The 115343-nt window shown below is 34.8% G+C and carries 101 protein-coding genes, 2 tRNA genes and 10 pseudogenes (1 of these 113 only partly in view); 54 read left to right on the top strand and 59 right to left on the bottom strand.

What is annotated here, in order from left to right; translation table 11 throughout:
- Positions 1–116: 116 nt before the first annotated feature.
- The 3 pseudogenes from OPR57_RS08195 (at position 117) to tnpC (ending at position 3003) form a co-directional block, all read left to right on the top strand.
- Positions 117–1250, top strand: a pseudogene (locus OPR57_RS08195) (IS3 family transposase).
- A gap of 6 nt (positions 1251–1256) precedes the next feature.
- A pseudogene (locus OPR57_RS08200) lies at positions 1257–1448 on the top strand (IS110 family transposase); the annotation flags it as partial.
- A 186-nt stretch (positions 1449–1634) separates the two neighbouring features.
- Positions 1635–3003 (top strand): annotated as a pseudogene (gene tnpC, locus OPR57_RS07885) (IS66 family transposase).
- 107 nt (positions 3004–3110) lie between these two features.
- Here the strand turns inward: tnpC and OPR57_RS06540 are convergent.
- A complete protein-coding gene (locus OPR57_RS06540) occupies positions 3111–4040 on the bottom strand; it encodes an Rpn family recombination-promoting nuclease/putative transposase (RefSeq protein ID WP_265036354.1) in 930 nt (309 codons plus the stop codon).
- A 352-nt stretch (positions 4041–4392) separates the two neighbouring features.
- Entirely contained in the window at positions 4393–5565 is a 1173-nt protein-coding gene (locus OPR57_RS06545) for an NADH-quinone oxidoreductase subunit D (protein WP_265036355.1), read from the bottom strand.
- Positions 5566–5840: 275 nt separating this feature from the next.
- Between OPR57_RS06545 and OPR57_RS06550 the strand changes: the two genes are divergently transcribed.
- The 6 genes from OPR57_RS06550 to OPR57_RS06575 all read left to right on the top strand — a co-directional run bounded on the left by OPR57_RS06550 (position 5841) and on the right by OPR57_RS06575 (position 10640).
- Positions 5841–7019, top strand: coding sequence for an aspartate aminotransferase family protein (locus OPR57_RS06550; protein ID WP_265036356.1), 1179 nt, complete (start codon positions 5841–5843; stop codon positions 7017–7019).
- A gap of 88 nt (positions 7020–7107) precedes the next feature.
- Positions 7108–8391 (top strand): HlyC/CorC family transporter, encoded by a 1284-nt coding sequence (locus OPR57_RS06555; protein ID WP_265036357.1) that lies wholly within the window; start codon positions 7108–7110, stop codon positions 8389–8391.
- A gap of 13 nt (positions 8392–8404) precedes the next feature.
- Complete coding sequence (locus tag OPR57_RS06560; protein WP_182319348.1) at positions 8405–8671, top strand: DUF2312 domain-containing protein; 267 nt, start codon at positions 8405–8407, stop codon at positions 8669–8671.
- The gene (locus tag OPR57_RS06565; RefSeq protein WP_265036358.1) at positions 8664–9365 is read left to right on the top strand and encodes a UbiX family flavin prenyltransferase; all 702 of its coding nucleotides are present in this window, start codon (positions 8664–8666) and stop codon (positions 9363–9365) included. The genes OPR57_RS06560 and OPR57_RS06565 overlap by 8 nt, the downstream gene beginning before the upstream one ends.
- The gene (folD, locus tag OPR57_RS06570; RefSeq protein WP_265036359.1) at positions 9349–10236 is read left to right on the top strand and encodes a bifunctional methylenetetrahydrofolate dehydrogenase/methenyltetrahydrofolate cyclohydrolase FolD; all 888 of its coding nucleotides are present in this window, start codon (positions 9349–9351) and stop codon (positions 10234–10236) included. The genes OPR57_RS06565 and folD overlap by 17 nt, the downstream gene beginning before the upstream one ends.
- 275 nt (positions 10237–10511) lie before the next feature.
- On the top strand, positions 10512–10640 hold the full coding sequence (locus OPR57_RS06575; RefSeq protein WP_265036360.1) for a hypothetical protein: 129 nt from the start codon (positions 10512–10514) through the stop codon (positions 10638–10640).
- A gap of 483 nt (positions 10641–11123) precedes the next feature.
- Here the strand turns inward: OPR57_RS06575 and OPR57_RS07890 are convergent.
- The 7 genes and pseudogenes from OPR57_RS07890 to OPR57_RS06610 all read right to left on the bottom strand — a co-directional run.
- A pseudogene (locus OPR57_RS07890) lies at positions 11124–11259 on the bottom strand (IS66 family transposase); the annotation flags it as partial.
- 81 nt (positions 11260–11340) lie between these two features.
- Complete coding sequence (rnc, locus tag OPR57_RS06585; protein WP_265036361.1) at positions 11341–12039, bottom strand: ribonuclease III; 699 nt, start codon at positions 12037–12039, stop codon at positions 11341–11343.
- Between the two features lie 205 nt (positions 12040–12244).
- Positions 12245–13321, bottom strand: a complete 1077-nt coding sequence (locus OPR57_RS06590) for a quinone-dependent dihydroorotate dehydrogenase (RefSeq protein WP_265036362.1) — start codon at positions 13319–13321, stop codon at positions 12245–12247.
- A 130-nt stretch (positions 13322–13451) separates the two neighbouring features.
- Positions 13452–13523: transfer RNA gene (locus tag OPR57_RS06595), tRNA-Cys, on the bottom strand.
- A 5-nt stretch (positions 13524–13528) separates the two neighbouring features.
- Positions 13529–14425, bottom strand: a complete 897-nt coding sequence (locus tag OPR57_RS06600; RefSeq protein ID WP_265036363.1) for a class I fructose-bisphosphate aldolase — start codon at positions 14423–14425, stop codon at positions 13529–13531.
- 58 nt (positions 14426–14483) lie between these two features.
- Positions 14484–15485, bottom strand: a complete 1002-nt coding sequence (locus OPR57_RS06605) for a J domain-containing protein (protein WP_265036364.1) — start codon at positions 15483–15485, stop codon at positions 14484–14486.
- 63 nt (positions 15486–15548) lie between these two features.
- A complete protein-coding gene (locus tag OPR57_RS06610; RefSeq protein ID WP_265036365.1) occupies positions 15549–17855 on the bottom strand; it encodes an AAA family ATPase in 2307 nt (768 codons plus the stop codon).
- A 498-nt stretch (positions 17856–18353) separates the two neighbouring features.
- Here OPR57_RS06610 and recR point away from each other — a divergent pair, with 498 nt between their 5' ends.
- Together recR and OPR57_RS06620 are read left to right on the top strand one after the other, a co-directional pair.
- Positions 18354–18953: a recombination mediator RecR gene (gene recR / locus OPR57_RS06615; RefSeq protein ID WP_400772272.1), complete on the top strand. Its 600-nt coding sequence runs from the start codon at positions 18354–18356 to the stop codon at positions 18951–18953.
- A gap of 3 nt (positions 18954–18956) precedes the next feature.
- A complete protein-coding gene (locus OPR57_RS06620) occupies positions 18957–20177 on the top strand; it encodes a KAP family P-loop NTPase fold protein (RefSeq protein ID WP_265036366.1) in 1221 nt (406 codons plus the stop codon).
- 45 nt (positions 20178–20222) lie between these two features.
- On the opposite strand, the gene OPR57_RS06625 is transcribed toward OPR57_RS06620, so the two are convergent.
- Complete coding sequence (locus OPR57_RS06625) at positions 20223–20948, bottom strand: hypothetical protein (protein ID WP_265036367.1); 726 nt, start codon at positions 20946–20948, stop codon at positions 20223–20225.
- Between the two features lie 68 nt (positions 20949–21016).
- Positions 21017–22345: a pyruvate dehydrogenase complex dihydrolipoamide acetyltransferase gene (locus tag OPR57_RS06630; protein ID WP_265037590.1), complete on the bottom strand. Its 1329-nt coding sequence runs from the start codon at positions 22343–22345 to the stop codon at positions 21017–21019.
- A gap of 70 nt (positions 22346–22415) precedes the next feature.
- On the opposite strand from OPR57_RS06630, the gene OPR57_RS06635 reads away from it, so the two are divergent.
- The gene (locus OPR57_RS06635; protein ID WP_265036368.1) at positions 22416–22907 is read left to right on the top strand and encodes an SH3 domain-containing protein; all 492 of its coding nucleotides are present in this window, start codon (positions 22416–22418) and stop codon (positions 22905–22907) included.
- On the opposite strand, the gene OPR57_RS06640 is transcribed toward OPR57_RS06635, so the two are convergent.
- From OPR57_RS06640 to OPR57_RS06670, 7 genes are all read right to left on the bottom strand, one after another.
- Positions 22904–23398: a WBM0748 family T4SS-associated protein gene (locus OPR57_RS06640; RefSeq protein WP_265036369.1), complete on the bottom strand. Its 495-nt coding sequence runs from the start codon at positions 23396–23398 to the stop codon at positions 22904–22906. The genes OPR57_RS06635 and OPR57_RS06640 overlap by 4 nt on opposite strands.
- Positions 23399–23509: 111 nt before the next feature.
- Positions 23510–26482 (bottom strand): hypothetical protein, encoded by a 2973-nt coding sequence (locus tag OPR57_RS06645; RefSeq protein ID WP_265036370.1) that lies wholly within the window; start codon positions 26480–26482, stop codon positions 23510–23512.
- A complete protein-coding gene (locus OPR57_RS06650) occupies positions 26463–28817 on the bottom strand; it encodes a VirB4 family type IV secretion/conjugal transfer ATPase (protein ID WP_265036371.1) in 2355 nt (784 codons plus the stop codon). Before OPR57_RS06650 ends, OPR57_RS06645 begins: the two co-directional genes overlap by 20 nt.
- A 44-nt stretch (positions 28818–28861) precedes the next feature.
- Positions 28862–29236, bottom strand: a complete 375-nt coding sequence (locus tag OPR57_RS06655) for a hypothetical protein (protein WP_265036372.1) — start codon at positions 29234–29236, stop codon at positions 28862–28864.
- 101 nt (positions 29237–29337) lie between these two features.
- A complete protein-coding gene (locus tag OPR57_RS06660) occupies positions 29338–30468 on the bottom strand; it encodes a hypothetical protein (RefSeq protein ID WP_265036373.1) in 1131 nt (376 codons plus the stop codon).
- A gap of 122 nt (positions 30469–30590) precedes the next feature.
- On the bottom strand, positions 30591–31619 hold the full coding sequence (locus tag OPR57_RS06665; protein ID WP_265036374.1) for an NAD(P)H-dependent flavin oxidoreductase: 1029 nt from the start codon (positions 31617–31619) through the stop codon (positions 30591–30593).
- Positions 31620–31624: 5 nt separating this feature from the next.
- Positions 31625–32146, bottom strand: coding sequence for a cytochrome b (locus OPR57_RS06670; protein ID WP_265036375.1), 522 nt, complete (start codon positions 32144–32146; stop codon positions 31625–31627).
- A gap of 644 nt (positions 32147–32790) precedes the next feature.
- Between OPR57_RS06670 and OPR57_RS08085 the strand changes: the two genes are divergently transcribed.
- A complete protein-coding gene (locus OPR57_RS08085; RefSeq protein ID WP_410541033.1) occupies positions 32791–32913 on the top strand; it encodes a hypothetical protein in 123 nt (40 codons plus the stop codon).
- Between the two features lie 26 nt (positions 32914–32939).
- Here the strand turns inward: OPR57_RS08085 and OPR57_RS06680 are convergent, their stop codons facing one another.
- From OPR57_RS06680 to OPR57_RS06710, 7 genes are all read right to left on the bottom strand, one after another.
- Positions 32940–33071, bottom strand: a complete 132-nt coding sequence (locus OPR57_RS06680) for a hypothetical protein (RefSeq protein WP_265036376.1) — start codon at positions 33069–33071, stop codon at positions 32940–32942.
- Positions 33035–33157, bottom strand: a complete 123-nt coding sequence (locus OPR57_RS06685) for a hypothetical protein (protein WP_265036377.1) — start codon at positions 33155–33157, stop codon at positions 33035–33037. The genes OPR57_RS06680 and OPR57_RS06685 overlap by 37 nt, the downstream gene beginning before the upstream one ends.
- Positions 33158–33231: 74 nt before the next feature.
- Complete coding sequence (locus OPR57_RS06690; protein WP_265036378.1) at positions 33232–33411, bottom strand: hypothetical protein; 180 nt, start codon at positions 33409–33411, stop codon at positions 33232–33234.
- Entirely contained in the window at positions 33395–35782 is a 2388-nt protein-coding gene (gene gyrB, locus OPR57_RS06695) for a DNA topoisomerase (ATP-hydrolyzing) subunit B (protein WP_265036379.1), read from the bottom strand. The genes OPR57_RS06690 and gyrB overlap by 17 nt, the downstream gene beginning before the upstream one ends.
- A 480-nt stretch (positions 35783–36262) precedes the next feature.
- A complete protein-coding gene (locus OPR57_RS06700; RefSeq protein ID WP_320157489.1) occupies positions 36263–36871 on the bottom strand; it encodes an SCO family protein in 609 nt (202 codons plus the stop codon).
- A gap of 44 nt (positions 36872–36915) precedes the next feature.
- Positions 36916–37611, bottom strand: coding sequence for a DNA polymerase III subunit epsilon (gene dnaQ / locus OPR57_RS06705; protein ID WP_265036381.1), 696 nt, complete (start codon positions 37609–37611; stop codon positions 36916–36918).
- Positions 37612–37628: 17 nt separating this feature from the next.
- Positions 37629–38273, bottom strand: a complete 645-nt coding sequence (locus OPR57_RS06710) for a Tim44/TimA family putative adaptor protein (protein WP_265036382.1) — start codon at positions 38271–38273, stop codon at positions 37629–37631.
- 164 nt (positions 38274–38437) lie between these two features.
- On the opposite strand from OPR57_RS06710, the gene secB reads away from it, so the two are divergent.
- Positions 38438–38941 (top strand): protein-export chaperone SecB, encoded by a 504-nt coding sequence (gene secB / locus OPR57_RS06715; RefSeq protein ID WP_265036383.1) that lies wholly within the window; start codon positions 38438–38440, stop codon positions 38939–38941.
- Between the two features lie 198 nt (positions 38942–39139).
- Here secB and OPR57_RS08205 read toward each other — a convergent pair.
- Positions 39140–39268 (bottom strand): annotated as a pseudogene (locus tag OPR57_RS08205) (WPE palindromic element domain-containing protein); the annotation flags it as partial.
- Between the two features lie 280 nt (positions 39269–39548).
- On the opposite strand from OPR57_RS08205, the gene acnA reads away from it, so the two are divergent.
- Positions 39549–42143, top strand: coding sequence for an aconitate hydratase AcnA (acnA, locus tag OPR57_RS06725; protein ID WP_265036385.1), 2595 nt, complete (start codon positions 39549–39551; stop codon positions 42141–42143).
- Positions 42144–42159: 16 nt separating this feature from the next.
- Here acnA and OPR57_RS06730 read toward each other — a convergent pair whose 3' ends face one another.
- Together OPR57_RS06730 and OPR57_RS06735 are read right to left on the bottom strand one after the other, a co-directional pair.
- Complete coding sequence (locus tag OPR57_RS06730; protein WP_265036386.1) at positions 42160–42297, bottom strand: hypothetical protein; 138 nt, start codon at positions 42295–42297, stop codon at positions 42160–42162.
- Positions 42298–42477: 180 nt separating this feature from the next.
- Positions 42478–43764 carry an MFS transporter gene (locus OPR57_RS06735; protein ID WP_265036387.1) on the bottom strand — a complete coding sequence of 429 codons (1287 nt, stop codon included), beginning with the start codon at positions 43762–43764 and terminating at the stop codon, positions 42478–42480.
- Positions 43765–44181: 417 nt separating this feature from the next.
- On the opposite strand from OPR57_RS06735, the gene putA reads away from it, so the two are divergent.
- The 5 genes from putA (at position 44182) to OPR57_RS06760 (ending at position 50490) form a co-directional block, all read left to right on the top strand.
- Entirely contained in the window at positions 44182–47322 is a 3141-nt protein-coding gene (gene putA / locus OPR57_RS06740; RefSeq protein WP_265036388.1) for a bifunctional proline dehydrogenase/L-glutamate gamma-semialdehyde dehydrogenase PutA, read from the top strand.
- Between the two features lie 150 nt (positions 47323–47472).
- Entirely contained in the window at positions 47473–47601 is a 129-nt protein-coding gene (locus OPR57_RS06745) for a hypothetical protein (RefSeq protein WP_265036389.1), read from the top strand.
- Positions 47601–47723 carry a hypothetical protein gene (locus tag OPR57_RS06750; protein ID WP_265036390.1) on the top strand — a complete coding sequence of 41 codons (123 nt, stop codon included), beginning with the start codon at positions 47601–47603 and terminating at the stop codon, positions 47721–47723. Before OPR57_RS06745 ends, OPR57_RS06750 begins: the two co-directional genes overlap by 1 nt.
- Before the next feature lie 525 nt (positions 47724–48248).
- Positions 48249–48890 (top strand): protocatechuate 3,4-dioxygenase, encoded by a 642-nt coding sequence (locus tag OPR57_RS06755; protein WP_265036391.1) that lies wholly within the window; start codon positions 48249–48251, stop codon positions 48888–48890.
- A 97-nt stretch (positions 48891–48987) separates the two neighbouring features.
- Positions 48988–50490: a leucyl aminopeptidase gene (locus OPR57_RS06760; protein ID WP_265036392.1), complete on the top strand. Its 1503-nt coding sequence runs from the start codon at positions 48988–48990 to the stop codon at positions 50488–50490.
- A 142-nt stretch (positions 50491–50632) separates the two neighbouring features.
- Here OPR57_RS06760 and OPR57_RS06765 read toward each other — a convergent pair whose 3' ends face one another.
- Positions 50633–50833 carry a hypothetical protein gene (locus OPR57_RS06765; RefSeq protein WP_265036393.1) on the bottom strand — a complete coding sequence of 67 codons (201 nt, stop codon included), beginning with the start codon at positions 50831–50833 and terminating at the stop codon, positions 50633–50635.
- Between the two features lie 416 nt (positions 50834–51249).
- On the opposite strand from OPR57_RS06765, the gene OPR57_RS06770 reads away from it, so the two are divergent.
- Genes OPR57_RS06770 through leuS form a run of 5 tightly spaced genes read left to right on the top strand, consistent with a single transcriptional unit; the run spans position 51250 to position 56204 of the window.
- Positions 51250–52371 carry an MFS transporter gene (locus OPR57_RS06770; RefSeq protein ID WP_265036394.1) on the top strand — a complete coding sequence of 374 codons (1122 nt, stop codon included), beginning with the start codon at positions 51250–51252 and terminating at the stop codon, positions 52369–52371.
- Between the two features lie 60 nt (positions 52372–52431).
- Positions 52432–52737, top strand: a complete 306-nt coding sequence (locus tag OPR57_RS06775; protein ID WP_265036395.1) for an integration host factor subunit alpha — start codon at positions 52432–52434, stop codon at positions 52735–52737.
- Positions 52737–53063, top strand: coding sequence for a MerR family transcriptional regulator (locus OPR57_RS06780; RefSeq protein ID WP_265036396.1), 327 nt, complete (start codon positions 52737–52739; stop codon positions 53061–53063). Before OPR57_RS06775 ends, OPR57_RS06780 begins: the two co-directional genes overlap by 1 nt.
- Before the next feature lie 45 nt (positions 53064–53108).
- Positions 53109–53705 carry a murein hydrolase activator EnvC family protein gene (locus OPR57_RS06785; RefSeq protein WP_265036397.1) on the top strand — a complete coding sequence of 199 codons (597 nt, stop codon included), beginning with the start codon at positions 53109–53111 and terminating at the stop codon, positions 53703–53705.
- A gap of 12 nt (positions 53706–53717) precedes the next feature.
- Positions 53718–56204 (top strand): leucine--tRNA ligase, encoded by a 2487-nt coding sequence (leuS, locus tag OPR57_RS06790; RefSeq protein ID WP_265036398.1) that lies wholly within the window; start codon positions 53718–53720, stop codon positions 56202–56204.
- A 93-nt stretch (positions 56205–56297) separates the two neighbouring features.
- Here leuS and OPR57_RS06795 read toward each other — a convergent pair whose 3' ends face one another.
- From OPR57_RS06795 to OPR57_RS06820, 6 genes are all read right to left on the bottom strand, one after another.
- Complete coding sequence (locus tag OPR57_RS06795) at positions 56298–57629, bottom strand: IS4 family transposase (RefSeq protein ID WP_406831642.1); 1332 nt, start codon at positions 57627–57629, stop codon at positions 56298–56300.
- A 447-nt stretch (positions 57630–58076) separates the two neighbouring features.
- On the bottom strand, positions 58077–58676 hold the full coding sequence (locus tag OPR57_RS06800; protein ID WP_265036399.1) for a hypothetical protein: 600 nt from the start codon (positions 58674–58676) through the stop codon (positions 58077–58079).
- Between the two features lie 351 nt (positions 58677–59027).
- Positions 59028–60590, bottom strand: a complete 1563-nt coding sequence (guaA, locus tag OPR57_RS06805; RefSeq protein WP_265036400.1) for a glutamine-hydrolyzing GMP synthase — start codon at positions 60588–60590, stop codon at positions 59028–59030.
- Between the two features lie 102 nt (positions 60591–60692).
- Entirely contained in the window at positions 60693–61232 is a 540-nt protein-coding gene (locus OPR57_RS06810; RefSeq protein ID WP_265036401.1) for a hypothetical protein, read from the bottom strand.
- A gap of 530 nt (positions 61233–61762) precedes the next feature.
- On the bottom strand, positions 61763–62956 hold the full coding sequence (locus OPR57_RS06815; protein WP_265037484.1) for an IS4 family transposase: 1194 nt from the start codon (positions 62954–62956) through the stop codon (positions 61763–61765).
- 431 nt (positions 62957–63387) lie between these two features.
- On the bottom strand, positions 63388–63675 hold the full coding sequence (locus OPR57_RS06820; RefSeq protein ID WP_265036402.1) for a hypothetical protein: 288 nt from the start codon (positions 63673–63675) through the stop codon (positions 63388–63390).
- Between the two features lie 229 nt (positions 63676–63904).
- On the opposite strand from OPR57_RS06820, the gene OPR57_RS06825 reads away from it, so the two are divergent.
- From OPR57_RS06825 to OPR57_RS06850, 6 genes are read left to right on the top strand one after another with little or no spacing between them, the layout of a single operon-like run.
- Positions 63905–64630 carry a F0F1 ATP synthase subunit A gene (locus OPR57_RS06825; RefSeq protein ID WP_265036403.1) on the top strand — a complete coding sequence of 242 codons (726 nt, stop codon included), beginning with the start codon at positions 63905–63907 and terminating at the stop codon, positions 64628–64630.
- A gap of 59 nt (positions 64631–64689) precedes the next feature.
- Positions 64690–64917 carry a F0F1 ATP synthase subunit C gene (locus OPR57_RS06830; protein ID WP_006014985.1) on the top strand — a complete coding sequence of 76 codons (228 nt, stop codon included), beginning with the start codon at positions 64690–64692 and terminating at the stop codon, positions 64915–64917.
- Positions 64918–64920: 3 nt separating this feature from the next.
- Positions 64921–65400, top strand: a complete 480-nt coding sequence (locus OPR57_RS06835) for a F0F1 ATP synthase subunit B family protein (RefSeq protein ID WP_265036404.1) — start codon at positions 64921–64923, stop codon at positions 65398–65400.
- Between the two features lie 8 nt (positions 65401–65408).
- Positions 65409–65885: a F0F1 ATP synthase subunit B family protein gene (locus tag OPR57_RS06840; RefSeq protein WP_265036405.1), complete on the top strand. Its 477-nt coding sequence runs from the start codon at positions 65409–65411 to the stop codon at positions 65883–65885.
- Between the two features lie 5 nt (positions 65886–65890).
- Entirely contained in the window at positions 65891–67480 is a 1590-nt protein-coding gene (locus tag OPR57_RS06845) for a glycosyltransferase family 2 protein (protein ID WP_265036406.1), read from the top strand.
- Entirely contained in the window at positions 67471–68574 is a 1104-nt protein-coding gene (locus tag OPR57_RS06850) for a COX15/CtaA family protein (RefSeq protein WP_265037594.1), read from the top strand. Before OPR57_RS06845 ends, OPR57_RS06850 begins: the two co-directional genes overlap by 10 nt.
- Here OPR57_RS06850 and OPR57_RS06855 read toward each other — a convergent pair.
- Both OPR57_RS06855 and OPR57_RS06860 read right to left on the bottom strand, forming a co-directional pair.
- Positions 68523–70736, bottom strand: a complete 2214-nt coding sequence (locus tag OPR57_RS06855; protein ID WP_265036407.1) for an acetyl-CoA carboxylase biotin carboxylase subunit — start codon at positions 70734–70736, stop codon at positions 68523–68525. The two genes, OPR57_RS06850 and OPR57_RS06855, sit on opposite strands and share 52 nt — an antisense overlap.
- A gap of 69 nt (positions 70737–70805) precedes the next feature.
- Positions 70806–71573 (bottom strand): hypothetical protein, encoded by a 768-nt coding sequence (locus OPR57_RS06860; RefSeq protein ID WP_265036408.1) that lies wholly within the window; start codon positions 71571–71573, stop codon positions 70806–70808.
- A 149-nt stretch (positions 71574–71722) separates the two neighbouring features.
- On the opposite strand from OPR57_RS06860, the gene gltX reads away from it, so the two are divergent.
- The 3 genes and pseudogenes from gltX (at position 71723) to OPR57_RS06875 (ending at position 75773) form a co-directional block, all read left to right on the top strand.
- Positions 71723–73288: a glutamate--tRNA ligase gene (gene gltX / locus OPR57_RS06865; protein ID WP_265036409.1), complete on the top strand. Its 1566-nt coding sequence runs from the start codon at positions 71723–71725 to the stop codon at positions 73286–73288.
- A gap of 447 nt (positions 73289–73735) precedes the next feature.
- A pseudogene (locus OPR57_RS06870) lies at positions 73736–74511 on the top strand (IS5 family transposase).
- Between the two features lie 68 nt (positions 74512–74579).
- Positions 74580–75773: an IS4 family transposase gene (locus tag OPR57_RS06875; protein WP_406831635.1), complete on the top strand. Its 1194-nt coding sequence runs from the start codon at positions 74580–74582 to the stop codon at positions 75771–75773.
- 94 nt (positions 75774–75867) lie between these two features.
- On the opposite strand, the pseudogene OPR57_RS06880 reads toward OPR57_RS06875, so the two are convergent.
- From OPR57_RS06880 to OPR57_RS06890, 3 genes and pseudogenes are all read right to left on the bottom strand, one after another.
- Positions 75868–76483, bottom strand: a pseudogene (locus OPR57_RS06880) (transposase family protein); the annotation flags it as partial.
- 179 nt (positions 76484–76662) lie between these two features.
- Positions 76663–77118: an outer membrane lipid asymmetry maintenance protein MlaD gene (mlaD, locus tag OPR57_RS06885; RefSeq protein ID WP_265036410.1), complete on the bottom strand. Its 456-nt coding sequence runs from the start codon at positions 77116–77118 to the stop codon at positions 76663–76665.
- 2 nt (positions 77119–77120) lie between these two features.
- Entirely contained in the window at positions 77121–77435 is a 315-nt protein-coding gene (locus OPR57_RS06890) for an NADH-ubiquinone oxidoreductase subunit NDUFA12 family protein (RefSeq protein ID WP_007548590.1), read from the bottom strand.
- 64 nt (positions 77436–77499) lie between these two features.
- Here OPR57_RS06890 and OPR57_RS06895 point away from each other — a divergent pair, with 64 nt between their 5' ends.
- From OPR57_RS06895 to purF, 3 genes are read left to right on the top strand one after another with little or no spacing between them, the layout of a single operon-like run.
- Entirely contained in the window at positions 77500–78966 is a 1467-nt protein-coding gene (locus OPR57_RS06895; protein WP_265036411.1) for a proton-conducting transporter transmembrane domain-containing protein, read from the top strand.
- A 53-nt stretch (positions 78967–79019) separates the two neighbouring features.
- Positions 79020–80123 carry a rod shape-determining protein RodA gene (gene rodA / locus OPR57_RS06900; protein ID WP_320157515.1) on the top strand — a complete coding sequence of 368 codons (1104 nt, stop codon included), beginning with the start codon at positions 79020–79022 and terminating at the stop codon, positions 80121–80123.
- Between the two features lie 25 nt (positions 80124–80148).
- Complete coding sequence (gene purF / locus OPR57_RS06905) at positions 80149–81534, top strand: amidophosphoribosyltransferase (protein ID WP_265036413.1); 1386 nt, start codon at positions 80149–80151, stop codon at positions 81532–81534.
- Positions 81535–81555: 21 nt separating this feature from the next.
- On the opposite strand, the gene OPR57_RS06910 is transcribed toward purF, so the two are convergent.
- The 6 genes from OPR57_RS06910 to ispF all read right to left on the bottom strand — a co-directional run bounded on the left by OPR57_RS06910 (position 81556) and on the right by ispF (position 86029).
- Positions 81556–82062: a DNA-3-methyladenine glycosylase gene (locus tag OPR57_RS06910; protein ID WP_265036414.1), complete on the bottom strand. Its 507-nt coding sequence runs from the start codon at positions 82060–82062 to the stop codon at positions 81556–81558.
- 63 nt (positions 82063–82125) lie between these two features.
- Positions 82126–82320 carry a hypothetical protein gene (locus OPR57_RS06915; protein WP_265036415.1) on the bottom strand — a complete coding sequence of 65 codons (195 nt, stop codon included), beginning with the start codon at positions 82318–82320 and terminating at the stop codon, positions 82126–82128.
- Positions 82321–82404: 84 nt separating this feature from the next.
- Positions 82405–82980, bottom strand: a complete 576-nt coding sequence (locus OPR57_RS06920) for a hypothetical protein (RefSeq protein WP_265036416.1) — start codon at positions 82978–82980, stop codon at positions 82405–82407.
- 77 nt (positions 82981–83057) lie between these two features.
- Entirely contained in the window at positions 83058–84038 is a 981-nt protein-coding gene (gene ruvB / locus OPR57_RS06925; protein WP_265036417.1) for a Holliday junction branch migration DNA helicase RuvB, read from the bottom strand.
- The gene (gene ruvA / locus OPR57_RS06930) at positions 84035–84607 is read right to left on the bottom strand and encodes a Holliday junction branch migration protein RuvA (RefSeq protein ID WP_265036418.1); all 573 of its coding nucleotides are present in this window, start codon (positions 84605–84607) and stop codon (positions 84035–84037) included. The genes ruvB and ruvA overlap by 4 nt, the downstream gene beginning before the upstream one ends.
- 111 nt (positions 84608–84718) lie before the next feature.
- Complete coding sequence (gene ispF, locus OPR57_RS06935; RefSeq protein WP_265036419.1) at positions 84719–86029, bottom strand: 2-C-methyl-D-erythritol 2,4-cyclodiphosphate synthase; 1311 nt, start codon at positions 86027–86029, stop codon at positions 84719–84721.
- Positions 86030–86124: 95 nt separating this feature from the next.
- Between ispF and OPR57_RS06945 the strand changes: the two genes are divergently transcribed.
- The 7 genes from OPR57_RS06945 (at position 86125) to OPR57_RS06975 (ending at position 92703) form a co-directional block, all read left to right on the top strand.
- Positions 86125–87030, top strand: coding sequence for a PGAP1-like alpha/beta domain-containing protein (locus OPR57_RS06945; protein ID WP_458694355.1), 906 nt, complete (start codon positions 86125–86127; stop codon positions 87028–87030).
- Between the two features lie 49 nt (positions 87031–87079).
- The gene (locus tag OPR57_RS06950; RefSeq protein ID WP_320157490.1) at positions 87080–88153 is read left to right on the top strand and encodes an AI-2E family transporter; all 1074 of its coding nucleotides are present in this window, start codon (positions 87080–87082) and stop codon (positions 88151–88153) included.
- Between the two features lie 129 nt (positions 88154–88282).
- Positions 88283–88918, top strand: coding sequence for a DnaA ATPase domain-containing protein (locus OPR57_RS06955; protein ID WP_265036422.1), 636 nt, complete (start codon positions 88283–88285; stop codon positions 88916–88918).
- Between the two features lie 365 nt (positions 88919–89283).
- On the top strand, positions 89284–90270 hold the full coding sequence (locus OPR57_RS06960; RefSeq protein ID WP_265036423.1) for a tyrosine recombinase: 987 nt from the start codon (positions 89284–89286) through the stop codon (positions 90268–90270).
- Between the two features lie 55 nt (positions 90271–90325).
- A complete protein-coding gene (locus OPR57_RS06965) occupies positions 90326–91051 on the top strand; it encodes a lysophospholipid acyltransferase family protein (RefSeq protein ID WP_320157491.1) in 726 nt (241 codons plus the stop codon).
- 51 nt (positions 91052–91102) lie between these two features.
- A complete protein-coding gene (gene rpsT / locus OPR57_RS06970) occupies positions 91103–91372 on the top strand; it encodes a 30S ribosomal protein S20 (protein ID WP_006279236.1) in 270 nt (89 codons plus the stop codon).
- Positions 91373–91452: 80 nt separating this feature from the next.
- The gene (locus OPR57_RS06975) at positions 91453–92703 is read left to right on the top strand and encodes a citrate synthase (RefSeq protein WP_265037598.1); all 1251 of its coding nucleotides are present in this window, start codon (positions 91453–91455) and stop codon (positions 92701–92703) included.
- Positions 92704–92711: 8 nt separating this feature from the next.
- Here OPR57_RS06975 and OPR57_RS06980 read toward each other — a convergent pair whose 3' ends face one another.
- Complete coding sequence (locus OPR57_RS06980; RefSeq protein ID WP_265036425.1) at positions 92712–92948, bottom strand: hypothetical protein; 237 nt, start codon at positions 92946–92948, stop codon at positions 92712–92714.
- 32 nt (positions 92949–92980) lie between these two features.
- Positions 92981–93679: pseudogene (locus tag OPR57_RS08210) on the bottom strand (transposase).
- 209 nt (positions 93680–93888) lie between these two features.
- On the opposite strand from OPR57_RS08210, the gene mnmA reads away from it, so the two are divergent.
- The 7 genes from mnmA (at position 93889) to OPR57_RS07025 (ending at position 100742) form a co-directional block, all read left to right on the top strand.
- Positions 93889–95001 carry a tRNA 2-thiouridine(34) synthase MnmA gene (gene mnmA / locus OPR57_RS06995; protein WP_265036428.1) on the top strand — a complete coding sequence of 371 codons (1113 nt, stop codon included), beginning with the start codon at positions 93889–93891 and terminating at the stop codon, positions 94999–95001.
- A gap of 858 nt (positions 95002–95859) precedes the next feature.
- The gene (locus tag OPR57_RS07000; RefSeq protein WP_265036429.1) at positions 95860–97092 is read left to right on the top strand and encodes a WD1261 family protein; all 1233 of its coding nucleotides are present in this window, start codon (positions 95860–95862) and stop codon (positions 97090–97092) included.
- Positions 97093–97167: 75 nt separating this feature from the next.
- A complete protein-coding gene (gene ppa / locus OPR57_RS07005) occupies positions 97168–97674 on the top strand; it encodes an inorganic diphosphatase (protein WP_265036430.1) in 507 nt (168 codons plus the stop codon).
- Positions 97675–98087: 413 nt separating this feature from the next.
- A tRNA-Ser gene (locus tag OPR57_RS07010) sits at positions 98088–98178 on the top strand.
- Between the two features lie 167 nt (positions 98179–98345).
- Positions 98346–99491: a SurA N-terminal domain-containing protein gene (locus OPR57_RS07015; RefSeq protein ID WP_265036431.1), complete on the top strand. Its 1146-nt coding sequence runs from the start codon at positions 98346–98348 to the stop codon at positions 99489–99491.
- Between the two features lie 95 nt (positions 99492–99586).
- Positions 99587–100207: a ferredoxin reductase domain-containing protein gene (locus OPR57_RS07020; protein WP_265036432.1), complete on the top strand. Its 621-nt coding sequence runs from the start codon at positions 99587–99589 to the stop codon at positions 100205–100207.
- Positions 100191–100742 (top strand): 5-formyltetrahydrofolate cyclo-ligase, encoded by a 552-nt coding sequence (locus tag OPR57_RS07025; protein ID WP_265036433.1) that lies wholly within the window; start codon positions 100191–100193, stop codon positions 100740–100742. The genes OPR57_RS07020 and OPR57_RS07025 overlap by 17 nt, the downstream gene beginning before the upstream one ends.
- Positions 100743–100795: 53 nt before the next feature.
- Here OPR57_RS07025 and OPR57_RS07030 read toward each other — a convergent pair whose 3' ends face one another.
- The 3 genes and pseudogenes from OPR57_RS07030 to OPR57_RS07040 all read right to left on the bottom strand — a co-directional run bounded on the left by OPR57_RS07030 (position 100796) and on the right by OPR57_RS07040 (position 103225).
- Entirely contained in the window at positions 100796–101644 is an 849-nt protein-coding gene (locus tag OPR57_RS07030) for a hypothetical protein (protein ID WP_265036434.1), read from the bottom strand.
- A 166-nt stretch (positions 101645–101810) separates the two neighbouring features.
- Positions 101811–102995 (bottom strand): annotated as a pseudogene (locus OPR57_RS07035) (IS4 family transposase); the annotation flags it as partial.
- 68 nt (positions 102996–103063) lie between these two features.
- On the bottom strand, positions 103064–103225 hold the full coding sequence (locus OPR57_RS07040; RefSeq protein WP_265036435.1) for a hypothetical protein: 162 nt from the start codon (positions 103223–103225) through the stop codon (positions 103064–103066).
- 304 nt (positions 103226–103529) lie between these two features.
- On the opposite strand from OPR57_RS07040, the gene OPR57_RS07045 reads away from it, so the two are divergent.
- Both OPR57_RS07045 and OPR57_RS07050 read left to right on the top strand, forming a co-directional pair.
- Positions 103530–104267 (top strand): helix-turn-helix domain-containing protein, encoded by a 738-nt coding sequence (locus OPR57_RS07045; RefSeq protein ID WP_265036436.1) that lies wholly within the window; start codon positions 103530–103532, stop codon positions 104265–104267.
- A gap of 87 nt (positions 104268–104354) precedes the next feature.
- Entirely contained in the window at positions 104355–104759 is a 405-nt protein-coding gene (locus OPR57_RS07050; RefSeq protein WP_265036437.1) for an ankyrin repeat domain-containing protein, read from the top strand.
- 4 nt (positions 104760–104763) lie between these two features.
- On the opposite strand, the gene OPR57_RS07055 is transcribed toward OPR57_RS07050, so the two are convergent.
- The 8 genes and pseudogenes from OPR57_RS07055 to OPR57_RS07080 form a co-directional block, all read right to left on the bottom strand.
- Positions 104764–105120 carry a hypothetical protein gene (locus tag OPR57_RS07055; protein ID WP_265037600.1) on the bottom strand — a complete coding sequence of 119 codons (357 nt, stop codon included), beginning with the start codon at positions 105118–105120 and terminating at the stop codon, positions 104764–104766.
- A 5-nt stretch (positions 105121–105125) separates the two neighbouring features.
- Complete coding sequence (locus OPR57_RS07060; protein WP_265036438.1) at positions 105126–105935, bottom strand: ankyrin repeat domain-containing protein; 810 nt, start codon at positions 105933–105935, stop codon at positions 105126–105128.
- A 170-nt stretch (positions 105936–106105) separates the two neighbouring features.
- A complete protein-coding gene (locus OPR57_RS07065) occupies positions 106106–106315 on the bottom strand; it encodes a hypothetical protein (RefSeq protein ID WP_265036439.1) in 210 nt (69 codons plus the stop codon).
- Positions 106287–106553 (bottom strand): DNA adenine methylase, encoded by a 267-nt coding sequence (locus OPR57_RS07910; RefSeq protein WP_406831686.1) that lies wholly within the window; start codon positions 106551–106553, stop codon positions 106287–106289. Before OPR57_RS07910 ends, OPR57_RS07065 begins: the two co-directional genes overlap by 29 nt.
- 151 nt (positions 106554–106704) lie before the next feature.
- Positions 106705–106911 (bottom strand): DNA adenine methylase, encoded by a 207-nt coding sequence (locus tag OPR57_RS07915; protein WP_406831424.1) that lies wholly within the window; start codon positions 106909–106911, stop codon positions 106705–106707.
- Between the two features lie 13 nt (positions 106912–106924).
- Positions 106925–107503 carry a hypothetical protein gene (locus OPR57_RS07070; RefSeq protein WP_265036440.1) on the bottom strand — a complete coding sequence of 193 codons (579 nt, stop codon included), beginning with the start codon at positions 107501–107503 and terminating at the stop codon, positions 106925–106927.
- A gap of 11 nt (positions 107504–107514) precedes the next feature.
- Positions 107515–108120 (bottom strand): annotated as a pseudogene (locus OPR57_RS07075) (patatin-like phospholipase family protein); the annotation flags it as partial.
- 93 nt (positions 108121–108213) lie between these two features.
- Entirely contained in the window at positions 108214–112671 is a 4458-nt protein-coding gene (locus OPR57_RS07080; RefSeq protein ID WP_265036441.1) for a host RNA manipulator TomO, read from the bottom strand.
- A 1334-nt stretch (positions 112672–114005) separates the two neighbouring features.
- Between OPR57_RS07080 and OPR57_RS07090 the strand changes: the two genes are divergently transcribed.
- Positions 114006–115343 carry the 5' portion of an ankyrin repeat domain-containing protein gene (locus tag OPR57_RS07090; RefSeq protein WP_265036442.1) on the top strand. Its footprint extends 27 nt past the window's final position, so only the first 1338 of its 1365 coding nucleotides appear in the window; it begins with the start codon at positions 114006–114008; the stop codon falls past the right edge of the window.

Below are 115343 nucleotides of genomic sequence, written 5' to 3' on the forward strand. Positions count from 1 at the left end.
ACAGACAGAGTAGATAAATCTCGCACCTCATTATCCACTGGGTTGACCTTACCCAGAAAAAGTGGAGAGAAAGAAAGGAGTTTTTTCGGGTAAAATAAAATTTTGGAGGATGAAAAATGGTAAGAGAATATACAGCAGAATTCAAATTGGAAGCTGTTAAACTGGCAAATGAGCAAAGAAAGGCAGGTCAACCAGTTGCAAAAGTAGCAAGAGATCTAGGAATAAGGGATAGTGTATTAGGAAAATGGATGAAGAAATATAACGAAAAAAAGTCAGCGGCAAATGCATTTCCAGGTAGGGGTAGCGTGGCTCCTTACGACAAAGAGAGATTCGATTTACAGAAAGAGTTAGCAAGAGTAACAAGAGAAAGAGACATTTTAAAAAAAGCCCTGGCCAGTCAAAAAGAGTAAAATATTTTTTTATATAGCAAATACTATAAAGTGCAGGAATTATGTAGGGTTTTGAATGTATCTGCTAGTGGCTACTATAAGTGGACTACAAGGAAAGTAAGCAGTAGAGAATTAGCAAATAAAAGCAGATATTCAAAAAAAGCTTCTAAATGTAGATATGGAGCTCCTAAAATTCATGCTGAATTAAAGGCTTTGGGTAAAAGTTGCAACTTGAAAACAGTGCAAAGTATTATGCAGAAAAATAGTATTCAGGCTATATTGAGAAGAAAATTTAAAATTAAGAAACAACAAACGGACAGTAGAGTCGTAGCTTCCAATATATTAGACCAAAACTTTATTGTTGATCAACCAAATAAAGTATGGGTAACTGATATTACTTATATAAAAACCAAAGAAGGATGGCTATATTTGGCAATAATAATCGATCTATACTCACGCATGGTAGTTGGCTGGTCAATGAGCAGTTCAATAAATAAACAATTGGTTATGGACTCTTTATTAATGGCCATTAATAGGTGTAAACCTGCCAAAAACCTACTATTACATAGTGATCAAGGTTCACAATATACTTCGCAAGGTTATCAATATCTCCTAGCCATAAAAAACATAGATGAGTCATAAAGGTTGTTGTTACGACAATTCTGTTGTAGAAAAGTTCTCTAAAAAGGGAGCTACCAATCGACACTTCTAAGCACTCTAAACAGTATATTAGAACTGCTATATTTGAATATATAGAAATTTTTTATAACAAACAACGTCACTATTAACTATTGCATTCCTGAGCATTTTATTCTCTTTGTAAAAAACATTCCAAACTTTCTCTCCACTTTTTCTGGGTAAGGTCAGTGTATTCTTAGTGCACAAAGGTACAATTCTTATATAAAAATCTTCTTTGATAGGCTATATGATCAATACAAAAAACCATATAAAATTGCTTCTACTGCTGCCATGAGAAAATTACTTATTCTTGCTAACTCTTTAGTAAGAGATGGTAGAGTGTTCACTGAGGAATATAGTCCTAATTCTACTTTTATCTAGTACTAGCGTAGCTGTGAATAAATACGTCCACACACACTTTAAGTATTTATTCACAGCTACATCAATTTTTCTATTGACTTTTAACACAACTGCTCCATCTAATGCTTAGTATCCGTTCAGCAGAGTGGTAGAATAAGGTAGACAAGGTGATCTAAAAAGATAATCATAGAGCAAAAGTGAGGTAATGTGGTAAACCTTTTAGAACTTTGCAAAAATTTACAGCAAAAAATAGAAAAGTTAGAAGCAAAAATAGAAAGGCTGGAAAGAGAGAATGAAAGTCTAAAGGCAGAGAACAAGGCTTTAAAGATAGAGAACGCTGAATTAAAGGAAAGGCTTGGTTTAAATTCAAAAAACTCATCCCTGCCCAGCTCAAAAGAGCTATACAAAATAAAAAAGGACAAGCCAAAAAGCGAAAGAAATATTGGTGGTCAGATCGGACACAAAGGTAATTATCGCGCTAAAGTGGATGCAGATGAGGTGATAAAGATAGAGTTCTTGCGAATGCGGAGGGAAGATTGCAGTATGTGAAAAACCATATATTCATCAGAAAGTTGATCTGCAGGAAATTAAGCCGTATGTAGTAGAGTATCAGCTAGAGCATGGCCGTTGTCGGAAGTGCGGAAAAAGAAGAAGCAGCAAATTACCAGAAGGTGTTACATCAGATACATTTGGTCCAAAAGTTAAATCGATAATTGCAGCACTCAGCGGATTTTACAAGAATTCAAAGCGCGAAGTGGCTAGCATTATAAATGATATTTTTAATTTGAATATAAGTGTTGGCAGCATATCAAACAGTGAACACAGAGTTGCATCGAAATGCGAAAAAACATATGAGCAAATCGAACAAGAGATAAGTAGAAGTAAAGTTTTACATATTGATGAAACGAGCCATTATAACAAAGGTAAACTCGCTTGGTGTTTGCAAGCAATACGGCAAGTTTTGTAAAATTGACAGAATCAAGAGGAATGAAGGTTTTACAAAATAGCAAGTTCTGCAATCGCAATAGCTTACGACAGGTATGCAGCATACAACTACTTTGCCGATAAAAACAGGCAAATCTGTTGGGCACATTTATCAAGAGATTTTGAAAGATTAGCACATAGTTGGAATATTGAAGTTAAAGTTCTGGGTTGTTACTTGAGAAACGTGGCCACTGAATTATTTGCACTAAAAAAGGCCTTGCTAAAAAATGAGATAGATGTTTTTAGATTTACCAGACGTGCCAGAAAGTTGCGAAAATGTACAAGGTATTATTTGAAGGAAATATCTCGCTTACCTGAAGCAATTGGAGCTTCTCGAGTTGCAAAGAATATTTTGAAATCTGAAAGAATGATGTGGAAATTTTTAGATGAACCAGAAAATATTCCGCTGACAAATAACCATGCTGAACGGCAAATACGGCATTATGTCGTTTATCGCAAAAATTCATATTTTACCCAATCGAAGCGGGGAAATGCATTCCTTGAACGGATAATTTCGTTATACTTAACATGGAAACAAATGGGTCTCAATCCTTTCCAAAACCTCTTATCTATCGTCTCTCACACCACTTAGCTGAACGGATACAAATAGGTAGACAAGATAAACCAAAAAATCAAGAAGAAGTGAGTTTACAACAAATGGTGTCGTTCCAGTCTGGAATCCAGCTTTTGAGTAACCGTTCACAGATTTCCACTTAATTCTTCAATCTCACTAATAGAAAGGCCAGTAAATTTGACAATAGTGTTAACATCAACATTATTAGCCAGCATTGCTTTTGCTACTTCAATTTTCCCTTCAATTTTCCCTTCAATTTTCCCTTCCTCTTTACCAATTTTGATGCCTCTTTCTTCACCAATTTGGATGCCTTTTTCAGTAGCAAGGTCAAGTCTGTATTCAAGAATGGCTTCTTCCTTACGTAGATCCATTATTCTTTCTTCGTAAGCTACTAAATCTTTTTCATTCCAGCTAAACCTGTCTAATTCATCGTAGGCTAACTTTATTATTGGTGCTTTTTCTGCTATTTTCCTTAAGTCTTCTTCCGTAGTTTCATCTGCATATTTGAAGAAAAATAACCAACGATCCACTATGCTTTCTAGCTGTTCTTCCTTATTCTTAGGAAATTTAGGTAGTTCAATAAATACAAATTGAAAATCTTTTAAGTCATGCTCATTGGTTTTCTCATCTCTTATAGTGTGGCTGGATATATAATCAAGCTTATCAGGAAATAAATTACAATTAGAGATAGCAATAAAGAAAATCTTCTTTAAATCAATGTACTTACCAGATTTATCAGCTTGCCTTGAGTAAGCCTTAGCAGCATATAGTTGAGCTCGTTTTTCGAAGCCTTTATCGCGAGTAAGCTGCATTTCAATCACATACCTAGCCCCACTAGAATCCCTGCAAAGAACATCAACTATACTTTGCTTATCAGATGCAATTTCAGGATCCATTATAGTACTGAGGAATTCCACTTCTTGTATAGTATTTATCTCGGTAAATCCTAAAATATCATTCAAAAAATGTATGAGAATATTCTTATTTTTTTCAGTGCCAAATATTTTTTTGAAGGTCAAATCCAGCTTAGGGTCGAGAAACTTAGATAAAGCCATAGCCAAAGTGCTTAAAAATATTAATAATTATACACTATTATTAACAATTATTCAACCATATTTTTGAAGATAGCTAGTTTCTGTATTTACTTTAAATTGAAGGAAGCTCAAATGAAAGATCGTGTTTTGCTAAAAATCACAGAATGCAGTCTAACAGTGAACGGTTACGCTTTTGATCGAAAATGTTGTATAGTGCACAATCAATTTTTCTGGATCCAAGTAGTCAAGGCACTGCCTTTGTGTTTGAGGCAAAATCGGCTATAACACTTAACATACTGCCTTTGCAAACAAATTTCGTACAGTTATGTGTCAGCTACTTGCATGACACCATTGCCTAAACGGATACCAATAATTACCTATCAATCTCACCAAAAACTATATCGAGTGAGCCAATAATTGCTGCAACGTCAGCAAGCATGTGTCCTTTTGCCATAAAGTCTAAGGCTTGTAAATGCGCAAAGCCAGGTGCTCTTATTCGGCACCTATAAGGTCTATTGGTACCATCTGAAACTATATACACTCCAAACTCACCTTTTGGTGCCTCAACAACTGCGTAAGCCTCACCTTCTGGTACGTGATATCCTTCTGAATAGAGCTTAAAATGGTGAATCAGAGCTTCCATAGATTTTTTCATCTCTGCTCTTGGCGGTGGGGAAATTTTTCTATCTTCAGTTTTTATTGGCCCTTCAGGCATTTTCTCTATGCACTGCTTCACCAAGCTGATAGATTGCCTAATCTCTGCCATTCTAACTAGATAACGGTCATAACAGTCGCCATTTTGTCCGATCGGTATATCAAAATCTAGTTGATCATATATCTCATATGGCTGGCTTTTTCGCAAATCCCAAGCAAGCCCAGCAGCGCGCAACATTGGGCCACTAAAGCCCCAATCAAGTGCCTGTTTAATTGATGTTTCACTAATTCCTACAGTGCGTTGCTTCCATATCCTATTTTCTGTTAAAAGTTCATCAACATCGTCTATATATTTTGGAAATTGCTCTATAAACTTTGCAATATCCTCAATCAAACCTTCTGGAACATCTGCTGCAATTCCACCTGGCCTGATGTAAGCTGCGTGAAACCTTGCACCTGAAGCTCTTTCGTAAAATTCCAGTATTTTTTCTCTTTCTTCAAAGAGCCATAAAAGAGGGGTCATTGCTCCAACATCAAGCGCTTGAGAAGAAACGTTCAGTAAATGATTTAGTATTCTCGTCAGTTCACAAAACAAGACACGTAAATATTTTGCCCTAATTGGCACTTCACATTGCAACAATTTCTCCACACAAAGTGAATATGCATGCTCTTGTGACATTGGCGATACATAATCAAGGCGATCAAAATAAGGCAAAGCTTGAAGATACGTTTTATGTTCTATTAATTTTTCAGTGCCACGGTGCAAAAGCCCAATATGAGGGTCAGCTCTTTCAATCACTTCGCCATCCATCTCCAAAACAAGACGCAACACTCCATGTGCAGCTGGGTGCTGGGGTCCAAAATTTAACATCATTGTCTTTAGATCGGGCATGTCCAGTAGTTTAAGATATTAAAATTGTATAGGCTAAAGTGCGCTCAAAGTCAATAGACTTCTTGCATAGGCTACAATTGTCATTCAATAGAAACAAAAACTTTTACAATGGCTAATAAGTGTTGGTAAAACTAAGTCACTTTAGCTATAGAATGACAAAAAAGGTTTGCATTAGCCAAATTTTTAGTTGAAGTAGCATAAGAGGTTAAAGGAAAAGCTTTGTGTTAATGGGTTTATTTCAGGTATAGTATAGATAATACCACAATACTTATAAAATGGATCATGTTGTTAATGCGTATAATAGACTTGACACTCCTATAGTCAGGGGAGAAGGGGCATATCTTTTTGATAAAGATGGTAAAAAATATTTAGATTTTGCTGCAGGTATTTCTACAACTTCTTTAGGGCATTGTCATCCATACATTACAGATAAGCTGAAAGAGCAATTGAGCTCATTATGGCACTGCTCTAACATTTTCACTATTCCCGAGCAAGAAAGACTTGCTGACCGTTTAACAACCCTTACTTTTGCAGATAAAGTTTTTTTCTGCTCAAGTGGGCTTGAAGCAACAGAAGCTGCAATTAAGTTTATTCGTCGTTACTTTTATTCAAAAGGGCAAGCAAAACGTAATCGTATTGTTACAATTGAAGGAGGGTTTCATGGCCGCAGTATTGCTGCAATTTCTGCTGGAGGCAATGAAAAATCACGCGAAGGTTTTGCTCCGCTCCTTTCTGGTTTTGATAAAGTGCCAAGAAATGACATTAAAGCTTTGGAGAAAAAAATCAGCGATGAAATAGCTGCTGTATTTTTAGAGCCCATACAAACCGAAGGTGGAGTATATCCACTAGACGTAGAATATCTTCAAAAAGTAAGGGAAATAACAAAAGCTCAAGGAATAATTTTGTGCTTTGATGAAGTGCAGTGCGGATATGGACGCATCGGTTCTTTATTTTATTATCAAAATGTTGGCATTGAACCTGATATGCTAACCTGTGCAAAAGCTATGGGTAACGGTTTTCCTTTAGCTGCATGTTTAGTAAAAGATTACATAGCAGAAGCAATCACTCCAGGAACTCATGGATCAACCTATGGTGGCAATCCACTTGCCATGACTGTTGGTAATGCAGTGCTCGATATAATGCTAAAAGAAGGCTTTTTTGATCATGTTAAAAGAATTAGTAAATATTTAAAAGAAAAGCTGTTGCCTTTAGCTAAAGAATTTCCTGAGATGATTTTAGAAGTTCGTGGAGAAGGGTTACTAATGGGAATAGAACTAGCAACTCCTGTAGCTGATAAAATTATTAGTCGATCTCTTGATAAAGGTTTAATAATAACTAGGGTTTTAAACAACAAAGTAGTAAGGGTAACCCCACCACTTATCATTGAGGATGAGCATGTGAACGCAGCGTGTGATATGCTTTATGATTTGTTTTTTAAGATTAAAGATATATAAAATTCGGCAATATAAATTCAGGCTTGCAAATGCCTCTCATAACATGTAAAATTAATTTTATTTTTTATCACAATAACATCGTACTTTAATGGATTGGTTATTGGTCTTAGTATCATCAGCAATTTTTGTTTTGTTAGTTTTATCGTTTTTGTTCTCGGGAGCAGAAATAGGCTTAACCTCAATTAGCCGTTCTCGAGTTAATAAGCTAAAGCTAGACGGTAACAAAAGAGCCAGGGTAATAGATCGCTTATTAAATAGGAAAGAATTGACAATAGGAACGGTATTGCTCGGCAATACAATTATTAATATTACTTGCTCTGCTTTATTTACAGCAATATTTATCAATTTTTTTGGAAATGAGGGCATTCTCCTATCAACAATTATAATGACATTTTGTATTTTATTGTTCTGCGAAGTTCTACCAAAAACTTATGCTATTCAAAATCCTGAAAAATTTGCATCATTTTCTGCTTATTTTGTATTGTTTTTTGTAAAGATTTTTTCTCCATTGACGCTAGGTATTCAATTTATTGTTAACCTCATCCTAAAATTATGTGGGCTGCATAAAGATAAGGAAGTGATATCTGCAGCGGATGCAATGCGTAATATGATTACTCTTCACCGCAGTGAAGGAACTATGTTACAACAGGATTTAGATATGCTAAGCAGCATACTTGATTTGGCTGAGACAGAGATATCACAAATTATGACCCATAGAAGAAACCTATTTTCTCTTGATATAGATTGGAATAAAGAAGAGTTAATAAGAGAGATTTTAACCAGCAGTCACAGTAGAGTACCTTTATGGCAGAAGGAACCAGATAACATTGTAGGTGTAATTCACGTGAAAGCTCTAATAAATGCTTTGCGTGAAAAGAATAATAAAGCGGAAGAAGTGGACATTACCCAAGTTATGTCAAGGCCTTGGTTTATACCAGAAAGTACACCACTCAGCGTGCAACTTCACAACTTCCGTAAGAACAGGAAACACCTTGCATTTGTTATTGATGAGTATGGAGCACTGCAGGGAATTGTAACTCTTGAGGATATACTCGAAGAAATAGTTGGAGAAATTTCGGATGAACATGATTTGATTACGGAGAATTTTATAAAGAAAATATCTGATAATATGTATCACATAGAAGGAAAATCTACTATTAGGGACATTAACAGGCAGTTATACTGGAATCTCCCTGATGAAGAAGCTACAACTCTAGCAGGTATGATTGTGAATGAAATAGAGCGCATTCCTGACGAAGGCGAGGAGTTTTCCATGTATGGTTTTCGCTTTAAGATTTTAAAAAAAGATAAAAATATTATTACTGTTGTTGAAGTGCAAGTAAAAACTGGTAATATTAGTAGCAGCAATTAATTAGTGGAGTTTCATGGAAGATACAGTAAAAATAACGGCTGAAGAGTTGAAGGGTTACATAGAGAGAATCGAAAAACTTGAACAAGAAAAGAGGGATGTGCAAGATCACATTCGTGATGTATATGCAAAAGCCGCAGATGAAGGTTGGGATACAAAAGTGATGAAACAAATTGTTAGGCTGAGGAAGATGGATGATGATGACAGAGAGGAACAGGAAATATTGCTTGATACCTATAAACGTGCATTGGGAATGAGCTACGAAGAAGAGTTAAGTGAATAGCAGAATTGTAATTGGAATAAGTGGAGCATCTGGTTCTATTTACGGTGTACGTATCTTAGAAGCACTAAGAAATGTTAATAAATTTCTTGTACAATCCTCTGTTGCCCCTATACCTTCTTCTGTCATCCGAGTAGCTGACACTGGGATCCAGGGAAAAAGAAATATAGATTCCAGCGTCACGCGCTGGAATGACACCAAATTTGGTTATGAAACTCATTTAGTGATAAGTCGTGCTGGGAAAATAACTTTAGCTCACGAGATTAAAGAAAAACTTGAAGATATTACATCATTTGCAGATTTTTACTATTCTGAAGAAAAGATTGGAGAAAAAATAGCAAGCGGCTCATTTAAAACCTCAGGAATGATTGTAGCACCATGCTCTATGAAGACAATGTCTGAAATCGCATCAGGTGTTACTTCCAATCTATTGACAAGAGCTGCAGATGTAACGCTAAAAGAAAGAAGAAAGTTAGTTCTTATGGTACGAGAGTCACCACTACATCTTGGGCATTTACAAAATATGTTAAAATTAACGGAGATGGGAGCAATTATTACTCCACCAGTGCCTGCTTTTTATATTAAACCGAAATCGTTGGATGATATTATTAATCATTCTGTTGGCAAAGTATTGGATTTATTTGATATCAAATTACCTGACTTTAAGGAGTGGCAAGGAAGTGACAATTATTATTGATGGTAAAAAAATAGCAAACGACCTATGTGAGAGGCTATCACAAAAGATTAATGTTCTAAAGAGGGAGCATAATATTTTTCCTTGCCTGAAAGTAATTCTCGTGGGCAGCAATCCAGCAAGTCAGGTTTATGTTCGCAATAAACAAAAAAAAGCAGAATCAATAGGCATAAGTTCTGAGACCATTGTTTTGCCTAATAATATTTCAGAAGATGAATTGATTGAAAAAATCAATGAGTTAAATGAAGATCCATCTGTGCACGGGATTTTAGTGCAATTGCCTTTGCCAAACCATATTAGTGCAAGCAGAGTAATTAATGCAGTAAGTGTTGAAAAAGATGTAGATGGCTTCCATGATGAAAACGTTGGCAAATTAGTTAAAGGTGAAAAGAACTGCCTTATACCTTGCACTCCTAAAGGTTCTTTGCATTTAATTAAATCAATTGAAGAGAACCTTTCCGGTAAAAACGCAGTGGTAATTGGTAGGTCAAATATCGTGGGTAAACCAATGTTTCACCTATTGCTGCAGGAAAATTGCACTGTTACCATCTTGCACTCACAGAGTAAAGATTTAGCTGAATATTGCTCTAAAGCGGATATAGTAGTTGCAGCAGTCGGAAAGCCAAATTTTGTTCAAGCAGACTGGATAAAGAAAGGTGCAATAGTGATCGATGTTGGCATAAATAGCGTTAACGTAGGAGAACAAAGTAAACTCGTAGGTGATGTTGACTTTGAGGGAATAAAAGGGAAAGCCAAAGCTATGACTCCAGTACCCGGGGGCGTTGGCCCAATGACCATTGCATTTCTAATGATGAACACTGTTATTGCTGCTTGCTTGCAAAAGGGAGTTGATGCTTCCAATTTCATTAGTTGAGGTATGAAGAGGAAGCTGTATGAAGATAGAATGTACCACATCTCACAATTAATAAAAAATTGAGATTTTTGAAATTCCTCAGTAGTCAAATTTATTAAATATTTAGGATCATCATCTATTCTTTTTTCTCTACAAGTATAGCTAAAGTGGCTTAGGTTTACCTACAATTTGAAAAACAACAGATTCGTCATTCCGCTACTCGTTAGCGGAATCTATCCCGCGAATGAATCCATAGCTGTACGAACATTCATTTTTGAAGGTAAATTGCACAGCAAATGGTGTCATCCCAGTGCCCAGACACTGGGATCCAGGTTGCTCACAAGCAAACTAGCACAGAAAGTGGTTACAACGTTTTCGATGAGATTATATGGAAAACTGGATTCCAGTGCCAAGCACTGGAATGACATCGTTTATTATGTGATATCGTGCCATATTGCAATGTTCGTACAGTTGTGGATTCATTCGCGGTATCTCAGCAGATCCCGCTAACAAGTAGCTGGATGACGAATTACTTAACCGTCATGCTGCCGCGAACCGTCATACCGTGATTCATTCACGGTATCTCTTAGCCGCTAACAAGTAGTGGTATGACGGTTGTCGTTTAGCCATAAATATTAAGAAATTTACAAAACGAAAAAAAAGGCAAAAGAAGCCCCGGCTAATATCTATTTAAAAACATTGGCGTTTTTTAAGTCTTAAACACTGCAATTTAGCTGCTTTTAAATGCAATTCACCTTAGTTTGAATATTTAAGAAATTTACTAAGCAGAAAAAAAGGCAAAAGATGTCCCATGTTAGCTATATCAGTTAATATCAAATTTTTATAATTAAAAAATATGCTATTTTTTAAAACTTTCATTCTCCTTGACTCTATCAACTTCACAAAACAACTCTTGGACTAAATGTATCTGGCATAACACCTTTTGGTAACTTGCTACTTCTTTTTTTTCCGCATCTCCGACAACGGCCATTGATATTCCACTACATAAGGCTTGATTTTTGGTAGATTAACTTTTTTATGAATAATACTATGCTTCTCCTTAAATTGACCATTTCCCCTAAACGCTATTAGCTTCCTTAAAACTTACATTAATGCCTATTTTGCCTAAACTGAAGCGTCTTTTCCAATTTTTTCTAGCATCAACTCAGCAGCTTTTTGTTCAGCAATCTTTTTACTAGAAGCGCATGCAGAAACTTTACCATAATCTTCTATGCAAACTGATATAGTAAATTCAGGATTGTGCGCTGGTCCAGTTTGTTTTACAAGCTCATACTCTGGTAAAGGCAATTTGTTTTTCTGAGTCCACTCTTGCAGTGAGGTTTTAGGATCTTGAGGGGGGTCAAGCATGCCTTTAGCTAGCTTTTCCCAATATTGGGTAATAAATTTTTCAACATTTTCAAGTCCACCATCAATATAAATTGCACCTATTAGTGCTTCAAGCGAGTTTTCTAAATTTTTTAAGTTACATCTCCCTCCATTGCAGCGTTCACTATTATTCATGATGATAAAGCTGCCTAATTTTATTTCTTTAGCAACATTAGCAATAGTGTTGCCACACACTAAATCCGTCTTTCTTTTTGCCAATGCTCCTTCTTTTTCTTCAGGAAATAGTTTAAACAGTGTGGCAGATACGACCATATTCAAAACACTATCGCCCAAAAACTCTAGTCTTTCGTAGCTTACAATCTGGTTTTTGCTATTCCTTTTATTTACGCTTGGGTGAGTTAGTGCCTCTTCTAATATTGCATAATTTGTAAATTTATAATCAATGATCTTAGATATTGCATCATTCAAACTCTTCATACCCATTATTTAAAAGAAAAACACTTCCTACCACACCTTTATACCAAAGAATTAGTTTTGTTTTATTAAAATAGTACCAACAACTTCCAAAATGTACAGTTTAATAGACTTCTTGCATAACCATTATTTGAGTAATGATTCATCGATGTCATTCCGGCGTGTGACGCTGGACCAGTGTCGGCTACTTAGGTGACAGAGAAGATGTCTAATGTATACAACCCACCACCTCACTAATGTTACTAAATCCATCTCTCCTTATTAGTTCTGCAAGTTCTAGATTAATTTTGTTTACAACTTGAGGTCCGTGGTATATGAGAGCAGTGTACAACTGCACCAAAGAGGCTCCTGCCTTTATTTTTTTATATGCATCAGCACCACTTGAGATTCCTCCGCACCCTATCAATAATATTTTGCCCTTAGTAAATTTGTACATATCGCCCAATAACTCGGTTGAAAGTTTGAACAGTGGTTTGCCACTCAATCCGCCACTCTCGTTGTGGTGGGAATGTAAGTTATTCCGACTGACCGTAGTGTTGCTTACTGTTAAACCATCAATTTTATATTCCAATGCAAGCTCAGCGATATTTTCTTTCGTTTGCTGATCTACATCTGGTGAGATTTTTAATATTATTGGTATGGATTTAGAATTATCAATTGATTTCCGGGTTAGAGTTACGGATTTCAACAATTCCGATAATTCTTGCTTATTGTGCAGATTGCGTAAATTAGGGGTGTTTGGGGATGAGATGTTCAGCACTATATAATTGCTTTTTCCATATACCATCTTTATTAAATCAACATAATCGCTGATTTGGTCCTTTGATGTACTGTTTTTTCCTATGTTGATGCCAAAAATGCAATCATCAAGCTTAGTCTCACTGATCTGTTTAAGAAAATAGTCTATTCCTTTATTGTTAAATCCCAATCTGTTAATTACCCCTTGATCTTTAATTAACCGAAAAATTCTTGGTTTTTTGTTTCCATATTGTGGATTACGAGTTACAGTACCAGTTTCAATAAACCCAAAACCAAATGAAAGCATAGGCCTTATAACTTCTGCATTCTTGTCAAAACCTGCAGCCAGACCCACGGGGCTTCTGAGCTTATTACCAAAAAAATTCACACTCAAAGATTCTGGTAGCTCTATAGGTTTTCTATAAGGTGTTTTCTTTAATGCCATAATTGCCAAAGAGTGAGCAATTTCAGGCGGCAGTAAAAACAATAAATTACGTAATATCATTTTGTAAAACACTTTGCTTATTTTTAGTTTATTTTTTACCATGAAACGCTATAAGAGTATAACCATAACTTGAAAAGAAATTGATTTTACTTATGAATAATTTTCTCTATAGGTTACACACTTAAAGCTACTGTTGAATTGAGCAACTTTTACAAGATATAGAAAATGAAAGAGGCCGGGACCGGAATTGAACCGGTATAAAAGGATTTGCAGTCCTCCGCATAAGCCATTCTGCCACCCAGCCGTTTTTTATGTGTAGATATCCATTATATCTTTTAGCATAGATAAAGCTTCCTCCCTTTTGCGTTGGAAAGTGTTACGTCCAATGATTGAACCATTACCACCACCCTGCTTAATTTCTTTTGCTTCATTGCATATGTCATTCACTGATTTCGACTCACCACCAGAAAAAACTACTATTCTTTTTCCTGCAAAACAAGATCTTTTAACATATTCAATTCTTTTAGATAATGATTCAATATTTTTTGTTTCTATTTTCTCCCTTTCCAAATATTTAGTTGGAAGTTTTACTTTTATTATATTAGCGCCAAGCAAAGCTGCCATGTGCGCAGCATAGGCAATAACATCAACTGCCGTTTCACCTTCTTTGGAAATTCCTTCACCGCGTGAATAAGACCATAGCACTACTGCAAGCCCATAAGATTTGGCTTCAGCTACGATTTCACGGGCTTCTTCCATCATATCGAAACACTTAGCAGAACCAGGATATATAGTAAATCCAACAGCCAAGCAGCCCAAACGCAGCGCATCTTTCACAGAAGAGGTTATTGCTTGATCAGAAGTCAGATTCTTCGAATGTAAGGAGTTGGAACTATTAAGTTTCAAAATAAGTGGGAGCATTCCAGCATAAGTTGAAGCACCAGCTTCAATCATACCAAGTGGAGCAGCATATGCACTTACTCCCGAATCAACTGCAAGCTGAAAATGATAATGTGGGTCATAAGCATCAGGGTTAACTTCAAAACTTTTTATTGGCCCGTGTTCAAACCCTTGGTCTACAGGAAGAATTACTAATTTGCCAGTGCCACCAAGCTTTCCATGCATGAGAATACGAGTAAGATTTGCTTTTACCCCGGGGTTTTCACTTTCGTAGTGGTTTAAGATTTGTCTTATTTCTTTACTCATTAACGCTATGAAGTTCATTTAAAGTATAGTAAAAACCACAGTTGAAGCAAAGATCTTTTTATGGTTCTTGTCCTGCAGGTGTACCTAAAGATGTAATGTTAGGATTGGTGGTGTGCTGTTGTGGCTCTTTTTGGATTAAATCTCTAAAATACATTTTGACAATAGGAAGAACAAGTGGCATAAGCACTAGCTTGTAGTCATACCATGCAAATTTTTCTTTATAGCTAAATTCTGTATCTTCTTCATATAAACGCTGAATGCAATGTTCACTATATAGTTTAGACGCCTTTGTAAAAGTTCTAAGTAAAGCAATAAGTAATAAATCCAATGCTAAATTAATCATCAGCATTGTTCCATATTGAGCAGGCCAGCCATTTTGTGCTACCTCTGACACTAGACCACATATAGCAAATGTTGCTGCGATACATATCACATAATTATCAGCAGTAAGAAGCATATTTGCTCTTCGATTTAATTTATCCAAATTTTCTTCTTGTGGACCCCTTTGTTTACTTGCTGCATAAATAACACCACAAAAGGATATAATAAATAACAACGGCCAAATCCCTATGCTAAATGCATAAAATTGATGAGCGATGCTTTGCACCGTGCCACTATTAGCAAGTTGTGATAAGCAAGATTCAACTTTCAACGAAGGAGTAAACACCACATTTGCTAATATAAAAAATAAAAGTGCTCCATTTATAGCTTCACTTCTACGTGATAAAATCTCATCGACTTTTCTCTGCTTTTCTGCTATTTCTTCTTGTAATGTTGTAGGTCTACCAGGAGTTCTTCCTGATCTTAAGGCGTTAAGATGTTGCTCTAATTTCCTCTTGTTATCAGTAAGTTCCTGAAACTTTTTCTTTGCCTGCTCTTCATTACCTTTGTTTTTATCAGGATGGAATTTCAATGCCAGCTTTCTATAACGCCGTTCAACTAACTTGAGTATATCGTCAAACTCCTGGCTTATTACTTCTTCCGCTTTTATTCCTAGTCTTGAAAATAAATTCTGTAAATCGCGATTACTGTAATACTGATTTCTAGTTAAACTTGCCACTATAGCCTCATTATTCTTAAAATAAAACAAATATACTATAAGTGTAATAAAAAAACAAGAATTTCAAACTATATCAAAAGCAATTTTATTTTCTACTCTATTCATATAGATTCTTAATTTCTTTCCTTTTATTAATTTACGATTCAGTATTTCTTCCGCTAAGTAACTTTTTATCTCTTTTTCAATAAGTCTCTCTATCGGACGTGCTCCCATTTCCTTACTATAACCCATTTGTACAAGATAAGATTTCACTTCATCCTCTACTAAGCAGTTTATGCCTTTTTGCGTCAGTTGCTTTTTCAGTTCTAGGACAAATTTATCCACAATATGCAAAATCACATCCGTACTTAAGTCAGAAAAAGAAATAATCGCATCAAGACGATTACGAAATTCAGGGCTAAAAACCTGTTCTATTGCTTTTTCGCTATCACCAATGTTAAAATTTTTATGCCCAAAGCCAACAAAACTTTTGCTGCATTCAACTTCTCCTGCATTAGTTGTCATAATTAAAATTATATTGGAAAAGTTAACTTTACGTCCGTAAGTGTCTGTAACGCAACCATAATCCATAATTTGTAGCAATATATTATAGATATCGCTATGAGCCTTTTCAATTTCATCAAGCAGCACAACACTATATTGATTGTTAGATACAGACTCTGTGAGTAATCCACCCTGATCATAACCTACATATCCAGGAGGAGAACCAATCATCCTTGATATCGTATGAGACTCAATATATTCGGACATATCAAAGCGTATAAGATTCATGCCCATGCTTTCTGCTAATTGTTTTGCTAGCTCGGTTTTACCAACACCGGTTGGCCCTGCAAAAAGATAATTTGCTAAAGGCTTATTGTAATTTCTCAACCCAGATTTAGCAATTTTAATAGAATTAACAAGAGATTCTATTGCCTGCCCTTGGCCAAAAATCACCTTCTCTAGATTAGCTTTTAAAGACTTTACTTTCTGCAAATCATCAGATTCAGATCCGCAAGGCACATTTGTAATTCTAGTAATGGTATTCTTAATATCTCTACTATTTACAATTTTACCCCTGTTTCTTAGCAATTTACAATATGCCCCTGCCTCATCAATAACATCAACCGCTTTATCAGGTAATATTCGCCCAGTAATATACTTATGCGAAAGTTCAGCCGCAGACCTAATGGCATTCTTTGTATAATATACTCCATGATACCCTTCATAGTAGTGCTTTATACCATCTAGTATCTTTATCGTTTCATTAACAGAAGATTCTTTAACATTAATTTTTTGAAACCTTCTCGCTAGTGCTTTATCTTTTTCAAAACTAGCGCTGTATTCTCTATATGTGGTTGCACCTATACAACGCAGTGTACCTCTTGCAAGCGCAGGTTTGAGCAGATTACCGGCATCAAGAAAGCTACCACTTGTAGAACCTGCTCCAATGATAGTGTGTATTTCGTCAATAAAAAGGATAGCACCTGGTTTTGCCTCAATTGCTTTTATTATAGATTTTATTCTCTCTTCAAAATCACCTCTGTAGCGTGTCCCTGCAAGGAGTGATCCTAAATCCAAAGCATAAATTATACTGGACCTGAGTGCACTCGGAACACTGCCTTCAATGATCTTTAATACCAAACCCTCAACTATTGTTGTTTTGCCAACACCTGGGTCTCCAACATATAAAGGGTTGTTTTTTCTACGCCTCAATAATATTTCTATAGTGCGATTTAATTCATAATCACGACCAATAACATAATCTATTTTTTTGCTTCTTGCATAGTCATTTAAATTTTTACAATAACTTTGTAGAATTTCTTCATCTTTTAGTAGCTCACCTTTATTTACTGTAGTAGGAGCGTCATTATTTTTATCAAGTTTTACTTTATGATTAGTGGTGTATTCATCTATATCGTTAGAGTATTTCATGTTAGATATGTGGTAAATCAAATTGGAATCTTTCGCACTTTGTTTCTGCAATAGATCTTCAACGTATAAATCTTGCCCAGACAAAATTTCTACTAGAACACTTGCTCCATTTATTTCTTTTTTCCCCAAGCTATGAGCCCGTATTATTGCTCTGTGTATTATGCATTGAAACATTGAGCTAGGTTTAACTCCACTGATAATCAATTCAGAACTGCTTTGTAAAAACCCTTTTATATTATTATTATAATCATTAGCCTTAATATTGCATCTTGATAGAATGTTATCCATATTGATGATTTCATCGGCTCTGATATTACATCTTGATAAAACGTAATTTACATCCACGTCTTTAGTTAACGCCAGCAATAAATGTTCTACTTTCGCATATTTAAGATTAAAATTAGAAGCAATGAATAGTGCTCTATTCAAACTTGCCTCTAAGTTTTTGGAAATCATCTCCTATTCTCTTTAAAAGTGGGAACTCATATATAATGAATAGCACACAATTATTAAAAAAATTGAAATCCAGGAGTTCGCTGTAGCCAATTTGAATCCCCACTCTGGATTATAGCTTACACAGATAAGGCTGTCATCCTATATAGAAAAAAATCTGGATTTTAGGCATAGAACCCCCTATATGAATAAAGATTCAATAGAAATGCAACGTACATTGGGCAGATACGTCCATGTACGCTGAAGAGGATACGCTACATTTTTACTGAAATTTGATTGTTTTTAATAGAAAAGCCTGCAGGCGAAGATAAATTTTGAGCTCTCTAAATATCTCTACTGTCATTATAATCGGGCTTTAAGTATGCGGAAGTAATTTTTTGCGTTAGAGTAAAAAATTTTTTCTATAGCTAATCAAAGTGGGATCAAGAGAAACTTACCACTTTCTTTACAAAGGGTTTGATGTTACCATTTGACTGCCTATTCTGAATTTATTGAATGAACATTAACATAAAGAATCTAGTTCATGCTTTCTCTAAATTGCCAAGTTTAGGGCCATCATCATCACGCAGGTTAGTTATACATTTACTTCAAAACAAAGAAAAAGTTATGCTACCACTTGCATCTTTGATTAAAGAGCTAGCAGATCTTATAATAGAGTGTGAAGTTTGCGGAAATCTAGATACTAAGTCACCTTGTTCTATTTGTACTAACCCAAAACGTGACACTAAGTTACTGTGTGTAGTAGAAGAATTGGGTGATCTATGGGCGTTTGAAAAAGGAAATATATATTCAGGTTTATACCATGTTTTGGGTGGCAGATTGTCTGCGATAAATGGCATAGGTCCAAAAGAACTCAACCTTGATACTATTCTGAAAAGAGTGACAGAGTCTAAAATTGAAGAGATAATTATCGCAATTAATCCGACATTAGAGGGCCAAGTTACTGCACAATATATAATTGAATTGCTAAAAAATTTGGATGTGAAAATATCACGTCTTGCTTGCGGCATACCAATGGGCGGAGAAATTGACTATCTTGATGAAGGAACGCTGAGGATAGCACTTACTTCAAGACAAGAATATGAGTTAAATATAAAATAAGGCATGTGCTTAAAAAAACTTGTATCGCTAGTAACATTCAAAAAGAAAGGAATAGCGCCACCACTTAAAGTGGTGGCTTGGAAAAATGACCGCCTAAACTATAAGCAATTTTCAGGTAAATTCAACACTATAATTAAAACAATTGATCAGTCTTTTACAATAATATCTTTGGAAGGATATAGTGGATGGGGCAAGACGTTTTTTTTGAAAGAATGGGTAAAAGAGTTAAAACAGCAAAATGAAATTGCAGCCTATTATAGTGCATGGGATATCAATGCACTGGATCAACCACTTCCTTCTTTTTTAAATTTTCTATTTGAAGATTTATTTGCATCGTATGAAGTAAAAAGAAGCGTTATACAACAGTTCAAGAACATAAACCAAGAGCTATTTTCTCTAAACACACTAGGAAAGCTGATCAGTAAATCTCCACTTGCTATGCTTTCAGTATTTCTTGATGCTGCAAAAGAGGCTGATAAAAAAGACATAGGTTTTGTCTTGAGTGAATTAAGTCTTCTCCAAAGAAGAAAAGAGAGTACTAGAGATTTTAAAACACAGTTAGCGGATGTGGTTAATAAAATCAGAAAAGACAAAAACATTTATATAATGGTGGATAATCTTGATGTGTGCCGTCCTAAATTCGTTGTCGATTTTTTGGAATCTATAAAGTATATGCTTGATGTGGAGGGGCTGGTTTTCATTATTTCTGTAAGTAAAGATAAGAGTAATGTACAAAGAGCAATCAGCACAATACTTGGACCAAATTTTGACCTAAAATCTTTTACTGATCTCTTTTTACATTTGCCAAAACAACCGATAGAAAAATTTACAAAAGAACTATTTGAAAATATTAAATTACCGAAAAAATCAAAAAGTTTAATTATAGATAGTTTTATATTTTATGCAGAAAGTCTATCACTATCGCTGAAAACAATAGAATACTGCGTGAAAAAAATAAAACTATGTCTTCTGAATTATATAAAGGAAGAATTACCTGATCCGAATTTGTTTTCATTTTTGGTAATACTGCAATCGATAAATATTGATATATATGAGGAATTAGGTTTTTCATATCAAACAGCATTGGAAAAAATTGAAAGTGAATACAAATCTTTAGTTATAAATGGTCAAGAAGAATGGGAAAAACTTAAAACCTCTCTAGAAACTGCTTTTGCAGAGAGGGAGTCAAAAATTAACAAAGCTATAAAGGACATAATATTTTAAAAAGATACCCTACCTTTGCATATACAAGGATAGGGTAACATTTGATTAACGCCCTTTTACTATGTCATTACCTTGTTCAAACTTTCTGATTAATTCGCTTACATTGACATTAGATAATTTTTTACCTGCAGATTTGTCATTATGTGAAGCATCAGGTTTATGAAGGTCCTCCTTACTGTTACTCCTAGTAATATTACATCTAACAATGTTTGAATTATTAGACTTATCGCTTACATCTGAAATATTGCTTTTTTCACTACATGAAGACGAATTACTCGACATATCGCCTAAGCTAAAGAGCTTTTTACCTTGATAGATTGGATTCCAATCAAGTGGATTATAAGTTTTAGCTTTTTTATCAAGAGTACTGCTACTAACATCACTGCATGAAGATATGCCACTATCCCCTGAATCACGGCGTTGTTTGTTAGGAGTGCTATGAATGTTGTCTTCCATGAGTTTTTGCATTGTTGGGCCAAATGTTCTTCCAAGATTGCTACTCACTGTTTTATTACTATCATTTGCTTGAGAATGAGGTGCATTTCGCTCAAAAATCGCTTTTATTCCAGCAAATTTAGCTTGGGAAGATTTCGGAGGAACAGGTGGAGCAACTTTCTTAAGCTTTACTATTTTTTCTAACTCATTCTGCGACGATAACTTGGTCTCTGGTGCTCTTGGTGGTACCGGTGGGGCAACCATGCCTTTTGAGTTAATCTTTCCTTCATTTTTAGGAAAAATTTTTGGATTATTTTTTTCTACTGTAGTATTCATTTTTTTACCTCTAAGCCTATTAACTAGTAGAATTATAAACTTAGAGTATTAATTTTGTAATAACGATGCTAATAGGTTACCGCAGTTTCAATAAACATCACCAGAGGATTCTCTATATAATGCTTAAAGGCATTTAAAAATTTTGCTCCTAATGCTCCATCAACTGCTCTATGGTCAACAGAAAGTGTTACTGTCATTATTTCTGCTATCTCTATTTTCTCATTCATAACAATTGGTTGTTTTTTGGATGCACCAACTGCCATAATGCAAGATTGCGGCGGATTGATTATAGCACTGAAGGCTTTTATACCAAACATCCCTAAGTTGGAGATAGTAAACCCACCTCCTTGAAACTCTTCAGGTTTTAATTTTCCAGATCTTGCTCTGCTTACTAAATCTTTCACTTCTTTTGATATAGATAAAATACCCTTTTTATCAGCATTTTTTACTATAGGAGTAATTAGCCCATCTTTAAGTGCCACAGCAATTGAAATATCTACATTCGAGTATTTAAGTATTTTATTATCTATCCACGAAGAATTTATATCAGGAAATTTTTTCATACTGAAGGCCACAGCTTTTATTACTAAGTCATTGATTGTTACTTTGCTGTTTTCATCTGCTGAGTTAATCTCGTTTTTTAACGATATTAACTTATCAACCTGGCAGTCTACAGTTAAATAAAAATGTGGAACATTCTGTTTTGATTCAGTTAGGCGCTGTGCTATCACTTGGCGCATGTTGCTTACTTCAACTATCTCAGGACTTTCAGTACGTATACCACTGCCTAAAAACTCCAACACATCAGCCTTAATTATGCGACCGTATGGTCCTGTACCTTTTAATTGCTGCACATTAACCCCTTCATTTTGAGCTATTTTCTTAGCTAAAGGGCTTATTTTTATTCTACCTTCTGTTGTCTTAGTATCTTCTTCTTTTCTAGATCCCAGTGTCAAGCACTGGGATGACATTGAGGGGTTGGATTCCAGCGTCACGCGCTGGAATGACACCGAAGAATGACTTATTGGCTTTCCGTTTAAATCTTGGTGTTCTGATTTTTGATTATCAACAGCACTTTTTGTCACTTCCTTTTTAACTGCACTATTGATGGAAGTTGAAGTATAGTTGTTAAGTGCACTTTCATCTTCTCCTTCTTCCAGCATTAAAGCTATTGGTTGATTTACAGGCACGCCACTTGTTCCTTCTGTTACTAAAATTTTTGCTAAAACTCCTTCATCTACAGATTCAAACTCCATTATGGCTTTATCAGTCTCTATCTCAGCAATTACGTCGCCTACTTCAACTTTGTCTTGTTCTTTTTTATGCCACTTTACAATTTTTCCTCCAGTTTTGCTCATTGTCGGTGAAAGAGCAGGCATTAATATTTCTATAGGCATTGATTTTGCATTTAAAGATCTATTCAATTTTTAATTTACTCTTTATCTTATGTCAATCTAATCGTGAATTATGATGAATAAATCTGTTACACTATCCCTCACGTCATCCCAGTGCGTGACACTGGGATCTTGGTTCAGTACTATTATCCTATTGTTTTTATTATTTAGCCATAGCTTGTTTGCTAATAACTTTGTTTCAACAAAATCAAATAAGATCAACATGAGAACAGGACCAGGGTTTCACTATCCTGTAAAATGGATATACACTTGCAAAAATCTGCCCCTGAAAGTGATAGAAGAGTTTGAGAGTTGGAAAAAGGTCTGCGATATAGATGAAGACTGCGGATGGATAAAAGGCAATCTTCTTAGTGATAAGTGCTACGCGATTGTAAAAGAAGATACTTATGGATATCAAAAACAGAGTGTAGACAGCAAGATTACTATGAAAATAGACAAGTTTGTTGTAATGAAAATAGAAAAATGTAACGAAGAATGGTGCTTTTTTTCCACCCCAAAACGCAAAGCATGGGTACAAAAAAAACATATATATGGGGTTGATTAGGTTGACAAAGGATCTGGACTAACACTAGTTTCCGGACCTTCTGTAGCATGCTCTTCATGTGAAGCAGAGGATGCACTGACTTCTTCATGCTCTGGAGACTGTACAGGGCTATCACAGAAACTCCTTAACATCTCCTCAGCGGATGAATCTAAAATTTGTACAATAGACTTTTCACTTTGTTCTTTTAACGATTGATCAAACCTAGAGATCAACTTAGAAAACTCGCTACCTGATTTTTCAGCTTCGCTTTTTATTTTACTTTCTATACTTGCAATATTACCTTGTTCAATTTCTTCTTTTGTTATGTTGAATGAATTTGCAGCATCTTGATATCCAATCTTGCAATTTCCACAACCAATTATGCAAAAAGCAATAGAATCAGATATTTCGCTTGCAGCCCACTTATGTATAGCGTAAGCCAAATAATTGGCATGGTATTTAATGCTAAATTGTTGTTCTATTAACTCAGAAATTTTATTCTTTAGAGACATAAAGCACCCTCCTTACATTCGTTATACCTTTTTGTTAAAATGCGACAATTACACCATTTACTACACACTTTACTTTAATTAATTATTAAAACAAGAGCATAATTTTCAGAGCTACGATTTAGAATCTTTTGGCTCCAATCCTAACAATTCTTTTTTGATTTCTTCTTCAATCATCTTAATTATACTCGTGTCAGCATCACCTGTCAAAAAATCCCTAACATTCCCGAGATCATATCGATTTCCTATCATTTTTTCAATAGCATCATTTATTATGTTTATGTCAAATCCCTTTATAATAGGCGTTACCTTCACATACCCTGCAGAACCTTTACCATAAATTTTTTTGCTTTTATCAATGCAACCACCTGCACCAGGTTTACTGCTGCTTCTAAAACCACTGTTACACTCTACTGTTTCATACTTGATTTCACCATTTTCTATATATGCTATCCTATTATCTTCAGTAAACTGCAATCCTTTTACTATAGTTTCTTTTTTTAATTTTACACTATCATCAATTATTGTTTCCATATAATCCCTATACCGACCTTTATACTCATACTCTTTATAGATGCCTCCACCTCCCATAGTGATTAAATCCTTGCACTCTTGTTTGCCTAAACGACACTTTCTTATAAAAATAGGACCCCCATCCTTATCTGTGTATCTCTTTTCTCTGTTACCTCCTCCCTCTGAAACTTCAATGTCAATGATAGGATAATCAGGATCAATTTCCAATTCAGCTTTAATATAATCTCCTGGCATTCCTGCTCTAGTTTCAGTGGAACAGGCATTCTTCTTGGTGGCCGCCCAATCTATCTGAGATTTGCAGTAAGTGGGTGTATCTTTTATGTGACCTGCTTCACCACATCCCCACACTTCTATTTCAACACGGCTAGATGTTATTTGTGAGCCATCCACATCATGATTTCCACTTCCAAAATCATGGGACTTTTCGCTCTTTTTTTCCGGTTCTTTCTCGATTATCTCTTTTGATTTCTCTTTTAATTTTTCTTTTAATTTCTTTTTGAGACCTTCTAAATCGAACCTACACAATTTATCAGCGTAAAAGACCTCTGTTCTATCTGCTTTAATCGGTTGATCTTTTAATTGTGTACACTTTTGTACTTCATTTTTTTCATCTCTTAATACTTTACCATCCTCATCTTTACAATCCTCTTCTTCATATCTTAAGTAAAATGGCTTATCATCTTCATTTTTATTCAAATATTGTTTTGAGCGACTACACACCCCATTAAAACAGATGCAACCATCATCACCTTGCTTACATCCTTCTTTATGTTCTGTATCTATCAACTTATATACTACTTTGACTTTATTGTTTATAAATTTTTCATCTATGTCTTTATCGTGATCCACGCAGTAACTGCATTTTCCCTTTTCCTGTTTATTTTCGTCAGGGAAGAAAACATACCCTTGCTTATTAAATATTATTTGATCCAACCAATTTTGAGGTTTTGTCAAAGGGTCAATTATTTCCTTGCTTGGAAGATAATAGAACTGATTTGATTCCTTGGAGTAAACAGCATTGTATTTAGTATATCTTGTTCCCATTAATTTTAGTGGTATTATTTTATTTTCTCTTTCAAGAACAAACTCCTCTGGTTCTGGCTGCCATCCAGAAAGACAAAGCATTTTACTGTTAGAATTTCCTTTATACTTTACTTCTATTTCTGGTTGTCCTAAGTTGTTCAATTTGCACTTATTCCCCTGAAACTCTTTACATTCCGTTTCAATATCAGGAACATAGCCATATTCTTTCAGAACTTTAAATTGTTGCGGATTACTTTCTAATATACCTTCTATAATATTATCAATATAACTTTTTTCGTTATCACTATCAGTTGTTTTTGCTACTATTGCTGGTTTTACTACTTTTAAAGATAGAGGACCAATATTTACAGGATGTTTGTGGTCGGTATTAACATTAAAAGTACATAAACCATCACTGTAGGTTCCACGTGCTTCATAAGTACAAGCGCTCTCACTCATCTTCATTCTTATCTTTAACGTGTCACTCTGCTTTCCAGACGCGTTACTTTGTACTATTTCTACTACTTCAGGCTCTGGAGTAGGTGGTGCCGGGAAGCAGCGGACGAATTGCGGATTTTTTTCATCTATACTTTGAGTTCCAAGGTATTCAGCGCAGAGCTGGCCCTTTTTTCTATAGGTTTTGAAGTAATAGTGAGTATCCTTATCTGTAACAGTATATGAGTGATTTGGAATATTCTCATTATTTGAAACAACGTGTGGAAAACCTAACCCTTTTCTTTCCTCCAGTCCGCTAATCATCACTCCAACTCTTGGATTAAAGTAATCATTGTCTTTATCTGTTACAGGAACAATTCTAACTTGTGGAGGTGACATCGCAAGTTGTTCACAAAATGGAGGTGGGCCAGGTGCAAGTGGTATAGGAGCACATTTTACTTTTTCCTGATAGCAAGTATCACAGGTATTTGCCATATCTCCAGGACGAAAAATATTTGCTCCTTCACCTATTTTAATAAAATATGAGAGAAAACTATCCATGCAGGCTGCTTTTTGGCTGCAAGCACATATTTTAGGAGAATTAGCAAATTTCCTTTTTTCTTCATCAGTAACATTATCTACCCACTCCCACTCGAGACCTTTCGCAATCCCTTCCTTAAATTTTCCATCATTTAACACTGTATCTCCTTCCCAGTCGATAAAAACTGCTGCAAAAATTCCAGCTCCACTTGCCTGTTTTCCATATATTTGGCGGCAGGATGTTCCTTTACCTAATTGATAGCAGTTATCTTTTCCTTCGTAATCACAGACTTGAATCCTTGGATTGAAATAACCATCAATTCCTTGGTCTTTTATTGCTGTGACTCTAATGTATTGTAATAACTTTTCATCAAAATCTAGATTGCTCCAATTAAAGGTAAAAAAATTTGCTAAGCCTTTTCCAGTTTTGTTAGCTGCAGCTTCAGCATTAGTATGAAAACGTATACTTCCACAGATATCAGAATATCCATTACTTGCAATTAGCAAAATTAATACTAGGAAAAAAAATTTAGCTTTAAGCTTTACACTTCTCATAAAACACCGGTAACCACTCATTAACTTCTTCTCCTTTTTCTTTTATTGCCTCATACATATACTTTATAGTCTCTTTGTTAGCTGAAAGTACATGTATTTCTTGCATATCCTTCAAATCCAGATTTAAGGTTACTAATCCTTTGTACTGTTTTATCAAAAATAAACCTTCCTGTGTTGGCGTCTGCAGAATTATATTCAGCTCCTCTTTCGATAGAGAAAATGCTTTCATGTATAATCTATTTGCATTGACGTTCGGCATCAAGATTCTTGTATCAACATGTTTATCTAAATATTGAGTAAATTTGCTAGCAAATGCGAGATTTAAATTTTCAGTACTTAGGATTACTACAACATTTAGTTCCGTCATTCTTTGCATCCAGTTATCAAACTCTTTCTCTGTAGGAAAAATATTACTTATCTCCCATGCTTCATCCAAAACAAGTATTGCAGGCGAGCCATCACATTTTGCCTCAAAAGAATATAAAAAATAGTAAAGTATCACGGACATACATTCCTTTTGTTTTGTAAGGTTTGCGGTGTTGAGAGATATAATTTTTGTTTCCCAGTCAATATCTGATTCATCACCATCTTGAAATAAGTAAGCAAACTCACCACCATCACACCATCTATTTATCTTACCCCCAAGGAGCAAGAGCACCTCAGAAATTTGTGAAATAGAACGTGATTCCTTGGGTATAGCAAATATAGAATCTACAATTTTTCTTATCTTTTCTTCTACGTCCACCAAGCTCGTATCGGCTACCATTCTTTTGATCAGTTCAACCAACATATTGCGATTGGAAGCACTATCTTCAATGTTTAGTGGATTAAATTTTAGGCTTTTGTCCTTATACTTCGGATCGATTATATAATATTTACCACTCACTGCTTTAGTAAAAATTATCGACTTTCCAGTGTTATCCAATATGACAATTCTTGGGTTAAACTTTCTTGATTCTGATAATAGGAAATTAATGAGTGAAGTTCTGCCTGAATTTGGAGCTCCAAGTATCGTAGTATGGCCATTATTTCTTTTTCCATGGAAATTAAAGAAGTAAGGATTTCCTTCTTTTGAGAAAAAAACTGTTACCGCTTCTTTCCACCTTCCTCCTTTTAATGTACCTGACGTAAAATCATGCAGCATAGCAAAACTGCAAGCATATTTTGCTAATATATTTTTTGGTTGTGTAATGAAAGTAAAATTGCCCGGAAGTTGTGCCCAAAAATGACTTTCCATATGTAAATCAGTTCTAAATATCATGAAGCCAACTAATGACATTATAGAAGATAAATCACTAATATTTTTGGCTAACTTATTCCTATCGTCTGCAAATATTGTAAAAATAATTTTCTGTTGGCAGAAGTCTATACTAGAGGTCTTTTCAAGCTCTATTATTTCTTCAATTCCTGAGCTTTTAAGTAAGGTATTATCCTCACTAATTTGCAGCATGTTAATTTGTTTGTTAAATTCTTTTATTGCCTTACTATTACTAGTAAATATCATTATTTCTGTAATGATAAATTCAGATTCAAGCTGCAAGCACCTATCTATATTGCCTAAGGGGATTTCTCGGTATTCCTTTATGCTGAAAATAGAGCCAAATTTCTGTTGATTCTCAAAGATTGTTTGAAACGTATTGAAACCAAAAGCTACTTTAAAATTTCTAATATATTGCGACAGGTCCCCTTCATGTATTGGATAATCTTTGTGCGTTAATGTAACAATATAGTGGAGAAATTCTATCATTTCAGAATATATTTTACCTTCACTAAACCTTAGACCCAGTTTTTTAGCTCCAAAAGGTCCTAAATCATTTTGAATTAAGTCAGTTATCTTTTGCAACTCTTGGTGGCTTTCCTGTAAAGACAGCTTATGCTTATTCTTTATTCTATTAAAAAAAAATGAATTATTAGTATGCTTGCCAAAATCGCTAAACAATATTACAATATATAATTCATTTATATACCGTAATTTACTATCAGTGAGTTTATCAAACCGCGCTGAATGTAGCTTATCAGAGAAGTCTTCAGTTTTATTCCATTTTAAGCTCAACTTATTGCGCTTTCTAACGGTATGAATCCAAACGGTAAAATATAGGCTATTAATATTTTTTGATATACTTTTTCTAATTTCAGTTCTAAGGTCGCTGTAATTATCAACAGAAGAATAATCTTCTAACTTGATTATTTTTAACAATTCCCCCTGTTTTGTTAGTATAGTTTCTTCATCGTAGTGACAAGCATAAGGAATAAAATCTAAATCAATGCTTTCTAGTAATGCTAAGTTGTTCTTTTTCTCAAGCTTATGGTTAATTGCTGGTACTTTTAGCTGCATATGCGTATTCAATAAAGATAATTAAAAAAGATAAAAATACTATCTTAATTTTTATCTTTTTTTTCGCTATCGGATTGTAATTTTATATCTTTTGTAAAGTTAAATTTTTCTTTTAAGTAGTCTGTTGCCTTTTCTGTACTACCGAACATCAGGACCAGTACACCAAACATTATCATAAAAAAGATTAGACCTCTGAATACTACTGCAAGTATCACCGCAGCTATACACAACCCTATGATTGTTGAAGGACTCATATTTTCTACAGTATCTTTAATTGAAAATGAAGAAATAAAATTTTTTACCGTTTCTTGTACATCCTTTAATTCATCACTCGCCGAACTTGCTTCGCTAGAATATGATGCAAAAATGAAACTTAATAAGGCTATAAAAACCAAAACTTTATTCAATTGAGTGCGCATCAACTAAACACCTTTTAAACATTCCTCAAATATAACAACTTTTATATCAATAGGCAAGAACTGAATTCACTTATCCACTACAAGTAACACATATTTAATTTTTACAGATGCGAACATGCTGTAAGCTCTTTATCATCAACAGGACAACTCACATTAATGGACGTTAATTTACTTGATAGGAAGTTTGAATGCAATTCAGCTACTGCTGCTATAGCAAACACTACAGCCATAGCAAGTAGTCCTGCTCCTATCAATCCTGATGTCATTGCTCCTGCAACAATGCACCCTATTGTGGAGAGAGCACAACCTGCTACAAGTGCAACGTGAAGATTTCTGTTATTGGGTTGTTTTGTAGGTGGAGTATCTTCACCCTTTTTCTTATTCAAAGGAAATTTCTGCACGATTGTAATGGCGTTTTTTCTGTCCCTTTTTTCTTCGGGTTGCATTGAATCTTTTGCCTGGCTGCCTGTCATCTGAGTAGTTTGACTATTTGGATCCATACTTTCTTTTTCTCTGGATCCCAGTGTCACGCACTGGGATGACACCTGTGGCTCTTCTTCTGCAGTCTGCTCTGGTTGCATTTGATTCCCAGTATCTTCTTTTTGTGGATCGTTATTTTCTCCAGCAGAGCTTAATATTGAGCTCACACTGCTCCTTCTACTACTTATTGGTGATTCTAAACTTTCTTCACTCGGTTTGCGTGAACTTACTCCACTATCTGAGTTACTAGCACATACTTCTTCTTTAGTTGGACTTTCTACATTATTTTCTGTCATCCCAGTGCTTGACACTGGGATCTCTTCTTTTATGGAATTAATAGGTTGTTCTTCTATTTTTGAATCTTTATTGCTGCTCCTTTTAATAATCCCTGAAATTATTTCTAATATTTTCCCTCTTCTTGTTGGTGATCTTTGTAATTGTTCTCTTTCATTGTTAGATACTGAAAGCTCGACCTCTAATTTCATTACCTCTGTTTCCAACACTAGAAGAAATTTTTTGGTGTAATAATTATAATATTTTTCTTGCTCTTTCAGTGATTCTTCTAATCGAATTAATACCTTAGGATCAGCATCTTTCTCGAACAATTCTATGCATTTTTTGATAGTTCCATCTCCCTTTTGTGGGCTTGCATATTTGTGATTTTCTTTTGTTACCTTTTTGTATATAATTTCATGCAATGATTGGTTAATACCTTTTTCATTATTCTTAGGGTTTTTTAAAGGACTTAGCATAGACTCCTCCATACATAATAAAATGTATAGATACCTCTTTAGCATTAATTTTACATTAAAACTGGACAATTATGCCGTATTATGGATAATTGCGGCAACTTGCTTATTGTGAGGTCGCTTAACTATTTGCTTTCTGGGCTTTCTACTTCTACAGATTTGCGTTCAATATGATTGCTTGCCTGTTGAACTAACATATCCACTACTTCTTTTACAGGCTTTTCCCTATCAACCATGCCAACACTTTGGCCAGCCATCAGAGATCCAGTTTCAACATCTCCTTCAATCACCGCTCTTCTTAAAGCTCCAGCCCAGAACTTTTCTATTTCAAGCTGCCCATCTTCTTTTGAGATCTGTCCCTTTTGATATTCATCAATAACTTCTTTTTGACGCCTCATGAAGTCATCGCTTGCTTTGTTGGCTATAGCTCTTACTGGAATTACAGGAAAATCAGCACTTATCTGTACAGAAGGTATTGCATTACGTGCGGCTGATTTAATAAACACTTCCTTAAAATTTTTGTGGGCAATTGACTCATTAGTGCAGACAAATAATGTACCTATTTGACAGCCACTTACTCCCATTTCTAAGTAATTAACTATCATTTCACCTCTGCCTATTCCACCTGCGACAAACACTGGTATTTGTTCATTTTTAAAATGAGGCAATATTTCTTGTGCAAGAACAGAAGTGCTAACTGGCCCTATGTGCCCGCCTGCTTCCATCCCTTCTATTATTAATGCATCTACTCCCATTTTTACTAACCTTTTCGCAAGGCTTAATGCTGGTGCAAAGCACATAACTTTAATGCCCGCACCCTTGATTTTTTCTATATTAGGCTTTGTTGGCAGTCCACCGGCAAGAACTATGTGGCTCACTTTCGTTTCAATGCACACATCTATCAACTCACTCAACTTTGGGTGCATAGTAATTAGGTTTACACCAAATGGCTTGTTAGTTAATTGCTGCGTCTCTATGATTTCTTTTTTTAGCAAGTCTGGAAACATTGCACCACATGCAATTACACCAAAGCCGCCAGCGTTTGAGATTGCTGAAACCAAATTCCTCTCTGAAACCCAGCTCATAGCACCACCCATTATCGCAAACTCACTACCAAGAAAATCTGTTCCTTTTTTCCAGAGGCTACTTAACATATAACCTATATCATACGTTTAAAAATGTTTTGTTTATCTATAAATGTGTGTTTCAAAGCGCCAAGTATATGTAAGATTATAAAGAGTACCATAAAACATGCAAGCATCGAATGTAGCTGATTAGCCGTGTTAGCTAGGTCTTTGTTTTGATTAATCAACAAAGGGATATGAAAAAAATACTTGATCTTTTTGCCAGAAGCAGAAGACATAACATAGCCAGATAGTGGCATTAGCACCATCAAAGAATATAAACCAAAGTGTACTGTTTTACTTGCATTGATTACAAACCGAGAAAAATTTGCTGGAAGTGGTGGAACATAAGTAAAGACGCGAAAAAATATGCGTACTATGATTAATCCAAGAATAGTGATACCGCAAGCCTTATGAATAGCGTATATGTTGAACTTAATTTCATTGCTAAGTGGTAAGCTTTTCATATAAAGTCCAGAGCAAAGCATACCGATAATAAAAACAGCCATCAACCAATGGATAACTCTTAAACCTAGGCTATATTTATTATCTTCCATTTTGATTACCCTAAAGTAGCATTTATATAATAGAAAAACTATTTTTCAATCAAAATTATTAAAGCAATTTAGATTTACCGACAATGTAGCTATACAAATTCGACCCAGCCGAGAGTCAAGTAGCAGGCACTGGCATCTAAGTCATAGAAACGGATTAAATGCAAAACTTACTTGACACCCTTTGCCAGCCCCCTTATCATGAAACTGAAGCTATTTATTTATCTTCTCTGTACAGATTAAATGACAAAAAAACTCAACGTATCTGGCGTCTCATGTTTAATTTTTTGCACTATGTGTACCTTATGTCTTTATCAAATTTCTAGGTTTTTACCTATATAAGCTGAAATACGCTTATAAAGCATTTAAAACATTAAAAAACGCCAACTTAAAAAATGGATAGTGAATAATTAGCTACCCTAGGGTTTCTTTTGCCTTTTTTTCTGTTTAGTAAATTTCTTAATGTTTGTAATTTAGATTAGTTGCGGCTTAAAAGCACTAAATCGCGGTTATTAAGTGTTTAGAATAAAAAAACGCCATACTTGAAAGTATAATGTAAGTAATTAGCCAACCACGGGGCTTCTTTTGCCTTTTTTTTCGTTTGGTAAATTTCTTAATGTTTATAACTAACATGAACTGGGCAGTGCGTGACGTTAATTTCTATCCAAGAGGGTGTCATGCCAGTGCTTGACACTGGCATCCAGTCTTTATTATGCAGCCACTTGGTTAGAATTAAGTCTTCTGGATCCCAGTGTCAAGCACTGGGATGACATCATCATAAAGGAACCAGTGTCAGCTACTTGAATGACATCATAGGGACACTGGGATGACAGGGGGGAGAGGCTACTTGGATGACACCATATAGGCTACTTAGAGGACCCAAAAAGGGTGTCATTCCAGTGCCAAGCACTGGAATCCAGTTTTCCATATAATCTCATTGAAAATGTTGTAACCACTTTCTGTGCTAGTTTGCTTGCTTACAAGCAAACTTTCCTGGATCCCAGTGTCAAGCACTGGGATGACGAGAAAGGAGCACTGGGATCTAGGAATTTTATTAAGTTGGTAAGCATAAAAGTAGCCGTTTTATGCTAAAATACAACGTTTTGATGATTATGGAAATGCTGAATCCCAGTGTCACGCACTGGGATGACAAGAAGAGGGCACTGCCCTCTTGGATGGAAACCAGTGTCAGCTACTTGAATGACACAGTTTTTGCTTAAACCCGTAACGTTCGTACATTTTGCTAAAAGTTTAAATATCAACATCATGCACGTTGAGTGCATTGCTATTAATAAAATCACGGCGTGGTTCAACTATATCACCCATTAGTATTGAAAATATGGAATCAGCTTCTTCACAATCTTTTATTTCAACCTTCAGTAAAGTTCTAGCCTCAGGATTTAACGTAGTATCCCATAGCTGATCAGCATTCATTTCACCAAGACCTTTAAATCTCTGCAGAGTTAAACCCTTTTTACCATAGTCCATTATTATTTTTGCAAGCGTACTTGGAGAAGTGATTCTTATTTCAGTTTCTTGTGACTTTAAAAATGAATCACCATTAAATAAATTACTTATACCATCAAGCAAACTTAATATGTTTTGCATATCTTTGCCTTCAAGCATACTAAGTGCAAATATATATTTGTCTGCCAATCCTTGAAACAATTTAGAGATGTGCATTTCTTTTTCTTCATCTTTTATTTCCACTTCCCAAGTATATTCGCTGTACATTAACTTCAAATACTTTAATATCTCATCAGCCGATGATAGAGCATTCTTTTTGCTTAAAATTAGCAATGACTCTAAGAGATTTTGTGGTATTTCTCTATCATAATTTTTGCTAATATTAGAAATGCTAACGCATTTATTCAAAATAAGGCGCAAATCGTTAAATTCTGTAGCTGTACCACTTAGTGTTAATCTTTTAACTGCTGAGTTTATTATATACTCTTCAAAAGTTTCGTCATCTTTAATATAAGTGTCTTTAGCATTCTTTGTAACTTTATAGAGGGGTGGCTGTGCTATGTATAAGTAGCCTTTTTCAATAACTTCACGCATGTGTCTAAAAAAGAAAGTCAGAATCAAAGTTCTGATATGTGAACCATCAACATCTGCATCTGTCATGATGATAATTTTATGATATCTAGCTTTTTCAATATCGAAGTGTTCACTCCCTATTCCAGCACCAATTGCAGTAATTAAAGAGCCTATTTCTGCAGATGAAAAAATACGATCTAAACTTACACGTTCTACGTTTAGAATTTTTCCTCTTAAGGCAAGCACTGCTTGTGTTTTACGATTACGCCCCTGCTTTGCAGTACCACCTGCTGAATTACCCTCTACTATAAATAATTCCGATAACTCAGGAGCTTTTTCCTGACAATCAGCAAGCTTTCCTGGCAGAGTTGCAATATCAATATTGTTTTTGCTTTTAACTAACTCTCGTGCTTTTCTTGCGGCTTCTCTTCCTTTTGCTGACCTAATTGCTCTTTCTACTATGCTTGCCGCCAATTTGGGATCAGTTTCAAGGATTGTGCTCAATTTATCAGAAACTATACTTTCTACAACTGCACGTGCTTCAGAACTAACTAGTTTATCTTTTGTTTGTGAAGAAAACTTAGGATCAGGCATCTTGAGAGATAAAACACAAGTTAAACCTTCTCTAACGTCCTCTCCAGTTAAATTTACTTTTGCTTTCTTTAAAAACCCTTCATTAGTTGCATAGTTATTGATACATCTAGTTAGTGCAGATCTAAATCCTGCCAAATGCGTACCACCATCTCGTTGCCGTATATTATTAGTGAAACACAACATATTCTCATAGTAGGAATCATTCCATTCCATCGATATTTCCAAGCTGATGCCAAGATCTTCTGCATCTCCTTTCATACTGGCAATTTTAGTTACATATGTCTTATTCTTATCTAAGTACCGCACAAAATTCGCTGTACCAAAATTGTCTTTAGATTGATTACTCTGATTGAAATGAGATTCTGTATATGGTTCATTGCGCAGATCACGTAAAGTAATGTCGATATTTGAATTTAAAAATGCTAATTCTCTTATACGACTTTCAAGCGTTGAGTAACTGAAATTAATGCCATTAAAAGTCTCTGTTGATGGCATGAACGTGACTTTAGTTCCTCTTTTGTTTGTATTTTCGTTGACTACCTTTAAAGGTTCAATAGACTCACCATCTTCAAAACGTATAAAGTGTTCTTTCTTATTGCGCCAAATAATTAATTCCAACCAGCTTGATAATGCATTCACAACTGAGATTCCAACACCATGTAATCCCCCAGAAACTTTATAGGTATTACTGTCAAATTTACCACCAGCATGGAGTTGAGTCATTATTACCTCTGCTGCTGATATTCCTTCTTCTTCATGAATGTCAGTTGGAATGCCACGACCATTGTCGGTTACTGATACTGAACCATCTTTATTTATGCTAACTTCAATTTTATCACAATATCCAGCTAAAGATTCATCTATTGCGTTGTCAATAACCTCATATACCATGTGGTGCAAGCCAGATCCATCGTCAGTGTCACCAATGTACATACCTGGACGTTTCCTTACAGCATCAAGACCCCTTAAGATTTTTATTGCATCGGCATTATAATTATTTTCCATTAGATTGCTTTATTTATACAAGTTAATTGATGTTACATTCAGATATACTAGTTAGCAACATTTTTAAACTGATAACCCATGTTAAAAGCACAACTTTACGAGTATCTGTTCAGATGCATGGCTAATGTACAAATACTGAAACAAAAATTCCAGTGCTCCCTTTCTTGTCATCCCAGTGCTTGACACTGGGATCCAGATTGGGCACTAAGTTGGTAAACACGAAAGCGCTTTACAACGTTTTTGATGGAACTGTGTGAAAGGACTGGATGCCAGTGTCACGCACTGGCATGACACCCATTTGTTCCTATAGTTGTCTTTTCTCGTCTACCTTATTTTGCCACTCTGCTGAACAGATACCTTTACGAATGTTTATTTTTGAAGACAGCAAATAGTGTCATTCCAATGCGTCTTCCTGGTGAAGATTAAATTATAATGCTCATGCAGTTGCATGCTCGACTAATTAACAGAAAAATCTATAATTCAGTTTACGTATTTTCTTATCTCAACCAAAATCTTATCAGATTGACTTTCGTCTGAATTTAAATCGGCTGCAAAGTGTGTAACATATTTTCCTCCAGGGCCAATAAGATATATTATCGAAGAATGGTTGATTTCTTCTTCTCCACCAACTTTGCTAGCGTATACTTTATACTTTGCAATTACTTCGTCTATTTTTTCTCTTTCACCAGTTAGCATTTGTATTCTGCGGTCAAATTGCTGTTGAAATTCTTTAAGTCTTTCCGTGCTATCGCGCTCAGGATCAACTGTGATGAAGAATGTTTGTAGCTTGTTGTTAGTTTTCTCATCTAACTTTGCAAGTGTTTCTGAAATTATTCCAAGGTTCATAGGGCAAATTCTTTTGCATGAGGAAAACCCAAAGAAAATCATCATGTATTTATCTTTAAAATCACTACTGCGCAGGATCTGTCCGTCCTGATTAATTAAAGAAAAATCTCCTCCTATCTTAACTTCTGCGTTGTGAATCGCTGCTGGGGCAAATATGCCTTTTTTAGTGAAATAACAATAACCTAAAAAAACAACTGCTAATGCTGCTAGCACATTAGATAACAATCTTATAAACCTTACCATTAGAATGCTCTCAGTAAAATTAAATTGTATCTTTATTGGTTAACCTACTCAATATATTTATTCCAAAGTGTATTGTTAATTTTGTCTAACAGTTTCTTATGTTCATCAATTTCTTCACTATTTGGTGAATGTTCTCTGGGAGTTAGATTACGCACTTTATGCTGAACGAATGTGGAGTTACTGTCCTGATTGCATTCATTATCAAACAGAAAGGTTTGTAACCCTCCTGTAAGTTCAACATATACCTTTGCAAGCAATTGAGCATCAACTAGTGCTCCGTGCAATTCTCTATTCTCTAGCGATATATCAAAACGCTTACATAATGCATTCAAAGAAGCAGGTGATCCTGCGAATTTTTTCCTCGCAAGAGGTAATGTATCTAGCACTCTATCTGAGGAAATTAACCCGGCATTCAGCTTGCTTAACTCCATGTTAAGGAACTTAACATCGAATTCAGCATTGTGAATTACCAAAATATCATTAGATATAAAGTCAAGAAATTCAAGTGCAACATCTGAAAATAATGGTTTATCTTCTAAAAATTCTTCACTAACACCGTGAATCTTAAACGAGTGATAAGGTATATCTCTTTCTGGGTTAAGGTACCGATGGAATACTTTACCTGTTGGAATGCGGTTAATTAATTCCACACACCCTATTTCAATAATTCGATGACCAGATCCAGTGTCAAGACCTGTTGTTTCAGTGTCAAGTACTATTTCGCGTAGCTTGCTTTCCATTTCAAATAAAACTAATCTTACTTGCCATTTGTCTTATCATTATTTGTCTTTTTATAGTGAATAGAAACAAGCAAACAGCTTGGGTCTGATGAATTAACATTTTTTTTGAATTGCCATACATCCTCAACTTTATTAATGGTGGATGTACTACCTGATATGATATCTCCTTTATTATTTTTAACGAAGTTAATTTGCTCTGAAAGGAAATATACTACAATAAACACCACATTTTTTACTAGCTTTATTTCTAAAATCTTTTGTGAAACGATAGAAACAATTATAGACTCGTGCACCTCTTTACGATGTTTAATCTTCTCTACGAAGTTGTTGTATAAATCTTTATCCAAGAGAGATTTTAACTGGGGCAGATTTCCTTGATTGAAATATTTTATTATTAATTCAAAAGCTATGCTTGAACCTTCTATAAAGTGGGAAATGGAGAAGTTCTTGTTTTTTTGTAATATTTGTTCATAAGTAACTTTTATTGAACTTTTGTTGTTGCTATCAATGTAACCCTCAATGTTTTCTACTACATCTTCTCTACTTTGACTTACATCCAATACACTAGTTAGGTTTTTTAGGTTGGCTGACCTTCCTAAAGAATTATACAAACGTGAAAGAATGAACGCCGCTAATAAAGCATATATTACAAGCTCTATCATAGTAACTCAACTCCTTGGCATATAAAGTATCCGAATATTATTAATTATTAATGAAAATATGTTTTTCATATCAACTTATAATCAGGTTTGCTATTCGTTTGTAAATGAATATATTATATAAGAAAGTATTAAATATCTCAACTTAATTAAAGGAGACGTAAGAAATGCCACAACAAAAAATGAGAATTCACGGTCAATATGTTAAAGATCTATCGTTTGAGAATCCGAATTCGCCATTCCTTTCTTCTAGTAGAGCTCCCGATATTAATGTAATGGTTAATATCAATTCAGCGAAATTAGAAGGAATGGAAAACAAAGAAGGAGCGAATGAAGAAAAATCTTTCCATGAAATTACTTTACATATAGAAGTCAGAGCAACAGTAAAAGATGAAGGCATAAAAGATGGTGTAGCTTTCATTTGTGAGACGAAATATTGTGGTATTTTTTCAATAGAAAATTTTAAAGAGTTGAGTGAGGAAGAGGTAAGACAAGCTTTGTTTATTGGCGGACCTACTTTTCTTTTCCCTTTTGCAAGAGAAATAATTGCAAGAGTTACAAGTAGTGGTGGATTTCCCCCACTGATGCTAGATCCTATAGATTTTGAAACTATGTATGAGCAGCAAGGTCAACAACAAAAAAGTAACGGTAGTAATTCCAATTTTAACTAATACAGTATAATATATAGCTGAAAATAGCTGTGCTACTGAGGTACCAAAGGAGGAAATATCTGAAATGAGGCAGAATATGCGTAATAATTTTGAATGTGATCTATATATTCAGTTGTCATCCAAATGTACTTCATCCTTGTCATCCAGGTGCAAATTATTCTTGTCATCCCAGTGCGTGACACTGGGATCTAGTTCACAACTGTACGAACGTTGCAATGTGACACGATGTTGCATAATAAATGATGTCATTCCAGTGCGTGACACTGGAATCCAGTTCTTATTATACAGCTATCTGGTGTACTTATTTAAAATTAAGTTTTCTGGATCTCAGTGCCAAAGCACTGGGATGACACCCTTCCTGGCGGAGATTATTCTCAAATCACAATGTTCGTACAGTTGTGGATCCAGTTTCGTTGTTCAATTTCATCAAAAGTGTTGTATAGCGTGCTTATTTGCAATCAAATTTTCTGGATCCCAGTGTCTGGGCACTGGGATGACATTGGTAGTTATGCTTACTCTACTGCAACACGTGACGTTCGTACAGTTGTGTGTCACGCACTGGAATGATATCATTAGTTGATTTTTCACTTAAAAATGGTTATGCAGGATGAATAATTCTTTAAACGCAAAAACGACTTTAAACATTGACGGGAAGTCATACAACTATTTTAGCCTAAGTAGTGCTAGTGAATTTTTAGGAATAGATGTGACTAAATTGCCCTGCTCACTTAAGGTTCTGCTTGAAAATTTATTACGCAATGAAGATGGAGTAAACGTAAAGCTGGATGACATAAGAGTACTAGCAGACTGCGTTAATAAACACACTAATCACGAAATTAGCTATAAACCAGCAAGGGTGTTGATGCAAGATTTTACAGGGGTTCCTGCTGTTGTTGATCTAGCTTCAATGCGGAGCTATGTTAAGAAAAATGGAGGAAACCCGAGCAACATAAATCCGTCTGTACCGGTTGATCTTGTGATTGACCATTCTGTTCAAGTAGATAGTTATGGAAGTGTTTCCGCATTCAGTAAGAATGTTGAGCTAGAAGTAAAAAGAAATTTGGAGAGATATCAATTTTTAAAGTGGGGGGAATCGTCCTTCACAAATTTTAGAGTAGTGCCGCCTGGCACAGGGATTTGCCACCAAGTGAATCTTGAATATTTAGCGCAAGTTGTGTGTAATAATGATGGAGTCATATATCCTGATACTTTAGTTGGTACTGACAGCCATACTACAATGGTTAACGGATTATCAGTTCTTGGTTGGGGTGTTGGAGGTATAGAAGCTGAGTCTGTGATGCTTGGTCAACCAATTAGTATGGTGATTCCAGAAGTAGTTGGATTTAAATTAATTGGCAGATTATCGGAAGGAGTAACTGCGACTGATTTAGTGCTGACGGTTACCAATATCCTAAGAACAAAAGGCGTTGTTGGTAAGTTTGTAGAATTTTATGGTGATGGTTTAGATTATTTATCTTTGGCAGATAGAGCCACTATAGCAAACATGGCCCCGGAGTATGGCGCAACTTGTGGATTTTTTCCAATTGATCAGAAAACACTCGATTATTTACATTTAACAGGGCGACCAGAAGAGCTGATCAAATTAGTTGAAGTCTATTCAAAAGAGCAGGGATTGTGGCGCAGCAATGACGAATTAGCATTTTTTGACACACTAGAGCTTGATTTATCAAGCGTGAAGCCAGTAATGGCTGGTCCCAAAAGACCACAAGATAAGGTTTTTCTTTCACAAGTGGCAGAGTCTTTTTCTAAATCATTTTCAGTTAATGAGTCAAAGGAAAGCGATAAACTCCAAGATGGAAGTGTAGTTATTGCAGCAATAACAAGCTGCACTAATACTTCTAATCCAAGTGTGATGATTGCTGCAGGTCTTGTAGCTCGTAATGCAATTAAACTTGGATTAAAATCAAAGCCTTGGGTTAAAACTTCTCTTGCTCCAGGGTCACAAGTTGTAACAGAATATTTAGAAAAGTCTGGATTGCAGGTAGATCTAAATGCTTTGGGTTTTAATCTAGTTGGATATGGTTGCACAACTTGCATTGGGAATTCTGGTCCACTTAATAAAGATATAGAAGATGGCATTAAAAACAAAAACTTAACCGTTGCTGCAGTTTTATCTGGCAATCGTAACTTTGAAGGAAGAATTCATCCGTTAGTCAAAGCTAATTACTTGGCATCTCCGCCACTTGTTGTTGCATATGCACTTGCTGGTACTGTGCAAACTGATTTGACAAAAGATTCAATATGCAAAGATAAGAATGGAAATGATATCTATCTCAAAGATATATGGCCAACAAACAATGAAATCGAAGATTGCGTTAAAAGTGTAGTAACACGTGAGATGTTCATACAAAAGTATAAGGATGTTTTTTCTGGTGATGAACATTGGCGAAAGATAAAGTATGAAAAAAGTGAAATCTATAATTGGGATGCAAACAGCACTTACATACAAGATCCGCCCTATTTTGATAATTTATCACCTAAAAATAATAAAATCGATATAAAAGGTGCACAAATATTGGCAATGTTTGGCGATAGCGTAACCACTGATCACATTTCCCCTGCTGGAAATATTGCTTCAAGTAGTCCTGCAGGTATATATTTAAAAAATCTTGGGATTGAGCCACAGGACTTTAATTCGTATGGATCTCGTCGTGGTAACCACAATGTAATGATGCGTGGGACTTTTGCTAACATTAGAATAAAAAATGAAATGGTAAGCATCGAAGGTGGATATACAAAATATATTCCTTCTCAAGAAACGATGTCAATTTTTGATGCAGCAATGCGTTACAAGGAAAATAATGTACCTCTAATCATTGTTGCAGGAAAAGAATATGGCACAGGTTCAAGTAGGGATTGGGCAGCAAAGGGTACTTTATTGTTGGGGATTAAAGTTGTAATTGCAGAAAGCTTTGAGCGTATACATAGGTCCAACTTAGTTGGCATGGGTGTTCTTCCACTTATATTCCAAAATGGAATAACCAGAAAGATATTTGATGGTAGCGAGGTAATAAGCATAAAAGGTGAAATAGTGCCAGGTGGAAATCTAGAATGCGTCATCAAAAGAAAGGATAATTCAAAGCAATCAATTCAACTCAAATGTTGTGTACAAACCGCAACTGAGATTAAATACTTGATGTGTGGTGGAGTGTTGAGCTACATACTTGCACAATCCTTTTAAAGTTATTGCAGTAAGATTATAGCAGTATTGGAAGTTTATTGTCTGTAAGTTTTAAGTAAACACGCAATTGTATCTGTTCAGCAGAGTGGCAAAATAGGTAGACAAGATAAATCAAAAAATCAAGAAAAAGTGAGTTTACAACAAATGATGTCATCCCAGTGCCCAGACACTGGAATCCAGCTTTTTCATAATCATCAAAACGTTGTATTTTAACATAAAACGGCTACTTTTATGCTTACTAACTTAATAAAATTCCTGGATCCCAGTGTCTGGGCACTGGGATGACACCATTTATTGTAAGGACTTACCTCACATTTACTCTATGATTATCTTTTTAGATCACCTTGTCTACCTTATTCTGCCACTCCGCTGAACGGATACGTTTTTTTGCCTTCAGGCTTATAACTAAAACTACTGTACCACCTAAACAAGCACAAATTGGAATGGTACTAAGAGCATATTGATAAGCATAAAGATCATACAACTTAACCCCATCTTCACTTAAAGTTCCAGACCAAGATAAGTCTAGGATTTTGCCTATCACGGTGTGGAAAAATGAACCACCTAACATGTTTATGCTGTTTAAAAATGCTGTAACAGTCCATAAATTTTTCGTCTCTACTAATTCGCTACCTACAGCAAACATTATAACTTGGTAGCAGCACATAATCCCTACAGAGAAAAGGAGACAAGATAGTGCAAGTGCATCGTATGTTTTGTTCATTAAGAGTAATATAAAAGCTGGTGCCGTACTGAATCCGCACATTGCAATAACGGTATAATTACTCAATTTTTTGCTGAGCCAAGCTAATAATGGTCCACCAAGAAGTATACCGAAAAATATAAATGACGCAATACCAGCTGCATCACCTCTGTTTAAGTTATAGGCTGTCGCTAGATATGCAACTCCCCAAACATCAGCAAGTCCTTCTAATGAGCCTGCCATCAGGAAATTAGAGAGGGCCAAACACCAAATCAATCGGGAAGTAAGAATAGATTTCAAATTACCTATTCTAAATTGCTCGTCTGAAGCCATAACTTTTGTATTTTGTGGTGGACACAAAGCAAAGTATGCTGCAAAACCAATTATTATTGATATTACTCCAAGTGTTAAAGCAACATTTTGCCATTCATAATTTTCTATTAGTAAACTTATGGGTTTGCCTCCGTAAATCGCACCCATAAACCCCAAGGTAAATGAAAAACCTATCATCCTTGCATATTGATCTTTAGGAAACCACTCTGAAACTACCTTAGAAACACCTAAAAACCCAGTTGCAGAGCATGCCCCTATTAAAAATCTACCTAATACTGCCAAGTAGAAATTGTTTGTATATGTAAACATTAAAGTAGCAATACCACAAAACGTAGCGGACACAAATACAACATATCGTGCACCAAATCTATCCAGTAAAATTGCAATTGGTATTTGCATTCCAGAATAACCACAGTAATAAAATGCTGCAAGTACTCCAAAGTGGCTAGCACCTATAGAGAACTGATCTATGATCTGATGCATCATTAGTCCAGGCCAAAGACGTAAGATAAACTGATATGCAAAAAAAGATAATGGAAAAAACCACATAAAAAATGGCAAACATCTATGTTTAATAGTAAGCATAAAAACCTCAATTTATTAATTATTTAAAAATTTTGACAATGAAAAAGAGCTGTAAGGATATGTACCGGCCTTAGCCGACAATAATGAAAGAAGTAATAATGAAATTAGAATGCTTGTAGTACATCAAACTTTAAGTTATAAATATAATTCTTATTTTATGCTACTAAGCTTTGCCATAAAGTCAACAACTTTATTTCTGTAATATCACATTTATGGAAATTTTTTTCAAAAAGGTAGAGATTTTAAGAAAAATTAAAGGAAGGGAGCGTTACTAATTCCTCACAAAACTGCACTTGCGGCTCCCATTTAGGCTTCTTCATCCTAGCCCTTTTGTAAATAACAATTTGCTCTGTGCAAAGTTATGATATAATTTCACCATACATATGGTGTCGGAGTATTTTTTGGAGATAATTATATATGATAAGTTCTATACAAGAACCTAATGAACTCAGAAAACGTTTACAAGGATTTTATCGTACTGATGAAAAGAGTTATATACGTTATCTTGTAGAAAAAGCAGAGCTTTCAGCTGATTCAAAAAATAGAATTTATAATATAGCAAAACAAGTTATTGAAAAAATCAAACACAATAAATTAAGTATTGTAGATTCCTTTATGCAGCAATACTCGCTTTCCAATGATGAAGGAATAGCATTGATGTGCCTTGCTGAATCGCTACTTAGAATACCAGATGATTATACAATAGACGAACTAATCAAAGATAAAATTGCCAATCAAGAATGGAGTAAATATTTAGGATATTCTTCTTCAGTGTTCGTCAATGCTTCCACGTGGAGTTTAATGATAGGTAGCAGTATATTGAGAGATAATGAAGGCGATTCGAAGTTCTATTACGCAATTTCTAAGTTACTTAAGAATTTAGGAGAACCGATCATTCGCAAAGCAGTAAAACAAGCAATGTCTATGCTTGGTAATCATTTTCTTGTTGGAGAAACCATAGAAGAAGCTTTAAGGTACGCAAAACTAGATGACAATAGTAAGTTTTTATACTCTTTTGATATGCTTGGCGAAGCTGCTCACACAACTGAGGATGCAGAAGAGTATTTTAATTCATATATGCATTCAATAAAAGCTATAGGTGAATCCACTGAAATAAATGATTGTTTTAAATCGCATGGAATTTCAATCAAATTGTCTGCATTACATCCACGTTATGAATTCAGCCAATTCGATAATATAGCTGAAGAGTTGAGAGCTAAACTGCTAGAGCTTTGTCATGAAGCAAAAAAATACAACATTTCATTATGCATAGATGCAGAAGAAACAGAAAGACTTGAAATTTCCTTAATCTTGTTTGAACAATTACGGCTTGATGAATCACTTTCTGAGTGGGAAGGGCTTGGCTTGGCTGTGCAAGCATATCAAAAACGTGCTTTGTCTGTTCTTGACTTTGTAGAGGATGTTGCTATTCGATCAAATCATAAAATTATGGTCAGACTTGTAAAAGGTGCATATTGGGATTCAGAAATCAAGCGTACGCAAGAATTGGGATTAAATGATTACTCAGTATTTACAAGAAAAAGCTATACTGACGTATCTTACCTCGTGTGCGCACAGAAACTTTTGAGTAAACCAAACAGCTTTTACCCATGCTTTGGAACTCATAACGTCTATACTTTTGCTTCTATCATGGAACTTGCTGATAAAAACCACCCTGGATTTGAATTTCAACGCTTACATGGAATGGCAAAAGACTTATATGATTATGCAATGTCAGAGCTTGCAACAAATGTTAGCTGTCGTGTCTACGCACCCGTTGGGGAACATAGTGACTTGTTGCCTTATCTTATAAGACGCCTTCTTGAAAATGGAGCTAATAGTTCGTTTGTTAATCAAATAAGTGATCCTAACGTTAAAATCGATGAGTTAATTTCAGATCCACTGGAAAAAGCTATAAATTTTAATTATGAACCTCATCCAGGCATTCCATTACCACAAGGTATTTTGGGACCAGAAAGAAAAAATTCCTTGGGAATGGATATTAGTGATTCTGTGATAGTTTCACAATTTGCAGATGATATAAAGGATTTTAGTGAAAAAAAGTGGCAAGTTGGACCAATAATTGATGGAAAGGCACTATTTGATAGTGCTGAATTTATCGAAGTAGTGAATCCTGCACATTTGGAAAATATAATTGGAGAAGTGTCAAGTGCAACAAGCGATCAAGCTTTAAACGCTCTTGAAATAGCACATAGTGCTTTTACTAAGTGGCAGAATGTTTCAGCAGTAGAGCGCGCTAAATACCTCGAAAAAGCTGCGGATTTGCTTGAAGAAAGAATGAGAGAGTTGATTTACATTCTGATTGTGGAAGCAGGAAAAATTTTATCCGATGCAATAGCAGAAGTAAGGGAAGCAGTTGACTTTCTGCGTTATTATGCAATGATAGCAAAGAATGAACTGAGCGACTGGAAAAAATTGCCAGGTCCAACAGGTGAAGATAACTTCATCTTTTTTGAAGGCAGGGGAGTTTTCTTATGCATATCACCATGGAATTTTCCACTTGCTATTTTTCTTGGGCAGGTTTCAGCTGCACTTGCAGCAGGTAACACGGTGCTTGCAAAACCGGCAGAGCAGACACCTATTATTGCTTATGAAGCTGTTAAGATACTACATGAAGCTGGGATACCAAAAAATGTGTTACACCTCATTCCTGGGGATGGTGGATATTTAGGCAAAATATTAGTTTCAGACAATAGAATTGCCGGAGTAGCTTTTACTGGCTCAACACAAACTGCTCAAATAATCAATAAAATGCTTGCAAATAGGGATGGTCCTATCGTACCACTTATTGCTGAAACAGGAGGGCTCAATGCTATGATAGTTGATAGCTCTGCTCTTTTAGAGCAAGTGACTACAGATGTTGTGCTTTCTGCGTTTCGCAGCACCGGCCAACGCTGTTCTGCACTTAGAGTGCTGTTTATTCAAGAGGACATAGCAGAGAAGCAGATAAAAATGATATGCGGTGCAGCGCAAGAACTCAAGATTGGTGACCCAATACAACTTAGTACTGATATTGGTCCAATAATTGACAAAGCATCTATCGATATGCTAACTCAACATACGCAAAAAATGTCAGAGGACGGAGATTCAAATCTGTTATTTAAAGTACCCATGGATACAAATTCTCATAATGGTTATTTCTTTCCTCCATATATTTATGAGATACAAAAAATTTCGCAATTAAAGCAAGAAGTATTTGGTCCTATTTTACATATCATACGTTTTAACAAGTCACAATTAGATGAAGTTATAAGTGATATAAATAGTACTGGATATGGACTTACGTTTTCTTTGCAGAGTCGTATACAAATTCAAATTGACACTATAAGTAAAAAAATATCAGTTGGAAATGTCTACATCAACCGTAACCAGATAGGTGCAGCAGTTGGGATACAACCATTTGGTGGTAGAGGACTATCTGGCACTGGGCCAAAAGCTGGTGGTCCTCATTATTTACAGCGTTTTTCTACAGAAAAAGTTGTAAGTGTTAACACTACAGCATTTGGTGGTAACACTACACTTATGTGTTTGGATTAATTTGCGGGCCCTAATTTTTCTCCTATCTTACCTACACCGTCATACCGCCGCGGTATCTCTTAGCCGCTAACAAGCAGCGGGATGACGAGGTCAGGGTGTCATGAAAGTAGCTGACACTGGTTTCCATCCAAGACAGCAGTAGCCCCTTCGGTGTCATTCCAGTGCCCAGACACTGGTTTCTATCCAAAAGGGTGTCATCCCAGTGCCCAGACACTGGGATCCAGGAATTTTATTAAGTTGGTAAGCATAAAAGTGTTATGTAAAATACAACGTTCTTGATGGGATTGCGTGAAATGCTGGATCCCAGTGTCAAGCACTGGGATGACAAAAAAAGGAGCACTGGGATGACATCACAGGGGCACTGGAATGACACCCTTTATGGTCTCTTAAATTGCAACTAATCTAAATATTTAAGGAATTTACCAAATGAAAAAAAAGGCAAAAGAAGCCCCGTGGTTGGCTAATTACTTACATTATACTTTCAAGTATGGCGTTTTTTTATTCTAAACGCTTAATAACCGCGATTTAGCTGCTTTTTAATGCAACTAACCTTTAGTCATAAATGTTTAAGAAATTTGCTAAACAGAAAAAAAGGCAAAAGAAACCCTAGGGTAGCTAGTTATTCACTATCCATTTTTTAAGTTGGCGTTTTTTAATGTTTTAAATGCTTTATAAGCGCATTTTAGCTTATATTAGGTAAAAACCTAGAAACTTTATAAAGACATAAGGTGCACATAGTGCAAAAAATTAAAAATAAGACGCCAATTACGTTGTTTTCTTGCTGTTTAATCTGCACAGATGAAGATAACTGAATACCTTCAATACCATGATAAGAGGGCTGGCGGAGGGTGTCAAGTAAGTTTTTTCGTTTCTATTTCCAATAAAAGTTTGTTATATGGTTATGCAAGAAGTCTATTATAAATGAAATGAATGTGAAAAATATCTTGTTAGCGTTTTTAGTACAAATGGTGTTCAGTTTGCCGCTATTTGCAGCTGATCCTGTTTTGCTCAACTGCATTGAAACTCCAGAAATTTATGACCTTGATGCAAGGCCAAAAAATTTTAGCTCTTCAAACAATTTAAGAAGGAAACCCGGTTCTCCAAATAGTGCAACAGGAGAATTAATACACATAGTGGGTAGAATTACTGATATAAACTGTTTACCAATACAAAATGCTGTAGTTTCTATATGGCACGCGAATTCACGTGGCGTGAACCATTACGATAAGGATATAGAGGATGATCCGAATTTTGCTGGATCAGGAAGGTTTGTAGTGAATAACCTTGGCTATTATAACTTTATTACGATAACACCTGGTAAAATTGGTGATAGAGCTCCACATATTAACTTTCTAGTGCAACATCCGGATTTTCCCGAATTCACAACGCAAATGTTTTTTGCTGACCATAATTGCGATAATTGTGCTGATCCTGTTCTTGGAGATTTTGTTAGTAATGGGCTTGCAAGCCTTCTCATAACACCATTTACTTACAGTGATCAGGTCATAAAAACCTATACGTTTAACATTACCTTGGGCGGATATAATAAGTTCTCTAATAAAAGATAAAAAACCCTTGCATGTAAGGGAGTCCATAGTAAACTTGAGTGTTATTGTACTTAGGATGTATATGAAAAATATCTTACTGATGTTTTTGCTATGTTTTATGTACAGTTTACAATTATTTGCAACGGAGATGCCAGCAATGAAAATAACAATTTCTAAAATTTCGCCCGATTTTAAAACAATAGTAATGGGTTTATTTGAGGACAACGAAACCGTAAATGATGGCGGAGTTTTGCAAGGAAAACAGGTCATAGATAATATAAAGCAATTTAGCGATTTCAATGGAAGTTTTGGTGAATTTTTCTCTACTGCTTTGCCAGAAGAAAAAAATGTCATAGTTGTTGGACTGGGTAAGAAGGATGAATGGAATGAAAATAAAGAATTAAATATTGGTGGTAAAATATATTGTGAGTTAAGCAGATTAAAAATTAAAAAAGCAGCGGTTTTAATCGAAGGTAGTGCAGCAAATGTTGCATATGGTGCGTTTCTGCGTAGTTTTAAGTTTGATAAGTATAAAACTAAAAAGGATGAGAAAATTACAGAGGTAGAGGAGATTACCGTATTAGTAAAAGCTGAGCAATTAAGTAATGCTGAAAGATCATTTGAGCACTTAAGGCAAGAAGGTGAGAGTATATTTCTTGCGCGCTCTTTTATAACAGAGCCTCCTAACATTCTATATCCAGAATCCTATGCTGATCATATAAAAAAAGAACTTACTAAGCTTGGCCTTGAAATTGAAGTGCTTGATAAAAAGCAGATGGAAGAGAAAAAAATGGGAGCCTTGCTTGGAGTTGCACAAGGAAGTAGTAAAGAACCAAAATTAGTAGTGATAAAATGGAATGGAGCTGCTAAAGAACAAAAGCCAATAGCTTTTGTTGGTAAAGGCATAACGTTTGACACTGGTGGAGTATCGCTCAAACCTTCACGTGGTATGGAGTCGATGAAATATGACATGGCAGGCTCTGCTGCTGTGGTTGGGGTGATGCATGCTTTAGCAGGACGAAAAGCAAAAGTAAATGCAATCGGCGTGGTCGCACTTGCAGAAAATGCAGTGGGTGGTAATGCTCAAAGACCAAGTGATGTAGTAACTTCAATGTCTGGACAGACAATAGAAGTGTTGAACACCGATGCAGAAGGAAGGCTCATACTTGCAGATGCTTTATGGTATACGCAAGACAGATTCTCACCAAAATTTATGATTGATCTTGCAACTTTAACTGGTGCTATAGTGGTTGCACTTGGAAATAACGAATATGCTGGTCTTTTTTCAAACAATGATGAATTAGCAAACCGTCTGATTGATGTAGGAAATGAAGTAAATGAGAAGTTATGGCGTTTTCCTATGAATGAAACTTATGACAAAATTATTGATTCACCGATTGCTGATGTTCAAAACATCGCTCCTGCAGGCTCTGGTGGAGATAGCATAATGGCTGCACAGTTTTTACAGCGTTTTGTGAATGAAACTTGCTGGGCACATTTAGATATCGCAGGCACTGCTTGGCACGAAAAAGGTACTGACATTTGTCCAAGAGGAGCAGTAGGTTTTGGTGTAAGGTTACTTAATAAGTTGGTTGAGAAGTACTACGAAGCCAATGATTAAAGATCTTTATACTGGATTTATGGCTTGGCTACATGAACGTTTATTTTCGAGGCGCAGCAAATGAAAGTAGCTGACGCATATTTCTTTTTTTCTGGATTCCAGCGTCAGCTACTTTCATGACACCCTGACAACCGTCATCCCGCTACTTGTTAGCGGCTGAGATACCGTGAATGAATCGCGGTATGACGGTTCGTGGCGGCGTGACGATAAGCTCGTCATCCCGCTGCTTGTTAGCGGGATCTAGAGATAACGCGGCGTTATGACGTAGGACTGCTGTCATCCCAGTGCTCCTTTTTTTGTCATCCAAGTAGCCTCCTATGGTGTCATCCCAGTGCCCAGACACTGGGATCCAGTTGAGCTATTTCAACAAAAATACTGCATTTTGAGATGAACGTTTATTTTCACCAGATTATTTACAAGTATAACAATTAAAGTCTGGATTCCAGTGTCAAGCACTGGAATGACACCGTCTTGGATGGAAACCAGTGTCAGCTACTTGGATGACATCATAGGGGCGCTGGGATGACACCCTGACAATCGTCATCCCGCCGCTTGTTAGCGGCTAAGAGATACCGCGGCGGCATGACGTAGGGAAACCTTTTTTGGGTTAGCTATAGCAGTAGTCAGGAAACAATAGCTTAAAAAGAGACTTAGTGTTAAATTTCTAATAGATTACTTATAAAAACAAATCTTATGGAAAGCAGAGCTAAGGCTTGGTTCATTTGGCTGATTAGTAACTTGGTTGTTATATTCAGCAACATGCAGATAATTTATACCTTTATAAGTGTAAATCTTGAAAAGGAACTTGGACTTACAATCGCGCAAGTTGCACTGGCTAATTCAGCATATACTTGGACTTTCGCCATCTTACAATTTTTTAGTGGAGCAACGTTTAATGTTTTTTCCAGTAAAAAAATTTATTTTTTCTCATTATCAACTATGATCTTGGGGTTTTTTGTCCTTATTAATAGTGACAATTTCTCCCATTTGATTTTGTCTCAAGTGTTGATTGCAACTGGAGCATCATTTGGTTTTATTGGTGCTGCTCACACAAGTAGCATATGTTTTTCCGCTGCCCAATTTGGATTGATGTTTTCACTAGTGCAGACAATTTCAAGCCTTTCTGCTTTGGTAATTCAAATACTGTTCTCTAACTTGCTTGCCGAAGATGCATATTGGAAAAATCTGATTGTATGCATAATACTATTTGGTGTGTTGATATTTGTACTTACGCTTTTTTGTCCAAACACACTTCCAGAAAGCAGCTCAGAAAAGCGCACAATAAAAGGCTCTATGAAGACAGTAATGTGCTCTGTACTCACAGTGCTAAAATCAAGAGATATCTGGATAACTTCAGTGATGGGTGCTATTACTTTTGGAACATTTTTAGCACTTAATACCTTGTGGGCTCCAAGGTTACTGGGCAACTCAGAACTCAATGCAATGGAGTCAGGTATAGCAACTGCAATACTATGGCTTGGTCTTGCAGTTGGTGCTCCAATTGCAGATCGAATCTCAAACTTATTTAAAAATAGGAAACATGTAATTTCTGCTTTTGCTTTATTGCAAGGCGTCTCAATTATTATTTTACTATACAGCCATTTAACAGTCCACGTTGTGTACTTTTGTATGTTAATGTTCGGGTTTTTTGCGGGAGGACATATGCTTAATTTTACTGTCGGCAGCGAGATTGTGAAACGAAAATACATCAGCACATCATCATCCATTATCAATGGATTTATGTTTATTGGCAGTGGAGTTATAGTGTCAATGTTAGCACTTTTTACAGATCATCAAATGGCACTTTTTGCAATATTTGCGATATTGATAGCTACCGGTATTTTAAATTATGCAACAAAAGAGACATACTCTAAAAAATAAAGTAGCTGAATCTCGAGTCGATTGCTATATTATATTTACGTATTGTAATATTTATCAATAATGGATCACGTTACAACAAAAGACATAACAGTAACTAAGGCAACGATAGCTGGAAATATAAACCAAGAAATAGGATTATCAAAGGAAGACTCTGTTTCGATAATAGATGATATATTGGACGAAATAAAGACAAGCTTGGTAAAGGATGGAATAGTGAAAATATCATCATTTGGAACATTCTTGGTCAAAAAAAAGAAGGAAAGACCAGGAAATATACCAAATACATCGGAGAAAGTGATGATTCAGGCAAGAAATTCAGTTTCTTTTAGGCCTTCAAAAATTATAAAAAAATCAATCAATAATTAATGAACAAGGAAAAATTATTTTATACGATTGGGGAAGTAGCTGAAGAGCTACATTTGGAACAGCATGTTTTGAGATTTTGGGAAGGTCAATTTCATCAAATTAAGCCTACAAAGAGTAAAGGAAGAAGGCTATATGATTGTAAATGTATAGAGGCCATAAAGAAAGTAAAATACATGCTATATGATAAAGGATATACAATAAAAGGAGTGCAAAAAGAATTTGGTAATGATATAAAAGTCACAAAGAATTTGTTGCAAGAACTCACCGATTTGAGGGACTATTTAACTAGTAAAATAAATAACGAGGAAAGTAACAAGCAGACGTGAAACACTACGTCTCGCTAAAATTTTGGAGTTTTGTGAGAGTTTAAAATGTGGCATATAGCCTCATTTCTTATGTTATTAGCAATATTAATAGGCTGTGGCCTGCAAAAACCTGCACCTGTGTTGCTTAAAGGCGAAGAATTTTACGGAAAAAGAGATCTGGAATATACAAGAGAGTACCATTTAATTAGGGAGCCTTCAGTGCAAAAAGAAAGTAGAAAAGCCATCATAAATAGGATATACAAAGATAACAATGATGCACAAAACGTGGAGGTAAATTGTAAATTTGTAATGCCAGTTAAAGGTTCAGCTACCTCTTCTGATGAAATGTGTAAGGATGGCATAAAAATTGCTGCTCAAAATGGAACGAACGTAATTGCCTCTGCACCCGGCAAAGTGATATATGTAGGCAAAGGGCTGAGATGGTATGGGAATTTAATTATAGTGGAACACAAAGATAATTACATGACTGTGTACTCCTATTTAAAAAACATACATGTTGAAATTGGCGATAAAGTAAAGCAAGGTCAAGTAATTGGATCTGCAGGTAAATCAAGCACACAAGATAAAGATCCACAGATGTGTTTCACAATACGACATAATGGCCAAGCGGTTGATCCTTTGATGCATATGAACTGTAATTGAATTTGGATTTATATGAAATATGATTTTAAAAGTGTTGAAAAATTTTATCAAGATAAATGGGATTTTTCTGTAAACAAGAGTGGTAAACAAGAAAAGTGTTACGTGTTGGAAATGTTTCCATATCCATCTGGTAAAATTCATATGGGACACTTACGTAACTATGCAATAGGGGATGTGATAGCACGTTACAAGAGAGCTAATGGATTTGAGGTTTTGCATCCAATTGGCTGGGATGCGTTTGGATTACCAGCCGAGAATGCAGCAAGGGACAACAATATTAGCCCCGAAACATGGACAAAAGAGAATATAGATAATATGCGTACACAGTTGAAATCTATAGGTCTTTCTTATAATTGGGAGCGTGAACTCTCCACATGTGAGCCTGATTATTACAAACACGAACAAAAATTTTTCCTGGATTTTTTAAAGCATGGGCTTGCCTATCGAAAAGAGTCATGGGTTAACTGGGATCCAGTGGACCAAACAGTGCTTGCAAATGAACAGGTGGTTGATGGAAAAGGATGGCGATCAGGTGCAGTTGTTGAAAAACGTAAGTTGTCCCAATGGTTTTTAAAGATTACTGATTTCGCTGAAGATTTACTCAAGTGCCTGCAAAGTTTGAAAAATTGGCCAGAAAAAGTCAAAACAATGCAGGAGCGTTGGATAGGAAAATCTGAAGGAGCAACTATAGAGTTTGAAATCGTTGGCCTGAATAAGAAATTAAAGGTTTTTACAACTTGTCCTCATACTTTGTTTGGGGCTTCTTTTTGTGCAGTGGCAGCAGAGCATCCTATTGTGCAGGATTTAAAGAATGGTTCTTCTGTTGTTATCCCAGTGCTTGACACTGGGATCCAGGAAAAAGATGAGATTCCAGCGTCACGCGCTGGAATGATAATTGATGAAAAAATTGGAATTTACACCGGATTAAACGTCAAACATCCATTTCTTGATAAGGAATTGCTGCTTTACATAGCGAATTTTGTGTTGATGGAGTATGGGGAAGGGGCAATTTTTGGATGCCCTGCACACGATCAGCGTGATTTTGAATTTGCACAGAAATATGATTTGCCGATAATTCCTGTTATTTGTGAAAAGGGTGCACAAGCCATAGTGACTCTAGAAGAAGCCTACACTGGTGGCGAAATAATGTGCAACTCTGAATTCTTAAATGGATTGACGGTTAGTGAAGCAAAAAAAGTAATCACTAAAAAACTTGAAGAAAAAGGGATAGGTAAGAAAACAACAAACTATCGTCTACACGATTGGGGAGTTTCAAGGCAGCGTTATTGGGGATGCCCTATACCTATCATATATTGCAAAGACTGCGGAACTGTTCCAGTGCCAAAAAAAGACCTTCCTGTAGTTCTACCAATAGATGTAGAATTTACAAGTGGTGGCAATCCGCTGGATAAGCACCCAACTTGGAAATTTGTTGATTGTCCAAAGTGCGGAAAGCAAGCAGAGCGTGAAACTGATACATTCGACACCTTTTTTGAATCTTCCTGGTATTTTGCTGCATTCTGTAGTGAAGATAAATCAATAGACAAAGATGCATGTAATCGTTTTATGCCTGTTGATTATTATATAGGTGGAATAGAACATGCAATTCTGCATTTGCTTTATTCAAGATTTTTCTGCCGTGCTTTAACCAAATGTGGCTATTTTGCTATTAAAGAGCCTTTCTCTACTTTAATCACTCAAGGAATGGTCTGCCATGCAACTTATAAAGACGAAAATGGTAAGTGGCTATTTCCCGCAGAAGCAAAAGAATTAATAGCGCGAGGTGCAAAAGTTCAAGTGGGCAAAGTTGAAAAAATGAGCAAATCGAAAAAGAATACAGTTGACCCAAACTTTATCATAGAAAAGTATGGTGCTGATACTGCTCGCTTGTTTGTGTTGTCCGACACTCCTCCAGAGAAAGATATGGAATGGTCCGATGATGGCGTAGAAGGTTGTTCTCGTTATGTAAATAAATTGTGGCGTATGGTCATGCAGTTGAGACCTGTAAATATACACTATGATAATGAAAGTGTTACGGGTGGACTTCTAGAGTACAGAAAAAAAATTCATAAACTCTTACACGGACTTACAGATGACTTAGAAAACTGCAGATTAAACTGTGTAGTGGCAAAATTTCGTGAGATGACGAATTTAATAGCTGAAATAGACGTAAAAACTGGAAAATCTCTTATTGATGAAGGTATATGTATATTAATCAGAGTAATCGAACCATTCATACCACATCTAGCTGAAAGCCTATGGCAAGAAATAGGAGGTCAACCTTGGCCAAAAGCTGATGAATCATTATTAGTTGACGATACGGTAACTATAGCAGTGCAAATCAATGGAAAATTACGTACAACAATCAAGGTGGCAATTAACTTGCCTCAAGAAGAATTGAAGAAAATAGCGATAGACTCTGTGTCCAGTAAGATCGATCAAAGCAAAGTTCGCACTGTATATGCTGTACCAAATAAGATAGTAAATATAGTTATATAAAAAATCCGAGTGTATCTGTTCAGGAGCATCGCAAATATTGAAGCAAAAGTGGTCAGTGCTTGACACACAGCTGTACGAACCATACGCGTCAAGTTAAGAAGCAAGGGTAAGAAAATTCAATGAACTTAAGGTGGATACTCTAGTTTTTCTATATCTATCTTTCACAGAAAATTGTGACCAGTCTGTGGTAAGTTTTTTCAGGAAAATTCTCAAATTATTAATTTTACTGCTTAACGCTAAAAACAACTCCCTAATCCTTCTTTTTAATTCAATGAATGCCTTTGTTAAACTCAGCTCTGTATTCTCTTTCAGTTTTATACAACCAACTATTCCATGAAATATAAGAATTGCGCACAATTTAGCGTATAGTTCACATAATACTCTGTATGGTTTTCCTTTAAGTTCGTCAAGCCTGATGTGACTCTTATACAATTTAAATAATAATTCAATCTGCCATCTTACCCTGTAAACTGTTAATACTTGTTCAGCGCTGATTTTACTCTCTGGAACGTTAGTTATGAATATCGACCAATCCAGCAATTTTTGATTCTTTTGAGAAGATGTATATCCATGTGATTTTGCTAACTTATTAGCCCTTCTTCTTCTAATTATAGACTGTTCTTCAGTTAATTTTTGACATATAATTCTCACTTTAATTTTTACTTCTTTTCCTAATAGCACTTCCATCTCTAGAAGGGATTGACCTTCTAAACATTCCAACAACTCTATTTTTTGATTTGTTTCTATATCATATATATTGGTATCAGACTTATAACGACTAACAAAATATGCACCTGCTTCATCAATCTGTTTAAAAGAACTAGGCACAAAGTAGCACAAATCAAATATTAGCAAATCATTGGCTGATAAACCGTTCAGATAATCCCTATAACCTTGATCCGACCTTATTCCTTCTATTAAATTTAACTTATCTAGCGCTTGGTTCAGGTAATCAAAGACTAACTGCAGCTTTATTCCTGATTTGGTATTACTCTCACAATCTCTATAGCTACTCCCATATCCTTTGTACATATCTTCCATGCTACTAGGCAGGCTAATATAGCTACTATCCAATAGCTTAATGCTTCTAAATTGCTTCAAAATTCTGCAATCAACCTGTAAGCTGTTTTTAAATAAAACTAAAGATTCATTATACATTCTTTTCATAAATTCCACTGCTTCTTCAGTAAATCTAAAATCCAAACCCTGTTTTGTAATTTCTATCGAGTCTTCATTTAGCAATTGGCACATTGTTTCTATGCTGCAATCACCAACTCCTATGTTACCAAAAACCATAGCTTTTATGAATGATGAGCCATTAAGTTTTCTCTTTCTTTTTATAAAACCTACTGCAATTGATATTTCGTCTGCTTTTTCATTAAAGAATTCATTGAGGTCTTTTGATAAGCAAGCTATTCTGTCCATTGTAAGTTCTCTCATTCACATATCCAAGAGAACTTATACCTTATTCTTTTCCTTCACTCTATCAATTTTACTTACACTTTTCCTTAACTTGACGCGTATGATTGAGTGTACAGTCCCAAAGTGTGATGGTATGATATATAAGAAGTTACCATCGGGAGGAATTATGGTTACACATTTATATGTAACCATTGGACACAAGTATCCTGAATTATTTATACTAAATCCATACCATCACACTTTGGGCCTAGTTCTTTATTCATTCTCACAATCCGTGAACGGTTACAAATACTGGAGTTTACCCTTTTTCTTACTATTTTTCCAATCTACAGTTAGCGTTCAAAACCATATTCGAAAAGCATCTCATATGTTTCCGGATTTTTTTAATGCTGTTTATTTCATCCTCAACATTGTCTCTACCTTTATGAACTAAGTTATAATTTAGCAGCATTAAAAATTATAACGTATTCCTACCTCCAGAGTTGCATCTGGTATTTGCAATGCTTTTATACCACTCAGTTGCCCGCCTGCGGTAACACCAACTGCACCAACTATCTGTGGAGTAATTTCATAATCAACACCAACCTTCAGTTTATAGGAAATAGAACCCAGTATGTTGTCTACTAAAGGTGCCTTCTCTCCAGCAGCTCCAACATCTGTGCTTGCAGGTTTACTTGTACCACCGTTACCAAAGCCAAAAGGTACTATTTGGAGATATCCTCCTAAACCTCCACTGACGTATAGCTTAACAGGATCAATATCAAGGTCAGGATAATAACGATAATTTGCCAATAAGCTAGCCCCTATTTTCCTTGTATCCTTAGCAATATCACTCATATTAGCAAGAACCTCAAGTTCAAATTTAGAGTTTTTGTCATGGTGATAACCAAAAACAACGCTAGGTTTCATTATAAAGCCACCACCCCATCCAGCACCAAAGTTTAAACCTGCATAGTACTTATCTTCTGACTTACTTGCACTATTACTAGCTGCACCGGCTAGAGATGAAGTAAGCAAAACAGCCAAAACGCACAATCTCTTTATTTTCATATAACTCCTCATACAAAAAAATATATAATGCATAAGTATATATCCTTTATATTAAAAAAGATATAACTATATGTTAAAAAAAGTATAGCCACAAAGTAAAGGATGTGCTACTCGGATGTATCCGTTCAGCAGAATAGCAAAATTGTAAGTTAAAAATGTGATATAAATAAGAGGGAAAGATAACCCTACTCACTATAGGAATAGCGGGCGTGTGCGACCGATGCGGCAACAACCGTTCATATCAAGGTACACCAGCCCATCTCTCGAAAGGAACCAGTGTCAGCTACTTGCATGACACCCTCCTGCAAATTGCAATGTGTGTACAGTTATGCGCGTGACGCTGGCTCATGATTACTCCCACTCAATAGTTGCGGGTGGCTTGGAAGTTATATCGTATACAACTCTATTTACTCCGGGAACATTATTAACAATTATACTGCCAACATTCTGTAAAAAATCCCAAAATACTAGCAAGTGTTGATCCTTATTTTCAAATGGAAATGCATCAGCTGTCATACCATCAGATGATGTTACAGCCCTTAAAGCACAAACATATCCGTATGTACGACCATCTCCCATGACGCCTACAGTTTTTATTGGTAATAATACAGCAAAAGCTTGCCATATCTTATCGTATAGATCGTAATTTTTCATCGTATTAATATATATTTCATCTACTTCTTGCAATATTTGCACCTTTTCTTCATCGACTTCACTTATAATCCTCACCGCAAGTCCGGGTCCTGGAAATGGATGTTGAAATATTATCTCATCTGAAAGCCCAATTTCCTTTCCAAGTAGCCTTACCTCATCTTTAAAGAGGTAACGTAAAGGCTCCACTAGCTTCAGGTTCATCTTTTCTGGTAACCCACCAACATTATGGTGAGACTTAATTGTACTAGTGTTGTCTGAGGCATGCCCTGACTCAACTACATCAGAGTAAATAGTACCTTGCATCAAAAAATCTACATCACCTATTTTTTTTGCTTCTTCTTCAAACACTTCAATGAAAGCGTTACCGATGATTTTTCGCTTTTCTTCTGGATCAGTTATTCCCTTCAACCTACTCAAAAATAAATTTGATTTATCAACGTAGTTTATCGGAATCTCTTTCAACATAGCAATGGTCTGGTTCTTGCGTAACAACCCAGTATCGATAAAAATACAGTTCAATTGTTTTCCTATAGCTTTATGTGTGAGAGCCGCTGCAACACTTGAATCAACTCCACCACTTACTGCAGCGATTACTTTTTTCTCTCCTACTACATTTCTGATTTTTTCCTTCTGCTTTTCAATAAACGACTTCATTGTCCAGTCTCTTTTGCAATTTGCAATATCCAAGAAGTTAGAGAGCAATTTACTACCATTTGTTGTGGGCCTCACTTCAGGATGGAACTGAGTACAGTAAATCTTCCGCTGTTCGTTGACAATCATTGCAATTGTTTGATTTATCACACCTGATGCGATAACAGTAAATCCCTGTGGTATAGTATCAACACTGTCCGCATGGTTCATTAATACACCCACTTCAGAATTAACATCCCAGGTATCCTTTATAATGGGGGATTCTTTTAGTATCTTGATTTTAGTTCTGCCAAACTCCTGTTTAAAACTCTCTTTTACTTTTGCTCCAAAATAATGACAAATGAGTTGCTGTCCATAGCATATTCCAAGTATAGGAACGTTTGTTGCCTCATTAAGTTTTATAATTTCATGTACTACTCTACTTGTTTCAGAACAATCATCATTTACAGATTGTGGTCCTCCAGAGAGAATAAACCCATTGAATTTTGATATTGTTTCAAAACTGATGTTGCTTGGAAATATCTCACAATAAACGCCCATTTCTCTGACTTGTCTTGCGATAAGCTGTGTAAACTGTGAACCAAAATCAATAATGGCAATTGCTGACAATTTGTTCCTCCATATTATTTAAAATGATATCTGATAATAAAGAAAATAATGGAGTAAGTAAACCAAGACCTGTTTAAAACTTTGACGGACGGCGTGGGTTGGCTATGATCTATTTTTATCTAAGAAGAACTTTTTACGGTGGTACTTCAGAAGTTGCAGCCCCTCTTTAGGGTTAAGACATACTTCCAATTCTTCCCAACCACTATAACTTCCACCACCAACCAATGCTATACACACTCCGGATAGAGACTTAGCCTCAATCACTTTTCCAGTTTTGTTATCTACAAACTTTTCCACTCCCTCAACTTTAATTTCGTATTTCTGACCACTCTCTGGGCGATCCCATACAAGTATTTCCCCTATAAATAGAGCTTTGATGACCTCTTTATTTTGCGCTCCACCATATCTATTCCTAACTATCCTTTTAGGCTTATCTGTTTTGGGTTTATCTATTTGGAGCTCACCTATCGGTTTATTGCCCATCATATTGTTGAATACTTTGTTTGTTATATAAGTTGCTGCCTTGTCCTTAATTTCTTTTGCCTCTTCATCTACATATTTTTCTACTTCACTACGTACATGCCCTTTTAATTTTTCAAAAAAGTTCTGCAAGTCGAGTAAAGTTAATTCAGATGTTTCCATAAAACCCTCCAGTTTTATTATCACGTATCAATGATACATTCAGTATACTTAAAATACCTTTAAGAAAGGCGGTTCTGACCCTCAGATAGCTAATGTTAACTACCGATATCGTACGTGAACCAAAATCAATAATGGCAATTGCTGACAATTTGCTCCTCTATATTATTTAAAAGTGATATCTTATAATAAAGAAAGTAATGGAGCAAGTAAACTAAGACCTCTTAAAAGCTTTAATGTGTGGTGCAATTTAGCTATATAGCTAATTTTCCTACACCATACCGCCGCGGCGCTAACACGTAGCTGGACGACGGTTGTCAGGCTAGCTGTCATCCCAGTGCCTCTATGATGTCATCCCAGTGCTTGACACTGGGATGGCTTTGTTGCATCGCTAGCTATGATGGATTAAAGATAAAAAAGATGGCGAATATCAGTAGCTTATTATTCTGGTATTTATAACAAGAACGGTCAGTGAATACCTAAATTTGAGTAAAAGAAATTTCACTACCATTCACCAAGCCATACGCGTCAAGTTAAGAAGCAAGGGTAAGAAAATTCAATGAACTTAAGGTGGATACTCTAGTTTTTCTATATCTATCTTTCACAGAAAATTGTGACCAGTCTGTGGTAAGTTTTTTCAGGAAAATTCTCAAATTATTAATTTTACTGCTTAACGCTAAAAACAACTCCCTAATCCTTCTTTTTAATTCAATGAATGCCTTTGTTAAACTCAGCTCTGTATTCTCTTTCAGTTTTATACAACCAACTATTCCATGAAATATAAGAATTGCGCACAATTTAGCGTATAGTTCACATAATACTCTGTATGGTTTTCCTTTAAGTTCGTCAAGCCTGATGTGACTCTTATACAATTTAAATAATAATTCAATCTGCCATCTTACCCTGTAAACTGTTAATACTTGTTCAGCGCTGATTTTACTCTCTGGAACGTTAGTTATGAATATCGACCAATCCAGCAATTTTTGATTCTTTTGAGAAGATGTATATCCATGTGATTTTGCTAACTTATTAGCCCTTCTTCTAATTATAGACTGTTCTTCAGTTAATTTTTGACATATAATTCTCACTTTAATTTTTACTTCTTTTCCTAATAGCACTTCCATCTCTAGAAGGGATTGACCTTCTAAACATTCCAACAACTCTATTTTTTGATTTGTTTCTATATCATATATATTGGTATCAGACTTATAACGACTAACAAAATATGCACCTGCTTCATCAATCTGTTTAAAAGAACTAGGCACAAAGTAGCCCAAATCAAATATTAGCAAATCATTGGCTGATAAACCGTTCAGATAATCCCTATAACCTTGATCCGACCTTATTCCTTCTATTAAATTTAACTTATCTAGCGCTTGGTTCAGGTAATCAAAGACTAACTGCAGCTTTATTCCTGATTTGGTATTACTCTCACAATCTCTATAGCTACTCCCATATCCTTTGTACATATCTTCCATGCTACTGGGCAGGCTAATATAATCCAAACCCTGTTTTGTAATTTCTATCGAGTCTTCATTTAGCAATTGGCACATTGTTTCTATGCTGCAATCACCAACTCCTATGTTACCAAAAACCATAGCTTTTATGAATGATGAGCCATTAAGTTTTCTCTTTCTTTTTATAAAACCTACTGCAATTGATATTTCGTCTGCTTTTTCATTAAAGAATTCATTGAGGTCTTTTGATAAGCAAGCTATTCTGTCCATTGTAAGTTCTCTCATTCACATATCCAAGAAGAACTTATACCTTATTCTTTTCCTTCACTCTATCAATTTTACTTACACTTTTCCTTAACTTGACGCGTATGACCTACTTAACCGTCATACCGCCGCGGTATCTCATCCGCTAACAAGAGATCCCGCTGCGGGATGACAGCAATCCTACGTTCATACCGTGATTTATTCACGGTATCTCATCCGCTAACACATAGCGGAATGACGAATTACTTAACCGTCATACCGCCGCGGTATCTCTTAGCCGCTAACAAGTAGCGGGATGACGGTTGTCAGGCTAACACCTTCCCTGTCATCCCAATGCTTGACACTGGGATGACACCACCTGCTACGCAAATTATCTACAAATTGCAATGTTTGTACACTAGAGCATTACAAGCAATGATGTAGAAGCTTTTGTAACTTTATATCTTCTTGCGAAGAGCATTTATCTTCTCTATATCACCTTTTAAATCCACCTCCATAGAGAATTTAAGATTCATATTGTGGTCATCTTCATGGGCATTATAAATGTAACCATCAATAGTTAAGTTTCCTATCATATTATGGCTTTCATCTAGTATTTCGCTTCCTACTTGATAATGGCCAGTATATTCGTTAAAGGAACCATCTGTCAATTTGATGTATCCGTTACCAAATTCCTGCTCTAAATTTAAAAGATGATTAGTGTTAATAAAATCTATTTCGTTCATTATATACCTCACTAAAAATTAAATTATAATTAAAATAAGGTGTTAAGTCAAGATATTGAATAATTTAATAAGATTAGTAAATTTTAAAATACAGAGCTGACTGTAATTAACACTCTAATTACATATTTTGTTAATGTATCAATGTTATAATAACACAAAGCCTTATCTTAATTCTTGACTTTGTCCTATAAAATTCATACTTTATTTACTGTTTATAGTTCAGATTAAAATGGCATTAAATCCACTGGAACAGTTTAAAGTATATACAATAATAGAGTTACCTAGGTTATTTGGGTATGACGTAAGCTTTACCAATTCATCTCTTTTCACGATGATTTCGGTGATATTGGTGATACTCTTTTTGCTTTTTGGAATAAAGAAGGGGGCAGTAATACCAGGATATTTGCAAGCTGCAGTTGAGTATGTATATGATTTTGTTATTTCAATAATAGAAAATAACACTGGAAGCAAAGGCTTGCAGCACATTCGATTGATATTTACAGTATTTATTTTCATTTTATCGTGTAATTTAGTTGGTGTTCTTCCTTATAGTTTCACGGTCACAAGTCATGTGATAGTCACCTTCGCTTTATCGATGGTGGTTTTTATTTATATAACGATTGTTGGATTTAAAGAAAGGGGAGTAGAATTTTTACGCATATTGCTACCAAAAGGAACTCCTTCGTGGCTTGCACCTATAATAATTATTATTAAGTTGTTTGCTTATTTAGTAAGACCGATTAGCCTATCAATAAGGCTTGCAGCAAATATGATTGCTGGTCATACAATCATCAAAGTGATAGCAGGGTTTATTGTAAATATGAACATATTTCTCACTCCTGCGCCGTTTTTGTTCATAATTGCATTGATAGGATTTGAAGTATTTGTTGCAATTTTACAAGCTTATATATTTACTATATTAACATGTGTATATTTGTCAGATGCAGTAAAGTAATTGACTTCCTTGTAGAATATTTTACAATTATATTATGAAGAAATAATTAAAGGTAATATATGGATTTAGTAGCTTTAAAATTTATAGCAATTGGTTTAGCTGTGTTTGGAATGCTCGGTGCTGGTTTAGGTATAGCTAATATCTTCTCTGCTATGTTAAATGGGATTGCGAGAAACCCTGAGTCAGAAGGTAAAATGAAAAGTTACGTTTATATTGGTGCTGCCATGGTTGAAATCATGGGATTGCTTGCGTTTGTACTTGCAATGTTATTAATATTTGCTGCTTAACAGATGCCACAGCTTGATGTTTCAACCTTCTTTTCTCAAATTTTTTGGTTTTTAATTTTTTTCTCTTCACTTTTTTTCGTAGTAAGTTGTTTATTTTTACCAAAGTTAGATGAAATAATAAGCACTAGAAGTAAAGAAGTATTGGGTTCTTTTAATAGTTCTGTTCATCTTTTAAGACTCACGGAAGAGCAGATTGCAAAGTATAATGCCGCTTTAAACCAAGCTAGAATACAGGCAAAAAGGATCATAGATGATGCACTTGCTCAGGTAGAAGAAATGAGAGCTAATGTTAAGAGTATATTAGAAGAGGAAGACAAAAAAATGAGCAAGCTTATTGAAGAAAAAGTAGCAAAATTTAAATGTGAGTACACTAGTGAGTTAAAACAAATGGCTACTAGTATTGCTTTAATTTACTACACTAAATTGACCAATTCTGAAATTGAAGAGAAATTTATTGCTGACTTGGTGTCCAAAGAATTTTAGGGGTTTTTATGTCTACATCACTGATTATCGGTCTTGCCTTCTTGGTAGGCCTTGTTCTTTCGTATAAATTGCTGAAGAAAGTGATAAAAAATGCGCTTAACAATAAGCGTAATAAAAGCAAATTTTCAAGTGAAGAAACTGAAAAATTCAGGAAAGATATGTTGGAGTATTACAAAAAATCTTCTGAAAAATACAAAGAATTAGATGCAGAAGTTAATAAAATGATGAATGAAGCACTTGATAAGGCTAATAGTATCATTAAGCGCAATAGACAGCAGCTAGATCAGACATTAGATGACAATGCCCATTCTAACTTGAAGAAAGTCACTGACCAAGTTGAAAAAGCTCTTGGAGATTTACAGGCTAACACAGCGAATATAGCTGCTGATGCTGTAAAAAAAATAATGCATGAACGTAAAGATGATAAGCGTAGTAGCGAGGTCATATCTTCGTTTTCACGTGACTTAAATAAAAAATTGCATTAGGTTTAATGCCTATACTTCAAGCTGATAATGTAGAAAAAATTAAGTTTGATTCTAGTTTGTGCAAAGAGCAAGAGAAACTTTTTTACTATAAATTTAATATAATTCCTTGGCAAAAATTAAATGATACTACTTTTTTTATGGTTGAAGACACAAGCCAAGATGTCAACCGTTGGGTCGAAGCTCATTACGGTATTGACTATGTATTAATAAAAGTTGATAGCGAACAGATTTTAAATCTTCTTAACTCGCACTTTGGTATTTCAGAATTTGCAAGCAACTACTTATATTACAAGAATCCTAATTTTTCAGTCAAAAGCATTAAACTAAGCTCAATATTTTTTGCTTCTTTCTTTATTGTAACTTCAATTTTAACACTAACAGAGAAATATACATATTTTGCTTTGATGTTGATATTTATAATCGGCTGTTCTAGTTATTTATTCAAGTTTATAGCTACAATTTTTAACTTATGTGAAACCTCCAACCAAAAAGTGGATTATAGTAAGCTGAATGAAGAAGATTTTCCTATATATACTATTTTATTGCCTGCTTTTAAAGAAAGTGCAGTGATAGAGCAATTGATCGAAAGCATTGAAAGTTTGGATTATCCAAAATCAAAATTAGATGTGAAGCTTCAGGTAGAAAGTGATGACCAGGAAACGCTAGCAGCTATAGAAAAGTACACTTTACCGCAGTATTTTGAAGTAATAAAAGTGCCTCGTTCTTTGCCTAGAACAAAAGCCAAGTCATGCAATTATGCTATGAGCTTTGCTAGAGGAAAGTATGCAGTAATATATGATGCGGACGATAAACCAGACCCATTGCAGTTAAAAAAAGCACTGATTGAATTTAATAAGGGCGACGATAAGCTTGCCTGTGTACAGGCGAAATTAAATTACTATAATTGTGATTATAATTTTCTCACAAAATCCTTTTCTCTGGAGTATATGAACTGGTTTCAATACTTATTGCCTGGATTCCAAAAAATGAACATGCCGATGCCTTTGGGTGGTAGCAGTAATCATTTTTCAGTAAAAATTCTAAAAAAAGTGTTTTTCTGGGATGCTTACAGTGTTACCGAAGATGCTGACCTCGGTTTGAGACTTGCGCAAATGGGATATAAAACCAGGATGATTGATTCAGAAACATTGGAAGAGTCACCAATTGCTGTATTTGCTTGGATTAAGCAAAGAGCGCGCTGGATCAAAGGCTATATGCAAACTTATATTGTTCATTTAAAAAATATAAAGTCACTTTATAAACACACTGGATTTAAGGGAATTTTGCTATTGAATTTTTTTGTTGGCTCTGCAGTTTTTATATTTTTTACTACTCGATTTTTACTGCTTTCATTGATATTAACTAAAGTTTTAAATGAATTATTTTTGTACTACTTTGTAGTGGTATACGTTACTAACCTGATTCTTTTGGTAATAGCTGTCAAACAGCAAAAGATGCCTTTTTATTTTTATATAGTATCGATATTTTTTCCGGTCTATAATCTGCTACATAGTGTTGCAGCTTTTCTTGCCTTGTGGGAATTTATTCTTTACCCTGAGCGATGGAACAAAACTCAGCATGGTTTATGGAAGTAAAACCTGTAGCTATTTGGCTTTTTCTCTGCTGTATTATGGTAATTCTCATGGTGGGGATTGGTGGATTTACCAGACTTTCAAAAGCAGGATTGTCAATCACAGAGTGGAAACCAATTACTGGAACATTACCACCACTGAGTGAACAAGACTGGCTACAAGAAAAATTAAAATACGAAGCTACACCTGAATATAAAGCACTTAACTATGGTATTAGTATGGAGGAGTTTCGCGCTATATACTTAATAGAATATGTACACAGATTGGTGGCAAGACTAACAGGTTTAGTTTTTGTCCTGCCATTTATATATTTTACATTAAGAAGAAAAATATCTAAAAAGGTAGTAATAAAGCTATTTGTGGCATTATTATTTGGAGCTTTACAAGCTTTTGCTGGTTGGTATATGGTTAAAAGTGGTTTAGTAACTGAACCTCATGTTAGCCACTATAGGCTTGCACTTCACTTGTTATTAGCATTAATTATCTTTGCATTATTGTCATATCAATTTTTTGATTATCAGCCAGCGTCACGCACGCAACTGCACGAACATTGCGATATAAGAGTAACTTTCACCAAGAAAGATGTCATCCCAGTGCGTGACACTGGGATGACAGGATTTCAATCTACTAACAGTAGTATATATTACACAATACTTATTATGATTCTAGTTGCTATACAAATAATTTTCGGTGCGTTTGTTGCGGGATTAAATGCTGGTTTGATTTACAATACCTTTCCACTAATGGACGGACAAATCGTTCCAGAAGATTTATTTTTCTTACAGCCTACATGGTTAAATATCTTTGAGAACAGAGCAACAGTGCAATTTATACATCGAGCATTGGCATTGCTAATATTAGTTCTGACAGCAATACTTACAATAAAAAATGCCAGTGTAAAACCGGTATATATTATGCTGCTCTCCGTTATCATTCAGATTATTTTAGGTGTAATTACTCTATTATTGCACATACCAATAGTCATTGCCATAGCTCATCAAGTGTTTTCATTTATCTTGTTTGGGTCAAGTTTATACTTCTTGTGTTATTTAAGAAAGCAGACTACATCACCAATCTGCACATTTTTTCCTTCTTGAACGGGAATATTTTTTATCACCATTGCTGCTTCAGCACATATAATATTTTCCATTTTCATTGCCTCCACCACAAATAAAGGTTGTCCTATTTCCACCTGATCTCCTACATTTACGTGTAATTTAACTAATAAGCCAGATATTGGGGATCTTACGGCATCTGCTGAAATCTCTTCTGTTTCATTGTTTAGCATTAACTTACTTAATTCAGCTACATGAGGTTTAAATATGTAACACTCAGCTTTCATGCCTGCATGTCTTATGAAGTATTTGCTGCCTTGTTTTTCTACTTTAAATGTTATATCAGCATCATCATTAATTGTAATATATAGTAACTTATGACTTGATTTCCATTTGCCTACTACAGAGTATGTATTGTGGTTATATACTGTTGTTAATATATTATCTTGATATCTTGCACTTATGGAGTACTCATTATCATTTATATTCACTATGAATAAATCTCTTGCATAACCACCTGTAATCTCAGCGCTATGAGATATTGCCCCAATATCATGAGGTGTTATCCCAATACCACAAGATGTCATCCCAGTGCTTGACACTGGGATCCACTCTTTTTCTTTTCTGGATTCCAGTGTCAAGCACTGGAATGACACCGGAGAGTGAGTAGCTGATACTGGTGCCCCTTCTTTTTTACTAGATTCCAGTGTCACGTACTGGAATGACACCTGAGGTGTTTCATTCACTGGTTGATTGTGGTACCTTTCTTCATTTTCTAAATGAACATATAACGTAATGAAAATAAATATTTTAATATACTCTTCTGTAATAAAATCGCCGTGAAACCCACTAGGGTAATGGTCTGGAATGAATCTCGTGTGGAGCTTCGCTGCAATAAAATTTGGGTGATGGAAGATGGATTCTAGAAATTCTATATTATTTGTTACTCCTCCTATATAACATTCAGACAATGCTTTTTGCATTCTGCTGATCGCTTCTACTCTATCTTTTCCATATGTTATCACTTTTGCAATCATCGAATCATAGAACGTGCTAATTTCTGAACCTGCAGCAACTCCATCGTCTATTCTTACATAATCATTTGCACTAGGTTTATCGTAATATTTTATTCTTCCGCTGGAAGGAAAAAATTTCTTTGATGGATCTTCAGCGCAAATCCTACTTTCTATTGCAGAACCAGTAAGTTTAATATCATCCTGACTAAACCTTAGTTTTTCTCCACAGGAAGTTCTAATCATTTCTTCTACTATGTCTATTCCAGTTATAAATTCTGTTACTGGATGCTCAACTTGCAATCTCGTATTTACCTCAAGAAAATAGAAGTTTTGGTCTTTATCTACAACAAACTCAACAGTACCTGCTGAAAAATAGCCAACTTGCTTTGCTAGAGAAACACATTGGGCATACATTTTTTGTCTTACTTCTTCACTAATGAATGGACTTGGTGTTTCTTCCATTATTTTCTGGTTATTCCTTTGTATCGAGCATTCTCTCTCTCCAAGACACACTATATTGCCATATTTATCTGCTATGATTTGTATTTCAATATGTCTTGGTAACTCTATATATTTCTCTATAAAGATACTGCCATCCTTAAAACTTTTCTCTGCTTCATTTGTTGCTGATGTGAACGCTAGTTCAATTTCTTTTTTGGAATTTACAATTCGCATTCCTTTGCCACCACCGCCTGATGCAGCTTTAAGCATAACAGGAAAGCCAATTTCTTCAGCAACTTGAGCTGCGTGGGCAGCATCGCTGATCTTACCCATATATCCTGGTACTACATTCACTCCAGCTTTTTTTGCAGCCTCTTTTGCTGTTATTTTATTAGCTGTAACTTCTATTGTTTCTGCACTGGGACCGATGAAATCTATATTATGTTTTTGAAGAGCACGTGGAAAATCTGGATTTTCTGCTAAAAAACCATAGCCAGGATGAACTGCCTGCGCGCCTGTTTCAACTGCTACTTCACATATTTTTTCAATGTTTAAATAACTGAGGCAAGATGGCGAAGGGCCGATATATCTTGACTCATCTGCTTGTCTTACATGCACAGAATTTACATCTGCATCCGAATATACGCATACACAAGATATACCCATCCTACGAGCAGTTCTGATAATCCTGCAGGCAATCTCTCCTCTGTTTGCTATTAAAATCTTACTGTACTTCTTTTCCGTCATCGTATGAGTATACTTTCTTAAGTTGAGAAAGTAAATTATTGCCTGCAAGTAATTTTTCTTCTTTATATATTAGATACCATATATCATCTTTGCAGCATCTTTATCACTGATACTTTCCATTAGAGTGCTTACGTCATGCGAGTCGTATATTTCACCAAATACTTTAGCTGACAGATACGCAGCCCCACCAGAAATTATCCCAGCCATCGAAGCCAATGCAAGAGACTGAGAAACTAAAAATAAAAAGTATAAAGACAAACATAAAGCAGCAATACATGCTATCGCTCCTACTATATATAAGCATAGGCGAAACTTCTGATTACATATAAGACTGTCCTTTATGCCTGCAATTTCTTTTATCTCTTTCCTAACTGTTTTACTAACCCAATCAAGAGGAGTCTTTTTAGATTTATCTAACGCACATCTATTACCTAATGCATTTCTAATGTAACTTTTAAAATTTTCTGATTTTTCTTTTGTTACTTTTTCCGAAGAATCCAAATGCTCAAATGCTCCTTTTACTACACTTGGTAATATCCCCATCTTTGCTGCTATATGAAATGGATTTTCATGATCTTCATTGTACTCTAACAAGTGAACATTACTTTCAACACTTTTCTTGAAAATAGATAAAAACTTATCAACGTTTCCTGTTTTTGCAGCTAAATGCAGGAGATTATCTCCCCGCACTATTAGTTTTGTTTTGTCAGATGAACCTGCATGCCAACAGACATTACCTTTATTGTTTTCGAGAAATTTTGTTATTTCGTCAATATTAGCTTTACTTTCTTTGAGAAATTTTGCTATTCTATTTTCCTCATCTGTAGATCTAGTCATAACTTACCTAACTATATTTAACCAACACTAAATTATACAACATAACTTATGAAAAACAAGTAGATTTTACCTCTCAGAATAAATAAATTCTACATTGTTACAAACGTGGATTTTGGGTATCATAGCCTATACTTTACTGTAACAATAACATGCCAGACATAGTCACGAGATTCGCTCCATCACCAACAGGGTTTTTGCATATTGGTGGGGCCCGCACTGCGTTATTTAATTGGCTCTATGCAAAGCATCATGGTGGCAGGTTTTTGCTAAGGATTGAGGACACCGACAGAAAACGTTCAACGCAAGAAGCAATTGATGCAATTATAGAAGGGCTAAAATGGCTCGGTGTGAGCTGTGATGGGGAAATAGTATATCAGTCAAAAAGAATAGAGCGGCATAAAGAAGTAGCAAACCTTTTAGTTGAGAAGGGTAGGGCGTATCACTGTTACTGCCCTGAAGATGAAGTTGCAGAAAAGAAGGCAAAAGCAAGAGAAGAGGGCAAGATATACAAGCATAAATGTACTACAAAACCTCCTTCTTGTCATCCCAGTGCTCGACACTGGGATCCAGAAAAAAATATGTGGTCACGCGCTGGAATGACATCGGGTGTGAGGTCAGTTATCCTTTTCAAAGTGCCAGACTCGCAAGAGATCGTCATTGATGATAAAATATACGGCCAAATCAAAGTAAATAGCGAGCAGCTTGATGATATAGTGATCTTACGCTCTGACAACACTCCAACATATATTTTTGCCGTGGTAATTGACGATCATGATGCTGGAATAACCGATATTATACGTGGTTCTGATCACCTCACTAATACCTTTAAGCAGTTGCTAATATACCAGGCTCTTGATTTTGATGTTCCACGTTTTGCGCATGTGCCGCTTATTCACGGGGAAGATGGGAATAAGCTGTCTAAAAGGCATGGTGCCACAAGTGTTTGCGACTACGAAAAGATGGGAATATTACCTGAAGCGATGCGTAATTACCTACTGAGGCTTGGTTGGAGCCACGGTAATGACGAGATTATTAGCGATGAGCAAGCAATAGAGTGGTTTAATTTAGAAAGCATTGGTCGTTCACCTGCACGGCTCGATTTCAAAAAACTGGAGCATTTGAATAACCACTATATTAGTAATATGAGCAATGAAGATATTTTAAGTATTATTATTCCAATGTTCGAGAGTAATGCAAAAGATCTTTCTTTAACCCAATCTTTGATGTCATTCCAGTGCGTGACACTGGAATCCAGAAAGACAAAAGAATGGATCCCAGTGTCAGCTACTTGGATGACAGGGGGTAATGCGGAAGGTATCTTTTTGACTGACAAGAAAAAGAACTATTTACTGCAAGGGCTGACAGAGCTAAAAAAAAGAGCAAACTACCTGACCGAATTATTGGATTTAGCAAAATTTTATATTCAAGATCCGCCACTTGATTTAAGTGAAGAAGCTTGTCAAATTGTCAAATCTAACCTCGATATAATCAAGTTACTTGCGTCATTTCTGTTAAAGATCGGTGATGAAGACTGGAATAAGGGTTTTTTATCTTCTCAGATCAAGGAATTTTCAAAATTGCACGATATGAAAATAAGCGATGTGTACCACTCATTACGTGCCCCTATAACCGGAGTAATGGATGCACCTGGAATCATTGATATAATGGTGATTCTTGGTAAAGATGAGTGTATAAGGAGATTGCAAGAGCTATAAGATCAAACGAAAAACTTACTTGACACCCTTCGCCAGCCCCCTTATCATGACAGTGAAGGTATTCATTTATCTTCAATCTGTGCAGATTAAACGACAACAGTATTACGTAATTGGCGTCTTATTTTTAATTTTTTGCACTATGCACACTTTACGTCTTCACAACATTTCTGGGTTTTTACCTATATAAGCTGAAACGCGCTTATAAAGCGTTCAAGACATCACCCAACGTCAAATTTTAAAATAGAGAGTGAATAACTAGCTACTGCGCGTTTTCTATGCCTTTTTTTTCTGCCTGGTAAATTTCTTAAATATTTATAGCTAAGGTTAGTTGCACTTAAAAGCAGCTAAATTGCAGTGTTTGAGGCTTAAAAGACGCCAATACTGAAAATAGACATTAGACTTCTTTCAAAATTGTTAGAGGGAGTGTAAGATGAAGTATTTGAAAGCATGAAATATAAGGAAATAGAAAAGTTAGAAGGAGAAAAGTTTCGACGTTTAACAGGGGTAAAAAAAGCAACATTTGAGCGAATGGTAGAAATTCTAGAAGTGGAGGATAAAAGAAAAAAAGCTAGAAGTGGAAGAAAAAGTAAACTTTGCATAGAAGACAGGCTACTTATGGCACTGGAATATATAAGAGAATATCGTACATATTTTCATATTGGGCAAAGCTATGGCATGAGTGAAAGTAACAGTTTTAAAATAATAAGATGGGTAGAAGACATATTAATAAAACATCCAGATTTTGCATTACCAGGAAAAAAAGAGCTATTAAAGAGTGATGTAGAATATGAAGTTTTAGTAATAGACGGAACTGAAACGCCAGTAGAGAGACCAAAAAAAAGCAAAAGCCCTTCTACTCTGGAAAGAAAAAAAGGCATACTATAAAAACACAAATAGTAACAGAGAAGAAGAGTAGAAAAGTCATATGCACATCTTTCTCGAATGGTAGAAAACACGGATGTTTAGAGAATCAAAGGTAGCAGTATTGCCGCAAACTAAAATCTTAGCTGATGCCGGCTACAGGGGAATGCAGAAGATACACAAAAATGTTGTATTACCGCACAGGAAAACGAAAAAGAATCCGTTAAGCAAAGAACAAAAAAAAGAGAACAGGGCACTTATGAGCCAAAGGGCAATTGTTGAAAACGTAATTGAAAAGGTTTAAAATCATCTCGGACAGGTATAGAAACCATACGCGTCAAGTTAAGGAAAAGTGTAAGTAAAATTGATAGAGTGAAGGAAAAGAATAAGGTATAAGTTCTTCTTGGATATGTGAATGAGAGAACTTACAATGGACAGAATAGCTTGCTTATCAAAAGACCTCAATGAATTCTTTAATGAAAAAGCAGACGAAATATCAATTGCAGTAGGTTTTATAAAAAGAAAGAGAAAACTTAATGGCTCATCATTCATAAAAGCTATGGTTTTTGGTAACATAGGAGTTGGTGATTGCAGCATAGAAACAATGTGCCAATTGCTAAATGAAGACTCAATAGAAATTACAAAACAGGGTTTGGATTATATTAGCCTGCCCAGTAGCATGGAAGATATGTACAAAGGATATGGGAGTAGCTATAGAGATTGTGAGAGTAATACCAAATCAGGAATAAAGCTGCAGTTAGTCTTTGATTACCTGAACCAAGCGCTAGATAAGTTAAATTTAATAGAAGGAATAAGGTCGGATCAAGGTTATAGGGATTATCTGAACGGTTTATCAGCCAATGATTTGCTAATATTTGATTTGTGCTACTTTGTGCCTAGTTCTTTTAAACAGATTGATGAAGCAGGTGCATATTTTGTTAGTCGTTATAAGTCTGATACCAATATATATGATATAGAAACAAATCAAAAAATAGAGTTGTTGGAATGTTTAGAAGGTCAATCCCTTCTAGAGATGGAAGTGCTATTAGGAAAAGAAGTAAAAATTAAAGTGAGAATTATATGTCAAAAATTAACTGAAGAACAGTCTATAATTAGAAGAAGGGCTAATAAGTTAGCAAAATCACATGGATATACATCTTCTCAAAAGAATCAAAAATTGCTGGATTGGTCGATATTCATAACTAACGTTCCAGAGAGTAAAATCAGCGCTGAACAAGTATTAACAGTTTACAGGGTAAGATGGCAGATTGAATTATTATTTAAATTGTATAAGAGTCACATCAGGCTTGACGAACTTAAAGGAAAACCATACAGAGTATTATGTGAACTATACGCTAAATTGTGCGCAATTCTTATATTTCATGGAATAGTTGGTTGTATAAAACTGAAAGAGAATACAGAGCTGAGTTTAACAAAGGCATTCATTGAATTAAAAAGAAGGATTAGGGAGTTGTTTTTAGCGTTAAGCAGTAAAATTAATAATTTGAGAATTTTCCTGAAAAAACTTACCACAGACTGGTCACAATTTTCTGTGAAAGACAGATATAGAAAAACTAGAGTATCCACCTTAAGTTCATTGAATTTTCTTACCCTTGCTTCTTAACTTGACGCGTATGGGTATAGAAACCGACGAAAACGTTTTGGTTTAAGGTTTAATTTGATTGCTGCAATTCACAATTTTGAGCTCCCTACATGAATTTTGAAAGAAGTCTATCTTTGTGTATCTTCTGCATTCCCCTGTAGCCGGCATCAGCTAAGATTTTAGTTTGCGGCAATACTGCTACCTTTGATTCTCTAAACATCCGTGTTTTCTACCATTCGAGAAAGATGTGCATATGACTTTTTTACTCTTCTTCTCTGTTACTATTTGTGTTTTTATAGTATGCCTTTTTTTCTTTCCAGAGTAGAAGCGTTTTTGCTTTTTTTTGGCCTCTCTACTGGCGTTTCAGTTCCATCTATTACTAAAACTTCATATTCTACATCACTCTTTAATAGCTCTTTTTTTCCTGGTAATGCAAAATCTGGATGTTTTATTAATGTGTCTTCTACCCATCTTATTACTTTAAAACTGTTACTTTCACTCATGCCATAGCTTTGCCCAATATGAAAATATGTACGATATTCTCTTATATATTCCAGTGCCATAAGTAGCCTGTCTTCTATACAAAGTTTACTTTTTCTTCCACTTCTAGCTTTTTTTCTTTTATCCTCCACTTCTAGAATTTCTACCATTCGCTCAAATGTTGCTTTTTTTACCCCTGTTAAACGTCGAAACTTTTCTCCTTCTAACTTTTCTATTTCCTTATATTTCATGCTTTCAAATACTTCATCTTACACTCCCTCTAACAATTTTGAAAGAAGTCTATTGATAACCCAAACGTTGAACAATTTCAAAAAGAAGCCATTAAGGTTGTTTAATTAAAGTAATACACATAGGTCCCAGCGGGCCTATGTGCTCTTATAGTTAATGCCGACTTAAAGTCCTATAATTTTCACTTTGTAAACATACCAAGAATTCTGTCCATTATTCCACCCATATTTGCTTCAGCTTGAGTATACTCTATTTTACCACCGTGCAAGATTAGTTTAATATCTGATCCAGGTGATATATTAACAAATTTACTGCCAACAACTCCACTGCTAGTGATCAGAGCTGAACTATCAATTGGCAATTTTATGTCTTTGCTTATACACATATCGATTCGTGCTACATAGGTAGCTTTGTCAAGTGATACACCAGTTATGTTTCCAACATCTACACCAGAGATCTTGACACTATCACCAACTCCTATACCGTTAGCGTTAGCAAAAAGACCATATATTTTATAGCAATCCTTATAGTTTTTCTTTATGTAAGATAGCTTATCAATAGCAAAGAAAATCAGAAAAATAGTGAAAATTAATACAAATAATCCAGCAGTTATTTCAAGTATATTTGACCTTCGCATCTTTAGTTATCAGGACTCCAGCTTTTATAGTAATTTTTCACTTTTTGGTTTGGATAGTATGCATCTTTTGTACCCGTTAAATTAGGAGTATGTTTTACTTTTCTTTTTTTATTATTAACTGGTACTACATTATCAGTATAGTGAAGCCATATATGCCATTCCGGAGGCACTGTTGTAGGCTCAGAAACACTGCTATACATAACCCACCTTTTTCCTTTACTTGATTCATAGTAAGAATTTCCATTTTCATCTCTTCCTACAAATTTATCTTCTCTTCGTAATAGGCGTTTTATTGCATTACAAATTTTAGATAACATAAGGGTATTAAAACAAAAAGTATTATATATACTAATACTTTAACGATATATTAACAACAATTTAATGCAATTACCAATCTTACAAGTTATTATCCCAATAATTGCATCAATGTTTTGCTTTCTTGCCAAGAAACACAAGGTATCTTGGTTTATTTCTTTTATTGCAACAACAATCACTCTTATCATTTCATCAATACTACTCATTAAAACATATAAAGGTGAAATTATAACTTATCACCTTGGAAATTGGGCTCCTCCGTATGGAATAGAGTTAAGAATCGACGTGTTAAATTCCTTAATTCTAACCCTAGTGAATTTTATAGCGCTGATTAGTGTGCTTTATAGCTTTTATATTAACGAAAAAGAAATTAGCAAAAACAAAATCACTGGTTTTTACTCTCTATTTCTACTGTGCTTAAGCGGACTGCTTGGGATTTTAGTAACAAACGATATATTTAACCTTTACGTTTTCTTGGAGATTTCATCTCTTTCTTCTTATGTATTAGTTTCAATGGGAAGGGATAAAAAAGCCTTGGTTGCAGCATTTGAATATCTAATTAGTGGCACTATAGGGGCAACATTTTATTTATTTGGTATCGGGCTCTTGTATTCAATGACTGGAACGCTCAATATGTCTGACATGGCTGAAAGAATAGTTCCATTATACGATAACAACATCATAAAGCTTGGCACATTGTTCATTTTTGTTGGTCTCTCAATCAAAATGGCACTGTTTCCATTAAGCAGGTGGCTGGTTAATGCATATAGTGAGGCACCAAGTCTCATTAGCATATTCTTTTCAGGCACAGTGACAAAAGTGATGATATATGTTTTCATCAGAATCTTTTATACTGTTTTTCATCAAAATTTTTTCTTGTTTAAGCCGCTACTGGACAATGTGATAATTATTCTCGCACTTTGCGCTATTGTATTTGGGTCGATATTTGCAATAACCGCAAAAGACATAAAAAGACTGTTTGCTCACTCTAGTATTAGCCAAATTGGTTATATAATTTTAGCACTGAGTTTTAACTCAAAAACAGGTGTATTTGCAGCAATTCTTCACATAGTAAACCACAGCATAATAAAAACATCTTTATTCATGGCTGCAGGATGTATTTCTTACAAATTTGATACAACAAAAATAGAGAATTTATCGGGACTCAAGAAATCAATGCCTTATACAGCACTTGCGTTCACTCTACTCAGTTTAGCATTAATCGGTGTGCCTTTAACAAATGGCTTTGTAAGCAAGTGGTATATAATGAAAGCAATTATCGAATCTCATGCGTGGATTTCCCTTGTAACATTTGCTGCTGGCTCTTTCCTTGCATTGATATATATGTGGAAGATGGTAGAGAAAATGTATTTTGAAAATGATGCAACGTCATGCACTGGAATGACACTAGGCAAAATTAATGATGTGCCATTTCCTATGCTTTTCTGTCTATTGTTTATGGCAGCTTTAACAGTAGTAACTGGAATATATAGCACTCCAATTCGGTTAGTAGTTGAGAAGTTGGTTTTTTGATTTTTATCTTTGTTTCATATTTTACTATACTTCAAGGTTATAAGGTCTTTATTGTGGATAGGCTGAAGAAGATTCATTGGTTATTAGTCATTAACGTGATAGCGCTGTTTTGCGTTGGCATTGTTGTTCAATACTCTTCTGCTGGAGGAAAGTGGGTGCCATTTGCGATTCATCAACTGATCATATTCTCTTTCTTTTTCCTACTCGCTATAGCTATGTCATTCATAGAGCTAGATTTTTATTTGAAGTACGCCTACTTTTTTTATATAGCAGCAGCGATTTCACTATTAGCAGTAAATTTTTTTGGCTCACACATAATGGGTGCAACAAGGTGGATAAGAATTGGATCAATTAGTTTGCAACCATCAGAATTTGCAAAAGTAGGCTTAATACTTGCGCTTGCTCGCTATTTTGATAAGCAGAGTGTGTATAAAATGATGGAATTTAAAAGATTGCTTAAGGCATTTATAATTATTTTCTTACCCGTGTTCTTGGTGTTAAAGCAACCTAATTTAGGCACAGCTGTGATAATGTTATTTATAGGGATATCAATTATATTCACAGCAATAATAAAAAGATCTCATTCAGTAATATGTGGAACTCTTGGCATTTTTGCAGTACCGGCTATTTGGCCTTTTTTACGTCCTTATCACAAGCAAAGGATATTGTCATTTTTGGATTCATCAGTGGATCCACTTGGAATAGGTTATAATGCGCAGCAATCTCAAATAGCTATTGGTTCAGGAGGTTTGCTTGGTAAGGGCTTTGTTAACGGAAGTCAAACTCAACTTGGATTTTTGCCGGAAAAGCATACAGATTTTGCTTTTGCAGTGCTGAGTGAGGAGTGGGGCTTTTTAGGTAGCATGGCTTTAATTTTGCTTTATACCTCATTACTTGGAATAATTTTCTCTATCGCTTATAGGTCAAAAAATTATTTTTCTAAGTCGGTATCTATCGGCATTTTCGCCTTTTTTAGTGCTCATTTCTTTATAAACATCGGAATGACAATGGGCCTCTTGCCTGTGATAGGCGACCCATTGCCATTTCTGTCCTATGGAGGAAGTACAACTGCTGCAAGCTTAATATGTATAGGGCTATTGCTAGCAATAAAAGCAGATGAACAACAAAATACTTGTATTTTACCTATGCTAAAGTAAAATTTAACTTTACTTAATAGTTTTTATGCTAGATGAAATGCGTGAGGAGTGTGGAGTATTTGGCATAAGTTGCAACCAAAGTGCTGCTTTTAACTCTATACTTGCTCTCCACGCTTTGCAGCATAGAGGTCAAGAGTCTTTTGGCGCAGTAACCAGTAACAACGATAAGCTGCACTCTTATCACTTTCAAGGTCAAGTGAGCAGCGTATTTGATGATGTAGATGAAATAAAGAAATCCTTACCTGGAGATTGTGCAATAGGTCATGTTCGATACTCAACAAGTGGTAGTAAATTTGGAGTGCAGCCCATGTTTGGCAAAAGTGGCAAATTTGGGGATTTCGCCATAGCACATAATGGTAATTTAATTAATATTTCTCCAATACGCGAACAATTAATTAAACAAGAGTGCGTTTTTCAGTCAGATATTGATACAGAAGTAGTAGTGCATCTGACAGCAAGCGGTGAAAAAGATAGCTTCTTAGAGAGTTTTATATATGCATTAAAGCAAATACAAGGTGCTTATTCTTTTGTGGCAATCAATCAAGAAGTAGTTATTGGAGTACGTGATCCATCTGGAATCAGGCCTCTTGTTTTAGGGAAGTTAAACGGTTCTTATGTTCTTGCATCTGAAACTTGTGCTCTTGATATAGTAAATGCAGAGTTTGTTAGAGAAATAGAACCAGGTGAGTTAGTCACCATTGATCGAAATGGTAATCTAGCTTCAGCATTTCCTTTCCCACAGCAAAAATCAAGTTTTTGTATTTTTGAATACGTTTATTTTTCAAGACCAGACAGCATAATGGAGAATAGGTCCATATATGATATAAGAAAAGAAATAGGAAGAATACTTGCAGAAGAGAGCCCACCAAAAAACAATGTAGATATGGTTGTACCAATACCTGATTCTGGAATACCTGCAGCTATTGGATATGCAAAGCATTCAGGGTTACCCATGGAACTGGGAATAATTCGTAATCATTACATAGGAAGAACTTTTATACAACCAACTGCTGAAGTCCGTAAAGTTAGAATAAAATTAAAATTCAATGCTAATAAGCACACTTTGAAAGGTAAAAACATAATTTTAATAGATGATAGTATAGTGCGTGGTAGTACGTTAACAAATATAATAGTTATGTTAAAGGATGCAGGAGTAAAAGAGATTCACCTCAAAATTTCAAGCCCACCAATTAAGCATTCTTGTTTTTATGGAATAGATACGCCAGAGTGCAAAGATTTAATTGCTGCAAATAAATCTGTAGAGGAAATTAAGGAAGTTATAGGAGTAGATAGCCTAGCCTTCTTGAGTATTGATGGACTATATCAGGCTGTTAAAGCAGAAAAGCGTAACAATGCTACGCCACAATATTGTGATGCTTGTTTCACTGGTGATTATCCGATTGGCAAATAGTTTACGCAAGATCACTGGAGCTCAGATCTTAAACCGCCAAAATTTCTCTTGGCCTTTACTAATTCCGATTCTCGGGGTGCAAATATAATCTGGTTTGAGATGAGATTCATAAACACAAAATTCGTGGCTTATAGTAAGGTCCTGTTTGTTATGTTCTTTTGTAATATTTAATCTTTTACACAATATTCCTGGCCCACCTAAATTTGCCTCAAGCGGTTCAATGAGCTTTAATCCCCGTATTAACACTGCTGCTGGGAACCCTTCTGCTTCTGTTACAATATTTAAACAGTAATACATTCCATATATAAAGTACACGTATGAAAACCCCGGCACACCAAACATTACTGAGGTTCGATTAGTATAGCCTCTTGCCGCATGACAAGCTGGGTCACTCATTCCTATATAGGCTTCAACTTCGGTTATTATTCCACTAAAGTTAGAAAATTTGAGGACTTTTCCCAATAACTCTCCAGCTACAGTTAAGGTCGGCCGCTCGTAGAAATTTCTTGGTAGTATTATGTTGCTCATTATAAGAGTATAAGTTACTTGCAGGTGCAAGCAACTTATACTAATTACTACTTTTGTTTTTTCTTACTTACTCACTTGAGCAGCAGGAGCCTGGTGTTTTTGTGTTGTGCTCTCTGTTACATCTGTTGAAGGTTGCGGCAAAACTTTCACTGCTTCAGAACTTTTTTGTTGCAATTGTGATGCTAATGCTTCATGTAAAGGCTTTGCTTCATATTGCCTTCCTACTTTTACTTCTTTATGTGCAGCTAATTGCTCCATAGTAACACCATTACCCTCAATAAGTTTTATAGAACCATCATCGTGAATGCTAATTTTTATGTTACACTCTTTTCCTTGAGCATTCTACTTTAGAGTCATTTGATATGATCCATTAGCCACTTCATAAATTCTTGCCCCATCCTTATCAATTTGGCAACGTACCCCCCTTGTTTTTTGGTCAGGTAGTAGCAACGTAACTGTCTTTACATCGTACTTTTTGCACATATTACCACTTAGAATATCATGCAAGTTTACTTCTTTTGTATAATCGTTCAGCGCAATTCTTATGACAGGCTTAACACTGTTATCTATATTTTTAGTTTCTCTTAATTTTATAAGCTTTGCATCAATATTTTTAGATATCTCTTCTTCAATTTGTTTAGCAGCTTTGCCTACAATTTCCCGACCATGATATTTGGTCTCCTCAGCAGTATATCTATACATATCATCGCTATTCTTATGAACATGAGGTTTCACTATTACTTTATTAGTAGTATTAGTAGAAGGGTTGTTCTGATCTACAAAGAACCTCTTCCATGTTTCTTCATCATCAAGAGTGACGTACCTACATTTATCCTTATTCGGTATTGACCCAGATACGCTATCAGCAGCAATATTTTGATCAACAATCAAAGATACAGTTTCATTACTATCTAACATATATGCCTCCATTATTTTTAATATATAAATGTTAGCATATAGATATCATTCCAATTAGTCAATATAAATTATGATGTTTAATGTTGAAAGCTCAAATACTCCTTTGCTTGGTCGGTTAGAACGCGTCCTCTTGGTGTGCGCTTTACAAAACTAATTTTGATTAAATAAGGTTCTACTGTTTCTTCAATATTGCCAACATCCTCTGATAGCGCAATAGATATAGTGTCAATTCCAACAGGTCCTGAGGTGTTGAATAAAAATCTTAGATAATGCACATCAAGTTTATTGAGTCCCATTTTATCTACACCTAATTTTAGCAATACAGAATCAGCGACTTCATAAGTGATTTTTTTATCATCTTTCACTTCAACAAAATCCCTTATCCTTCTGAGTAACCTCAAAGCAATTCTTGGAGTGCCGCGCCCACGGCAGGCAATTTCCCGCGCAGCACCCTCTTCAATTTCAGCAGAAAGAACTCTTGCGCCTCTTTTTATAATATCGACTAGCTCCTCAAAAGAATAAAACTCAAGATGCAAAGGAATGCCAAAACGATCTCTGAGTGGCGCAGAAAGTAATCCAAGCCGTGTAGTTGCTCCGATTAGCGTAAATGGTGGTAGGTCTATCCTTAAAGTGCGAGTAGATGGACCTTCACCTACTAATATGTCCAAGCAAAAATCTTCCATAGCAGTATATAAAACTTCTTCGATGCTGCGATTTAATCTATGGATTTCGTCGATAAATAGAACATCTTTTGCATTTAAAGTGGTAAGCACTGCAGCCAAGTCCCCAGCTTTACTAAGTAAAGGACCAGAAGTTGCGCGAAAGCTAACTCTTAATTCTTTAGAAACAATTTGTGCTAAAGTTGTTTTGCCAAGCCCTGGAGGACCGTACAATAAGACGTGATCTAAAGCTTCAGTTCTCGTCTGTGCAGCGTTTATAAACACTTTTAAATTTTGTATTAAGTCTTTTTGCCCGACAAAATCATCAAGTTGCTCAGGCCTGATGTTGATATTGCGCACATCTTCAGTATATTCTTTACCGCACGATATTGATTTCATAGTGTTTTAAGCGCCATGCGAATAATATCCTTAGTGTCCAGGTTTGACGATTCGTCTTGTATTTTTTTTATCGTATCATAAGCTTTCATTTTTTCATACCCAAGATTGATCAATGCTGAAAGGGCATCTTCATTAATTGGATTAAAGTTATTGTTATTTATTTCTAGTTTACTTACTTTGCCACTCAATTCAGTGATGATTCGATTTATGAGTTTCAAGCCAAGTCCACTCATCTTGAGTGTTACTTTATCTTCATTCATAATTGCCAAAAACAGCTGTTCTGGAGTTAATTTACTCAAAATTGACATTGCAGTTTTATAGCTAACACCGCTTACTTTAACTAGCAACCTCAAGCACTGCTGTTCTTCTTTGCTTATAAAACCATATAGCTGAGTAGTGTTTTCTCTGTTATTTGCATAGGTTTCGATAAGTAATTTGATTCTACTTCCAATTGCACAAGCACTTAAAGTTTTGGCTGAAAGGTGCACTATATAGCCAACATCATTCACGTTCAGGATTATGTGATCACTGCGCACTTCATCAACTATTCCGCTTAGATTTCCTATCATTTTTAGTACTATATAGGGTTCAGTTTAAATACTCCTGGATCTTAGGTCAAGCAAACGAACATTATAACAGGGAAACGTGGCTAAAAAACCACTTGACAAGCTTTGCCGTTTCTATTCCCAATAAAAGTTTGTATGCAATAACACAGAAGCATGCACTGCTATTCCTTCATTTCTTCCAATAGAACCTAATTTTTCTGCAGTGGTTGCTTTGATATTTACAAATTCATCATCAATTTCTAATGCTTTTGATATGAATTTCTTCATTTCTACTTTGTAAGGCGATATTTTAGGCTCTTCACAAACTATAGTAATATCTAAATTAGACACGCTGTACCCTTTTTCCTTTGCTTTTTTAGCAGCAAAGTCAAGAAAGTGAGATGAATTGCAATCTTTCCATTCAGAGGAACTAGGAGGAAAGTGCTCTCCTATGTCGCCATATCCCAGTGCTCCGAGTATTGCATCAACGATTGCATGTATTGCAACATCACCATCTGAATGTGCTTCTATTGCCATATTGTGCTCAATTTCTACACCGCAAATTTTTATAAAGCTTTCAGCACCATTTTGAACTTTAATGAACTTATGTATATCATAACCGGCTCCGACACGAAATTTTGGCTCTTCAAAAAGAAGCTTTGCCATATTGATATCCTCTTTTGTGGTTAACTTAAAATTGCTTTTCTCACCTTTAATAATCGCAACATGTTTTTTGTGCTCTACCATTAGTGATGAATCGTCAGTAAATTCTTTGACTGATTGATGGCATGATAATAATTCTTTGAAATTAAAAATTTGAGGGGTTTGTATGGCTCTGAGCTTTCCTCTTGAAATCGTAGATTCAATAAAACTATTACTCACCAATGACATAGTGTCCTCAACTTCTATTGCTGGAACTACTCCTGTATATTGATCATTAATCATAGATTCAACCAAGTTATCTATCAGAACATCTGACACAAAAGGCCTACAAGCATCATGTATAACTACAAAATCTGGGTTAACTTTTTGTAAGCTTTCAAGCCCTAGTTTAACTGAATTTTGCCTGTTTTCTCCTCCATATATTGGACTTAGTAATTTAGTGTCTACACCTCCTGTCATCCAAGTAGCTTGACTACTTGTTTCTTTTTTTCTAGATTCCAGCGTCACGCGCTGGAAGGAGTGTACTACTGATTTTTCACTTAAATAATGGTTGGATAAGAGATCCATTGCTTCCCTATAAAAACTTTCATGGTCTCTATTAATTGCTATTCTTATGTAATCTATATATTGGTTAGCCAGAAATCTTTTAATTGTATGAAATAAAACAGATTTACCTGCCAGTTTTATATATTGCTTAGGAATCGTAGAATTGCATCTACTGCCTACTCCCGCTGCAACTATTAATGCTGCTATTTTGTATTTCTTGAATTTGTTAGCACACATGTTTATCACTTTTAGCGTAAGTGTATGATAGCAGGTTATTGATAGTTTTAAAAAAAGAGTGTATTATCTTAATTAAGATATAATACGATGCTAGAATGCACATTACTAAGTGTAATAAAGAAAATGAGATATACCTTATATTCTTTCATGGAATAGGGGATAATCATAAAAATGCTCAACAATGCTTACAGCATTTATGTGACAGAAATAGGCTAAGAGCTATTGCTCATACACATAAATATCCGGCTACATTCCAAAACTACATAACTTGTGTCATAGCCAGCTTTTTATTTCTCGGAGCATCCGTATTAGTGCCCGTTATAATATTACTTATGAATTCAATAACACCTAGAACAGTTGGTTTAGCAGGCTTAGCTGCTCTAATTTGCATTTTTTCATCCATAATGCTTATTATTATTCCCTTTATAAATAGAGATCAAAGTTTGCTTAAGCCCTCGATAGAAGAAATCAATAAATTAATGGACAAGGGTGTGAGGCCTGAAAACATTATACTTTTTGGCCATTCCTTTGGAGGAGCAGTTGCATCGGCAGTTTTGAAACACTTTGCAGACAAAAACGTTAAACTTGGAGGTGTTATTTTTACTAGCACTTTCAGCTCTTTTCATACAGCAATAGGGCATTTTCCGATCCCTCAAGCAAAAATTTTAAGTATGTTGCCCTCATCCATTTTTAAAAAATCGCTAAAGGCTTTAGATCTAGATTTTGATTTAGTGAACGATATACGAAAGTTGCGAGATGAGGGAAAATTGAATATGCCAATAGTAGTTATTAATAGCAAAGGAGATTACTTAATACCACAACCTGCACAATTGGCACACGCAATAGAAAATGATGTATTGCTACGTGGAAAATTGATCAAGACTGTTAATTTGAAAGGGTGTGAAAATGATCCACATAACGGAGTTTTATCTAGTTGTGAATTGAATGAAAATTTGACTGATCTAATACTTAATAAAATTGATAAAACAATGAATAGATAGTATTTACAATAAACTGTATATTTTTCAGTAAATTGACTATGCTAAAAGCATGCAAAAACGTCATATAACTATTTGTTTTATACTGCTTTTTATAATAGGGATGTTATTCCTGATGCGTCCTATGATTTTTCCATGTTTAATATCTATTATTATTGCATATTTGTTTAATCCGCTAGTAGTCAAGTTTGAAAAGTATAGAATACCACGTTCATGTTCTGTAATTTTTATAATACTTGTTTTATTAATAGCTTTTATACTAGTCATAACATTTGTTTTACCTATTATATATGTTCAAATTACTTCAATATTAAATTTCTTAGTGAGTAAAGTGCCTTCATTAAAGCTTAAAGTAATCCCCTCTGTATTAGAATTTCTTAATATAAAAATCGAGGATAGCTTATTTGATCACTTATCTAAAAATCTAGCAGAAAATTACAGCAACTATGTATCTTATTTCATGAATGCTCTTGATATTGCTAGTAACTTTATAATCCAAGTGTTAAGTTCAAGCTTTAGCTTGATTCACACAGTATCATTAATGGTGATTACTCCTGTAGTGTTTTTCTATATATTACGTGATTGGCCTTTAATTATAGAAGAAGCTAATAAATTAATCCCTATTCCTTACAGAGGAAAAATTGCAGATTATTTTTCCAAAGTGGATTTCATTATATCTAATTATCTAAAGGGGCAGGTAAATGTATGTATTGTCATGATGGTCTTTTACTCTGTGAGCCTGAGCATAATCGGATTGGAACACTCTATTGTTATTGGAATTTTATCAGGAATGTTAACGTTCATACCTTACGTAGGGCCATTATTATATACCATTATTGGGTTTTTGAGCGCTATCACTCAATTTAGTGGATGGTTTGAAAGTGCTGCTGTTTTGCTATTATTTGGTGTTGGGCAATTAATAGATTCAAACATATTAGTTCCTTTATTAATAGGAAAAAAAGTTCATATACATCCAACTGTAATTATTCTGGGAATTACTATATGCGCTTCATATTTTGGATTTATAGGTATATTACTTTTTATTCCAATAATAGCAATGTTCAATGTATCAGTAGAATATGCAATCAATAAATATTTTAAAAGTGAGCTTTATAAAAACGGCTAACAGACCTTTTGCATAATCAATTTATGGTAAGAGGAGAAATGAGCCCAGAATACCTGAGATATTTGAGGAGCGTAAGTAAATTTCTGCGCAAAAATTACTACCAGAAAGAGGTTACGTAAGAGGTTCAACGTGCAATTAAATTTATTTAACAACAATCAAGCTGATTATAGTCGGCAAAATTACATCATCTTAGATGAAAATAAGCACGTGTATAATTCGGTAGTTAATGATTTATCTTGGAAATGTCTGATTCTTTTTGGACCTAAAAGCTCCGGTAAAACTCATCTTGCTCATATTTGGCAATCAATAAACGATGCAATTTTTATCAATGTGAATAACTTCGTAAGCGAGATTAGGTATAGCGATGCTTTTATTTTAGAAGACGTACAAAACATTAAAGATGAAGCAATGTTATTACATTGTTACAATTACATGAAAGAAAGTGACAAGAGGCTGCTAATCACTTCTTCAATTTCACCAAAAAAGCTTAACTTCAAATTAAGAGATTTAAGTTCTCGAATATTATCAACTATCAGCGTAAAAATTTTGCCTGCAAGCGAGGAATTATTAAGAATTATGCTAATAAAACGATTTTCAGATAAACAGTTAAAAATTGATTTAAAAGTGATTAATTATATTTTAGCAAGAATAGAACGTTCTTTCTATAGCATTGATAAAATTATAGAGAAGATAGATAATGAATCTATAGGATCGAATGTGACCGTTTCTTTTATTAGCACTTTATTAAAAAAAGATGCCATTTGATTTCTTCTTTTGTAAAGGTATATATTAAAAATTTATTAACATCCATAACACTAACGTAATTGAAATCTCTATCTGTCCATGTTAGAATTATAATAAATGTTATGTTATAATAAATATAGATAGATACAGCTAAGAAGTATTCTATATTTATAGTAGAGCTCACTTTATAAGGTGTTTTTTATAGATTTAACGTTATAATTTAACTATGATAAGAGTAAGATTAAATTTAAGAAAAAGGTTAAAGCAAAAGTTTGCGATGTTCACTCTATTGATAAATGCTTTATTTGTCTCATATTTTCTCATAAGAAACACAGGGAACACTTCTAATCAAATTATAGCCAGAGAAATAAATATAGGAGCTGATAATGAAAAATAAACAGTCACAAAATAAAAAAGAAAATCTTTACATAACATATTACATAGATGCTTTAGCTTCAGAGAGGTCCGCTACACAAAATACTCTGGAAAGTTATCGTTCGGATTTACACCAGTTTGAAGAATTTTTATTGGAAAGCGGCACTACCTTGGTTGGTGTAAACAAAACCAATATTAAAGATTATGTGAAATCTTTATGTACACAAAAAAAATATAAAAGTAGCTCTATATCAAGAAAAATATCCGCTATGAAAAATTTTTACAAGTGTCTATTTAATGACGGAATAATAGATTTTAATCCAGCACCGGCTAATGATGCTGAATTAAAGAATCCAAAAGTTTCTCGTCCTTTGCCTAAGTATTTAAGTGTCGAAGAAATATTTTTGCTAATGGACACAGTGAGAAAATCAGCAAGCGAATCGAATAAAGAGATAAGCAGTAAAAGGCTATGTGCGATTTTAGATATCCTTTACTCTTCTGGAATGCGTGTTTCTGAACTAATTAATATGAAGTTATGTGAAGTGTCACATTTAATAAACAGTAATAATAAAGAATGTTATATAATAATAAAAGGAAAAAGTGGTAGAGAAAGGCAAATCCTTTTTAATGAACAAGCATTGCAAAGCCTTAAAAATTATTTATCAGTCCGTGACAATCTGCTCTCTAACAGAAAGGAGTCTGATTGGCTATTCCCAGGTGATAAACCTAATAAACCAATTACAAGGCAGAGGGTCGGTCAATTAATGAAGGAGTTAGCAAGAAAATGCAATATTGATGAAAATAAGATCTCTCCACACGTGATTAGGCATTCTTTTGCTACCCATCTACTGGATAGCGGAGCAAATATTGTGTTGATACAGAAAGTTCTTGGCCATACTAACCTTTCTACAACACAAATATATACTCATATTGCTAACGAAAAGTTAAAGGACAAATTAGCTGATTCGCATCCTATTACTCAGATGATCAATAATTAAATTTATTGTTTTTAATTTGTAATAAAGTTAAATTTAAATAAATTTATGTGAGTTTGTGATTTCAAGTTTATTGTTTAATTTCTTCCTTATACTATGGGAGGTATTCTATACTTTCATTACTCTCCCTGTAATTTTCTTTCCTGAGTGTGTAATAACCATTTTCCTCGTCTATTCGGTGAGAGTTGTATTATTCATGCTGCATTTATTATGTGGCATTAAATATGAAGTGAGGGGAATGGAAAACATTCCTAAGCAACCTTTTATCATTGCATCTAAACACCAATCTCCATTTGAAACATTTATTTTTATACTACTATTTAGAAAAGCGGTTTTTATTTTAAAACGTGAATTGAAATGGATTCCATTCATTGGTTTGCATCTTATAGCGCTGAAAATGATTTTTATTAACCGTTCAGATGGTATCAGTTCTATACGCCATATAATCAAACTAGCAAAAATGCGTATAAAAGAAAATAGAAGCATAATAATATTTCCTGAAGGTACAAGAACAACTATAAACCAAAATATAAAATATCAACCAGGTATTGCTGCTTTATATAGCGTATTATCTGTTCCTGTGTTACCGGTTGCTTTAAACACTGGTTTGTTTTGGCCAAAAAGCATACTTTCTCTGAGAAAGAATCCCGGAAAGGCAGTAATAGAAATATTGCCCCCAATATATCCTGGGTTAAACAAAAATGAATTCTTGCAAAGTTTAGAAAAAATTATTGAAGAGAGAAGCAGTAGATTAACCATAGAAAAAACTGATATTGCAAATTAACAAAAAAACTTTATAATTAAAAGAAAAGTACAGTATTTTAGGTATTAATATATGGCAAATCATAAGAGTGCTAAAAAAATGATAAAGGTAATAGCAAAACGCACTTTAATAAATAAGATGCGGAAAAGTAAAACTCGTACCGCTATTAGAAAATTGGTTGATATAATCAAGTCTGGCGACAAAGAAAATGTTGTTCTGGCATTTCGGAATGCTGAATCTAATTTACACAAGTGTGTGAATAAAGGTGTTATTCATAGGAATACTGCTGCGCGTAAAATAAGTCGCTTAAATGCAAAAGTAAAAGCATTGATGACCGCTTAATACGGCTAATGTAAAGTTAACTGTATTAATATATACTCCTCAGTTTGTATATTCTGTATAAAATTTAAGTAGCTTAAGTGATGGATAAAAAAGTGCTATTAGAACTAAGTAATGGATTAAAAATCGAGCTACCTGTATTAAGCGGAACAACAGGTCCTGATGTGTTAAATATCAAGGATTTATATAAGATGACAGGATTATTCACTTACGATCCAGGGTTTGTTTCCACAGCTTCATGTTCTTCTTCGATTACATTTATTGATGGAGATGAAGGAGTTCTTAAATATAGGGGACATAATATAGCTGATTTGGCAGAGAATAATAATTTTACTGCTGTGATTTATTTATTGCTCTATGGTGAACTACCCAGTTCAGAGCAACACAAAGAATTTCTTCTCAAAATACAAGAATCATCCAAAGTATCAGAGCAAGTTACAAATGTAATTAAAGCATTTCCAAAGACTGCTCACCCTATGTCGATTTTAATTGCATGTTTTGCAAGTTTGTCAGCATCTTACCATGAAAAGCATGGCAACAGTGTCAATAGTGAAGATCTAGATTTTGGAATTTCTGCAATAGCGCAAGTTCCTGCAATTGTTGCAATGATTTATAGGCATATCAACAATCAGGAATTCATAAATGCTAACCATGAATTAAGTTACAGTGAAAATTTCTTAAAGATGATATTTGGCGATGCTGTTGATAATGATAAAAGCGCCCTTTTTGCAAAAGCTCTGGATAAAATATTTACTCTCCATGCTGATCATGAACAGAATGCTTCTACGGCGGCTGTCAGATTGGTGGGATCGGCTGGTTCTAATCTATTTGCAAGCCTCTCTGCAGGAGTTACTACACTTTGGGGACCAGCACATGGTGGAGCTAATGAGGCAGTTATAAATATGCTAAAAGAGATAGAGCAAAGTGGAGATATAGACAAATTCATCGAAAAAGCTAAAGATGATAAAGATCCATTTAAATTGATGGGATTTGGACATCGTGTTTATAAAAATTATGATCCGCGCGCGCGTATATTGAAAGATGCTTGCCATGAGGTTCTAAGTAAACTAGAACAAAATAATGAACTGCTTAAAATTGCAAAAAAACTTGAAGAAATAGCTTTAAAGGATGAATATTTTATCGTGCGTAAGTTATATCCAAATGTTGATTTTTACTCAGGTATAATAATGAATGCTATCGATATCCCTTCAAGTATGTTCACGCCCATTTTTGCACTTGCAAGAACCACTGGTTGGGTTACTCAGTGGTATGAAATGATAAATGATAAAGAAACTAAGATCTGTAGACCAAGGCAACTCTATTTTGGTAAATAAATTTATTTTCACTTCATTAGACTTCTTGTATAACCTAAACTAAGTAGAAAAAAGGTACCATCCGAGTAGCTAACACTGGCTTCTTTACGACGGAAGTGCCCAGAGGCAGTGCCCAGACACTGGAATTCAGGAAACTTAATTGCAAGTAATGCATTGGGTTTGGTGAGTATAGGTTTTGCGTTATAGAATGAAGCACTTTTGGTGAATTTGTAAAGAAAACTAGATTCCAGACGGCTTTGTTGCATCGCACCTTATGCGGTAGTAATTTACGATAAATTCATGTAGCCATTTCGAATTTAGCCATACCAATGTCAGTAAATTGATTAAGCAAATAGCACTTAATCAGCAATTCTTTTTCACGATTTACTTCGGATTTATTCCTAAAGCTGAATCCAAATATTTGCTTTAATCTTGAGAAAAATCCTTCAATGTGAGCTCTCTTTCCATAATTTACTTCTTCTTTCCATCTTTTTATACCATTCTCACCATGTAATTTCATTAACTGAATAGCGGCATTTCTATCAAGCATATAATCTATTTCTGGATGTTCTGCCGCATTGTTTATTGGTGGAATTTTTGTCTTTATATCTATTTTCTTTGCTGTGTGTTGTTGTATATACTAATTCCTGTACTGTCTATAGCAATTTCGATATCTTCCATGTTATTTTCTGCAATCATTGATCTTAATATTAAGTTTCTTTTGATGTTTGTGAATAGCTGATAACCTGCAAATTTTTTTCCTATTTGTTCAATGTATCCCTCTAACAATCCCACTCAAACCTATTCTGAATAGATGGGTTATTATATGTGTCAAAATCACCACTTTATTATTGTAAATATTGTTGCCACCCTGCATTTTTGGCCCAATTTCATACCAATTTTCTATGGCTTCGTTGATATAATGAAAAATATTTCCTCTTTTTTCTAGAAATTTGTTATATTCGCTATGGTTACTGACTCTCATTTTTTGTGGCATATTTTTTCTTCAAAGGTTAAATGGCTATTTTATAATGAATTTTGTCAGTAATCACTAGTTTTTCTGCTGCTATGTGACAAAGCCACTGGGATCCAAAAAAATTGACTGTAAATAAGCATGCTGTTTCGATGAAATTGTGTAATAGAAACTAGATTCCAGTGTCAGCTACTTGCATGACACCAGGTTTACGTTTATAAATTAAGGCAATTATGCTAAAAGAATTTGAAATTGAACCTCTGTTAAAAGATAAAGATCCGCACCAGACCAAGGCTATTGTTGCAATGTCCGGGGGAGTTGATAGCTCCGTTGCTGCAGCACTGCTACATAACCTTGGGTATCAGGTGATAGGTGTGACTCTTCAACTTTATGGCACTGATGGCAATGCTAACGCAAGAAAAGGCGCATGTTGTGCTGGACAGGATATTTACGACGCTAAGCGTGTAGCTGAAAGTGTTGGCTTTCCTCACTATATTTTAAACTATGAGGAAATATTCAAAAAGGAAGTAATAGAGGATTTTGCGAGTACCTATATGCGTGGGGAAACTCCCATACCATGCGTGAGATGTAACCAAACGGTAAAATTTCGTGATCTATTGCAAGTTACAAAAAATCTTGGTGCGGATGTGCTCGTAACAGGACATTACGTGAGAAGGTTAGAAAAAAATGGTGAGGTAAAGTTGTGCAGAAGCATTGATAAAAGTAAAGATCAAAGTTATTTTTTGTTTGCAACAACTGAGGAGCAGTTAAAGCTTTTGCGATTTCCACTAGGTGGGTTCTATAAAAGTGATATAAGAAAATTAGCAAAGTATTTCAGCTTACAAATTTCTGAAAAGCCAGACAGTCAAGATATATGCTTTGTTTCCGAAAGCTATAGTAAAACAATAGCTAAATTAGCTCCACAATCTGTACAGAAAGGTAAAATAGTGGATGTTAATGGAAAAGTGCTAGGTGAGCACAGTGGCATAGTAAATTTTACAGTGGGGCAAAGAAAAGGCTTAGGTGTTGGGTACAGTGAACCTCTTTACGTGATAAAAATTAATACAGAGAATAATGAGGTTATAGTAGGTCCGATCAACGCATTAATGCAAAAAAAAATATTGATCAAAGAGTTAAATTGGTTAGAACAACCAAAGGAAGGTATGGAAGTAACTGTGAAGCTGAGATCATCACATGCGGGAAGTTTAGCAACAATACATTCAACTGACGAAAAAAATAAAGCCTGTGTCATTTTAAACGACGATTACTTTGGCATCAGTCCAGGTCAAGCCTGTGTAGCGTATAAAGATGAGCAAGTAATTGGCGGTGGATGGATATGTTCTTAACTGAAAGCTTTAATGCAGAATGTAAACATACAATAGACTTCTTGCATAACCATATAACATTGGGAATAGAAACGAAAAAACTTCCTTGACAAACTCCGCCAGCCCCCTTATCATGAAACTCAAGGTATTCAGTTATCTTCATCTGTGCAGATTAAACAGCAAGAAAACAACGTAGTTGGCGTCTTATTTTTAATTTTTTGCACTATGTGCACCTTATGTCTTCACAACATTTCTGGGTTTTTACCTATATAAGCTGAAACGCGCTTATAAAGCGTTTAAGACAGTATAGTACGCCAATTTGCAGGATTAGAGAGTGACAATTAGCTAACATGGGATTTCTTTTGCCTTTTTTTCTGCTTAGTAAATTTCTTAAACATTTAAACTAAGGTGAGTTGCATTTAAAAGCAGCTAAATTGCAGTGTTTAAGACTTAAAAAAACGCCAATACTGAAAATAGATATTAACCGGGGCTTCTTTTGCCTTTTTTTTCGTTTGGTAAATTTCTTAATATTTATGGCTTAGGTTAGTTACAAATTAAGAGCAATATTCATGGAAATGGTGTCATTCCAGTGCTTGACACTGGAATCCAGTTTTCCATATAATCTCATTGAAAACGTTGTGTTTTAACAACCACTTTCTATGCTAGTTTGCTTGCTTACAAGCAAACTTTTCTGGATCCCAGTGTCTGGGCACTGGGATGACAAGAAGAGGACACTGCCGTCATAAAGGAACCAGTGTCAGCTACTTGGGTGATACCTTTTTCTACTTAGTTTGGGTTATGCAAGAAGTCTAATAACATTTATTGCTATTTTACCCTGTATCACTTATACTATAAAGTAGAACATTATAGGTTTTAGCAATGGTTAAGGAAGTTGAAGAATTAATAAAAATTGTTGGTAAGGGCAACTTATTAGAGACTTTGTTTATTTTTTTAGGTGGCTTTCAACATGCTGACTTAGATCGTTTTATGGATCACAGGAATCACATAGGTCTGTCTGCATTCATACAGAAGCAAGATGAACAATTAGATTACTATTTTAACTTAAAATTTAGTCTACAAGGGCTGTTTTTAATTTATGCTCTAGCTTATCGAATTCTAAGTGAAAACAATAATCTGAATACTAAAGATATCATAGATGAAATATATAAAGTTATTAAGGAGTCTAAGTTAGGTAAAGATATAAATGAAGTAGTAGATGGAAAAAAATTAGATTTACTTAACATCTTAGCAAATCCAAAGAGAGAACCAATATTTAAAACAGAAGAAGATTTTGAAAATAAAGTACTTACTGACGTTAAAAAATTATTAAATGAAAAATCTGATAGAAAATTTTCTTTTAATAAATTTGTTATCGGCTGTTACTATTCTATTCATCAAGATATAAAAGTAGATAAAGATGTGGCTTTATTGTTTTCTCTATTATCTTCTTTTAGCGGTAGTTATAAAGAACCTTTGTCATCTGACAAAATAGTAAAAAGAGAAGTACTAGAGCTAGATAAGAGCCAGTTAATAGCATTATTAGCTAAAATGTTAACATGTATCGATTTATCAAGTGAGAATAGATCTACTAAATATACGCTGAATCTCGAAAAGATAGGTAGCCTAAACAGAACATTTAATACGTTGGCAGATCAAAATAATCAAGATTTTCCAACCTTTAAAAGCATTGGATCAACCTTGAAGCAATTGCTAAAAAACCAGAGTAGTGATGAATTTGAACAATTAGTAACGAGCCCTGATAATATATACTACTCAGTGCCGCAAGAAGAGAATGAATGTAGGCCAAATCTTATCATCAGCAAGAAAAAAGAAAAAGACCATAAAAACATAATCTGTAAACTTATTTTAGGTATATTTGTATTGTCTATTGGGTTATATGTTGCTGATTATTTCCTTATGGAGCAAAAATTGTTCAACTCAATAAAAAATGTTTTGCCACAAGACAACCTTACTAACCTGATAGTTGCTACAGTGCTTACTATCGTAATAGTATATGCCTTATTTCAGTTATTGAAATCACCACAGGAACCACCACTTTCAACAGTCAATGAGACGACGAATGAAAACTTAGAACCGCTCCGTACAAAATAAGCTTAGAACTACATAAATGTAGCAACTTAAAAGCACATATTGTATAATGCTTATTCTTAAGTTAAGAGGTAATTTATGGATTTAAGTAAAATAACAGCGGGACCAAATGCGGTTAATGTGGTAATTGAAATAAGTGCAAATGCTGAGCCTGTAAAGTATGAATTTAATAAAGAGCTTAGGTTGTTACAAGTTGACAGATTTTTATCTACCTCAATGACTTATCCTTGCAATTATGGGTTTATACCAAATACCTGTGCAGGTGATGGTGATCCTGTGGATGTTTTGGTGCTAACTCAATTTCCCTTAGCATCTAGTGTTTTGATATCGGTGCGTCCAATAGGCGTATTACTCACTAAAGATGAAAAAGGAGAAGATGAGAAAATATTAGCAGTGCCTGTTTCCAGTGTTGATAGCTATTATGACAATATAAAGGACTATTCTGACTTATCTAAAAACCTACTAGATAAAATTGCTCATTTCTTTTCTCATTATAAAGATCTAGAAAAGGGAAAAACGGTAACAGTTGGAGAATGGGTTGGTATAGAAGAAGCAAAGAAAATCATTGAAAAAAGCAGAAATTAGTTTGCATTGATTTAGCCTGGAATTACAGTTATTCGGGAAAATGTTGTTGTTTTTAATGGGTAAATATTGGTATCCGTTCAGGATAGCGGCAAGGTAGTATAACCATAGAGTAAAAGTGAGTTTACAACAAATGGTGTCATCCCAGTGCTTGACACTGGGATCCAGTCCTTTCGCACAGTTCCATCAAAAACGTTGTAAAGGATTAACCGCTTTCGTGTTTACCAACTTAGTGCCCAATCTGGATCCCAGTGTCAAGCACTGGGATGACAAGAAAGGGAGCACTGGAATTTTTGTTTCAGTATTTGTACATTAGCCATGCATCTGAACAGATACAAATATTGCAATTAAAAGCATTAGACAGGCGGTAGAGGTCTTGGTATTATATAATCTTTAGATGATAAATTTCTAAATTTGGAAGGGTGGCCGAGCGGCTGAAGGCGGCGGTTTGCTAAACCGTTATACGATTGAAAAGTTGTATCGAGGGTTCGAATCCCTCTCCTTCCGTATACTGTTTTAGCACGGTCTAAATTCGCTATGTTGGCATGTTTTTAGCCTGTTTACCTGATCTTGTTGCAATGGTTTTTATTTCCGTCTTTAACTATTAAAAAGTTGGCTAGCGTTGACTCAGTATTTATTATAGAATTAGTTATTAACTAAACAACTTTACTTGTATGTATAAAATACTAATCTTATTGTTGATAGTGTTGCCACTTAGGTTGCTTGCAACCGAGATTGAAATTATTGCGGATGTAAATGGCGAGCCAATTTCAAATTTAGATATCGAAAAACGCATCAACTTTATAAATTCATTGTTTGGCACTCAAAGTGTTAATCAAAAAGAAGCAAGGCCTCAAGTTCTTAGGGAACTAATAGACGAAATTATCATTACCAATGAAGCGCAGAGGCTGAATATAAAATTGAGCAACGAGGAGTTAGATAATGCTGTCATGTTATTTTTAACCCAAAGTTTTAAACTTAAGGCTAATGAAGTTGATCAATACATAGAGAAGCATAATATAGATCTTAGTATTTTAAGAAAACAAATAAAATGTCAGTTACTATGGAGCAAAATTATTGAAGTAAGAATTGTGCCATTTATTAATATAAGCGATAAAGAAGTAGATGATGTAAAAAGGCAAACAGAAAAGCCGGATTATCTTATCACGTTCCAAGAGTTTATAATTCCTGATCAAAAAGACAAGGACGTTTATGGTATAGCTGAAGATTTAGTAGAAAAATTACGTAATAGTAATAACCCAGAATCTCCAATAAAGATGCGTAAAGCAACAGTTAATTTAAGTCAGCTAAAAGGAAAACTCAAGAGCGTTTTAGAAGGATTAGAAACCAGCGACATAGGAGGTCCATTCAGTTTCAGTGAAGGTTACTCTGTTATAAAAGTAATAGATAAAGTACAACTTAATCATACACTGCTGGAAAGCACTTTAAAATTAAAACAGATTGTGGTTGAAGGTTCAGAAAGTTTATTAGATAATCTCAAGGAGCAAAAAGTTAATTGTTTAAATTTTGATAAATTGGCAGATAATTTTAAGCTGCCAAACGCAAAAGAATTTGAAATAAAAATGCGAGATTTAAACCCTGATTTACAGATTTTATTTAGTAAAACAAGTGTGAATGAAATAGTAGAATTGAGAGAAAATGGCACTGCAAAGTTGATGATGTTGTGTGATATCAAGAGTAATGTAGCGGATATAGAAGCAATTAAACAGCAGATGTACCAACAAAAGATTATGATACAAAGCAACCTGCTATTGGATAGTATGCGTAAAAATGCAGCTATCAGTTATCGGTATAGTTGAAGTCAGAGAGTGTCCTTGTCTCTGTCTTTGTGTGCGAAAATTACTTTATTCTATAAAATTTCAAAAAATTTGAACAAATGTAGTTAAAGTAGCACATGAAGAATATAATGCTAATTGGTGGTGGAGTTGGAAATGCAGTGTTATTTTCGATAGGGAAGGCATGTCTTGAAAATAATAACAAGGTTTTGTACTTTGCTGGCTATAAGAAGTTAAGTGATGTATTTAAACGAGCACTGATAGAGCGTGCATCAAATGCAGTAGTTTGGGCATGTGAAGAAGGATTGATAGAAACAAGCAGAGATCAAGATAAATCCTTTCATGGTAATATAGTTGATGCAATAGTCTCTTATCAACAAGGAAGATTAGGTATTAATTTGAACGTTATAGATAAAATTATCACTATTGGTTCTGACAAAATGATGAAAGCTGTGAATGAAGCTAGAAAAACAATTTTAAAGCCATATCTGAAATCAGGCCACATAGCAATATCATCAGTTAATTCTCCTATGCAGTGTATGATGAAAGAAATCTGCGCTCAGTGTGTGCAGCAACATATAAATGCGAAAACAGGAGAAAGGAGTTTTGTTTATAGTTGCAGTAATCAAGACCAGGATATGGAGTGTGTTGACTTTGATTTTTTAAGTGAGCGCTTGAAGCAAAATAGTTTACAAGAAAAACTTACTGCGAAATGGATAGATCATGTTCAAAGATATTAAACAGCACAAAAAGGAAATAAGAGAGCAATATAGAACTATAAGAAAAGATATTGATGAAAGTTATTCCAGTTATGCGGCAAATTCTCTTATTAATCTCTTTAATCAGAACTTAAGCTACGTTAAAGGCAAAACAATAGCAGCTTACATTCCAATGGATGGGGAAATAGATGTTGTGCCTTTGATGCATAGTTTACTCGATTTAGATTATAAAGTAGCAATTCCTAATAAAAATAAGTTACTAAAATTTGAGGAATGGAACGAAACAAATGAAGATGTAATTCCCGACACAATCATTACTCCTGTTATTGCTTTTGATGATCATTTTAATAGATTAGGTTTTGGCGGTGGTTGGTATGATACAATGATAAAAAAATTACGGCCGCTTGGAAAAATATTTATAGGTGTAGCCTATGAGAAACAATATTGTAAAGATTTACCTGTAGAAAAACATGATCAAAAATTGGATATTATAATCACTGAGATGTGTGTTAGATGTGGAGGTGGATTGCTCAAAAAAGTGGATAAAAAGGAGTAGCGTAATCCCACTTTCTAATAGTAATTTTTGCGTCAAAACGCTCCTCAAATGCATCAAAAACTTTGTCCTTTGGTTCCTTCTTCACTTACTCGTTCAGCACTTGAACTATCTAATTTAGGACTTGGCTTCATTTCTTTAACTTTATCATCAACTATTTTTTCCACTTTCTCTATTTTATTATTACCACTGGCCATAATTGCAGGTAGAAAATCTTTCATCAAATCTAGCAATTTCTGCATATCATCCTCTTCATGAGTACTATTACCTTTTTCCACAAGCTTTTGCATTCTTGAAAAATTTTTGATGGTCCCATCCTCTATTAACTCTTGTATAGCAGATCGCTTCCCTTCGTCTTGAAGCATTTTTATGATCCTTATTTTATTCTGGGCCTCTTTTGATTTTTCATCGTCTGTAGGGTATACCATATCGTGAATGAACTTTTTCTCTAATCTAGAGAAGTTAGTCTTTTCCCAAGTCAATTCATCGATCACATCTTTCACAAAACTTTTCACTGCTTTTCCGCATTCAATTGCACCCTCTTTTACTTTACCAATACTTTTATCTGCGTTTTCTTTTATTTCATCTCTATGCTGATATATGGCATAACCAATAGCAGCTATAGCCGCTATTGCTAAAAGCCCTAACAATGCTATTCCACCACCCACAAATGTGCCAGCCACTCCCCCTATTGCTAATGTACCTACTAATGCACCCGTCAATGTTGTAAATGCTGCTACACTTATAACTCCTTGAACTAACAACCGATTACCTAAAGCTTCAAGCTTTTCCTCCATCACTAGATTTTTACCAACTTGCTCAGCTAATTTTTTGAATTTCTCTTCTTCTGATAATTTTTTTGACATAATTGTCAAAAATTCAGCACTTTTATTGCCATTTAACAAGTCGATTACGTCTACCTCGTTAGCTAAATTTAGATTTTTTAGGTTTTCATCTTGATTCAGAAATTTTTTCCTTCTGCTTGCAAGGCTTCACTTCCCTGAATGATTTCAAGCACACCTTGAGCAAAGTACTCACTGTTACCAGTACCATACGCGTCAAGTTAAGGAAAAGGGTAAGAAAATTCAATGAACTTAAGGTGGATACTCTAGTTTTTCTATATCTATCTTTCACAGAAAATTGTGACCAGTCTGTGGTAAGTTTTTTCAGGAAAATTCTCAAATTATTAATTTTACTGCTTAACGCTAAAAACAACTCCCTAATCCTTCTTTTTAATTCAATGAATGCCTTTGTTAAACTCAGCTCTGTATTCTCTTTCAGTTTTATACAACCAACTATTCCATGAAATATAAGAATTGCGCACAATTTAGCGTATAGTTCACATAATACTCTGTATGGTTTTCCTTTAAGTTCGTCAAGCCTGATGTGACTCTTATACAATTTAAATAATAATTCAATCTGCCATCTTACCCTGTAAACTGTTAATACTTGTTCAGCGCTGATTTTACTCTCTGGAACGTTAGTTATGAATATCGACCAATCCAGCAATTTTTGATTCTTTTGAGAAGATGTATATCCATGTGATTTTGCTAACTTATTAGCCCTTCTTCTAATTATAGACTGTTCTTCAGTTAATTTTTGACATATAATTCTCACTTTAATTTTTACTTCTTTTCCTAATAGCACTTCCATCTCTAGAAGGGATTGACCTTCTAAACATTCCAACAACTCTATTTTTTGATTTGTTTCTATATCATATATATTGGTATCAGACTTATAACGACTAACAAAATATGCACCTGCTTCATCAATCTGTTTAAAAGAACTAGGCACAAAGTAGCACAAATCAAATATTAGCAAATCATTGGCTGATAAACCGTTCAGATAATCCCTATAACCTTGATCCGACCTTATTCCTTCTATTAAATTTAACTTATCTAGCGCTTGGTTCAGGTAATCAAAGACTAACTGCAGCTTTATTCCTGATTTGGTATTACTCTCACAATCTCTATAGCTACTCCCATATCCTTTGTACATATCTTCCATGCTACTGGGCAGGCTAATATAATCCAAACCCTGTTTTGTAATTTCTATCGAGTCTTCATTTAGCAATTGGCACATTGTTTCTATGCTGCAATCACCAACTCCTATGTTACCAAAAACCATAGCTTTTATGAATGATGAGCCATTAAGTTTTCTCTTTCTTTTTATAAAACCTACTGCAATTGATATTTCGTCTGCTTTTTCATTAAAGAATTCATTGAGGTCTTTTGATAAGCAAGCTATTCTGTCCATTGTAAGTTCTCTCATTCACATATCCAAGAAGAACTTATACCTTATTCTTTTCCTTCACTCTATCAATTTTACTTACACTTTTCCTTAACTTGACGCGTATGAACCTTTATACCTGCTTTTCTTACCAGCTCATCGTATTCTGCATCAGTGATTTCTGGTTTGTTTTTCCGATAGTATAGCTCGTTGTGGCGTTTTATTTCTTTTTGTAGTTCTATTGCATTTTCACTCATAATGATTTACCTACACTATTGTTTCAGTATACAGTGTCAATTATGAATAAATTATTAACCATTGTACATGTATAGCTAGTATTTTATGAATAATCCACTAGCTATACTACTACTTTTGTATTGATATTTAAATAGAAAAAGAAAAATATTTAATTAGTAGAGATTTTTGCTCGCTTCTAGCCTTAGCTACATTGTGAGATATCAATTTCCCGAAGTTTATGCCTATTGTTTTGGCAGAAGTAGTAAAACTTTAATCAAACTCAATAATACTGTATTATATGTTTGTTCTGCAATTATGCAAAAAATGACCACTACCAGAGAGAGAATTGCTATCGACTCTTTAAGCTATCAAGTAGTTCAAGAGATAAAAAAGTTGAGGTTATTTAGGAGATGGTCTCAAGCGAAGCTAGCAAGGGAAAGCGGTATATCAACGTCACAAATACAAAGATATGAACAAAGGATAGATGCTATTTCACCTGAAAACGCAGAAAAGATGCTAAAAGCATTATCGGCTAGCTTTAAAGACATATTTCCTAAGTTAACAGGTTATGTTAGCCATAAGGAAGAGAAGATGATGAATATACTGCAAAATTTAAAAAAAATTAAGGACCAAGAATTTCGCAGTACATTTTGTGTACTAGTCAAACTTTTGTCAGGGAAAATTCAAATTGGCAAGAGTGTAATAGATACTAAGTCTATAAAGTACAAAATTGGACAAGCGGCAAAAGATTGGAGGTTCGTAAGAGGATGTACTCAGTTGGAGTTAGCGAATAAAATCGGATTGTCACAACAGCAAATACACAGATATGAACAAGGTGTAGATTGCATGTCATTTAAAAAGCTATCTGAAGCAGAAAAAGCGTTAGTAAATGCTAGAGTTTTACTCTGTGAACCAACGGAAGAAAATTATTACGAAGATGAAGATAGTGAAGGAGAAACGAAGATATTAAACATAATGAAAGAATGTCAAAAAATTGAAGATCAAAGATTACAGGATTTATTGAGTTTGTTTTTATCAGAGGTTGTAAAGATTAACGAATAAAATTTTATTTAGATGCCTTTATAAACATTCGTATGTAATATTTTTTTTACACATAGTTTTTAAATTTAAGTAGCTAAGGGACTGAAAGTGAGAAAACTACGAAAAATAATAAGAGCGATAAAAGGTGTATCTATAGCCAGATTCAGCGATACGTTATTTTGTGAACCCGAATTGTATAAAGCTGTTTCAAGTAAAGATTTAGATAAAATAAAGTCATTAATAGAAAGTGGTGTTGATCTTAACGAATGCAGCAGTAATGGCAACACACCCCTGCACAAAGCTATAATGTTGGAAAATATACCTACTATAAGATTATTAATAATTAATCGTGCGCAGCTGTTTATAAAGAATAAAAAGGGTGAAACAGCATATGACCTGTCTAAAAACAAAACTTCAGTGCAGGAGCTATTTACCAGCGAAAGAGCAGTTGAACTACAAGTCGCTACGCAGGGGTTGAAACATCACATGGATTCCCGATATGAACGCATGTAACAGTCTACCTTCCTCTCCCTTTGTATTTACCTTGAGTTGAAGCCTGAGCTTTCACAAATAGCTGCCAAAATCCTTTCTGATCGCCTTCTTTCTGTATCAATTGTGCCAAACGCTGCATCAATCCATCATTTAGTATAATCATTTGTGTCCATTTGCCCACTGGCTTTGCAACGCCAATTATTTTTAGATTTTCTTTATAAACCTGGATCTCCTGGATCCCTTTGATATCATGATTTTCAAGCTGTTTTTTTTCACTCTCTCCCAGCTTGACGAGGTTTGTGCATATTCTCCTGAAAGAGAGAAATATTTTAATAGCAATAATTAGTATTATACCACATACAACAATCTGCTCGTAGGACATTTCCACTATTTTAAAGTTATTCCGTGAAGCAGAAATAATGCTACAATTTCTTCGCTTCGATTTGCTATAGCGTTCTCCAGTGCTGTGTAACCTTCTTTAGAGTTATAAAAACATTTCAGATGAACGTTTGCCTTTTTGTCTAGTAATAATTCAACAATGTCTTTATTGCCCTTCATAACAGCAAGATGTAGAGGAGTACAACCACTTTTCCCAATTGCGTTAACGTTTGCCCCATTTCGCAATAAAATCTCCACAGAATCTTTATGATTGGATAAAACTGCTAGGTGAAGAGGAGTACTTTCTTCTTTGTCTTTAATTTCAAGGTCAGCCCCTCCTTTTATCAGCAATCCCAACGTTACCCCATCAGCATATTTTACAGCCGTATGAAGAGGAGTTTCACCTAGATGATTTTGACAACCGATGTCTGCACCGGATTGTAATAGATCCTGCATAACATACAATTGCTTATACTTTATCGAATAATGCAAAGGAGTGTCGCCATCGATATTCTGAGCATTAACATTTTTGCTCATAACTACAGCAACCTCTGCTATTGCTGTTGGTCCATATTGAGAAGCAATGTGTAGTGCTGTATTGCCCTTTTTATTTGCTGTATCAACATTAGCACCACACCCAATGAAGAATCGAAATAACTTGTAAAGATTCCATCTTACACAGAAACGTAAGATTCCAGTACAAAATCCAGTATTAATAATAGTTTTGATAATCTTGAAAATGATCAATGAAAGAAGACTAGGATGTCTGAACTCATAAATCTTCTTAGAAGCGTCTTGTAAAATCTTTTCAATTGTCATAGCAACCCCACAAAAAATGTGTTTGTATACAAGTATGCAGCGATAAATATTTTTAAATTATTAACTCATATACGCGTATAGCTAGTATTTTACAAGCAAACCACTAGCTGGGCTACTATTTTTGTGTTGAATATATAATATTTAAATAGAAATAGCAAGGTATTTAACTATTAGAGATCTCTGGTTGCTGATTTTATGCCGTTTCTGACCCAGCTACAGTCTTTACTCAAGATTAAAATCTCATTTGATTTTTTAGAGTTACCCATTCCATAACTCCATTTGGGTTCAATGATGTGATGTTCTGTATACATATCCCGTATTTCCTCACAATCATTATACGATAAAACCCATCTATCGCGAGTCGACAAAAGTTTCTTCATGGTCAAAATCTTTGCCTCTTTTTCCATATAGTTTTTGGTCAATCAAGTAAGGAGGATCACAGTATAAGAAATCATTTGCGTGTTTAGGAATGCTTTTTTTGAAGTCGGCTAAATCTACAGTAAGATTTTTAATTGAAAACTTTGCTAATCTTTCTATTGAACTTGGCGTAAAACGTCTGGAGACATACCCCCAGACAATGTTGTGCCATTGAAAGATGAACGATTTAATGCAAAAAATGCTGCAGCAATTTCAACTCTATCTCTTAGGGTGAAAAATGTTTTTTGTAGGCTATAGAACATGGCAGATGTCATATTCTGGTATTTCCGCACTACCTCTGCAAGGATCTTTTAAAAGCACCTGCCAAAATCTTACTAATGGTTCAAAGGCGTCATAACCATAAACTTTTGTTCCTCTGCTGGCTAACGCTAACTCCTCCGCCTATAAAAGGAGAGCAAAGCGTAGGTAACCCTTTTGGAATATATTCATTAATAATTTGAGAAACGGCACGACTCTTGCCGCCGGGATAACGAATAGGGGACTTTACAAACGAAACTTGCTCCCTTTTTTTTGGATTTTTTTCTACACTAGCAAGCATTAGAGGTTATAATTTATTCTCTGGAATTTTGTTTAGAATTTTCCGCTACTTGCTGAATCGATACATCTTGAATTTCTTCTTCCGGCTTAGCTACTTCTTTAGATTCTGCCGCTAATTTGCGTTGTTTGATAAGTTTCTTTAGTGTTTTAACTGCGATGAAGTTAATACTGAAAACACATGCCGAAGTTATGGCTAATGCTGAAAGAGGAGCTAAATTGAACATCGGCAAAATTGCCACAATCGTGCCAGATGTCAGTAAAAATGCTAACTTCTTGCTCCCGATTATTTTATTCTTCTTAACCTTTATCGGGTTTAATTTTTTTATTTTCCCTTTTAGCTTTTTGAAGCCTTTTTTGAACACGTTGCCTTTTTTCAGCTCTTTTTCTACGGGTTTTGTTTTGAAGCTTTTTATTTTTTCTTTTATTCCTTTTTTATCTTTTTTTACTTTAGAGGTCTTCTCCATCAACTTTAGAAGTTGCTCATGTGGCGGTTTTGGCTTAGCTTCTTGACCCTTAGTATGCTTTTTGGGCGAAACTATGTTTTTTAAACCTTTCTTTGCTTTGTGGTATAATTTCTTTAGTTTGCTTGGCATTTTTATGTAAATTAAGATACGATATCGCAAAATTTATCGATTACTTTTTGATTACCTTCTATCATTGCATTTGCCTCCTGCTGCAGACATTTAATATTTTTTGATGTAATATTATCCATCTCAGCCGACGCTATTGTCAGTTGTGATTGTATCCTGATGTATCTGTCGTCCATTACATTACCTAGTTGATAATTCACTACATCAAGGCTCGATGCAAACATCACATTTAACAGAGGCTTTATCCAGGCTATCTTTCCTAATTTTCTGTACTTGATTCGATTAGATAGCCGACCAGTGCCAATTGATACCAGCACTATTTCTTCATTAGGGAAAAGTTTTTTGCTATTTGCGTACGCACATGCTGCTGGGTTATTGGCAAAAACACCTCCATCTACTAACACTCTTTTCTCTTGCTTAACTTCTAAATACTTAGGTGCAAAGTATGTTGGTGCTGCTGTTGTGGCTCTGAGTGCGTCTTTTAACTTGATAAAATTCCTGTCTTCTTTCCAGCTTTTAAAGAAAAATGGACAGTTATTGTGAATATCATAACTGGTAAGCAGTAGATTACTTGAAACATCAGCAATAGTACTTTCGCCGAAGTATTTATCGAGTACGCATTTTAAATCAGGCTTTGGTTCTTATTTTACAATAATTAACATAATGATAATAAATTATTAAATGGTAAACTACTATATTTATTCTTCAACTTATTATACAATGGATGCACTAGCTGAAGGTTCAACATTACTACCCTCAAGTAAACTTGAAGGCCTATTACAACTAGCTGGAGGTTCAACTAAATTTGAAGGTCTGTTACAGTAATATATGATTGTAGCTGCAACTAGACAACAAGCTCCAACTACTATTCCTACCATTAGCATTTCCAAGTAAACTGCAATAGCTATCCCTGTAGCAACTCCGGTTATTGCTAACATAGCAGCAGCTATCACAGGCAACTTACTTTTTGCATTTTGTGGAGCAGGGTTGTTTTTGTCTGGATAACTAGGTTGTTTGCTGTTACCTTGAACATTATTTACTCGGTTAGAGTCTTTACTAGCTACTAAAGGTACCCCTGTTGGTATTAGTTTTGGTTGTGTATCTTTTTTACCACTATTCTTATCTAAACTTTTTGGTGCAGTAACATCTCCATTGTTTGGATTAGTAGACTGCTTGCCGTTGGTTTTGATATCACTTTTTTGTTCTAGAATTGGTATTTTAACATTTTCATTTGTAACAGCTATATTATATTGATTGGATACTTGATCACTACCAGTTCGTGATTCATTTAACTGAATTTTACTTGAATCACTATTATCATTACTTGTAGAAGCTTGACTTACTGTAGCCACATCATCTTCGATCAATGTAACTGGAGGAGTTTGTGCAGCAAGTTCTTCCGGAACTATAGGGATTGCTTGTTGAACAGGAATTTGTTTATCCTCACCATCGCTACTGATAATAGAGGTTGATTGATCATTTATAGTAGTGCCAACACCTTCATCGTTAATATTAGCTGTAATATTAGAATGATGTTCGTTAAGGATTTCTAAAGTTTGTTCTGGACCACTAGAATGTTCACTGCTGCGTTGAGTATTATTAACTTGTGCCTCCTCTGAGTTTGTATCTTGACTTTCTACTGCATCATAAAAATGTTCATCATCTTCTGATTGATCCATAAGGGCAATACCATTATCTCCCTGAATTGGTTGATCACTTTCGTTTACAAGTTGAACATTATTATCCCTAATATTTACTAAACTTTTCGGCTGTACTACTTGTATGGGATCCTCTCCTATCACATGTCCAGCTAATTGAATAGGAGCTTGTTCATTCTTACCACTTTTTTGTTCTAAAATTGGCACTTTAACAGTAGAAAAATCATTAATAGCATTAGCTAGAACTGAATTTTCTTTATTAAATAGCACTTTTAGACTTTCTTCATTAATCAAATGTAAATCAAGTTCATAGGTATTACCATTAGGGAGAGAAAGTTCAGCCTCTCGATCAGACTTTTTAAAAATTTGAGCAACACTCTGAACATTATTGAGGAGAAAAATTTTAATTGTTCTGTTGTTAGGCAAATTCTTTAATGCCTCAATAGTACCAACAGTCCCTCCACGAGGAACAACCTGTTGAGCATCCGAAGTTGCAACATATAAAGCTCTACTTGTACTATTACCTATAGAAAGCACTACACTTTCCTGCTGGGGTGTTGTTTGATCATTACTTGTAGAAGCTTGACTTACTATAGCCACATCATCTTCGATCAATGTAACTGGAGGAGTTTGTGCAGCAAGTTCTTCCGGAACTATAGGGATTGCTTGTTGAACAGGAGTTTGTTTATCCTTACTATTGCTATTATCCTTAAAGGTTTTCGATAGCCTCGGACTAATAGTGTTTCCACTGAGATAATAATTATTGTTAACAAAAAAAGCAATATCAGGAAGGTTAATTTTTAACCCTTTACTTCTTCCATGTTTATGTAAAGATAGCATCACAAAGGTTATAAATCCGTCCTCACCAGGTTCAGAATGCTCATAAATTACTACTTTCTGTTCATTACTAGATCCAGAATATTTCATCATTTCAGAAAGTGAAGCATCTTTATGTTTGTTCTTTACTTGCTTAAAATATTGTTCATCACCATTTGAATGGGTACTTGGAATGAGGTAACTTGGTGCAGTAATTATATTATACAATACTGTAGCAAGGTAAGAAGGATAATAGTATATAGATACGCTATTATCAGACTTAAATTTGTCAGGTTCAATATTTACAATAAGATTGCGATACATATCCAATGAATGAGCATAAAGTAAAGAACTACTACTTATTCTTAACTGTTCACCCACGTGCTTATAACCCATAGAACCAGATGGTAATGAAGGTATGAAATCTGATAGATTAACTACTCTAATAGTATTCTTCCTAAGGCGCTCTTCATAAACCTTAGCAGCATAAGGGTCAAAAACCCTTGGAGAGGCAAGAGTTGCAACATGCAAATCTTCTGCACCCTCTTCTACACTCAAATGTAGAGCAGCTATGTTGGCAATTGCACCTCCCATACTATGACCTGTAAGGTTAAATTTAAAATCTTTAATTTCTAACTTTTTATCATTAGCATGTCCTTTTAATATCTCATAAACACTGCCCCAAGAATCCTTAAATAAAGAATAAAAACCTGAGTGGATCTTTCCACCTTCAGGCAAAAGCTCAGGTGCACAAATTAAAGGTATTCTAATATCTGTAATATAGTCAAAGAGATTACGACTACCGCGGTAAACTATAGTTATTTCCTTATCTTTTATAAAAACATAACCAGCATGTCGATATGGTTGTTCATTATCACGCATATTATAGAATTGAATTATTTTATAACCTTCTTTCTTAAGTTGGGCTGGAACTCTATAAGATCTTTCCTCTAACTCAGAAAATTTTTTATTATTAAGGTTACAATCACTAACATAATAGCCTATCTTAACAAAATTGATGATTTCTAATAACTTCTCTTGGCTAAATCCTGCAATTTCAGTTTTATTTGGTCCTAAAATACCTGGCCTTTGCTCTTCTTGAATATCAGTTATTTCAAATTCATTTTGTTCTAGACTTGAATTATCTCCATTAGGTTCCTCATTAAACTGACCGGCAACATTATTATCTACACTTATAGAAGTATGACAAGCGTTTCGATATCTTTGTTGGATGGTTAAAAACTCCACTCCTGAATTTTCAGCGAGTTTCAATATAAAATTTGTGTACACATTTTGAATAATTGAGAAACGTTTTTCACGTATAACATTATCTAAAATAGTAACTAGACTATTTTGCAAGAAGGTCTGCCTATCCGTATCACTTAAAAATTTGGGATCATCTTTAATTAAATTTAGTACTTTTATTATAAAATCCGTACTGCCAGTGTGTAAAGCAGCTTTTAAAATTAGGCCGTAAATCTTTTGTTTTTTCTCCTTACGTTCCACGCCAGCACTATGAATATTTTTCAAAATTTGTTTATCAATCTGTGCAACAATTTTCTCATCTGCAAATGCTTCTTTATAGATTTTTTGAATTATTGGATCTTTCTTTTGAATACGTTCTCTGCACAAGTACTCAACAATTGAAACATGCTCCTGACTTATTGCAGTTTCCAAAAGAGTGATGAAACTGTTCTTTAATAAAGTTTTTCTAGTTAGGTCATTTAAAAAAAACTTAACATCTCCTTCAACTACATCTAATACTTTCTCGATAAATTCTTCATTTTGTACTAATGACGCTGTTTCAAGCACGCCATATAAAGGGTTAATACTTGTTTGCAACACTTGTTCAAGATCTTTTAAGACGTACTCAATAAGAACTGTATCTAATAAATTTTGTTCTTTTCTTAATGCTATAACTGAAAAAAAGCCAATCTTGTTGAGCTCGTTAAGTTGTACAACTTGATCTTTTAATTCAATATAAAGGTCAGGAAATCTCTCTATAAAAGCTGCAATATATTTTTGACTGCCAATAAGTAGAGGTAAAAGACTCAAATTTCCTTCAGCAAAAAGTATGTCCTGGTATTTTTCTGCAAGTTTGTCATTAGCTGCAATTGCCAGAAGTAACAACTCTTTTGCCGAATAATTACAGTTATTTTTTTCTATATCATACCTGTGAGAAAGTATATTGCTAAATATATACGAATGATCGCCTCTAGATTGTCTTTCTTCAAAGCTTTCTACCCTTTGGTCTTCTAATTTTAAACTAAGGTAATCTATACAAAAATTTTTGAAACTTTCAACATCAAGATCAGCAACAAATGAATCTTCATAACTTTTAATATTTTCTACAACCTCATCTAGTTTTTTGAAATTATTTTCGTTCATTGCGTCATTTAGAATATTTATAAGAGCCTGAATACGTGATATACTCGAGAGCGTTTTAGCATCTCTGGTAATAATAAGAGACTCGAGATTTTGATCAGTATTTGCAAGAATATGGTTCTCTAGACTTAGATCATCATGGTACGTGGCCTCACTACTAAGTGAAATAGCTGGTACCACCCGATTTCCACTGTCTGAAATTTTGGACTCTACTTCAATATCTGAACCTCCAGAATGGCGACGATCTTTAGTTCCAATTGTTTCTCCGCTTAAATCAACCAAACTTGAATCCAGGGAATCATCATGAGCCATATTTTAAACCTCTATTAATAATTAATCAAGTATAGCATAAAAAACTATTTTCCCAAGCAAAACTTTTAACCCCAATTCTGTATGGTCACAGAGAGTGATGAATTGTAAATAAATTAGGAGCACTGGTTACATATAAATTCATAAGGTTTTGAGAGTTTTAAGTCTTTTTGTATAGTCTTGGTTGCACTTTTATGCAGCTTAACATAAGTAAATTTGATCTATAGCAACAAACAAATGCTTATTTTAACTTATTTCTGTTGGCGTTTTATAGTAGTAATTGATGTTAAACCGTTCTAAAATTGGTAGCTTGCTCTGAAGAAACACTATAGTTTTTCTAAGGTGGGTTTAAAAAAAATTATCTATAAGGTTAATATTCAATTTATTTATATTGAAATATACGATTTTAAAAAATGACTATCTATGGAAGAACATGGTGGGGAGAGAAATGGCTTCAGTGCTTCAATAGAATTGATTATGATACCGTCACGGTATCCATTAGCCGCTAACAAGTAGCGGGATGACGAGGTTGTCGCCATGCCGCCGCGAACCGTCATACCGCCACGAACCGTCATACCGCGATTCATTCGCGGTATCTCAGCCACTAACACGTAGCGGGATGACGATTGTCAGGCTAGCCTGTCATCCCAGTGCCCAGACACTGGGATCCAGAAGACTTAATTTCAACCAAGTGGCTGCATAATAAAGGCTGGATTCCAGTGTCAAGCACTGGAATGACACCTTCCTGCCCAGTTCATGTTGCCATAAATATTAAGAAATTTACCAAGCAAAAAAAAGGCAAAAGAAGCCCTAGTCATTGTCTATTTTCAGTATTGGCGTTTTTTAAGTCTTAAACACTGCAATTTAGCTGCTTTTAAGTGCAACTAACCTTAGCTATAAATATTTAAGAAATTTACCAGGCAGAAAAAAAAGGCATAGAAAACCCGCAGTAGCTAGTTATTCACTCTCTATTTTAAAATTTGACGTTGGGTGATGTCTTGAACGCTTTATAAGCGCGTTTCAGCTTATATAGGTAAAAACCTAGAAATTTGATAAAGACATAAGGTACACATAGTGCAAAAATTTAAGCATAGTACGACAAATACAAATTTTCTTGTCGTTTTAATCTGCACAGATTGCGAAGTTAAATGAAATAGCTTCAGTTTCATGATAAGGGGACTGGCGAAGCTTGTAAAGTAATTTTTTTGTTTCATCCAATGCGCTGCCAAAAGTTTGTTATGCAAGAATGCACTAGCCATTTCTCACAGATTCATTTAAACTTAATCAAGTGGGAGTATTATTAACGCGAAAAGGGTTTAATTAGAGATTTAAGTAATATGGCGCGTGAGGAAGATATAAACCAATTAGTAAAAAATGGATTTGATATTAACTCAAAAGATGCAAGTGGAATCACTCTCTTGCATAAGTTCACAAAAGAAGGCGATTTAGTTGGAGTAAAGTCATTACTAGAACACGAAGCTGATTTCAATGTCGTAGACAACGAAAATAGAAACCCTCTGCATTACGCCATTATGCATGGACACAAGAAAGTTGCTAAACTTTTTGTTAATCAGCTGACAATAAATTCCAAGGATAAAAACGGATTCACTCCACTGCACCTTGCTGCACTACAAGATGACACGGAATTAATAGATTTTTTGATAACAAAAGGCGCAAAAATTAATGAAAAAGATGCCAAAGAGGGCTATACTCCTCTTCATATAGCTTCACTATACGGTTCTAAAAAAAGCGTCCAAATTTTAATTGATAGCGGAGCAAATCTCGAATGCGAAGATAACAATTTTCGTACTCCTTTGTTTTTAACCATTTATCAATGCACCGCACATTATGACAGCAGAGCAGAAATTATAGAATATCTGATAAAGAAAGGTGCAAATATAGAAGCCAAAGATGCAGAAAATAACACTACGCTTTTCCTAGCAGCGTATAACAACAAAATGCAAATAGTAAAGCTTATTGCAAAAAAACAGCAAGCAAGTAACGATAAAATTAAACTTAAAGAGTTTTTTTGCACAAAAAACAACCATGGTTTTGATGCGTTAGATTGCGCTATTGAGCATAATAATAGAAAAATGGTAACATTTCTTGTTTCAAAGGGAATAGAAGCAAACGATCAAGATTTTAATGGTAACGCTAGGCTGCATAAAGCTAGCCATAATGGTAACACTAAAACAGTTAAGCTCTTATTGAAGCTTAAGGTAAACGTTAATGCTGTTACTAAATGTAACAGAACTCCCTTGCTACTCGCAGTTAAAAAAGGCCATACACAAATTGTGAAAATGTTATTGGAAGTTAGAGCCAATATGAACATTTGTGAGCAACAAGGTTTTGCACCTCTACATCTTGCTGTTCAAAAGGATTATTTTGATATAGCTCAGTTGTTAACAGAAAAAGGTGCAGACCTTAACATTAAGTGCAATAACGGTCATACCGCAATAGATATGTTCATTAGCAAGGCTCATAGCAAAAAAAATATCGAAGAAAATTACAAAAAATTTTGTAGATTTTTGATGCTTTACCTGAAAGAGCTACATAGTAAACACAAAGCCTGTTGTATACTTTCAACCCTAGCTCTAAGCTTAACAATTATAGGCTTACCATTTATTTTCAAGCCTATTATTAAATACAGAGAAAGAAGTAAAATATATAAAAAA

The sequence above is a fragment of the Wolbachia endosymbiont (group A) of Anomoia purmunda genome (assembly GCF_947251545.1).
Taxonomy (GTDB): Bacteria; Pseudomonadota; Alphaproteobacteria; order Rickettsiales; family Anaplasmataceae; genus Wolbachia.

Bases quoted from the DNA above. Each gene is read 5' to 3' on its own strand.
- OPR57_RS06540 (WP_265036354.1), bottom strand. From the start codon at position 4,040: ATGGCTTTATCTAAGTTTCTCGACCCTAAGCTGGATTTGACCTTCAAA.
- OPR57_RS06545 (WP_265036355.1), bottom strand. From the start codon at position 5,565: ATGCCCGATCTAAAGACAATGATGTTAAATTTTGGACCCCAGCACCCA.
- OPR57_RS06550 (WP_265036356.1), top strand. From the start codon at position 5,841: ATGGATCATGTTGTTAATGCGTATAATAGACTTGACACTCCTATAGTC.
- OPR57_RS06555 (WP_265036357.1), top strand. From the start codon at position 7,108: ATGGATTGGTTATTGGTCTTAGTATCATCAGCAATTTTTGTTTTGTTA.
- OPR57_RS06560 (WP_182319348.1), top strand. From the start codon at position 8,405: ATGGAAGATACAGTAAAAATAACGGCTGAAGAGTTGAAGGGTTACATA.
- OPR57_RS06575 (WP_265036360.1), top strand. From the start codon at position 10,512: ATGGTGTCATCCCAGTGCCCAGACACTGGGATCCAGGTTGCTCACAAG.
- rnc (WP_265036361.1), bottom strand. From the start codon at position 12,039: ATGAAGAGTTTGAATGATGCAATATCTAAGATCATTGATTATAAATTT.
- OPR57_RS06590 (WP_265036362.1), bottom strand. From the start codon at position 13,321: ATGGTAAAAAATAAACTAAAAATAAGCAAAGTGTTTTACAAAATGATA.
- OPR57_RS06600 (WP_265036363.1), bottom strand. From the start codon at position 14,425: ATGAGTAAAGAAATAAGACAAATCTTAAACCACTACGAAAGTGAAAAC.
- OPR57_RS06610 (WP_265036365.1), bottom strand. From the start codon at position 17,855: ATGATTTCCAAAAACTTAGAGGCAAGTTTGAATAGAGCACTATTCATT.
- OPR57_RS06620 (WP_265036366.1), top strand. From the start codon at position 18,957: ATGTGCTTAAAAAAACTTGTATCGCTAGTAACATTCAAAAAGAAAGGA.
- OPR57_RS06625 (WP_265036367.1), bottom strand. From the start codon at position 20,948: ATGAATACTACAGTAGAAAAAAATAATCCAAAAATTTTTCCTAAAAAT.
- OPR57_RS06630 (WP_265037590.1), bottom strand. From the start codon at position 22,345: ATGCCTATAGAAATATTAATGCCTGCTCTTTCACCGACAATGAGCAAA.
- OPR57_RS06635 (WP_265036368.1), top strand. From the start codon at position 22,416: ATGATGAATAAATCTGTTACACTATCCCTCACGTCATCCCAGTGCGTG.
- OPR57_RS06640 (WP_265036369.1), bottom strand. From the start codon at position 23,398: ATGTCTCTAAAGAATAAAATTTCTGAGTTAATAGAACAACAATTTAGC.
- OPR57_RS06645 (WP_265036370.1), bottom strand. From the start codon at position 26,482: ATGAGAAGTGTAAAGCTTAAAGCTAAATTTTTTTTCCTAGTATTAATT.
- OPR57_RS06650 (WP_265036371.1), bottom strand. From the start codon at position 28,817: ATGCAGCTAAAAGTACCAGCAATTAACCATAAGCTTGAGAAAAAGAAC.
- OPR57_RS06655 (WP_265036372.1), bottom strand. From the start codon at position 29,236: ATGCGCACTCAATTGAATAAAGTTTTGGTTTTTATAGCCTTATTAAGT.
- OPR57_RS06660 (WP_265036373.1), bottom strand. From the start codon at position 30,468: ATGCTAAGTCCTTTAAAAAACCCTAAGAATAATGAAAAAGGTATTAAC.
- OPR57_RS06665 (WP_265036374.1), bottom strand. From the start codon at position 31,619: ATGTTAAGTAGCCTCTGGAAAAAAGGAACAGATTTTCTTGGTAGTGAG.
- OPR57_RS06670 (WP_265036375.1), bottom strand. From the start codon at position 32,146: ATGGAAGATAATAAATATAGCCTAGGTTTAAGAGTTATCCATTGGTTG.
- OPR57_RS06680 (WP_265036376.1), bottom strand. From the start codon at position 33,071: ATGGAAAACTGGATTCCAGTGCTTGGCACTGGAATGACACCCTTTTTG.
- OPR57_RS06690 (WP_265036378.1), bottom strand. From the start codon at position 33,411: ATGATGTTGATATTTAAACTTTTAGCAAAATGTACGAACGTTACGGGT.
- gyrB (WP_265036379.1), bottom strand. From the start codon at position 35,782: ATGGAAAATAATTATAATGCCGATGCAATAAAAATCTTAAGGGGTCTT.
- OPR57_RS06700 (WP_320157489.1), bottom strand. From the start codon at position 36,871: ATGGTAAGGTTTATAAGATTGTTATCTAATGTGCTAGCAGCATTAGCA.
- dnaQ (WP_265036381.1), bottom strand. From the start codon at position 37,611: ATGGAAAGCAAGCTACGCGAAATAGTACTTGACACTGAAACAACAGGT.
- OPR57_RS06710 (WP_265036382.1), bottom strand. From the start codon at position 38,273: ATGATAGAGCTTGTAATATATGCTTTATTAGCGGCGTTCATTCTTTCA.
- secB (WP_265036383.1), top strand. From the start codon at position 38,438: ATGCCACAACAAAAAATGAGAATTCACGGTCAATATGTTAAAGATCTA.
- acnA (WP_265036385.1), top strand. From the start codon at position 39,549: ATGAATAATTCTTTAAACGCAAAAACGACTTTAAACATTGACGGGAAG.
- OPR57_RS06730 (WP_265036386.1), bottom strand. From the start codon at position 42,297: ATGACATCATTTGTTGTAAACTCACTTTTTCTTGATTTTTTGATTTAT.
- OPR57_RS06735 (WP_265036387.1), bottom strand. From the start codon at position 43,764: ATGCTTACTATTAAACATAGATGTTTGCCATTTTTTATGTGGTTTTTT.
- putA (WP_265036388.1), top strand. From the start codon at position 44,182: ATGATAAGTTCTATACAAGAACCTAATGAACTCAGAAAACGTTTACAA.
- OPR57_RS06750 (WP_265036390.1), top strand. From the start codon at position 47,601: ATGGGATTGCGTGAAATGCTGGATCCCAGTGTCAAGCACTGGGATGAC.
- OPR57_RS06755 (WP_265036391.1), top strand. From the start codon at position 48,249: ATGAATGTGAAAAATATCTTGTTAGCGTTTTTAGTACAAATGGTGTTC.
- OPR57_RS06760 (WP_265036392.1), top strand. From the start codon at position 48,988: ATGTACAGTTTACAATTATTTGCAACGGAGATGCCAGCAATGAAAATA.
- OPR57_RS06770 (WP_265036394.1), top strand. From the start codon at position 51,250: ATGCAGATAATTTATACCTTTATAAGTGTAAATCTTGAAAAGGAACTT.
- OPR57_RS06775 (WP_265036395.1), top strand. From the start codon at position 52,432: ATGGATCACGTTACAACAAAAGACATAACAGTAACTAAGGCAACGATA.
- OPR57_RS06780 (WP_265036396.1), top strand. From the start codon at position 52,737: ATGAACAAGGAAAAATTATTTTATACGATTGGGGAAGTAGCTGAAGAG.
- OPR57_RS06785 (WP_265036397.1), top strand. From the start codon at position 53,109: ATGTGGCATATAGCCTCATTTCTTATGTTATTAGCAATATTAATAGGC.
- leuS (WP_265036398.1), top strand. From the start codon at position 53,718: ATGAAATATGATTTTAAAAGTGTTGAAAAATTTTATCAAGATAAATGG.
- OPR57_RS06795 (WP_406831642.1), bottom strand. From the start codon at position 57,629: ATGGACAGAATAGCTTGCTTATCAAAAGACCTCAATGAATTCTTTAAT.
- OPR57_RS06800 (WP_265036399.1), bottom strand. From the start codon at position 58,676: ATGAAAATAAAGAGATTGTGCGTTTTGGCTGTTTTGCTTACTTCATCT.
- OPR57_RS06810 (WP_265036401.1), bottom strand. From the start codon at position 61,232: ATGGAAACATCTGAATTAACTTTACTCGACTTGCAGAACTTTTTTGAA.
- OPR57_RS06815 (WP_265037484.1), bottom strand. From the start codon at position 62,956: ATGGACAGAATAGCTTGCTTATCAAAAGACCTCAATGAATTCTTTAAT.
- OPR57_RS06820 (WP_265036402.1), bottom strand. From the start codon at position 63,675: ATGAACGAAATAGATTTTATTAACACTAATCATCTTTTAAATTTAGAG.
- OPR57_RS06825 (WP_265036403.1), top strand. From the start codon at position 63,905: ATGGCATTAAATCCACTGGAACAGTTTAAAGTATATACAATAATAGAG.
- OPR57_RS06830 (WP_006014985.1), top strand. From the start codon at position 64,690: ATGGATTTAGTAGCTTTAAAATTTATAGCAATTGGTTTAGCTGTGTTT.
- OPR57_RS06835 (WP_265036404.1), top strand. From the start codon at position 64,921: ATGCCACAGCTTGATGTTTCAACCTTCTTTTCTCAAATTTTTTGGTTT.
- OPR57_RS06840 (WP_265036405.1), top strand. From the start codon at position 65,409: ATGTCTACATCACTGATTATCGGTCTTGCCTTCTTGGTAGGCCTTGTT.
- OPR57_RS06845 (WP_265036406.1), top strand. From the start codon at position 65,891: ATGCCTATACTTCAAGCTGATAATGTAGAAAAAATTAAGTTTGATTCT.
- OPR57_RS06850 (WP_265037594.1), top strand. From the start codon at position 67,471: ATGGAAGTAAAACCTGTAGCTATTTGGCTTTTTCTCTGCTGTATTATG.
- OPR57_RS06855 (WP_265036407.1), bottom strand. From the start codon at position 70,736: ATGACGGAAAAGAAGTACAGTAAGATTTTAATAGCAAACAGAGGAGAG.
- OPR57_RS06860 (WP_265036408.1), bottom strand. From the start codon at position 71,573: ATGACTAGATCTACAGATGAGGAAAATAGAATAGCAAAATTTCTCAAA.
- gltX (WP_265036409.1), top strand. From the start codon at position 71,723: ATGCCAGACATAGTCACGAGATTCGCTCCATCACCAACAGGGTTTTTG.
- OPR57_RS06875 (WP_406831635.1), top strand. From the start codon at position 74,580: ATGGACAGAATAGCTTGCTTATCAAAAGACCTCAATGAATTCTTTAAT.
- mlaD (WP_265036410.1), bottom strand. From the start codon at position 77,118: ATGCGAAGGTCAAATATACTTGAAATAACTGCTGGATTATTTGTATTA.
- OPR57_RS06890 (WP_007548590.1), bottom strand. From the start codon at position 77,435: ATGTTATCTAAAATTTGTAATGCAATAAAACGCCTATTACGAAGAGAA.
- OPR57_RS06895 (WP_265036411.1), top strand. From the start codon at position 77,500: ATGCAATTACCAATCTTACAAGTTATTATCCCAATAATTGCATCAATG.
- purF (WP_265036413.1), top strand. From the start codon at position 80,149: ATGCTAGATGAAATGCGTGAGGAGTGTGGAGTATTTGGCATAAGTTGC.
- OPR57_RS06910 (WP_265036414.1), bottom strand. From the start codon at position 82,062: ATGAGCAACATAATACTACCAAGAAATTTCTACGAGCGGCCGACCTTA.
- OPR57_RS06915 (WP_265036415.1), bottom strand. From the start codon at position 82,320: ATGGAGCAATTAGCTGCACATAAAGAAGTAAAAGTAGGAAGGCAATAT.
- OPR57_RS06920 (WP_265036416.1), bottom strand. From the start codon at position 82,980: ATGTTAGATAGTAATGAAACTGTATCTTTGATTGTTGATCAAAATATT.
- ruvB (WP_265036417.1), bottom strand. From the start codon at position 84,038: ATGAAATCAATATCGTGCGGTAAAGAATATACTGAAGATGTGCGCAAT.
- ruvA (WP_265036418.1), bottom strand. From the start codon at position 84,607: ATGATAGGAAATCTAAGCGGAATAGTTGATGAAGTGCGCAGTGATCAC.
- ispF (WP_265036419.1), bottom strand. From the start codon at position 86,029: ATGTGTGCTAACAAATTCAAGAAATACAAAATAGCAGCATTAATAGTT.
- OPR57_RS06945 (WP_458694355.1), top strand. From the start codon at position 86,125: ATGCACATTACTAAGTGTAATAAAGAAAATGAGATATACCTTATATTC.
- OPR57_RS06950 (WP_320157490.1), top strand. From the start codon at position 87,080: ATGCAAAAACGTCATATAACTATTTGTTTTATACTGCTTTTTATAATA.
- OPR57_RS06960 (WP_265036423.1), top strand. From the start codon at position 89,284: ATGAAAAATAAACAGTCACAAAATAAAAAAGAAAATCTTTACATAACA.
- rpsT (WP_006279236.1), top strand. From the start codon at position 91,103: ATGGCAAATCATAAGAGTGCTAAAAAAATGATAAAGGTAATAGCAAAA.
- OPR57_RS06975 (WP_265037598.1), top strand. From the start codon at position 91,453: ATGGATAAAAAAGTGCTATTAGAACTAAGTAATGGATTAAAAATCGAG.
- OPR57_RS06980 (WP_265036425.1), bottom strand. From the start codon at position 92,948: ATGCAACAAAGCCGTCTGGAATCTAGTTTTCTTTACAAATTCACCAAA.
- mnmA (WP_265036428.1), top strand. From the start codon at position 93,889: ATGCTAAAAGAATTTGAAATTGAACCTCTGTTAAAAGATAAAGATCCG.
- OPR57_RS07000 (WP_265036429.1), top strand. From the start codon at position 95,860: ATGGTTAAGGAAGTTGAAGAATTAATAAAAATTGTTGGTAAGGGCAAC.
- ppa (WP_265036430.1), top strand. From the start codon at position 97,168: ATGGATTTAAGTAAAATAACAGCGGGACCAAATGCGGTTAATGTGGTA.
- OPR57_RS07015 (WP_265036431.1), top strand. From the start codon at position 98,346: ATGTATAAAATACTAATCTTATTGTTGATAGTGTTGCCACTTAGGTTG.
- OPR57_RS07020 (WP_265036432.1), top strand. From the start codon at position 99,587: ATGAAGAATATAATGCTAATTGGTGGTGGAGTTGGAAATGCAGTGTTA.
- OPR57_RS07025 (WP_265036433.1), top strand. From the start codon at position 100,191: ATGTTCAAAGATATTAAACAGCACAAAAAGGAAATAAGAGAGCAATAT.
- OPR57_RS07040 (WP_265036435.1), bottom strand. From the start codon at position 103,225: ATGAGTGAAAATGCAATAGAACTACAAAAAGAAATAAAACGCCACAAC.
- OPR57_RS07045 (WP_265036436.1), top strand. From the start codon at position 103,530: ATGACCACTACCAGAGAGAGAATTGCTATCGACTCTTTAAGCTATCAA.
- OPR57_RS07055 (WP_265037600.1), bottom strand. From the start codon at position 105,120: ATGTCCTACGAGCAGATTGTTGTATGTGGTATAATACTAATTATTGCT.
- OPR57_RS07060 (WP_265036438.1), bottom strand. From the start codon at position 105,935: ATGACAATTGAAAAGATTTTACAAGACGCTTCTAAGAAGATTTATGAG.
- OPR57_RS07065 (WP_265036439.1), bottom strand. From the start codon at position 106,315: ATGAAGAAACTTTTGTCGACTCGCGATAGATGGGTTTTATCGTATAAT.
- OPR57_RS07915 (WP_406831424.1), bottom strand. From the start codon at position 106,911: ATGCTTGCTAGTGTAGAAAAAAATCCAAAAAAAAGGGAGCAAGTTTCG.
- OPR57_RS07070 (WP_265036440.1), bottom strand. From the start codon at position 107,503: ATGCCAAGCAAACTAAAGAAATTATACCACAAAGCAAAGAAAGGTTTA.
- OPR57_RS07080 (WP_265036441.1), bottom strand. From the start codon at position 112,671: ATGGCTCATGATGATTCCCTGGATTCAAGTTTGGTTGATTTAAGCGGA.